This is a genomic window from Paraburkholderia sp. WS6 (genome assembly GCF_030464835.1).
Lineage (GTDB): Bacteria > Pseudomonadota > Gammaproteobacteria > Burkholderiales > Burkholderiaceae > Paraburkholderia > Paraburkholderia madseniana.
The window spans coordinates 57,672-171,846 of record NZ_JALQCK010000004.1 but is presented as its reverse complement, the minus strand read 5'-3'; the positions used below and the strand labels follow the sequence as shown (position 1 = coordinate 171,846).

General features: G+C 60.3%; 104 protein-coding genes and 16 pseudogenes (1 of these 120 running past the window's edge). 70 read left to right on the top strand and 50 right to left on the bottom strand.

Annotated elements, in window-relative coordinates:
* Positions 1–471, bottom strand: the start of a protein-coding gene (locus M0D64_RS07065) for a PAS domain-containing sensor histidine kinase (RefSeq protein WP_266257117.1). It extends 648 nt beyond the left edge of the window; 471 of the gene's 1,119 nt are visible here — the first part of the coding sequence; it begins with the start codon at positions 469–471; its stop codon lies beyond the left edge, outside the window.
* Positions 472–827: 356 nt separating this feature from the next.
* Between M0D64_RS07065 and M0D64_RS07060 the strand changes: the two genes are divergently transcribed.
* The 7 genes from M0D64_RS07060 to M0D64_RS07030 all read left to right on the top strand — a co-directional run bounded on the left by M0D64_RS07060 (position 828) and on the right by M0D64_RS07030 (position 5,557).
* Positions 828–1,175 carry an HPF/RaiA family ribosome-associated protein gene (locus M0D64_RS07060; protein WP_266257116.1) on the top strand — a complete coding sequence of 116 codons (348 nt, stop codon included), beginning with the start codon at positions 828–830 and terminating at the stop codon, positions 1,173–1,175.
* Positions 1,176–1,237: 62 nt separating this feature from the next.
* Positions 1,238–1,696: a universal stress protein gene (locus tag M0D64_RS07055; RefSeq protein WP_266257115.1), complete on the top strand. Its 459-nt coding sequence runs from the start codon at positions 1,238–1,240 to the stop codon at positions 1,694–1,696.
* 171 nt (positions 1,697–1,867) lie between these two features.
* Positions 1,868–2,614 carry a beta-ketoacyl-ACP reductase gene (locus tag M0D64_RS07050; protein WP_154560394.1) on the top strand — a complete coding sequence of 249 codons (747 nt, stop codon included), beginning with the start codon at positions 1,868–1,870 and terminating at the stop codon, positions 2,612–2,614.
* 280 nt (positions 2,615–2,894) lie between these two features.
* Positions 2,895–3,935 carry a zinc-dependent alcohol dehydrogenase family protein gene (locus tag M0D64_RS07045; RefSeq protein WP_266257114.1) on the top strand — a complete coding sequence of 347 codons (1,041 nt, stop codon included), beginning with the start codon at positions 2,895–2,897 and terminating at the stop codon, positions 3,933–3,935.
* Positions 3,936–4,056: 121 nt separating this feature from the next.
* A complete protein-coding gene (locus M0D64_RS07040; RefSeq protein ID WP_266257233.1) occupies positions 4,057–4,488 on the top strand; it encodes an Hsp20/alpha crystallin family protein in 432 nt (143 codons plus the stop codon).
* Positions 4,489–4,565: 77 nt separating this feature from the next.
* The gene (locus M0D64_RS07035) at positions 4,566–5,216 is read left to right on the top strand and encodes a BON domain-containing protein (protein ID WP_154560397.1); all 651 of its coding nucleotides are present in this window, start codon (positions 4,566–4,568) and stop codon (positions 5,214–5,216) included.
* A gap of 74 nt (positions 5,217–5,290) precedes the next feature.
* A complete protein-coding gene (locus M0D64_RS07030) occupies positions 5,291–5,557 on the top strand; it encodes a UDP-glucose 4-epimerase (RefSeq protein WP_154560398.1) in 267 nt (88 codons plus the stop codon).
* A 36-nt stretch (positions 5,558–5,593) separates the two neighbouring features.
* On the opposite strand, the pseudogene M0D64_RS44870 reads toward M0D64_RS07030, so the two are convergent.
* A pseudogene (locus tag M0D64_RS44870) lies at positions 5,594–5,702 on the bottom strand (rhomboid family intramembrane serine protease); the annotation flags it as partial.
* 34 nt (positions 5,703–5,736) lie between these two features.
* Positions 5,737–5,862: pseudogene (locus tag M0D64_RS44865) on the bottom strand (phosphopantetheine-binding protein); the annotation flags it as partial.
* 324 nt (positions 5,863–6,186) lie between these two features.
* On the opposite strand from M0D64_RS44865, the gene M0D64_RS07020 reads away from it, so the two are divergent.
* From M0D64_RS07020 to M0D64_RS07005, 4 genes are all read left to right on the top strand, one after another.
* The gene (locus M0D64_RS07020; RefSeq protein ID WP_154560399.1) at positions 6,187–6,876 is read left to right on the top strand and encodes a CBS domain-containing protein; all 690 of its coding nucleotides are present in this window, start codon (positions 6,187–6,189) and stop codon (positions 6,874–6,876) included.
* A gap of 44 nt (positions 6,877–6,920) precedes the next feature.
* Positions 6,921–7,427, top strand: a complete 507-nt coding sequence (gene phaP, locus M0D64_RS07015; protein WP_266257113.1) for a TIGR01841 family phasin — start codon at positions 6,921–6,923, stop codon at positions 7,425–7,427.
* Between the two features lie 239 nt (positions 7,428–7,666).
* Positions 7,667–8,260, top strand: coding sequence for a LemA family protein (locus tag M0D64_RS07010; RefSeq protein ID WP_266257112.1), 594 nt, complete (start codon positions 7,667–7,669; stop codon positions 8,258–8,260).
* Between the two features lie 29 nt (positions 8,261–8,289).
* Complete coding sequence (locus tag M0D64_RS07005; RefSeq protein ID WP_266257111.1) at positions 8,290–8,940, top strand: BON domain-containing protein; 651 nt, start codon at positions 8,290–8,292, stop codon at positions 8,938–8,940.
* Between the two features lie 91 nt (positions 8,941–9,031).
* Here M0D64_RS07005 and M0D64_RS07000 read toward each other — a convergent pair whose 3' ends face one another.
* From M0D64_RS07000 to cydP, 10 genes are all read right to left on the bottom strand, one after another.
* A complete protein-coding gene (locus M0D64_RS07000; protein ID WP_266257231.1) occupies positions 9,032–9,487 on the bottom strand; it encodes a lipocalin family protein in 456 nt (151 codons plus the stop codon).
* 149 nt (positions 9,488–9,636) lie between these two features.
* Positions 9,637–10,398: an enoyl-ACP reductase FabI gene (gene fabI, locus M0D64_RS06995; protein WP_266257230.1), complete on the bottom strand. Its 762-nt coding sequence runs from the start codon at positions 10,396–10,398 to the stop codon at positions 9,637–9,639.
* Between the two features lie 8 nt (positions 10,399–10,406).
* Positions 10,407–11,600 (bottom strand): acetate/propionate family kinase, encoded by a 1,194-nt coding sequence (locus M0D64_RS06990; RefSeq protein WP_266257110.1) that lies wholly within the window; start codon positions 11,598–11,600, stop codon positions 10,407–10,409.
* Positions 11,597–13,000 (bottom strand): bifunctional enoyl-CoA hydratase/phosphate acetyltransferase, encoded by a 1,404-nt coding sequence (locus M0D64_RS06985; RefSeq protein WP_154560405.1) that lies wholly within the window; start codon positions 12,998–13,000, stop codon positions 11,597–11,599. The genes M0D64_RS06990 and M0D64_RS06985 overlap by 4 nt, the downstream gene beginning before the upstream one ends.
* A gap of 10 nt (positions 13,001–13,010) precedes the next feature.
* Positions 13,011–14,801 carry an alpha/beta hydrolase gene (locus M0D64_RS06980; protein ID WP_266257109.1) on the bottom strand — a complete coding sequence of 597 codons (1,791 nt, stop codon included), beginning with the start codon at positions 14,799–14,801 and terminating at the stop codon, positions 13,011–13,013.
* A 325-nt stretch (positions 14,802–15,126) separates the two neighbouring features.
* The gene (locus M0D64_RS06975) at positions 15,127–16,413 is read right to left on the bottom strand and encodes an NRAMP family divalent metal transporter (RefSeq protein ID WP_266257229.1); all 1,287 of its coding nucleotides are present in this window, start codon (positions 16,411–16,413) and stop codon (positions 15,127–15,129) included.
* A gap of 263 nt (positions 16,414–16,676) precedes the next feature.
* Positions 16,677–16,808, bottom strand: a complete 132-nt coding sequence (gene cydX / locus M0D64_RS06970; RefSeq protein WP_154560407.1) for a cytochrome bd-I oxidase subunit CydX — start codon at positions 16,806–16,808, stop codon at positions 16,677–16,679.
* A 55-nt stretch (positions 16,809–16,863) separates the two neighbouring features.
* Positions 16,864–18,000: a cytochrome d ubiquinol oxidase subunit II gene (gene cydB / locus M0D64_RS06965; protein ID WP_266257108.1), complete on the bottom strand. Its 1,137-nt coding sequence runs from the start codon at positions 17,998–18,000 to the stop codon at positions 16,864–16,866.
* Positions 18,001–18,045: 45 nt separating this feature from the next.
* A complete protein-coding gene (locus tag M0D64_RS06960; protein WP_266257107.1) occupies positions 18,046–19,644 on the bottom strand; it encodes a cytochrome ubiquinol oxidase subunit I in 1,599 nt (532 codons plus the stop codon).
* Positions 19,634–19,894: a cytochrome oxidase putative small subunit CydP gene (gene cydP / locus M0D64_RS06955; protein ID WP_266257106.1), complete on the bottom strand. Its 261-nt coding sequence runs from the start codon at positions 19,892–19,894 to the stop codon at positions 19,634–19,636. The genes M0D64_RS06960 and cydP overlap by 11 nt, the downstream gene beginning before the upstream one ends.
* A 469-nt stretch (positions 19,895–20,363) precedes the next feature.
* Between cydP and M0D64_RS06950 the strand changes: the two genes are divergently transcribed.
* From M0D64_RS06950 to M0D64_RS06930, 5 genes are all read left to right on the top strand, one after another.
* Positions 20,364–20,828, top strand: a complete 465-nt coding sequence (locus tag M0D64_RS06950; protein ID WP_154560411.1) for a hypothetical protein — start codon at positions 20,364–20,366, stop codon at positions 20,826–20,828.
* Positions 20,829–20,858: 30 nt separating this feature from the next.
* A complete protein-coding gene (locus M0D64_RS06945; RefSeq protein ID WP_154560412.1) occupies positions 20,859–21,560 on the top strand; it encodes a CBS domain-containing protein in 702 nt (233 codons plus the stop codon).
* Positions 21,561–21,639: 79 nt separating this feature from the next.
* Complete coding sequence (locus tag M0D64_RS06940; protein WP_154560427.1) at positions 21,640–21,915, top strand: DUF1488 domain-containing protein; 276 nt, start codon at positions 21,640–21,642, stop codon at positions 21,913–21,915.
* Between the two features lie 37 nt (positions 21,916–21,952).
* Complete coding sequence (locus M0D64_RS06935; RefSeq protein WP_266257105.1) at positions 21,953–22,180, top strand: DUF3562 domain-containing protein; 228 nt, start codon at positions 21,953–21,955, stop codon at positions 22,178–22,180.
* A 1-nt stretch (position 22,181) separates the two neighbouring features.
* A complete protein-coding gene (locus tag M0D64_RS06930; protein ID WP_154560414.1) occupies positions 22,182–23,168 on the top strand; it encodes a zinc-dependent alcohol dehydrogenase family protein in 987 nt (328 codons plus the stop codon).
* A gap of 153 nt (positions 23,169–23,321) precedes the next feature.
* Here the strand turns inward: M0D64_RS06930 and M0D64_RS06925 are convergent.
* Positions 23,322–23,833, bottom strand: a pseudogene (locus M0D64_RS06925) (universal stress protein).
* 109 nt (positions 23,834–23,942) lie between these two features.
* Complete coding sequence (locus tag M0D64_RS06920; RefSeq protein ID WP_266257104.1) at positions 23,943–25,643, bottom strand: bifunctional aminoglycoside phosphotransferase/ATP-binding protein; 1,701 nt, start codon at positions 25,641–25,643, stop codon at positions 23,943–23,945.
* A 218-nt stretch (positions 25,644–25,861) separates the two neighbouring features.
* On the opposite strand from M0D64_RS06920, the gene M0D64_RS06915 reads away from it, so the two are divergent.
* On the top strand, positions 25,862–26,296 hold the full coding sequence (locus M0D64_RS06915; RefSeq protein WP_154560416.1) for an Hsp20/alpha crystallin family protein: 435 nt from the start codon (positions 25,862–25,864) through the stop codon (positions 26,294–26,296).
* 113 nt (positions 26,297–26,409) lie between these two features.
* On the opposite strand, the gene M0D64_RS06910 is transcribed toward M0D64_RS06915, so the two are convergent.
* Both M0D64_RS06910 and M0D64_RS06905 read right to left on the bottom strand, forming a co-directional pair.
* A complete protein-coding gene (locus tag M0D64_RS06910) occupies positions 26,410–27,066 on the bottom strand; it encodes a nitroreductase family protein (RefSeq protein WP_266257103.1) in 657 nt (218 codons plus the stop codon).
* A gap of 213 nt (positions 27,067–27,279) precedes the next feature.
* Positions 27,280–28,043: pseudogene (locus tag M0D64_RS06905) on the bottom strand (LOG family protein).
* A 460-nt stretch (positions 28,044–28,503) separates the two neighbouring features.
* On the opposite strand from M0D64_RS06905, the pseudogene M0D64_RS06900 reads away from it, so the two are divergent.
* The 4 genes and pseudogenes from M0D64_RS06900 (at position 28,504) to M0D64_RS06885 (ending at position 30,817) form a co-directional block, all read left to right on the top strand.
* Positions 28,504–29,123, top strand: a pseudogene (locus M0D64_RS06900) (LemA family protein).
* Positions 29,120–29,980 (top strand): YgcG family protein, encoded by an 861-nt coding sequence (locus M0D64_RS06895; RefSeq protein ID WP_266257102.1) that lies wholly within the window; start codon positions 29,120–29,122, stop codon positions 29,978–29,980. Before M0D64_RS06900 ends, M0D64_RS06895 begins: the two are co-directional and overlap by 4 nt.
* A gap of 2 nt (positions 29,981–29,982) precedes the next feature.
* Positions 29,983–30,480, top strand: a complete 498-nt coding sequence (locus M0D64_RS06890; protein WP_266257101.1) for a TPM domain-containing protein — start codon at positions 29,983–29,985, stop codon at positions 30,478–30,480.
* A 166-nt stretch (positions 30,481–30,646) separates the two neighbouring features.
* On the top strand, positions 30,647–30,817 hold the full coding sequence (locus M0D64_RS06885; protein ID WP_166618186.1) for a hypothetical protein: 171 nt from the start codon (positions 30,647–30,649) through the stop codon (positions 30,815–30,817).
* A 78-nt stretch (positions 30,818–30,895) separates the two neighbouring features.
* Here M0D64_RS06885 and adhP read toward each other — a convergent pair whose 3' ends face one another.
* Positions 30,896–31,921 carry an alcohol dehydrogenase AdhP gene (gene adhP, locus M0D64_RS06880; RefSeq protein WP_154560420.1) on the bottom strand — a complete coding sequence of 342 codons (1,026 nt, stop codon included), beginning with the start codon at positions 31,919–31,921 and terminating at the stop codon, positions 30,896–30,898.
* A gap of 150 nt (positions 31,922–32,071) precedes the next feature.
* Complete coding sequence (locus M0D64_RS06875; protein ID WP_266257100.1) at positions 32,072–33,598, bottom strand: NAD(P)/FAD-dependent oxidoreductase; 1,527 nt, start codon at positions 33,596–33,598, stop codon at positions 32,072–32,074.
* A 260-nt stretch (positions 33,599–33,858) separates the two neighbouring features.
* On the opposite strand from M0D64_RS06875, the gene M0D64_RS06870 reads away from it, so the two are divergent.
* The 4 genes from M0D64_RS06870 to M0D64_RS06855 all read left to right on the top strand — a co-directional run bounded on the left by M0D64_RS06870 (position 33,859) and on the right by M0D64_RS06855 (position 38,311).
* Entirely contained in the window at positions 33,859–35,592 is a 1,734-nt protein-coding gene (locus M0D64_RS06870; protein WP_266257099.1) for an ABC transporter permease subunit, read from the top strand.
* A 70-nt stretch (positions 35,593–35,662) separates the two neighbouring features.
* Complete coding sequence (locus M0D64_RS06865) at positions 35,663–36,922, top strand: nitrate/sulfonate/bicarbonate ABC transporter ATP-binding protein (RefSeq protein WP_266257228.1); 1,260 nt, start codon at positions 35,663–35,665, stop codon at positions 36,920–36,922.
* Between the two features lie 6 nt (positions 36,923–36,928).
* Entirely contained in the window at positions 36,929–37,615 is a 687-nt protein-coding gene (locus M0D64_RS06860) for a VIT family protein (protein ID WP_233464860.1), read from the top strand.
* A 234-nt stretch (positions 37,616–37,849) separates the two neighbouring features.
* Positions 37,850–38,311, top strand: a complete 462-nt coding sequence (locus M0D64_RS06855; RefSeq protein WP_154560430.1) for a universal stress protein — start codon at positions 37,850–37,852, stop codon at positions 38,309–38,311.
* Between the two features lie 211 nt (positions 38,312–38,522).
* Here M0D64_RS06855 and M0D64_RS06850 read toward each other — a convergent pair whose 3' ends face one another.
* Positions 38,523–39,539: a transporter gene (locus M0D64_RS06850; protein WP_266257098.1), complete on the bottom strand. Its 1,017-nt coding sequence runs from the start codon at positions 39,537–39,539 to the stop codon at positions 38,523–38,525.
* On the bottom strand, positions 39,540–39,707 hold the full coding sequence (locus M0D64_RS06845; protein ID WP_233465443.1) for a ChaB family protein: 168 nt from the start codon (positions 39,705–39,707) through the stop codon (positions 39,540–39,542).
* 344 nt (positions 39,708–40,051) lie between these two features.
* Between M0D64_RS06845 and M0D64_RS44860 the strand changes: the two genes are divergently transcribed.
* Both M0D64_RS44860 and M0D64_RS06840 read left to right on the top strand, forming a co-directional pair.
* Complete coding sequence (locus tag M0D64_RS44860) at positions 40,052–40,165, top strand: hypothetical protein (protein ID WP_367619651.1); 114 nt, start codon at positions 40,052–40,054, stop codon at positions 40,163–40,165.
* Between the two features lie 6 nt (positions 40,166–40,171).
* A complete protein-coding gene (locus M0D64_RS06840; RefSeq protein ID WP_266257097.1) occupies positions 40,172–41,164 on the top strand; it encodes a DHH family phosphoesterase in 993 nt (330 codons plus the stop codon).
* 108 nt (positions 41,165–41,272) lie between these two features.
* Here the strand turns inward: M0D64_RS06840 and M0D64_RS06835 are convergent, their stop codons facing one another.
* Positions 41,273–41,644, bottom strand: a complete 372-nt coding sequence (locus tag M0D64_RS06835) for a hypothetical protein (protein ID WP_154567668.1) — start codon at positions 41,642–41,644, stop codon at positions 41,273–41,275.
* Between M0D64_RS06835 and M0D64_RS06830 the strand changes: the two genes are divergently transcribed.
* From M0D64_RS06830 to M0D64_RS06820, 3 genes are all read left to right on the top strand, one after another.
* Complete coding sequence (locus M0D64_RS06830; RefSeq protein WP_168436032.1) at positions 41,613–41,819, top strand: universal stress protein; 207 nt, start codon at positions 41,613–41,615, stop codon at positions 41,817–41,819. The two genes, M0D64_RS06835 and M0D64_RS06830, sit on opposite strands and share 32 nt — an antisense overlap.
* Positions 41,820–41,937: 118 nt before the next feature.
* A complete protein-coding gene (locus tag M0D64_RS06825) occupies positions 41,938–42,870 on the top strand; it encodes a DnaJ C-terminal domain-containing protein (protein ID WP_154567666.1) in 933 nt (310 codons plus the stop codon).
* A complete protein-coding gene (locus M0D64_RS06820) occupies positions 42,867–43,196 on the top strand; it encodes a chaperone modulator CbpM (protein ID WP_168436031.1) in 330 nt (109 codons plus the stop codon). Before M0D64_RS06825 ends, M0D64_RS06820 begins: the two co-directional genes overlap by 4 nt.
* Before the next feature lie 134 nt (positions 43,197–43,330).
* Here the strand turns inward: M0D64_RS06820 and M0D64_RS06815 are convergent, their stop codons facing one another.
* The 5 genes and pseudogenes from M0D64_RS06815 to M0D64_RS06795 form a co-directional block, all read right to left on the bottom strand.
* Positions 43,331–43,726 (bottom strand): hypothetical protein, encoded by a 396-nt coding sequence (locus M0D64_RS06815; protein WP_266257096.1) that lies wholly within the window; start codon positions 43,724–43,726, stop codon positions 43,331–43,333.
* 468 nt (positions 43,727–44,194) lie between these two features.
* Positions 44,195–44,623 (bottom strand): hypothetical protein, encoded by a 429-nt coding sequence (locus M0D64_RS06810; RefSeq protein WP_266257095.1) that lies wholly within the window; start codon positions 44,621–44,623, stop codon positions 44,195–44,197.
* Between the two features lie 254 nt (positions 44,624–44,877).
* Positions 44,878–45,645, bottom strand: a pseudogene (locus M0D64_RS06805) (Tn3 family transposase); the annotation flags it as partial.
* Positions 45,639–45,916: pseudogene (locus M0D64_RS06800) on the bottom strand (calcium-binding protein); the annotation flags it as partial. The pseudogenes M0D64_RS06805 and M0D64_RS06800, both read right to left, overlap by 7 nt.
* A gap of 176 nt (positions 45,917–46,092) precedes the next feature.
* A complete protein-coding gene (locus M0D64_RS06795) occupies positions 46,093–47,031 on the bottom strand; it encodes a LysR family transcriptional regulator (RefSeq protein WP_266257227.1) in 939 nt (312 codons plus the stop codon).
* Between the two features lie 97 nt (positions 47,032–47,128).
* Between M0D64_RS06795 and M0D64_RS06790 the strand changes: the two genes are divergently transcribed.
* Positions 47,129–48,142 carry a zinc-binding alcohol dehydrogenase family protein gene (locus M0D64_RS06790; protein WP_266257094.1) on the top strand — a complete coding sequence of 338 codons (1,014 nt, stop codon included), beginning with the start codon at positions 47,129–47,131 and terminating at the stop codon, positions 48,140–48,142.
* Positions 48,143–48,154: 12 nt separating this feature from the next.
* Positions 48,155–48,592, top strand: a complete 438-nt coding sequence (locus M0D64_RS06785) for a heme-binding protein (RefSeq protein WP_266257093.1) — start codon at positions 48,155–48,157, stop codon at positions 48,590–48,592.
* 314 nt (positions 48,593–48,906) lie between these two features.
* Here the strand turns inward: M0D64_RS06785 and M0D64_RS06780 are convergent.
* Positions 48,907–49,184: pseudogene (locus tag M0D64_RS06780) on the bottom strand (DDE-type integrase/transposase/recombinase); the annotation flags it as partial.
* A 307-nt stretch (positions 49,185–49,491) separates the two neighbouring features.
* On the opposite strand from M0D64_RS06780, the gene M0D64_RS06775 reads away from it, so the two are divergent.
* Positions 49,492–50,826 carry an MFS transporter gene (locus M0D64_RS06775; RefSeq protein ID WP_266257092.1) on the top strand — a complete coding sequence of 445 codons (1,335 nt, stop codon included), beginning with the start codon at positions 49,492–49,494 and terminating at the stop codon, positions 50,824–50,826.
* 575 nt (positions 50,827–51,401) lie between these two features.
* Here the strand turns inward: M0D64_RS06775 and cobA are convergent.
* Complete coding sequence (gene cobA / locus M0D64_RS06770) at positions 51,402–52,223, bottom strand: uroporphyrinogen-III C-methyltransferase (RefSeq protein ID WP_266257091.1); 822 nt, start codon at positions 52,221–52,223, stop codon at positions 51,402–51,404.
* Between the two features lie 748 nt (positions 52,224–52,971).
* On the opposite strand from cobA, the gene nirB reads away from it, so the two are divergent.
* Genes nirB through M0D64_RS06745 form a run of 5 tightly spaced genes read left to right on the top strand, consistent with a single transcriptional unit; the run spans position 52,972 to position 60,291 of the window.
* Positions 52,972–55,512, top strand: a complete 2,541-nt coding sequence (gene nirB / locus M0D64_RS06765) for a nitrite reductase large subunit NirB (protein ID WP_266257090.1) — start codon at positions 52,972–52,974, stop codon at positions 55,510–55,512.
* A 32-nt stretch (positions 55,513–55,544) separates the two neighbouring features.
* Positions 55,545–55,892, top strand: coding sequence for a nitrite reductase small subunit NirD (gene nirD, locus M0D64_RS06760; RefSeq protein ID WP_266257089.1), 348 nt, complete (start codon positions 55,545–55,547; stop codon positions 55,890–55,892).
* Positions 55,889–57,160 (top strand): NAD(P)/FAD-dependent oxidoreductase, encoded by a 1,272-nt coding sequence (locus M0D64_RS06755; RefSeq protein WP_266257088.1) that lies wholly within the window; start codon positions 55,889–55,891, stop codon positions 57,158–57,160. Before nirD ends, M0D64_RS06755 begins: the two co-directional genes overlap by 4 nt.
* Positions 57,161–57,173: 13 nt before the next feature.
* Entirely contained in the window at positions 57,174–60,020 is a 2,847-nt protein-coding gene (locus M0D64_RS06750; RefSeq protein WP_266257087.1) for a nitrate reductase, read from the top strand.
* A 16-nt stretch (positions 60,021–60,036) separates the two neighbouring features.
* Positions 60,037–60,291: a hypothetical protein gene (locus M0D64_RS06745; protein WP_266257086.1), complete on the top strand. Its 255-nt coding sequence runs from the start codon at positions 60,037–60,039 to the stop codon at positions 60,289–60,291.
* Positions 60,292–60,328: 37 nt separating this feature from the next.
* Here M0D64_RS06745 and M0D64_RS06740 read toward each other — a convergent pair whose 3' ends face one another.
* On the bottom strand, positions 60,329–61,180 hold the full coding sequence (locus M0D64_RS06740) for a LysR substrate-binding domain-containing protein (RefSeq protein ID WP_266257085.1): 852 nt from the start codon (positions 61,178–61,180) through the stop codon (positions 60,329–60,331).
* Between the two features lie 89 nt (positions 61,181–61,269).
* Between M0D64_RS06740 and M0D64_RS06735 the strand changes: the two genes are divergently transcribed.
* The 7 genes from M0D64_RS06735 to M0D64_RS06705 all read left to right on the top strand — a co-directional run bounded on the left by M0D64_RS06735 (position 61,270) and on the right by M0D64_RS06705 (position 70,471).
* The gene (locus tag M0D64_RS06735) at positions 61,270–62,124 is read left to right on the top strand and encodes an alpha/beta fold hydrolase (protein ID WP_266257084.1); all 855 of its coding nucleotides are present in this window, start codon (positions 61,270–61,272) and stop codon (positions 62,122–62,124) included.
* A 54-nt stretch (positions 62,125–62,178) separates the two neighbouring features.
* Entirely contained in the window at positions 62,179–63,498 is a 1,320-nt protein-coding gene (locus M0D64_RS06730) for a DUF3422 family protein (protein WP_266257083.1), read from the top strand.
* Between the two features lie 293 nt (positions 63,499–63,791).
* Positions 63,792–64,163: a DUF3579 domain-containing protein gene (locus M0D64_RS06725; protein WP_266257082.1), complete on the top strand. Its 372-nt coding sequence runs from the start codon at positions 63,792–63,794 to the stop codon at positions 64,161–64,163.
* Positions 64,164–64,436: 273 nt separating this feature from the next.
* Positions 64,437–65,792 (top strand): 2-hydroxycarboxylate transporter family protein, encoded by a 1,356-nt coding sequence (locus tag M0D64_RS06720; RefSeq protein WP_301717284.1) that lies wholly within the window; start codon positions 64,437–64,439, stop codon positions 65,790–65,792.
* Between the two features lie 118 nt (positions 65,793–65,910).
* Positions 65,911–67,791, top strand: coding sequence for an ATP-binding protein (locus tag M0D64_RS06715; RefSeq protein ID WP_266257081.1), 1,881 nt, complete (start codon positions 65,911–65,913; stop codon positions 67,789–67,791).
* The gene (locus tag M0D64_RS06710) at positions 67,784–69,139 is read left to right on the top strand and encodes a sigma-54 dependent transcriptional regulator (RefSeq protein ID WP_266257080.1); all 1,356 of its coding nucleotides are present in this window, start codon (positions 67,784–67,786) and stop codon (positions 69,137–69,139) included. The genes M0D64_RS06715 and M0D64_RS06710 overlap by 8 nt, the downstream gene beginning before the upstream one ends.
* A 201-nt stretch (positions 69,140–69,340) precedes the next feature.
* Positions 69,341–70,471, top strand: a complete 1,131-nt coding sequence (locus tag M0D64_RS06705; protein ID WP_266257225.1) for a porin — start codon at positions 69,341–69,343, stop codon at positions 70,469–70,471.
* Positions 70,472–70,901: 430 nt separating this feature from the next.
* Here the strand turns inward: M0D64_RS06705 and M0D64_RS06700 are convergent, their stop codons facing one another.
* The 6 genes and pseudogenes from M0D64_RS06700 to M0D64_RS06675 form a co-directional block, all read right to left on the bottom strand.
* Positions 70,902–71,597 carry a transposase gene (locus tag M0D64_RS06700; protein WP_266257079.1) on the bottom strand — a complete coding sequence of 232 codons (696 nt, stop codon included), beginning with the start codon at positions 71,595–71,597 and terminating at the stop codon, positions 70,902–70,904.
* A 358-nt stretch (positions 71,598–71,955) separates the two neighbouring features.
* The gene (locus tag M0D64_RS06695) at positions 71,956–73,173 is read right to left on the bottom strand and encodes an alginate lyase family protein (RefSeq protein ID WP_266257078.1); all 1,218 of its coding nucleotides are present in this window, start codon (positions 73,171–73,173) and stop codon (positions 71,956–71,958) included.
* Between the two features lie 52 nt (positions 73,174–73,225).
* Entirely contained in the window at positions 73,226–74,587 is a 1,362-nt protein-coding gene (locus M0D64_RS06690; RefSeq protein ID WP_266257077.1) for a 2-hydroxycarboxylate transporter family protein, read from the bottom strand.
* Positions 74,588–75,039: 452 nt separating this feature from the next.
* Positions 75,040–75,321: a hypothetical protein gene (locus M0D64_RS06685; RefSeq protein WP_266257076.1), complete on the bottom strand. Its 282-nt coding sequence runs from the start codon at positions 75,319–75,321 to the stop codon at positions 75,040–75,042.
* A gap of 207 nt (positions 75,322–75,528) precedes the next feature.
* Positions 75,529–77,338: pseudogene (locus M0D64_RS06680) on the bottom strand (histidine kinase).
* A 282-nt stretch (positions 77,339–77,620) separates the two neighbouring features.
* Positions 77,621–78,355, bottom strand: coding sequence for an IS6 family transposase (locus tag M0D64_RS06675; RefSeq protein ID WP_266257074.1), 735 nt, complete (start codon positions 78,353–78,355; stop codon positions 77,621–77,623).
* 147 nt (positions 78,356–78,502) lie between these two features.
* Here M0D64_RS06675 and M0D64_RS06670 point away from each other — a divergent pair.
* Positions 78,503–78,730: pseudogene (locus M0D64_RS06670) on the top strand (SAM-dependent methyltransferase); the annotation flags it as partial.
* 471 nt (positions 78,731–79,201) lie between these two features.
* Here M0D64_RS06670 and M0D64_RS06665 read toward each other — a convergent pair.
* Positions 79,202–79,393 carry a hypothetical protein gene (locus M0D64_RS06665; protein ID WP_266257073.1) on the bottom strand — a complete coding sequence of 64 codons (192 nt, stop codon included), beginning with the start codon at positions 79,391–79,393 and terminating at the stop codon, positions 79,202–79,204.
* A gap of 236 nt (positions 79,394–79,629) precedes the next feature.
* Here M0D64_RS06665 and M0D64_RS06660 point away from each other — a divergent pair, with 236 nt between their 5' ends.
* The 5 genes and pseudogenes from M0D64_RS06660 (at position 79,630) to M0D64_RS06640 (ending at position 82,044) form a co-directional block, all read left to right on the top strand.
* A complete protein-coding gene (locus M0D64_RS06660) occupies positions 79,630–79,827 on the top strand; it encodes a hypothetical protein (protein WP_266257072.1) in 198 nt (65 codons plus the stop codon).
* A 241-nt stretch (positions 79,828–80,068) separates the two neighbouring features.
* Complete coding sequence (locus M0D64_RS06655; RefSeq protein WP_266257071.1) at positions 80,069–80,611, top strand: phasin family protein; 543 nt, start codon at positions 80,069–80,071, stop codon at positions 80,609–80,611.
* A 197-nt stretch (positions 80,612–80,808) separates the two neighbouring features.
* Positions 80,809–81,552 carry an acetoacetyl-CoA reductase gene (phbB, locus tag M0D64_RS06650; RefSeq protein WP_266257070.1) on the top strand — a complete coding sequence of 248 codons (744 nt, stop codon included), beginning with the start codon at positions 80,809–80,811 and terminating at the stop codon, positions 81,550–81,552.
* 58 nt (positions 81,553–81,610) lie between these two features.
* Positions 81,611–81,787: pseudogene (locus tag M0D64_RS06645) on the top strand (IS6 family transposase); the annotation flags it as partial.
* A gap of 62 nt (positions 81,788–81,849) precedes the next feature.
* Positions 81,850–82,044: a hypothetical protein gene (locus tag M0D64_RS06640; protein WP_266257240.1), complete on the top strand. Its 195-nt coding sequence runs from the start codon at positions 81,850–81,852 to the stop codon at positions 82,042–82,044.
* Between the two features lie 263 nt (positions 82,045–82,307).
* Here M0D64_RS06640 and M0D64_RS06635 read toward each other — a convergent pair whose 3' ends face one another.
* Entirely contained in the window at positions 82,308–82,526 is a 219-nt protein-coding gene (locus M0D64_RS06635; protein ID WP_266257069.1) for a hypothetical protein, read from the bottom strand.
* Between M0D64_RS06635 and M0D64_RS06630 the strand changes: the two genes are divergently transcribed.
* Positions 82,525–82,824: an antitoxin Xre/MbcA/ParS toxin-binding domain-containing protein gene (locus tag M0D64_RS06630; protein WP_266257068.1), complete on the top strand. Its 300-nt coding sequence runs from the start codon at positions 82,525–82,527 to the stop codon at positions 82,822–82,824. The two genes, M0D64_RS06635 and M0D64_RS06630, sit on opposite strands and share 2 nt — an antisense overlap.
* A 233-nt stretch (positions 82,825–83,057) precedes the next feature.
* Positions 83,058–83,456, top strand: coding sequence for a CHRD domain-containing protein (locus M0D64_RS06625; protein ID WP_266257067.1), 399 nt, complete (start codon positions 83,058–83,060; stop codon positions 83,454–83,456).
* A 46-nt stretch (positions 83,457–83,502) separates the two neighbouring features.
* On the opposite strand, the gene M0D64_RS06620 is transcribed toward M0D64_RS06625, so the two are convergent.
* The 5 genes from M0D64_RS06620 to M0D64_RS06600 form a co-directional block, all read right to left on the bottom strand.
* Complete coding sequence (locus M0D64_RS06620) at positions 83,503–84,195, bottom strand: cytochrome b/b6 domain-containing protein (protein ID WP_266257066.1); 693 nt, start codon at positions 84,193–84,195, stop codon at positions 83,503–83,505.
* A complete protein-coding gene (locus M0D64_RS06615; protein ID WP_266257065.1) occupies positions 84,192–84,317 on the bottom strand; it encodes a hypothetical protein in 126 nt (41 codons plus the stop codon). Before M0D64_RS06615 ends, M0D64_RS06620 begins: the two co-directional genes overlap by 4 nt.
* A gap of 89 nt (positions 84,318–84,406) precedes the next feature.
* On the bottom strand, positions 84,407–85,552 hold the full coding sequence (locus tag M0D64_RS06610) for an MFS transporter (RefSeq protein WP_266257064.1): 1,146 nt from the start codon (positions 85,550–85,552) through the stop codon (positions 84,407–84,409).
* 126 nt (positions 85,553–85,678) lie between these two features.
* Entirely contained in the window at positions 85,679–86,425 is a 747-nt protein-coding gene (locus M0D64_RS06605; RefSeq protein WP_266257063.1) for an SDR family oxidoreductase, read from the bottom strand.
* 132 nt (positions 86,426–86,557) lie between these two features.
* Positions 86,558–87,679 (bottom strand): alkene reductase, encoded by a 1,122-nt coding sequence (locus M0D64_RS06600; protein WP_266257062.1) that lies wholly within the window; start codon positions 87,677–87,679, stop codon positions 86,558–86,560.
* A 151-nt stretch (positions 87,680–87,830) separates the two neighbouring features.
* Between M0D64_RS06600 and M0D64_RS06595 the strand changes: the two genes are divergently transcribed.
* On the top strand, positions 87,831–88,460 hold the full coding sequence (locus M0D64_RS06595) for a TetR/AcrR family transcriptional regulator (RefSeq protein WP_266257061.1): 630 nt from the start codon (positions 87,831–87,833) through the stop codon (positions 88,458–88,460).
* A 110-nt stretch (positions 88,461–88,570) separates the two neighbouring features.
* Here M0D64_RS06595 and M0D64_RS06590 read toward each other — a convergent pair.
* Positions 88,571–88,803, bottom strand: a pseudogene (locus tag M0D64_RS06590) (IS5/IS1182 family transposase); the annotation flags it as partial.
* Positions 88,804–88,902: 99 nt separating this feature from the next.
* On the opposite strand from M0D64_RS06590, the pseudogene M0D64_RS06585 reads away from it, so the two are divergent.
* Positions 88,903–89,160 (top strand): annotated as a pseudogene (locus tag M0D64_RS06585) (helix-turn-helix domain-containing protein); the annotation flags it as partial.
* Positions 89,161–89,190: 30 nt separating this feature from the next.
* Here M0D64_RS06585 and M0D64_RS06580 read toward each other — a convergent pair.
* Positions 89,191–90,552, bottom strand: coding sequence for an aromatic acid/H+ symport family MFS transporter (locus M0D64_RS06580; RefSeq protein ID WP_266257060.1), 1,362 nt, complete (start codon positions 90,550–90,552; stop codon positions 89,191–89,193).
* 571 nt (positions 90,553–91,123) lie between these two features.
* Here M0D64_RS06580 and M0D64_RS06575 point away from each other — a divergent pair.
* Positions 91,124–93,082: an NAD(P)/FAD-dependent oxidoreductase gene (locus M0D64_RS06575; RefSeq protein ID WP_266257059.1), complete on the top strand. Its 1,959-nt coding sequence runs from the start codon at positions 91,124–91,126 to the stop codon at positions 93,080–93,082.
* Positions 93,083–93,155: 73 nt separating this feature from the next.
* Positions 93,156–93,884, top strand: a complete 729-nt coding sequence (locus M0D64_RS06570; protein WP_266257058.1) for an alpha/beta fold hydrolase — start codon at positions 93,156–93,158, stop codon at positions 93,882–93,884.
* Between the two features lie 149 nt (positions 93,885–94,033).
* Here the strand turns inward: M0D64_RS06570 and M0D64_RS06565 are convergent, their stop codons facing one another.
* Positions 94,034–94,867 (bottom strand): alpha/beta hydrolase, encoded by an 834-nt coding sequence (locus tag M0D64_RS06565; RefSeq protein ID WP_266257057.1) that lies wholly within the window; start codon positions 94,865–94,867, stop codon positions 94,034–94,036.
* A gap of 144 nt (positions 94,868–95,011) precedes the next feature.
* Positions 95,012–96,016: a LysR family transcriptional regulator gene (locus M0D64_RS06560; RefSeq protein ID WP_266257056.1), complete on the bottom strand. Its 1,005-nt coding sequence runs from the start codon at positions 96,014–96,016 to the stop codon at positions 95,012–95,014.
* 895 nt (positions 96,017–96,911) lie between these two features.
* Here M0D64_RS06560 and M0D64_RS06555 point away from each other — a divergent pair.
* The 6 genes from M0D64_RS06555 (at position 96,912) to M0D64_RS06530 (ending at position 106,305) form a co-directional block, all read left to right on the top strand.
* Positions 96,912–97,673, top strand: a complete 762-nt coding sequence (locus M0D64_RS06555; RefSeq protein ID WP_266257055.1) for an SDR family oxidoreductase — start codon at positions 96,912–96,914, stop codon at positions 97,671–97,673.
* Positions 97,674–97,853: 180 nt separating this feature from the next.
* The gene (locus M0D64_RS06550; protein ID WP_266257054.1) at positions 97,854–98,876 is read left to right on the top strand and encodes a helix-turn-helix domain-containing protein; all 1,023 of its coding nucleotides are present in this window, start codon (positions 97,854–97,856) and stop codon (positions 98,874–98,876) included.
* 368 nt (positions 98,877–99,244) lie between these two features.
* Positions 99,245–100,420 carry an efflux RND transporter periplasmic adaptor subunit gene (locus tag M0D64_RS06545; protein WP_266257053.1) on the top strand — a complete coding sequence of 392 codons (1,176 nt, stop codon included), beginning with the start codon at positions 99,245–99,247 and terminating at the stop codon, positions 100,418–100,420.
* 46 nt (positions 100,421–100,466) lie between these two features.
* Positions 100,467–103,661, top strand: a complete 3,195-nt coding sequence (locus M0D64_RS06540; protein WP_266257052.1) for an efflux RND transporter permease subunit — start codon at positions 100,467–100,469, stop codon at positions 103,659–103,661.
* A 7-nt stretch (positions 103,662–103,668) separates the two neighbouring features.
* Complete coding sequence (locus M0D64_RS06535) at positions 103,669–105,183, top strand: efflux transporter outer membrane subunit (protein WP_301717275.1); 1,515 nt, start codon at positions 103,669–103,671, stop codon at positions 105,181–105,183.
* Between the two features lie 150 nt (positions 105,184–105,333).
* Entirely contained in the window at positions 105,334–106,305 is a 972-nt protein-coding gene (locus M0D64_RS06530; RefSeq protein ID WP_266257051.1) for an SIR2 family protein, read from the top strand.
* Between the two features lie 190 nt (positions 106,306–106,495).
* Here M0D64_RS06530 and M0D64_RS06525 read toward each other — a convergent pair.
* Positions 106,496–106,676 (bottom strand): annotated as a pseudogene (locus tag M0D64_RS06525) (IS3 family transposase); the annotation flags it as partial.
* A gap of 83 nt (positions 106,677–106,759) precedes the next feature.
* A complete protein-coding gene (locus M0D64_RS06520; protein WP_266257050.1) occupies positions 106,760–107,080 on the bottom strand; it encodes an SDR family NAD(P)-dependent oxidoreductase in 321 nt (106 codons plus the stop codon).
* Positions 107,081–107,328: 248 nt separating this feature from the next.
* On the opposite strand from M0D64_RS06520, the gene M0D64_RS06515 reads away from it, so the two are divergent.
* From M0D64_RS06515 to M0D64_RS06500, 4 genes are all read left to right on the top strand, one after another.
* Positions 107,329–107,856 (top strand): TetR/AcrR family transcriptional regulator, encoded by a 528-nt coding sequence (locus tag M0D64_RS06515; RefSeq protein WP_266240122.1) that lies wholly within the window; start codon positions 107,329–107,331, stop codon positions 107,854–107,856.
* Positions 107,857–108,021: 165 nt separating this feature from the next.
* Positions 108,022–108,933 (top strand): AraC family transcriptional regulator, encoded by a 912-nt coding sequence (locus M0D64_RS06510; protein WP_266257049.1) that lies wholly within the window; start codon positions 108,022–108,024, stop codon positions 108,931–108,933.
* Positions 108,934–109,275: 342 nt separating this feature from the next.
* Positions 109,276–109,911, top strand: coding sequence for a response regulator transcription factor (locus M0D64_RS06505; protein ID WP_266240120.1), 636 nt, complete (start codon positions 109,276–109,278; stop codon positions 109,909–109,911).
* 399 nt (positions 109,912–110,310) lie between these two features.
* On the top strand, positions 110,311–111,138 hold the full coding sequence (locus M0D64_RS06500; protein ID WP_266257048.1) for an alpha/beta fold hydrolase: 828 nt from the start codon (positions 110,311–110,313) through the stop codon (positions 111,136–111,138).
* Between the two features lie 630 nt (positions 111,139–111,768).
* Here the strand turns inward: M0D64_RS06500 and M0D64_RS06495 are convergent.
* Positions 111,769–112,088, bottom strand: a pseudogene (locus tag M0D64_RS06495) ((2Fe-2S)-binding protein); the annotation flags it as partial.
* Between the two features lie 268 nt (positions 112,089–112,356).
* On the opposite strand from M0D64_RS06495, the pseudogene M0D64_RS06490 reads away from it, so the two are divergent.
* The 3 genes and pseudogenes from M0D64_RS06490 to M0D64_RS06480 all read left to right on the top strand — a co-directional run.
* Positions 112,357–112,464, top strand: a pseudogene (locus M0D64_RS06490) (catalase); the annotation flags it as partial.
* 130 nt (positions 112,465–112,594) lie between these two features.
* Entirely contained in the window at positions 112,595–112,909 is a 315-nt protein-coding gene (locus M0D64_RS06485) for a DUF3331 domain-containing protein (RefSeq protein ID WP_308101892.1), read from the top strand.
* 136 nt (positions 112,910–113,045) lie between these two features.
* A complete protein-coding gene (locus M0D64_RS06480; RefSeq protein WP_266257046.1) occupies positions 113,046–114,125 on the top strand; it encodes a LysR family transcriptional regulator in 1,080 nt (359 codons plus the stop codon).
* Positions 114,126–114,175 lie beyond the last annotated feature (50 nt).

The window sequence follows — 114,175 nt, the reverse complement described above, 5'->3', positions numbered from 1 at the left end:
CTGGATCTGCGCCGCCAATTCGCTGCTGTGCTCGAGTTCGGCCAGCCGAATGCGTTCGGTCATATCGCGCGTGACCTTGGCGAAGCCGAGCAGCGCGCCGGACGGATCGTGCACCGCGGTGATCGTGACATCCGCCCAGAAGCGCGAACCGTCCCGGCGCACGCGCCAGCCCTGGTCCTCCGCCCGGCCACGGGCGGCGGCAATGGCAAGTTCACGCGTGGGCTTGTCCGAGGCGACGTCTTCAGGTGTATAGAAAACAGAAAAATGACGGCCGATGATTTCGTCGGTGGAATAGCCCTTGATTTTGCGGGCGCCGCTGTTCCAGCTCGCCACGCGGCCTTCTGGATCCAGCATGAAAATCGCATAATCCTGCACCGCATCGATCAGCAACTGATAGCGGTCCTCCAGCGGGACGTCGGAGTCGTTTGCCGAGCCAGTCTTGCGCTTTGTATAGTTCCAGTTGAAATCCACCGTTATCTCCCGTCCCACGTTGCACGCCTCCCGAATGCGGTTTTCAGAACGGCATATGACGGTAGGTGACGCCGTTTGCCGAAAGCTTAGCATCCGCGCACAGGGCGCGTTCTGGAATGTGGTCGGCAGCGGCCAATGCAGGGTTCAATTCGTCGCCACGCCACGCCGCTCCAATCAGTCAGGCGAGTGTGGGCAACCGCCCGCCTGATGTCTTGACACAAGTCAAGTGGCCTGGGCCATTCGCGCCGATCATTCAATCATCCCGCGGCCGTATCTTGCCGGACTAGCGACGCGACTGCGGCGGGCAATTTCGTGACGGAGCCCGCGCGAAGCACTGCAAGCCTGGGAGAAGATACATGGGAGTCGGTATGCAAATCGTCTATCTCGGCTTTGCCGGGACGTCGCAAATCGAAGCGGAGGCGGCTTCGCAACTGGTGCGCCTGGAGCGTTTCAGCAGGTCCATTTCGGGCTGCCATCTGGCGATCGAATCCATTCGTGTCGCGTCCGGGCGCTCCGGGGCCGACGTGCTGGCTGGCGACAGGCGCAGTCCGGTGTTCGACGCCCGGCTCGATCTGATCATGCGCAATGGCGAGCTCGTCGCGATCGGACATTGTCTGGACACCGATGCCACGGCTGCGATACAGGCGGCATTCGATTCCGCTGAGCAGCAACTCGAACGGAATCCGGCGCGCACGCGCTCCTGATCGTCCCGAGTCCGCTCCTGGGCCGCTCCGGTTCTTTTGAAAAGTGCTACGAGGAGAAAATCATGTACGCAAACATTCTGGTGGCCGTGGACGGCAGTGAAGCGTCGAAACGGGCGCTCAACGAAGCGATTCGCATGGCCAAGCTGGCGCGCGCCAGACTGACGGCGGTGTATGTCATCGATCAGTCGGGTGCGTTCACCTACGCTGGCGCGTGCGATCCCCATCTGCTGACCGACGCCGAACGCCAGGTCGGACACAGCCTGCTGGACGACGCACTCGTGAAAATGCAAGCACTCGGCGTGGCAGGCGATTCCGAGATTCTCGAGACCCAAGGCATCGCCGAGGACATCGCGAGCTGTATCGCGCGCTGTGTCGAGCGGCGTGGCGTGGATCTCGTGGTGATGGGCACCCATGGACGGCGCGGCATGCGGCGCATGGTGCTCGGCAGCGTCGCCGAGCGCTTCGTGCGCCATTCGCCGTGCCCTGTGTTGCTGGTTCGGGAGACCGAAGCCGACGCCTGAGCGCAGCTCAACTGGGGCAGGGCACGCTCACGATAAGTATGGCCAGGTGCGCACTTGATACAGGTCAACGGGCTTTCGCCGGCACCCCCTACATTGAACGCACTGCTGCCTCGCGATCAATGGCAGCGCCACCCGCTGCGGCACAGAGCCGTTCGCCTCAAGGAGATCACCATGTCAGTTAAGCGCGTAGCATTCATCACCGGCGGCATGGGCGGACTCGGCGCCGCCATTAGCCGGCGTCTCCATGATGCCGGCATGGTGGTCGCGATGTCGCACTCGGAACGTAACGATCACGTCGCCACCTGGCTCATGCGCGAACGCGACGCCGGCCGCCACTTTCATGCCTACGAAGCCGACGTGACCAGTTTCGACTCGTGCGCACATTGCGCCGAGCGCGTCCTGAATGAATTTGGTTCGGTCGACATTCTCGTCAACAATGCCGGCATCACGCGCGATTCGACTTTTGCCAAAATGAACAAGGACGACTGGGATGTGGTGCTGCGCACCGATCTCGACGCGCTGTTCAATATGACCAAGCCCTTGCTCGGCGGAATGATTGCGCAAGGCTTCGGACGCGTCGTCAATATCGGCTCGGTGAACGGCGAGCGCGGCGCCTTCGGTCAGACCAACTACGCGGCGGCCAAGGCCGGGATTCACGGCTTCACCATGTCGCTGGCGCTGGAAGTCGCGAAACACGGCGTGACGGTCAATACCGTATCGCCAGGCTACCTCGAGACCGCGATGACCGCAGCCGTGCCGAAGGACGTGATGGAAACGAGGATCCTGCCGCAGATTCCGGTGGGCCGGCTCGGTCAGCCTGATGAAGTCGCGGCTCTGATCGCATTTCTGTGTTCCGACGACACGGGCTTCGTCACAGGCGCGAACTTCGCGATCAATGGCGGCATGCATATGGGTTGAAGGATGACGCGTCAGGCTCGCTGCGCGCGATGTTCGCGTTGTCTGGCATGCCGCGGCCGGAGAGGCGGCGAAGAGAAATGATCGGCCATGATCGGCTCCGCAAAGCAATAAGGTCTCGTCCGGCATAGGCGCGTACGGTTGGCGGAAATTGGCCGAGGTCATTCATTCCGCTGCATGGTCGCCGATATGTATCGCTTGATTCATGTCAATCGGCGCTGCGTGAGCCAGCATAAAGTCGGTCGTATAGCAGGCTCGTTTCGATCAACGGAGGCAATCCCCTATGAAAGCGCTCGTGTATCACGGTCCGGGCAAGAAATCGCTCGACGAACGGCCCATTCCCACGCTCGCCGCACCTGGCGACGCGATAGTCAAGATGACGCGTACCACGATTTGCGGCACCGACCTGCACATTCTGAAGGGCGATGTGCCGACTTGTGAGCCGGGACGCATTCTCGGCCACGAGGGGGTAGGCATCGTGCAGGAGGTCGGCGCGGCAGTGTCGCTGTTCAAACCAGGCGACAGGGTACTGATTTCATGCATTTCGTCGTGCGGCAAATGCGACTACTGCCGGCGCGGCATCTATTCGCATTGCACCACCGGTGGCTGGATTCTTGGCAACAAGATCGACGGCACCCAGGCTGAGTACGTGCGCATTCCCCACGCCGAGACGAGTCTGTATCCGGTTCCGGCCGGTGCCGATGAAGAAGCGCTCGTGATGCTCTCGGACATCCTGCCGACCGGCTTCGAATGCGGCGTGCTGAACGGCAAGGTGCAGCCGGGTAGCACGGTGGCGATTGTCGGGGCCGGCCCGATCGGTCTCGCCGCACTGTTAACCGCGCAGTTCTATTCGCCAGCGCAGATCGTGATGATCGACCTCGATCCGAACCGTCTTGAAGTTGCGAAGCGCTTCGGCGCCACCGCGTGCATCGATAACGGCCACGCCGATCCGGTTGCCGCTGTAATGAAGCTGACGGAGCAGGCGGGCGTTGATTGCGCGATAGAGGCGGTCGGCATACCGGCTACGTTCGAGTTGTGCGAGGCGCTTATTGCGCCCGGCGGCGTGATCGCGAATGTGGGCGTGCACGGCGTGAAAGCCGATCTGCACCTCGAAAAACTGTGGGATCGCAACATCGCGATCACGACGCGTCTCGTCGATACCGTGAGCACGCCGATGCTACTCAAAACCGTTCGCTCGGGCCGCATCGACCCCGCGCGGTTGATCACGCACCGCTTCCAGCTCGAGGATGTCGCAGGTGCTTACGACACCTTCGGCCGAGCGGCCGAGACGCATGCGCTGAAAGTCATCATCGAGGTGTCCTAGCCGTCGAGACGACTTGACCCACGAGCCGTCAGGAAAGCCGGCCCGCCGGCGATCCGCACGGCCGCGCCATTCAACCGATCCGGTGTCCATGATGTCCATGGATGTTTTGAGGAGTGACACGATGAGCAACTTGACTCGTTTTGACCCGTTTCCGCTCGAACCCATGTCGGAGCTGTTCCAGGGCTTATTTCGTCCGCTGCACGGCGGCGCGGGTGGCAACGCGCCGCTGGCCGATATCAAGGTCGATGTGACGGAAAGCGACACGGAGTACACGGTGAAAGCCGAACTGCCAGGTGTCGAGAAGGACGATATTGACGTGAAAATCGATGGCAACCTCCTATCGATCAGCGCCAAGGTCGAGCGTAAGCAGGAACTGAAAGACGGCGAACGGGTGATTCGGCGTGAGCGTTATTCGGGCGCTGTCAGCCGGTCGTTTTCGCTCGTGAGCGAGATCAACGAAGCCACTGCGGCCGCGCAATACAAGGACGGTGTGCTCTCGTTGACGCTGCCCAAGAAGGCGGCGTCCGAGCGCAAACGCCTGCCGATCAATTGATCGGCGCCGCGCCGGGCGCACGGCTGCACGTCCCGGCGCGGCTGCAATCCCTTGCATGCCACATCAAGGAGCAAGCAATGAAGTCGGACATGGAATTGAAGCGGCAGGTCGAAGACGAACTGGCGTGGGATCCGGCCGTCGAAATCACGGACATCGGCGTCGAAGTGCGCGACCGCGTCGTCACCCTGTCCGGGCATCCGGCCAGCTACGCCGAGAAACTGGCTGCGGAGAAAGCGGCGCAGCGCGTGGCGGGCGTCAAGGCCGTCGTGGTGGAAATGGATATCCGCCTGCTGCATACGGACGTGAGAACCGATGAAGACATCGCCAACGCCGTTCGTACGATCCTGCGCTGGACCGTCGGATTGAGTGAAGATGCCGTCAAGGTGCAGGTCGAAAAAGGCCGGGTGACGTTGAGCGGGGAGGTGGATTGTGCTTATCAGAGCCATGTCGCCACGCGGACCGTATCGCACATGCGCGGTGTGACGGGCGTCTCGAACATGATCCGTATCGGCGGGGACGCTGCCGCGCAGGATATCGGTGAGCAGATCAGCCAGGCGCTGCAACGCCACGCCGATCGTGAAGCGAAGCACATCGCGATCAAGGTGCATGAGGGCACCGTTACCCTCACGGGCAAGGTCGATTCCGCGGCCGAACGATCGGCCGCGCGCGGAGCGGCATGGTCGGCACCGGGTGTGCACGCGGTCGTCGACAACCTGACGGTCGGCTAACTGACGGCGAGAGGCCCGGATCGCCTGCTTCGAGGCGGTTCGGCCTCGCGCGGTCGAAGGACCTGGAGCGACTCATGACAATTTCGGGCAACGTCTGCGAGAACGACTGGTCGGTGTCGGTCGTGACGCATCAGGTATCGGGCGGCTTCGACTGCTCGATCCAGCTCAGCCACAACACGCCGGAGGGCGTTTTCACACACGCGTTCACCCACAGCAGCATTTATTCGAACGAGCGTGAGGCGGTGCTGGCCGGTTTGCGGGAAGGGATAGTCTGGGTGCAGCTCAAGATGTCGAAGACCTTGTCGGTTCAGCCTCGCGAATCTTCTGTTGAGCCGGAGTGAGGTCTGTCACACCCTCCTTATCTATCACTTCGCGCGTCTGTCAACGTCGCAGCCGAACACGACAGCCGGACATGTGGACGGAAAGGTGCATGAAGCTCGCGTGCAGGAAGCCGTAGGTCAACAACTGCCAGATGTGAAATGCCGGGACGCCGTGTCAGGACGGTTGAAAACGCGTCGAGCGGCACGTGTACATGAAGCGTTTGCTCGATCCGGCTGGAGATGTCTGCGCGCGCAAGACTATCGACGCCCCGATCCCGCTCGAACTGCGAGTCGAGATTCACGGCACTCGAGCGGCCCGCGTCCATGTGAGTTTCAGCATAGACCGCTGTAATCACGCAGAGACGAATAATTGATTGATTTCCATCGCGGTCGAGAAGACAAACAGTATGCGGACTAGTCGACAGCAGACGGCCGGCGTCGGGTTGGTTTGAGTCAAGCCGCAGGGCGCTGTCGCAGCGGACGGATCGACAGGTGCACGCAACGGCCTTCGAGATGATCCATGTCAAACGAGAGGATGCCGTGCCGGCCTAATCTCAAACCACACGAGGGCGTACCGGCGTCCGGATACTGACGATCGAGACGGGCCGGTCCCACGAATTGAAGGACCCTAACTGTTCAGGAGGCTTACCATGCGCGCATCCGATGTCATGACCAGCAACGTCATAACGGTCACACCCGACATGACCGTGCGAGAGGTCGCCAGAATTTTTGTCGACAACGGCATCAGCGGCGCGCCGGTCCTGGATCCGGACGGCCATGTCGCCGGCATGATCAGCGAAGGCGATCTGCTTCGCCGCAGCGAAATCGGCACCGAAGAGCGCACGCGAACTTCGTGGCTCGATCTCTGGTCCGCGAACCATGAAGCACGGGATTACATCAAGACCCACGCGGTGAAAGTGCGCGACGTGATGACCTCCGGCGTGGTGAGCGTTCAGCCCGAAACGCCACTCGGCGAAGTGGCCGGCCTTCTCGAGACGCGGCACATCAAACGCGTGCCCGTGATGCAAGCAGGGCAGCTCGTGGGTATTGTGAGCCGCGCCAATCTCGTGCAGGCGCTGGCAAGCGTACCGGACGAGCCGTCAACGGATGTGACGCTCTCGGACGGCGAGATCCGCGCCATGTTGATGGGTGAACTGGCGGGCCGTAAGTGGAGCTTCGCCGGACGCAATATCGTCGTCACCGACGGAGTCGTGCATCTGTGGGGCATCTTCCATTCGATGGAAACCGTCGACGCGGTTCGTGTGGCGGCGCAAAACATACCCGGCGTCAAGCGCGTGGAGGATCACACCGAGCCTTATCCGGCGATGCCAGGCATTTAGCAGACAACGGCCTAAACGGTTCGGCATTCAGGATTGGAGGCGTAATGACTCAACTCATTCCCGAGCAATGGCTCAGCATGGAAAGCGGTGGCTTCGACAAACTGTTCGGCATCACTACCGGGTGCTGCGACGCGTTCGAGAGGCTGACCGCGTTGAATCTGCAGGCAATCCGGTTTGGACTCGCTGAAACCCAGGAAGCAATTGCCCGGACTTGCGTCGCGAACAATCTGCCGGAAATGCTTAGTCTGCCGATTTTGCTCGCTCCGGTGGGCTTCGCCCAGACACAGTCTTACTGTCGGCAGTTCTTCGAGATCATGTCCGGTCTTCAGCAGGATTCGGCACCGCAGCAGCCGGTTTGCGCAGCCCCGGAACCGCATTTTGCGGACAACCTGCTTGGCAGCCTTGCTACTCAGTCGCTGGTGCCTTGCGATGTGCCGGCAAAACCGGCGATGCCCGCGGCACTCGCCGCCGGGCATGCGGCAACAGCAACCACTGAACTCAAAAAGAGGCGGCCAGCCAGGAAGACGATCCAGCCGATGCAGACGGAATAGCAGTCTTTGGTTTCAACATTGCAAAGATAGACCCGGCTGCTATCGGGGGCTCACAGCTTGATTTGTGTGCCCTTCGTTCCGGTTGCCATCGCCTCGATATGCTCGAGCGATCCGCTCACCGCGCGTTTTCCGGTGCGCGTGACGAAATCGCACGCCGCGTCGATATTGGATATCGCGTGCGCAAGGCAGACCGGCGGAGCCGACACGCATCAAGGTTGAGAGATGAGGAGAATTATCGCATGGGCGGTCATGTCGCTCGTCGCTGTCGCTTTGCTCGGTGCCTGCCTCGCTACGTGCCGGTGGACGATGCCGAGGTGAGTACCGCGTTGAAGGAGGTCCTTCAACAGTACGATAAGCGTGCCGAACTCACCAGAGACCTGATCATGCTGGTGCAGTCCGCGCCGAATCGAAACGATGCGCTTGTCGCGGCAGTGATGGCCGCGCAAGCCGATCTGGACTGCATCCGGATAGCCCCGGGAGCGCTGGTGGAGCAGGTTGCTTTCGAGCGGTTTGAGATCGCACAGCGGCAATTGAGCGACGCGCTATCAAGTCTTCTGGTCGAGTCCGGCAATGACAGGTACTTTCACAAAGACCCCCGGTTCAGGTCGCTGTCGAGGCAACTGGGCGGGGTTGACAGGCAGATCGCCGTCACACAGAAAGCGTACGATGAGGCAGTCGACCGCTATAACGCCAGCCTGAATGCCTTCCCGCATGGGGTCGAGGCACGCATCCTGGCGCTGCACGAGCGGCCTAAATTCAGCGCGGCCGCCGAGACGGCGACGCGGCCGCCGCGCACCGATTTCGGTACGTTGCGTGGCTCGATGCGGGTGTGATGAAAACAGTTCCTTGGAGGACAACTTCCATGAAGTCGGACAGTCAACTGAAGCAGGAAGTCGAGCACGAGCTAATGAGCAACGCGGCCGTCGACGCAAACGGGATAGGCGTTGCCGTGGTCAACGGCATCGTTACTCTCACTGGACACGTTCCGGACTATGCGAGGAAAGTCGCTGCTGAAAAGTGCGCACTCAGAATCGCCGGTGTCGTCGCGGTGGTAGTCGGCATCGACGTGAAACTTCGCGAGTCGGAGCAACGCACTGACGAGGACGTTGCCTTGAGCGTGAGCGCCGTTCTCGAGTGGATCGCGGGCCTCGAAGAGCATGCGATCAGGATCAAGGTCGAGAAGGGGTGGGTGACATTGAGCGGCGAAGTCGAGGATGGATACCGCAGCCACATGGCCGAAAAAAATATCATTCACATGCGTGGCGTGACCGGCGTCACGAACAACATCAGGATTCGTGGCTCGGCATCCCCGCTCGACATCGAATACAACATCCGCAAAGCCATCCAGCGGCATACCGATCGTGAGTTGAAGCACGTGGGCGTCGAAGTCGACGACGGCAGGGTGATCCTCTCGGGCCGTCTCAGTTCGGCCATTGAGCGTTCCATTGTGTCAGGGGCTGCGCGTTCGACGCCTGGCGTGAAGGCTGTTGTCGACCGCCTTGTGATCGGCTGACGCGGCGAGCCTCGCTTCTGCCGCGCTCGCTGCGGTCGTTGCCGGTTTCATGCGCGTTGCGTTCCGTCCTGACGAACCCTATCTCGCCCCCTCACTGGAAACCGGGTAGACCGATTTGTCCGGCGTTTTGCGGAACCCGGCGTACCCTGTCGATGTGGAAGCCCATGCCGGCAAGCCGGGCGAGCATGTCTTTGTACACGGCCTCATCCATCGCCGGTGTGCGCGAAAGCACCCACACCATGTTGCCGTCGGCCATGCAGCGAATCGTGTAACGATACTCGGGGTCCACATACGCGGTGACGACCACCACTTCGAACGGCCAGATCAGTCCCACGCGCCATTTCGTGTTCCCCGTTCCGGACATCACCTTCGCCACGAATTGGCTTCCCGTGACCGGCTGATCGAAACCATAACGCCGGCCGAGATACTGATCGTCGATTGTTCCATCGCCGCGCAACGTCCATTCATCGTAGCTGCCGACATAGTCGTGCTCGCTCAGAAACGGCGTTTCCGCGATCACGTACCACCGTCCCATGTACCGTTCCAGATCGATAGGCGGGCCCGGCTCGGGATCCTACCCCTCGCCATGATTCGAGAAGATTTGAATTCCGGCCGACTTGTGCAACTGCTCGCCTGAGGTGCCAGGTGATCTCCTCGATCCTGGGCGGGTGCAATGGCGAATTCGCCCATCCACGGTCACGCCATCACATGAAAGCCCGCATCTGCATAGATCGTCGAGCCCGTCAGGGTCATACCGGCCTCGCTCGCGAGGACGGCAGCGATTCGCCCGATTTCCTCAATCGTGACGAGATGCTGCGCGGGCGTGTGCGCACGAACGTCGTCAAGCAACGCATCGAAGTGGTCGATGCCCGTCGCGGCACGTGTCTTGACTGCACCGGCGGAGATGGCGTGAACATGGATACGGTGTGCCGCCAGATCGGCGGCGAGATAACGCACGCTCGACTCGAGCGCGGCCTTCACAGGACCCATGACGTTGTAGTGTTCGACCGCGCGCTCGGCGCCGTAAAAGCTTACCGTCATCAGGCTTCCGCCGTCGGTCATGAGTGGCAGAGCGAGTCTGGCCATGCGGATGAATGAGTGGCAAGAAACGTCCATCGCGAGCGCGAAGCCTTCGGCCGAACAGTCAGCCAGACTGGCATGCAGATCGCCAGCCGGCGCGAAGGCGATCGAATGGAGCACGAAGTCGAGCCGTCCCCAGTCTTTCGCGATCCGCTCGAATACCGCTTCCAGCTGACCGGGAATGCGGACGTCACAGGGCAAAACGATGCGCGACCCGAGCGTCTGTGCAACCGGGCAGACAAACGGCTCGGCCTTGTCGTTCAGGTACGTGAGCGCCAGCTCTGCGCCGGCCGCGCGAAACACGGTGGCGCAGCCCGTGGCGATGCTGTGCTCGTTGGCAATGCCGACGACCAGTCCGCGTTTGCCGGCCAGATCGATGATCGGCTTCATGTTTTCGCCTCCTCCTGATGGAGTACCGAAACCGCCTCGCTGGCGATGATCTGCTCTTCGTCGGTTGGCAGCACGAGCACGGCCACCCGGCTGCGGGCGCTGCTGATGAGACGTGCGTTGCCGTTGTTCGCCTCGCGATCGAGTTCGACACCTAACCACGCGAGCCGCTCGCAGACGGCGCGGCGTGTCTCTGGCTGGTGTTCGCCGATTCCCGCCGTGAACACCAAGCTATCCAGGCCGCCGAGGCTGGTCGCGAGCCGGGCAGTCTCGCCCGCAATACGAAACGCGAACAGTGCCATTGCTTCGCGGGCCTCGGGCCGTTCACTGACCTGCAGTTCACGGCTATCGGCGCTGATACCCGAGACGCCGAGCAAGCCGGACTTTTCGTACAGCATTTTTTCGACCTCCTTGATGTTGATACCCTGCTGTTCAACCAGGTGCAGCACGACACCGGCGTCGAGTGCGCCGCAGCGGGTGGCCATCGGAATGCCGTCGAGCGTCGAGAAGCCCATGCTCGTGTCGCAACTCTTGCCGGCTTCGAAGGCGCACAGGCTCGCACCGCTGCCCAGGTGCGCCGCAACGACCTTGCCGCGGGCGAGTTGCGGGAATTGATGAGCGAGCTGGCCGATCACGAACTGATAGGACAGGCCATGAAAACCATAGCGCTTGACACCCTTGTCGAAGAGTTCGCGCGGAATTGCAAATCGGCGCACGAGATCTGTCTGCGTGCGGTGAAATGCGGTGTCGAAGGATGCCGACTGAACGAGATGGGGCCGCAGATGCCGGATTGCTCGAATGAGACGGGCACTCTGCGGTTGATGCAACGGCGCGAGCGACACGAGCTCGGCGATGGCGGCGAGCGTGTCGCCGTCGATTGCAACCGGCCCGGCGAAGCGATCGCCCCCGTGCACGACGCGATGGCCGACCGAAATGAGATCGTCGAGCGGGAAGTGGGTGGCGAACCGTCCCAGCGTCTCGTCGAGCACGTGGTGCAGATCCTCGGTGACAGCCGCTTTCAGGGGAATCTCGCTGGTCTTGCTGCCATTGGTGAGATGGAGCCGCAGCGGCTGATGCCGGAAATCGATCATGCCCTGACCGATTCTCGTGGCTTTACCGGCGGTGACGCTGAACAGCCCGATCTTGATCGTCGACGAGCCTGGGTTGAACGTAAGCAGCAGCGGGGTGCTCATGATCGGACAAGCCCTCGTGGGTGATGTGCCGCCACCAGCTTGGCGAGGGCGGCAGAGGCCAAGCGCCCTCGCAGGGTGTCGGCACGGCTGGTCAGGATGATCGGAATACGCGCGCCAAGCACAATGCCAGCGCCGTCGGCGCCGGCGAAGTACATCAATTGCTTGGCCAGCATGTTGCCCGCTTCCAGATCGGGGACGAGCAGGATGTCAGCCTGACCGGCCACGGGCGAATTGATGCCCTTAACTTGTGCTGCGGCTAGACTGATCGCATTGTCGAAGGCGAGCGGCCCGTCGACCAGAGCGCCGGTGATTTGTCCGCGCCCGGCCATCACGGTGAGCGCGGCGGCGTCGAGCGTGGTCTGCATTCTGGGGTTGACTGTTTCCTCGGCGGCCAGCACGGCGACGCGCGGCACTTCAACGCCCAGCACATGCAAAAGATCGATCGCGTTCTGGCAGATATCGCGTTTCTGTTCCAGCGACGGTGCAATGTTGATGGCCGCATCGGTAACGATCAGCGGCTTCGAATACGCCGGCACGTCCATCGCATACGCATGGCTGATCCTTCGTCCGGTTCGCAGGTTCGACGATGATGCAACCACGGCGGAAAGCAGTTCGTCAGTGTGCAGGCTGCCTTTCATCAACGCGTTGACCTTGCCGGCGGCGCCCAGTTCGACCGCGCGAGCGGCAGCTGCATGGCTGTGCTCGACGGCTTCGATCGTTACACCTTCGAGGCTGACGTGAGCGGCTTCAGCGGCGGCGCGGATTCTGGCTTCCGGGCCGATCAGCAGCGGATCGAGCAAGCCTTCGTCACGTGCCTCGATGGCGGCCCTGATCGCATCCACCGAACACGGATGCACGATCGCCGTGCGTAGCGCGGGACTGGACCGGGCGTTGCGGAGGAATGCTTCATACCGGTCGTGACGGCGCACCGAAATATCCGGGCGGACCGTCCGCGGCCAGATGATCGGCGTATCGGGTGCGATCACGGTGGCGGTGCCGAGCAGCACCACCTGGCCCTTCTGGTTGGTGCAACGTGTATCGAGCAGGACGATGTGCTTCTCGACGCGTTTCTCCTTCACGGTAACCGTGATGGTGATGACATCGCCTGGCACGACCGGACGCTGGAACTGCAGATTCTGATCGAGGTAGATGGTGCCGGGACCTGGCAGTTTCGTCCCGAGCACGGCCGAAATGAGGCTGGCTGTCCACATTCCCTGCACGACCACGTGCCCGAACAGATCACCCGATGCGAAGACGGCGTCGGTGTGGGCCGGATTGACATCGCCGGACATGGCGGCAAACAGGTCGATGTCGTTCTGTTCGGCGAGCCTGACGAGCGAAGCGGCTTCGCCGATCTCAAGCTGATCGAAGGTTCGATTGCGCAACAGGATGTCGTCCATGTGAGTACTCTCAGTGCTGGAAGACGAAGGTGCCGGGCGCGTCGCCGAGTGTCTCCCCGTGTGCATCGGACGCAGCAACGGGTGGCGCGACGCGCTGCGGGCTTGAATGCGCCTTGAGCCAGTCGGTCCACGCGGGCCACCAGGAGCCTTGCTGCGATGCACTCGCAGCGAGCCATTCGTCGGGACTCACGCGCAGATCGTCCGCCGCGGTCCGATAGATCCGGAAATAGCGATGCGCGTGCCCAGGCTCGCTGACGATCCCGGCATTGTGGCCACCACTGGTGAGAACGAACGTGATCTCGGTATCCGACAGGTTGTGAATCTTGTAGACCGAATGCCACGGCGCAATATGGTCGCGCTCCGTCGATACTACGAACAGCGGTGCGCGAATGTTGCGGATCGAGACAGGACGGTTGTCGACCTGATACCGGCCGCACGCCAGATCGTTGTTCAGGAAGAGGCGGCGCAGGTACTCGGAATGCATCCGGTACGGCATGCGCGTGGTATCGGCGTTCCACGCCATCAGGTCGATCATCGGTGCGCGCTCGCCCAGCAAATAGTCATGGACGATACGCGACCAGATGAGGTCGTTCGACTGTAGTAGCTGGAATGCCCCCGACATCTGACCGGCGGCAAGATAGCCCTGTGACCACATCATGCTTTCGAGAAAATAAACCTCGCTGTCGTCGATGAAAAGCTGCAGCTCGCCTGGCTCGGTGAAGTCTGTTTGTGCGGCAAATAGCGTGACTGATGCCAGCCGGTCGTCGCCCGAACCTGCCATGGCTGCCGCAGCAATCGACAGCAAGGTGCCGCCGAGGCAATAGCCGGTCGCATGAATCTTGCTGTCCAGGACGATGCTCGAGACGGCGTCGAGCGCCTCAATCACGCCGAATTGCCGGTAATCCTCGAGGCTGAGTTCGCGGTCTTCGGCATCCACGTTGCGCCACGAGATGCAGAACACTGTGTGTCCCTGTTCGACCAGATAGCGAATCAGCGAATTGTGCGGCGAGAGATCCAGGATGTAGTACTTCATGATCCACGCCGGCACGATCAGGACCGGCTCGGCCAGCACCGTGCTGGTGGCGGGGCTGTATTGAATGAGTTCGATCAGGTGATTGCGAAACACGACCTTGCCTGGCGTGGCGGCGAGATTGACCCCGACCTTGAACTGATCAAGTCCTGCCGGCGGCTGGCCGCCGGCCTGCCGTGCCGCGTCTTCGAGCGCGTTGCGCACGCCGTCGATGAGGCTTACGCCGAGCGTCGAAGCGGCGTGCTGCGAGACCTCGGGATTGGTGAGCGGGAAATTCGTCGGCGCCATCATATCGAGCAACTGGCGGGCGCTGAACGACACCACGTCCTCATGATGGCGAGTTGTGCCCGGCACATCGCGAGTTGCGACATTCCACCATTGTTCGGTCAACAGAAAGGCCTGTTGCCAGAACCGGTAAGGTTCGGTTTGCCACGGTTCGGCGAGAAACCGGCTATCGCCTGCAGACGGTTCCGCCAATGGCTGGGCGTAGCAACCGAGCCCAGTCCGAATCATGTATTCAGTGATGCGCTGTGCGTTCTGGGCGCAGAGTGAGGTAAGTTCCAGTTGCTTGCCCGGCGCCGCCGCGAGATGAATGAGCCAGTCGGCAAGCGCTGCGCGTAGCGACGCGGGCGACAGGCCCCCGGTCATGCGCGCGATCATGGCTTCTTTCGCATGATCGAGCGCACGAAAGGATTCGGTGGCGGTGGATACCGCGGGTCTGTCCAGAAACGTGGGATTCTCAGCGGTGGCCGGCTTGGTGCGGGTGTCCATTTCAGGTTCCTCAGGGTCTACGGCGCTTGGCTTACGATGAAACGGCTGTGTCGACGCGGTCGCTTCGGGCGTAGAACGCACGTCCGGTGCGATAACTTCCCCAGAGCGCTGACGGCGAAGTGTTTTTCAGTGCACGGATTCGCCCCACTTTGTTGCGGCGCCTCCGTCTGGATTGTGCGCAGCAGCAAGAGCTTCCGTAGAGGACTGTAGCTTTCCGATGGCCGTCGTGATTGATCTGAGTCAAGCGAGTCACGGGCACCCGTTCGCGCGCGGCAGCTTCTCTGCACAAGTTGATGCGCCGATGGCGCGTACAGAGCGGGCGTGTCTAACTTGGAATGAACATCCCGATGGCCGCCGCCCCCATGAGGGCTGTTGCGACCCATCCGAGGATGATCAAGGGCCTGCTTGCGGTGAAATCGCCCATCACCGACTTCTTCGACACCAGGATGATGATGACCGCCATCAGGGGGACGGCCACCACGCCGTTGATGACGGCACTCCAGAACAGCGCCTTCATTGGGCTGATCGGCGAGTACTGGATGCCGAGCGCGGCGAGCACGCTGACGGCGATGATGCCGTAGAAGCCACGCGCCGCGCCAACGCTGCGCTCGAGTCCCTCCTTCCAGCCCATTGCCTCGGACAGCGCGTAAGCGCCGGACCCGGCCAGCACGGGCACGCCGATCAGGCCGACGCCTAGAATGCCCAACGCAAAGAGTATGTAAGCAAAATTGCCGGCGAGTGGCCGCAGTGCACTGGCGGCTTGAGCCGCGGTATTGATGTCGGTAATCCCCGCAACGTGTAGCGTGACAGCTGTTGCCAGAATGATGAAGTAGGCAGTGATGTCGGAGTAGAGCATGCCGCTCCATGTGTCCCAGCGGATGCGACGGAGTTCCGCCGGCGCGGCGCTCGCATCGCAAATGAGCGGGGCCGAATCACGCCTCGCATGCATGTCTTCCACCTCTTCGGACGCTTGCCAGAAGAACAGGTAAGGGCTGATGGTGGTGCCTAGCACGCCGACCACCACGGCAGCGGCGTTGGCGTTCGGTGTGAACTTCGGCCACAGGGTGCGCGACATAACCTCCCCCCACGGAACATGCACGGTAAACAATACCGCCGCGTACGCAAGCAGGGAAACCGTCAACCACTTCAGGAAGAAGACGTAACGATGATAGGGGACAAACAACTGCAGCAGCAGCGTGCCGAACACAAACAACGCTGTCATCAGATGGCGGTTGATCCCGCTGACCAGTTCGGCGACTTCGCCCATGGCGGCAACGTCCGCGGCAATATTGAGGGTGTTCGCCACGAGCAATAGCAGCACGACGGCCTGCAACACAAGCGGCGGAAAAGAAGTCTTGATGTTGGCCGCCAGTCCTTTCCCGGTCACCCGGCCAAGATTCGCGCACATCGATTGAACGGCGGCCATGAGCGGAAATGCCAGCGGCATCGTCCAGAGCATGTTGGGGCCAAACTGGGCGCCGGCCTGGGAATAGGTGGCGATGCCGCTGGGATCATCGTCGGCCACCCCTGTGATCAACCCGGGGCCAACGCGCGATAGCGGGTGCTCCTTCAGGCGCTCCCAGGCGGTTCGGAGGGTGCTGACGCGGGGCACTTCATTGACGTCCACTCGTTCACCTGGCTCATGGGAAACGGGCACAGGTGAACCGTGCCCATGGATCGGACTACCTCGCCATATTGGACTCGTCAGGACACCTGGTCAGATTGATCTCGATCAAGTGCTCGCGCGAGACGTCATTTCGGCAAGTGTGCGCCATGCGTGTTCAAGCGATGAGATGAAAGGCGGATCGACGCGCTGCATCAGGCGCTTCAGGGCCTGCGCGAGTCGATTGAGCGAGCTTCTGGCGCGGCTTCAGATCATCGCCGCGGCGCAGGCGATGGATGCGGCGCGCCCGTTTCATCGAAACGACGCGATTCCAGCCACATCACGTTGATAATGCCGAACGAAAGTGCCACACCAATGCCAAGAATCCAGCTGAAATACCACATCATGTGCTCCTGTGAGTCTGGTTAGTAACGCGCGCGACGCGATGTCCGGAACGCCTCAATACATCGAGTGGCTGTTCTCTTCGAGGGCGGCCGCCGTGACCTTGCCGCGCATCACACGGTACACCCAGCTCGTGTAGATCAGCACGATCGGCAGGAAGATGATGACGGCGATCAGCATGATCTGCAGCGTCATCTGGCTCGAGGTCGAATCCCACACTGTGAGGCTGCTGCGTTCGTCGAGCGACGACGGCATGATGAACGGAAACATCGAGAAGCCCGCCGTCAGGATCACGCCGACGATCATCAACCCGGTCGACATAAACACGCTCTTTTCAAAGCGCGAACTGGCGAGCACCAACGCCAGCACGCCGCCCAGCACGCCGATCACCGGCGCCGCGATCATCCACGGATAGGTTGAGTAGTTGGTGAGCCACAGGCCGGGCGCTCCGATCACGCTCTTCAGCAGCGGGTTGGCAACCGTGTCGAACGGCGCGGCGTCGACGATCCGGTAGCCGCCGATCATGGTTGCGATCAGCACGCCGGCAATCAGAAACAACACCACCCCGGCAAGCGACGCAATGCGCAACGCTATCGAGGCGCGGCGGGCAATCACCCCGTCGGTTTTCATCTTCACGAAAGCGGCGCCGTGCGCGGCCAGCATCGACACGCTGACGAGCCCGCACAACACGGCGAAGGGGTTGAGCAGCGCAAAGAAACCGCCGTGGTAGGAGACGCGCAGGTCGGTATCGAACGAGAATGGCACGCCTTGCAGCAGATTGCCGAACGCGACACCGATCACCAGCGCCGGCACAAATCCGCCGATGAACAGCGCCCAGTCCCACGCATTACGCCAGCGCGGATCCTCGCGCTTGCTGCGGTAGTCGAAGCCCACCGGGCGGAAGAACAGTGAGAACAGCACCAGCAGCATCGCGAAATAGAAACCCGAGAAGGACGCCGCGTAGACGAGCGGCCATGCCGCGAACATCGCGCCGCCCGCGGTGATGAACCAGACCTGGTTGCCTTCCCAGGTCGCGCCGACCGTATTTACCACGATGCGCCGCTCCTTGTCCGTCTTCGCGATGAACGGCAGCAGGATGGCGGCGCCCATATCGAAGCCGTCGGTGAGTGCGAAGCCGATTAGCAGCACGCCGATCAATACCCACCAGATCACTTTGAGGGTTGCATAATCCATGATGATTTTTCCCTTATTACACAGCGTGCGCAGCGCGGTGGCGAGTCATGCGGCCGTGGTGGTCAGCGGCTTGGACGGCTGAGCCGGTGGCGGCGATTCGTGGTGGTAGCGTCCCGTATGCAGTGACGAAGGGCCGAGGCGCGCGTACTTGAACATCAGTGTGATCTCGATCACGAAGAGGGCCGTGTAGAACAGCACGAAGCCGCCAATGCTCAGGTACAGGTCGGTGGCTGTCAGGCTCGAGGCCGATAATGCGGTGGGCAGGATGCCGGCAATCGTCCACGGTTGACGACCCACTTCGGCAACCACCCAGCCGAACTCCGCCGCGAGCCATGGCAGCGGGATCGCCCACACCGCCCAGCGCAGGAACCAGCGGCGCTTATCCAGTAGCAGCGAACGCTGCGCGCAGAACCAGAACGCGAGCACGAAGGTCGCAAGGAACAGGATGCCGAGGCCCACCATGATCCGGAAGGAGAAGAACACCGGCAGCACGGGCGGGATGGTTTTTTTTGCCGCCTGGGCGATCTGGTCCGGCGTCGCATCGGTGACGTTGGCCGTGAACTGCTTGAGCATCAGGGCGTAGCCGAGATTGTCCTTGTGGAGCGCGAAGGTGGCCTTGGCGTCGTCGGTGGCATTGCCTTGCTTGAGCTGCTGTAATGCGCCGTACGCGATCATGCCGTCCTTGATGCGCAGTTCGTTTTGCGCGATCAGATCCTTCAGTCCCAGTACAGGCTCATCGAACGAACGCGTCGCGATGATGCCGAGCGCGTAGGGAACCCGGATGGCGTAGTCGGTCCTTTCTTCCTGCTGATTCGGTATGCCGAAGATCGTAAACGGGGCCGGCGCTGGCGCTGTTTCCCATTCAGACTCAATAGCGGCGAGTTTGACCTGCTGGACTTCGCCGGTGCGGTAGCCGGATTCGTCGCCGAGGACGATCACACAGAGCGTCGATGCAAGCCCAAAACCCGCTGCGATCGCAAACGAGCGCAGCGCGAATTCGGTGTCGCGGCGCTTGAGCAGATACCACGACGAGATACCGAGCACGAACATCGACGCCGTGACGTAGCCGGCCGATACCGTATGCACGAACTTTACCTGGGCAACCGGATTGAACAGCACCGAGAAGATGCTGTCGAGTTCCATTCGCATGGTCTGGTAGTTGAACTCGGCACCGACTGGATTGTTCATCCAGCCGTTCGCCACCAGAATCCACAACGCGGACAGGTTCGAGCCGAGTGCAACGAGAAAGGTGACGATCAGATGCTGGCCCCTCGAAAGACGATTCCAGCCGAAGAAAAACAGGCCGACGAAAGTCGATTCGAGGAAGAACGCCATTAGCCCTTCGACGGCGAGCGGCACGCCGAAAATATCGCCGACGTAATGCGAGTAGTACGACCAGTTGGTACCGAACTGGAACTCCAGCGTGAGGCCGGTCGTAACGCCCATGGCGAAATTGATGCCGAACAGCTTGCCCCAGAACTGCGTCATGTCTTTGTAGATCTGCTTGCCGGTCATCACGTAGACGGATTCCATGATGACGAGCAGCCACGACAGTCCGAGCGTAAGGGGGACGAACAGAAAGTGATAAAGCGCCGTCACGGCAAACTGGAGGCGCGAAAGATCGACGACTTCGCTAACGGGCATGTTGTTCACCTTGAGGCGGATGCGAGGCAGGCACTGAAAGCAGTGCCTGCGCGACGAGTGCGGGCGGCATGGACATGTTCTCCGCCAGCGGATGATTGAAGAAGGTGTACTTCAGTACCATCAGGAGTGAAAATTTGATGGCAAGCACAATGACGATATCTCGCCTGAAGGTGGGGCCGCGCACCCAGCCGGCGAGTCGCGCATGCAGGGCAGGACGAGGCGGATTCCTGTCGTTCAGCGTTATGGTCATGATCGGTCGACGGACGGCTTCACACCGGTTTTCGCAGTCGGATTCAAGCCGCGGAGGCGGCTTGACGAGTATGTGACGATCTGGGATGCAGACGATCTGCGGTTGCCGGCTGCGCCATCGGATCGACAGGTCACATCTTCACGAGAGACGCTATTGGTGCTCTTGAGCTAGATCAAGAAAGCGGGCCATCCGCGCTAACTACCAACCGGTGCCATTGACACGCGGCGCAGTTGACCTCTGTCAATTCTGGCGACGAACCTGCACGTAGACTCGTTTCCAAGATATACGCAGGCGGGCGGCCCTTTACACGGTTATATGGCCCGCTGACAAGCGATAAAAGACCAGGACTTTTTTTGACACCGCGGCCGGATTTTGCTATCTGTCCGCCGGTTTTCTCGGTAGTCCTTGCTGCGCCGGCGACTGTCAGCGCGAAAACTCGATCCCTATATTGTGTGGTAAGCGAACTGAAATGAAATGCATCCGCCTGCAGGTCGACTTGATCAAGGCGCTATTCCTGCTGATGACGGTCAGTCTTGCGGCCTGCACCACAGCAAGCCAGATGATTGCGTTCCGGAACACCGAAACGCAGCTTCAGGAGGCGCGAGAACAGGCGTGGGTCACCTGTAGTTCACGTGCGGCGTGCGATCAGATATGGAACAGCACGCGGCTTTATGTGCAGCTTTACTCGAGAGCGCCGATCAGCCGCCTCAACGATTCAGTCATCGAGACCGAAGTGCCCCACGAATCGGGCATTGCCTATTTCTGGGCCGAGCGGACCACCGATGAGAGCGGCACGACGACAATCCGGCTAAAGGGCATGTGCCGCGGCATGTACGCGAGTAATGGGGACCCGGCGTGGACTTACAGAATATGCGCGGATCAGATCAGGCGTGCTGAGATGGGTTTTCGAGGGGTGGTAGGCGAAGTGCAGTGACGGTGACGATATTTCCTTAAGGAGAGACTTATGCATGCCATCGACGTGATGACCCCTGCGGTTGTGGTTGCAGCACCTGAAATGACCGTGCAGGCCGCGGCAAAACGGCTTGCCGATAACCACATCAGTGGCATGCCTGTGGTTGACGCGGGAGGGCAGGTCATCGGCATGATCAGCGAAGGTGATCTGCTGCATCGAACCGAAATCGACACTGACGCGGATGCCGAAGGAAAGAGACGATCATGGTGGCTCGACTTTTTTGCATCGACCCGTGAACTCGCGAGTACGTATGTCAAGGAACACGCACGCACGGTGCGCGACGTCATGAGCGATAAGGTCGTGTCCGTTGTGGAGGATACGCCCCTTGCCGATATCGCGGATCTGCTGGAGCGGCGGCGGATCAAGCGCGTGCCCGTCATGCGCGACGGCAAGCTGGTTGGGATCGTCAGTCGCTCCAATCTGATTCGCGCGCTCGCTAGCGTCCCGGCCGACGCGCTGCCGGTTGCATCCAGCGACCAGCAAATTCACGACGCGATCGTGCGCGAACTCAGCAATCATCGTTGGGCGCAGCCCAGTCAGAACGTGATTGTCAAGCAAGGCATCGTGCATTTGTGGGCCGTTGTCCAGTCGGAAGAAGAACGACGCGCAATCTGTGTCGCAGCGGAGAGCGTGCATGGGGTCAAGGAAGTCAGGAGTTACATTGAATTTCCCATGGCTTTGCCAGCAATGTAGGAACACCTCCATTGCGAAGCCGCTCCGGCCTTGCCGGGCAGGTGAGCATAGGACCGAATACGAGCCGAGGTACGACATGATGCATATCACTTTTCCTCAGGAGCGCCCGCAGTATGGCGGGCCGGATCCCGTTCTGGTGTTCCCTGCCGTGATCAACGGTGAACGCATCCGGTGCGCGATCACGGCTGAAGCGCTGGAAGATCATTTCAGCGCTGCATCGCTGCGCGAAGACGACCTGATCGGTGCGTTCGAGGCCCATCGGGGCGCGATCGAACACGCCGCGCAGCGGATGCTGGGTGAACTCGGCGGTAAGCCGGTCCTGTTGCATAGCGGCTATTTCCGTTTCTGCGAGTGATCCGCGCGCCGTATCTTTTCCCACCAGGAGTCCTGTCATGCCTCGCGATAAACTGTTGGTTCCGCTGCTCGAGATCGCACAAGGGACGGCGTTGAATGAAGACGATCTGGCCCGCATGGTAGGCGATGAAATCAGTCGTCTGTCGACCGGTGCGCGTGTTCACGACTATATTCAGGTGATTGCGATCAAGTGCGTAACCGACAAAGTGAGGCAGGCCGCCTCCCACAACCGTGCCAACGGCAACCATCACGCGAGGGAGGGGTGAGATGCGGGCAATGGTATTCGATGACACCGGGGGGCCACTGCGCGACTTGCAGCTTCCTGATCCTGTGCCGGCTGCGGGCCAGTTGCTGATCGATGTTCACGCATGCGGCATTTGCCGTACCGACCTGCATCTGATTGACCACGAACTGCCCCATCCAAAGCGGCCAGTGATCCCGGGGCATGAAATCGTCGGCACTGTTGCGGCAGTGGGGCCGGGAGTAAGCGGCTTCGGTGTGGGGGAACGGGTCGGCGTGCCATGGGTGGGCCATACCTGCGGCCACTGCCGTTACTGTCTCTCCGGTCGCGAGAATCTGTGCGATGAACCGGGTTTTACGGGGTATACGATCGATGGCGGTTACGCCGAGCGCACGGTCGCAGACAGCCGTTACTGCTTTCATCTGCCTGACCGATATTCGGATGTGGAAGCGGCGCCGCTGCTGTGCGCGGGACTCATCGGCTATCGGGCGCTGGCCACGGCAGGCGACGCGCAACGGATCGGCATCTACGGCTTTGGCGCGGCCGCGCATATCGTCGCCCAGGTCGCGCTTCATCAGGGGCGCACCGTTTATGCCTTCACGCGTGACGGCGATGCGGCGGCTCAACAGCTCGCGCTGCGGCTCGGCGCGACGTGGGCCGGCAGCAGCAACGAAGCGGCGCCGGACGAACTCGACGCCGCGCTGCTATTCGCTCCAGTCGGCGCGCTCGTGCCGATCGCCCTGAAGGCAGTGGTGAAAGGCGGCATTGTGGTGTGCGGCGGGATTCACATGAGCGACATCCCGTCCTTTCCCTATGACTTTCTATGGGGCGAGCGTCGCGTGGTGTCGGTGGCGAATCTCACGCGCGAAGACGGGCTTGCGTTTATGCGTCTGGCCGCCGAGATTCCGCTCGACATCGAAACGACGCGTTATCCGCTGGGTGAGGCCAACCAGGCGCTCGCCGATCTGCGCGAAGGGAAGCTGACGGGGGCCGCGGTGCTGGCAATTCGCTAACGGGATTTCCGGTATTGACACGCCATGCGTTCACGGGGACCGCCGACCCGAATCCTGCATGAGCGCCATTCCGTTGCGCCAGATCGAGTTCGAACCCGACACGAGCATCGCCATGGGCGCTGTGGTCGATAAAGACGATCACGGTCCTGCAGATCAGGTCGACTTTTTTTCGCGTTCGGCTGCTCCCACGGCGTCAGTCGCAGCTTCGGGAGCGCCGTGCGCCGAGATCATCAGGACCGGACATTGCGCAATCCGCAAAAAGCGCTCCGCGACGCTGCCGAGCACGAGCCGCCGAACGCCGTGCCGGCCGTGTGTCCCCATCACGACGAGATCGGCTTTCAGATGCTCGGCCGCATGAAGGATGCAGTGGGCGACATCGAAATCGCCGCCGGCCAGATTGGTTTCGATGATCCGCGGCGCCCCCTGGACGCTGTCGTGCTTCATCCGTGCAAGCGCGTGTCGGCCACATGTTTGCCTTCCTCCAGGAACGCGTCGCGAACGATACTCGGACCGTAGCCGGGTGCGTCATCGACCATGGTTGGCACGTCGACGACATAAAGTGGCTGCAACTCCGCGCCGGATTCGCGGGCGAGTTGCAGGGCGGCGTCGAACGCTCGTGCGGATGTTTCACTGCCGTCGATGGCGGCAAGAATGTGTCGATATATGTCAGACCATCGTCGATGGGAACCGTATGCGTTCATCATCGGCAACGAACGGGTGGGGAATACTGATCTGGATCAAGGCGTATTGGTTCCCTTGCGACTGCAGTTGGATTCAGGCGACCCTCTGGCAACCTGTCGCGTCCCAGCCGCTCGTCTGCCAATGGGGCGTGCCGCTGTGAACAGCGTGTTCTAGCGCGCCGTCCGGGTGCAGGCGGATCAACAACGGTTTCCAGTACGTCGCGTGCTGAAAGGCGCCGAGCGGAACGTCTGTATCGAAAGCAACCGTCAATGCGGCTTCGTCGGGCGTGAGCGGCTCTTCGTTGGCGAGTTGCCTGACCAGCACCGCTGCATTGGCGTCAGACGACTGCCCTGGGTCCGTCGCGCGTTTGCGTACGCGTTCGGCCAGTTGCCGCGCAGACGTGTGGAAATCCAGAAGAAACACAGGCACGTCGTATACGCACGCCAACTCGATGAAGGACGCACGATGCCGCTGTTTCAGGAACGTCGCGTCCATTAATACTGGATAGCCTGCTTCGAGCATGTGGCGCGCAATCGCTAGCAGCGCATCGTAGTGTGAGTCAATTGCTTTGCGCGAGTACGCGACAGCGGGCAGGGCGTGGTGATCCGGCGGCGCGAACGCTCGCTGGCGCTTGCGCTCCGTATCGCTGGAAAGGCGGATTGCGCCGATACGGTTGGCAAGCGCTTCGCTCGCCACCGATTTGCCGGACCCGGAATAGCCGTGACAGAGCAGCAGATACGGCTGTTGCGCGCTTGCCATGCGGGCGGCGCAGGCCACATAGTCACGGGCGCGCGCGAGACAGTCCGCGGCAAACGACCCACGCGCTTTCAGCACTTCGACAAGTGCCCGTACCAGCGCCCGGTAGACGACATAGAAACGCAACGCCGGCAGTGTCCCGAAGTCGCCAGTCCGTTGCAGCCAGCCGTTCAGGAGAGCCGACGCGAGATCGTCACTGCCATGCGCTTGCAGATCCATCAGTGGGAAGGCGAGGTCGCTAGCGACGTCGATCCAGCGCAGGGCGTCGCTGAATTCGATGCAATCGAACAAGATGGCGTCGTTTCCTTTGCGCACAATATTGTCGAGGTGCAGGTCGCCGTGGCATTCGCGCACGAACCCGCCCGCGCGACGCGCTTCAAAATGCCCAGCAAGCCGCGCGGCTTCTCTTTCGCACCACTGACGCACACCAGCGGGCACGAGCGTGCCGGCTTCCCGCTCGAGCGACGTCAGCACGGTCTCCATCTGTGTGCGCAAGAACGTTGCCGTCCCCAGCGTGCTGCGCGGTGGGATTGTGGAGGCGCAGCGGTGAAACGCTGCGAGACGCTCGGCCACCCGGTCGATCTGCGCGACACCCAGCTCGCCGCGTGTGAGCAGACGGGAAAACAATTGTCGGTCGTCGAATCGCTTCATCCGGACCGCATGCTCGACGGGCGTTCCTTGTGCGTCCACCTTGAATATGCGACCGAGCCGCACGACTGGCACCACGCCGAGATAAAGCCCGCGAGCGAGCCGCCGGTTCAGCCTCACCTCTTCATTACAGTCATGCTGCCTCGCAGCCACGTCCGTGAAATCGACGAATCCCAGATCGACAGGCTTCTTGATCTTGTACGCAAATCGCCCGGCCAGATAGATCACGGAAATATGGGTTTCGATTCGCCGGATGCGCCCTGCCGGATGGCGATACGAGCAGGGGCGCTGCAACGCTGCGTCGATGCGCGACCAAGCGCGGCGGGCGATGCGTTCACGATGCTGCGCATGAAGCGGCCGGCGAATGGGCGCGCTTGATCGGGTAAGCATGGATGACTCCGCAGATTCAAGAGGGCACTTCCAGCATAAGCAGACGCCGGCCACCGGAATTGATGGAGGTCAGTGTTTTGCGAACCGCTCCGGTTACGCGCGGCAATTGATACATATCAACGGACGTTCTACGTAGAGACCTAAAGTCGTTGATGCAGTGGTCATTTGAAGCAGTGTGAAATCCATGGAGATCATGGACTTTTTGAGGAGTAGCTACGATGAGCAACTTGACACGTTATGAGCCGTTCTCAATGGAAGCGGTACCGGATCTGTTTCATGGTTTGTTCCGCCCCCTGCGCGGCATCGCAACGGGCGATGACGCACCGCTGGCGGACATGAAGCTGGATGTGACGGAAAACGACACGGCGTACATGGTTAAAGCAGAACTGCCGGGCGTCGATAAAAAGGACATCGACGTGAAGATCGACGGCAACACCGTATCGATCAGCGCGAAGGTGGAACGCAACAAGGAATTGAAGGAAGGCGAGCGGGTGCTGCGACGCGAACGTTATTCGGGCGCAATCAGCCGGTCGTTCTCGCTGGCGAGCGATGTCGATGAAGCGAGGGCGGCGGCGCAGTATCAGGACGGCGTGCTGTCGCTGACATTGCCGAAGAAGGCGGCTTCGACACAGAAGCGCCTGCAGATCAGCTAGCTAAACAGGGGCAGGGTGCGCGTAGGGTTGCGCGCCCTAGCTTATTGAAGGCCATCCCGCGGACCTTGGGTTGGCCATTCCAAAGGCCTCCATGCGGCCTCTCAATCTCGATCTCAAGCGTGCTGCCCGTTCGGCAAGCCGACAGTTTGCGCGAGGATCGGCAGTTCATCCTCATTGAGCCGCAGCGCGTCGGCGAGGAGCCGGTGATTGATCCAGCCGCGGATCACGTTGACAAGCCCGGCTGACGCGCAATAGAGCGCTACGTTCTGCGCAATCGCGCCAGCGGTGACAGCAGAAAATCGTTCACGCTGTTGCTGCGGCATCTCCTGCAGACTGGACGTCCGAACCACATACACGAGCTCGAGCGGCGCCTTGCCGACGAAATCCTGATAGCCGGTCAGATTGCGCGCTTCGATGGCGTGCTTGAGCAGCAGTTGATGGTTGGGCGCATCGTAACGATAGACTCCATTGGGCAGCGCCACATAGATGTCGATTTCATTAAAGGCATGTGGCGATGGCGCGGTGCGTCCGCCGCTGACCGGACGGTTGACGCCATCCGCAGCCCACAGCAATTCTCCGAGCGTGCCCATTGACAGCGGGCTCGGTGCGAATTCACGGTTACTTGATCGAAACGACAGCGCGGTCATTAGCGGCAGACCTGAGCGTTGGTCGGGATGTGGCAGTGCGATGGTTTTCGGCGCAGTGCCTTCGGCCGATTCGGGACGTGCATCAGGCAAGGTCTCGTAGGTCAGAAATTGCATCTCAGTCATCTCAAACTCCTCTGAACGTCACATGTATCCGGTTGGCGCATTGCCATCTTCACGATAGTTCGCGCGCTATCGGACCCCTTGATTTCAATCAAGCCACGAGTGGTGCCGGGATCGCGACCAGTAGACCGTTAACGCGATCGCGCCGGGTTTGAGTTCCACGCCCCTGCATGCCGTGAAGCGCTGATATGAGTCAAGCCGTATCGCGCGGGCCAGTTACTCCTGAAAATGCGGCCGTTCGTACCAGTGCGCAATGATTTGCCAGATCTGTGGAGCGGTTTCGGCGAAGCAAAACAGATCGGCGTCGCTTGCAGCGATCATGCCCTCGTCGATCAGGAACTGGACGTCGAAGGCCTGGCGCCAGAAGCGCTCACCCACGAGCAGCACGGGAAGCGGTTTGATCTTGCCTGTCTGCAGGAGCGTCAGCACCTCGAACAGTTCGTCGCAAGTGCCGTAGCCACCCGGGAAGAAAACCGCAGCCTTCGCACGCTCGAGCAGGTGCAGATTGCGGATCGCGAAATAGTGGAAGCGGAAGCACAGATCCGGGCTCAGGTACGGATTCGGCAGCTGCTCGCGTGGCAGCGAGATATTCAAGCCGACGCTCGCCGCACCGGCCTCGAACGCGCCCCGATTGGCCGCTTCCATGATGCCCGGTCCACCACCTGTGACGACCGTCTGCTTCGGCAGCGTGGGGGTCGCCTCCGCGCGTCCTATGAGGAGGCCAAGCTCGCAGGCGACCGTGTTGTATGCGCTCATTTCCAGAAGACGCTGAGCGATTGCGGCCTCGCGCCTGCGGACCGGATCGCCGGGAGAGGCGTCTAGCGCGCGCTGTGCCGCCTCAATGCACACATTTCGGGGCGCTGCAGGAAAGCGAGGTCCTCGTCCGCCTGCCGGTAGCTCGGGCTTTCGACGAGCCGCTGAACCCGGAGGGTAGCGGAGGGCGCGGACAGCATCGATGCGGACTCGGGTTGTTCAGTCATGAAATGCTCCCCGCGAAGAAAGAGGCGTTGTCCACATGTTGCAGACAGCTTCATGATTGACGCGTGCCGGATGCACTTCGTGATCCACATCAAATGCAATCAAAAGTCAGAACGCAGAGCTGACAGTTGCGGCACGACCCACGTCATGGCTTGCTGCGGCGGTCCTCGCTCAGACCGCGTTACGGCACTGCGCGTGAAGGCCCTGTGCAAGCAGTGCCGCTCCTGAAAGAGATTGTCCATCCGTTCGGCCTTCGGCCGCGGTGAGTGCGCTGTAGCGCGCTCGACTGATTTTCCCCTGACGGGGTACTTGATATGGGTTAACGTACACCCGGTCCTTACGCGTAGTCTGGGGTTGTTTGCATCGACGATGCAGGAAAGCCGTTCTGGTCCGTATCTCGCTACACCGCGGTCCTCACCAGGGCGGTACTCGGGGCGGCTCCCGGAAGAACAGGGAGGTCCAATGCGCACTCTATGTCTAGCATTGCTTGCTGTCATCGTGCTATCCCTCTCCGGATGCGGTTACAACGCTATCCAGACTCAGGATAGCAGGTGAAAGCGAGCTGGTCGGAGGTGCTCAACCAGTACCAGCGTCGTGCTGACCTGGTGCCGAATCTCGTGAACACGGTGAAGGGCTACGCGAGCCAGGAGCGAGAGGTGTTCACGAGCGTGACCGAGGCGCGTGCCCGGGTCGGATCCGTGCAGGCGACTCCGGCGCTCATCAACGACCCCCAGGCGTTCGCCAGATTCGAAGCGGTCCAGGCACAGTTGTCGTCTTCGCTGTCGCGACTCCTCGTCGTCTCTGAGAATTACCCGCAGTTGAAGTCCGATGCCAATTTTCGCGACTTGCAGGCGCAGCTCGAAGGAACCGAAAACCGCATTACAGTGGCCCGCAACCGCTATATCAAGGCGGTGCAAGACTACAACACGACCGTGCGATCGTTCCCGTCCAATCTCACCGCAAGCCTGTTCGGCTACAAGGAGAAACCCAATTTCTCGGTGTCGGAAGAGGCGGCGATTGCGCGTCCTCCGCAGGTCGATTTCATCACGGCGCCCGCGCCCGCCAGTGGGGCGGCGAATTGAACATCCTCAAATCCGTCAGCATGCTGCTGCTCGCCGTCCTCGCATTCTTGCCGTGCGGTGCCGGCGCGGACGTGGCGATTCCCGCATTGACCGCGCATGTCACCGACGAGACGGCCACGCTCACCAGCGAACAGCGCTCGGCGTTAGAACAGACATTGCGGGCGTTCGAGGCTAAAAAGGGGAGCCAGATCTCAGTGGTCATCGTGCCGACTACGCAGCTGGAAACCATCGAACAGTATTCGCTGCGCGTGGTTGAGCAATGGAAGCTTGGACGCAGGCGCGTTGACGATGGCGTGCTGCTCATCGTCGCCAAAGACGACCGGACCCTGCGAATCGAAGTGGGCTATGGTCTCGAAGGGGCACTGACCGATGCAACCAGCAGCCGCATCATCAACGAGACGATTGTTCCGAGATTCAGGCAAGGGGACTTTTACGGAGGTGTGGCGGCGGGCGTCGACAGCATCATGCACGTCGTCGATGGCGAGCCTCTGCCGTCTCCGGAACAGCATGCAGGTGGCGCGTCCGGGCAACTCGCGCGCTATCTACCGATTCTTTTCGTGCTCACCATGGTCGCAGGCGGCGTGTTTCGAGTGGTACTAGGGAGACTACCCGGTTCTGTGGTGACGGGCGGAGCCGTCGCGGTCGTCGCGTGGCTGTTGTCGGGCACACTGTTCATCGCCGTGGTGGCAGGTGCGATTGCTCTCGCATTCACCTTGCTCGGCAGCGGTCTCGGCGCCTACGCCGGGGGGCGTGCGATCGGCGGGCAATCCGGACGATTCGGCAGCGGCGCCGGCCGCACGATCTTCAGGGGCGGTGGCGGCGGATTTGGCGGCGGCGGTGCATCGGGCAGGTGGTAGCCATGGACCTCAAGCGTGTCCTCAAGCATTTGTTCGTGACCCGGTGGCACGCGAATCGTGCTTTTCCTACTCCGACACTGCACGCCATTGAAAGGGCCATCCAGGAAAGCCATCGTGCCCACATTGGGCAGATCCGGTTTGCAGTCGAAGGTGCGCTGCATATCGGGGCTCTACTGGAAGGGATGTCCGCGAGGGAACGTGCAATCGATGTCTTTTCCGAGTTGCAAGTCTGGGATACCGAACACAACAACGGGGTGCTCATTTATCTCCTGCTAGCCGATCACGATGTGGAGATCGTTGCGGACCGCGGGGTGCATGCACGGATAAAACCCGGTGAGTGGGAAGCCATCTGCAGCCAGATGGAGGCCGCTTTCAAGCTGGGCAACTATCACGCCGGAGTACTTCGGGGCATCGAGGAGGTGACAGCGCTGCTGAAAAGACATTTTCCAGCGCAACAGGAAAAGCGCGACGAATTGCCGAGTAAGCCGGCCGTGCTTTGAGCGGCACTTCGCTCGAAGCAGCGGCAGGAAACAGTATGGCGCTGCTTAAACATGTTGAGGCGCTTGCGTTTGCCCGGAAGCCATTGGGGCAGCGCCAGATTGAATACTCCTCGAACGGGAGTTGAATTGATTCGTAAGCCCTCTGCCAACCTTGCAAGGAACGACCATGAATGCCGATGCCGTTAGCAAAATATTTTCAGAATTTGATGACCTCACCTCGAAAAGCGAAGACGCAAACGTCCAGTTTCTGATTCGGGCAATAAAGCTCCATGCCGAGCTTACGAATGCGAGGCTCGTGTCCCTCGAGCAAGCCATGCTTGCGTTGCTGAAGAAGTGAGCGAAGCAGGCTGATCGCGGCGTGACCGCACTGAGATTCTGCGGCCACGCTTTCTGTATTGGTCAACAGGCCGCAGGGTCAGTCGAGTGTCAGCACCACACGGCCGTCGATCTTGCCGGCCTTGAGGTCCGCGAGCACGGCGTTGATGTTCTCCAGACGGTCGGTGTGAATGTGTGCCCGCACCCGTCCTTCGGCCGCGAACTCGAGCGACTCCTGCAAGTCACGACGAGTCCCGACAATTGATCCGCGCACCGTGATGCCGTTGAGCACGGTCGAAAAGATCGGCAAAGGAAAATCGCCCGGCGGCAAGCCATTGAGCGAGACGGTGCCGCCACGCCGGACCATGCCGAGCGCCTGAGCAAAGGCGCTGCGCGATACCGCCGTGACCAGTACGCCGTGGGCGCCGCCGATCTCCTTCTGAATCACGGCTGCGGGATCCGCCGTCGTGGCGTTGACGGTGAGTGTCGCGCCGAGTTCGCGCGCAAGGGCGAGCTTGTCATCTGCGATATCCACGGCGACGACGTGCAGCCCCATCGCAATCGCATATTGAACCGCTACATGGCCGAGGCCACCTATCCCCGAGATCGCGATCCACTGACCGGGGCGCGTGTCGGTCATGCGAATGCCTTTGTAGACGGTGACACCGGCACACAGAATCGGGGCGATTTCTTCGAAGCTGACTTGCGCAGGCAGGTGCCCGACATAGTTCGGATCGGCAAGCACGTATTCCGCGTAGCCACCGTTGACCGAATAACCGGTGTTCTGCTGCTCATGGCAGAGGGTTTCCCAGCCGCTCAGGCAGTGCTCGCAATGGCCGCAAGCGGTATAGAGCCACGGCACGCCGACCCGGTCGCCTTCCTTGACGGCCTTGACCCCCGCGCCGACCGCCGTGACGAAGCCGACGCCTTCGTGACCGGGAATGAAGGGCAGCGTGGGACGTACTGGCCAGTCGCCGTCGGCCGCGTGCAGATCGGTGTGACAGACGCCGGATGCCTTGATATTGACGAGGATCTGTCCAGGGCCTGGTGTTGGCACAGGCACTTCCTCGATGCGAAGGGGTTCGCCAAACGCGTGGACGACGGCAGCTTTCATCGACTGAGCCATAGGTTTCTCCGGCTGGGGGTGGGGTGCCCTCAGTATCGGCGCGGAGTCAACTGGCAAATTGACGTGGATCAGGAATCCCGCGGTGCGGATTGACGACGGACTCGGTGCCTCGCGCATACAGCAGCAAGAAATAATCCTTCTTCGGTCGCCCTAGCTGCCGAAGCGCCTGAGCAGCGCCGGCTCGATGACGGCCGCGGCCATCAGGCCGCCCATGAATGCCCCGGCGACGCCGGGCCCGGTCACGTCCTGTCCGGCAAGCAGCAAACCGTGGACGGGCGTGCGCACACGCAATGCCGCGCTCGTCAAACGGGTTGCCGTCATCTCAAGTCCGTACATGGCACCACCTGGTGAGCGCAGGTAGCGTTGCTGCGTCAAGGGCGTCGACAGCTCGTGGAAGCGAATCAGTGGCGCGAGGGCAGGGAAGTGCGCGCAGAATCGTACCAGCAAGCGTTTTTCGATTCGTCCCTTCAGTTCGAGGTACGGCTCGGAGTGCCTCCCTTCTGCCGTATCCAGCCAAGGGGCGAACGCGCGCGCATCGCACAGTGCAATCACCTCGGCCGTCGGCTTACCGCTCCAAGTTCGGTCTTTCATTGAGGGAAACGACACGAACAGCCCCGGCGGGTCATCTTCTTCCACGTTGTGCCACACCCGGCCAATGTCTTCGCTTTCGTAGATCCATACATTGGCACCGGATGCGCCCGCCGCAGCGATATCGCCGTCGAGGCCGACGTATAGCGCCAGGTGCGCCAGGCCCGGGCGCAACCCGCGCAGCGTGTCCTGCCATGCGGGTGCCGTGGAGGCGTCGAGGCAGGACACGGTGTTGGCGATTCCCATCGCCGATATCACGTGCCTTGCGTGCTCAGTCCGGTGCGTGCCGCCCTGGCTGAGCGCCACACCAGCCACCTGGCCGCCGGTCACGAGGATGTGTTCTACCGCGGCCCCCAGTTTCACCTCGCCACCGGCCGCTTCAACAACCGGAACGAGCGTGCGCGCGAAGCGGGCCGGACCGCCTGCCGGATAATACGCACCGGCATTGTATGAACCGGTAACCAGCGCGTGCTCGAGCATCGGCGCGTTGTCGGGGGGCGCACCGTAATCGGCCCAGCGGGCGCCAAGCACCGCACGCAGTTGCGGGTCGGGCACTTCGGCCAACGTGCTGGCAAGCGTGCTTTGCGCCCAGTGCTCGACTTCGTCGCCGTGAATCAGATGCATTCCCCATGCCAGCCACTGCGGCATGCCGCGCGTCGCAAACATCACAAAGGCCGAATGCCGCGCGGCCTCGCAAGCGGCGAACCAGCGCCCGATCGCCTCGTGCTGCGCTGGGAAGCGCGCGAGCAGAGCCTCGCGGTAACGCTCTTCCGGATACGGGATGCCAAACTCGAAACCAGGCAGCCGGACGATGTCGTAGGGGTTGCCGCACGAGACAAATCGCAGCGCGCCATCGGTCAGCCACGCGAGGAGCCTGCCGATCTGTCCGCTTGAGCCTGCGATGTTGCCCACACCGCCGATGTAATGCACACCCGTAGCGAAGGTCCAGTCCCCACGCGTAAAGGTCTGGGTGAGGCCGCCGGCCACGCTGTGCTGCTCGAGCACTAGTACCCGTCGTCCCTGACGGGCGAGCGCCGCCGCGGCGCCGAGGCCGCTAACACCGGAACCGATCACAATCACATCCCACATGACGTCGCCCTCTGTTGTGCCGACCTTGCACTCCTCGCGCAGCGGGCCGCATGAGTAGCATCAAAGCGCACCGCATCGCAGCGCGCTTGATACATGTCAATGATTTCCTCCAGTAGCACGATATTTGTCAGCACCTTGACACACGGCCTGCCAACACTGGGGCTATCCACCAGCCCTCTGGGCATCGCATGATGCAGGTCAAACGGGACGTGCCCGATTCGGACACGATATTCAGGGTACCTATCAAATGGGGAAACACCGTGGAGCACCACGCCGAGGTTCTGCAAGGGGGAAGATGGCACCAGCACGGTCCGAACTGGCAGGATCTTGCCGCGGTGCTGCTTGTACTCGGCATGGTGATCCTGATGGGTGTGGGCGTCCGGCAGATGGTGGCCCCGCTTGTGATCGCTCATCAGCCTGGCATCTCGCTCTCGCCGGCCGCACTGCCGCTTTACACGCTGCGCACCATCACGCGGATGCTGGCTGCACTTATCGCTTCATTGATCTTCACGTTCACCTACGCGACGCTCGCCGCGAAGAGCCGCCGTGCCGGCATGGTCCTGATACCGCTTCTGGACGTCCTCCAATCGGTGCCCATTCTGGGCTACCTGTCCTTTACCGTCGTGTTCTTCGTCTCGCTGTTTCCCGGCAACGTGCTGGGCCCGGAGTTCGCGGCGATCTTCGCCATCTTCACAAGTCAGGCCTGGAACATGGCGTTCAGTTTCTATCAGTCGCTCAAGACGATCCCCATCGCCCTCGACGAAGCGAGCCGCAGCTTCCGTTTGTCCGTGTGGCAGCGCTTCTGGCGACTCGAAGTGCCTTTCGCGATGCCAGGGCTGATCTGGAACATGATGATGTCGATGTCGGGAGGCTGGTTCTTTGTCGTGGCCGCCGAAGCGATCTCCGTCGGCAACCTGCAGGTCGCGCTTCCGGGTGTGGGATCGTATGTCGCAACGGCGATCCAGCAGCGCAGCCTCGCTGCAGTGGGATGGGCGATCCTCGCGATGACCATCGCTATCGTCCTTTACGATCAGTTGCTGTTCCGGCCGATGGTCGCCTGGGCCGACAAGTTCCGCCCCGAGGACACCGCCGCGCAAACCGTGCCGCGTAGCTGGGTGCTCGATCTGTTTCGCCGCTCGAGCTTCGCCGCTCGCCTGGCTCGCCCCGTTGGAGCATGGTTGCAGAGGGCGGCACGCGCGAGGTTGGTGTTGCCGCATGCCGTTCATCTGACCCGCTGGTCCGCGCCTCGCCGCGTGGCGGACGTGCTTTGGCTCATTGTCATCCTCGCGGGAGTCGCCTACGCTGCGTGGCGGCTTGCAGGATTCGCACGCGGCGCGCTCACGTGGGCCGATTTCCAGATGGTCGTGAGCAACGGGGGGATTACCCTCGCGCGCGTCGCGTTCCTCGTGCTGCTCGCCTCTCTAGTCTGGGTGCCGATCGGTGTGGCCGTTGGCCTGCGGCCCCGGTTGACCGCCCGGGTCCAGCCCGTTGCGCAGTTTCTGGCTGCCTTTCCGGCCAACCTCCTGTTTCCGGTGTTCGTTTATTTCATCGTGCGCTTTGGGCTCGCACCCCGGATCTGGCTCGTTCCGTTGATGATCCTGGGCACCCAGTGGTACATCCTGTTCAACGTCATTGCCGGCGCCAGTGCGTTCCCGAGCGACTTGCGGGAAGCGGCCACCAGCTTTCGCGTGCGTCCCTGGCGCTGGTGGCGCGACGTGATGCTCCCTGGCATCTTCCCTTACTACGTGACCGGCGCGATCACCGCATCCGGCGGCGCATGGAATGCGAGCATCGTCTCCGAGATGGTCAGTTGGGGGCCGACGAAGCTGAACGCCGGCGGCCTCGGCGCCTACATTGCCCAGATGACGGACGCCGGAGACTTTCCCCGTATCGGGCTCGGTATCGCCGTGATGTCGGTGCTCGTCATCGCCACCAACCGGCTGGTATGGCGGCCGCTTTACGCCTTTGCGGAACGCCGCACGCGGCTCGATTGAGGGGCAATCCATGGACAGAATCGCGCCTGCCGTCATCCACGCACCGACCATTGAGTTCGACAAAGTCAGCATGGCCTTTGCAAGACCTTCCGGCGAGCCGTTGCCTGTGTTGTCGAATATCGACCTGGCTGTGGGCGAGGGTGAGATTCTCGGCTTGCTTGGACGCTCGGGGTCGGGCAAATCCACCCTCCTGCGCATCGCCGCCGGGCTGATCAAACCGACCTCGGGGCAGGCGCTCTATCGCGGGGCGCCGTTGACGGGCCCCTCCGAGGGCATCGCCGTCGTGTTCCAGACGTTCGCGCTGTATCCGTGGCTCACTGTCTTCGAGAATGTCGAGTTCGGCCTCGACGCACTCAAGCTACCGCACGATGAAGTGCGCCGCCGCGCGATGGCGGCCATCGACCTGATTGGGCTCGACGGTTTCCAGTCCGCATTCCCACGCGAACTCTCCGGCGGCATGCGCCAGCGGGTTGGCTTCGCCCGGGCCATAGTCAGCGAGCCGACGCTGCTTTTGATGGACGAACCGTTTTCAGCGCTGGACGTGCTGACGGCCGAAACCTTGCGCACCGATTTCCTCGATCTCTGGACCGAACATCAACTCTCCACCCAGGCTGTGCTGATGGTGACGCATAACATCGAGGAGGCGGTCATGATGTGCGACCGCATTCTGGTGCTGGGGGCGAATCCCGGGCACATTGCGGCGGAAATTCAGGTGCCGTTGCCGCAGCCGCGCAACCGGCTCGATGCGTCGTTTCTCGCGATTGTCAACGAAATCTATTCGATTCTGACCTCGCGCATGGCCGAAGCGATCGACAAACAAAGCCAGATCCACGGAGGCCTGGCGCTGCACTTACCTGATGTATCGATCAACAGGATCGGCGGATTTGTCGAGAACCTTGCCTCATCCGCGTATGGCGGCCAGGCGGAACTGGCGAAGATCGCCGCTCCGCTTGGCCTGAAAAGCAGCGATGTGTTTCCGATTGCGGTGGCCTTGCAAATCCTCGAGTTTGTCGACGTCAAGGACGGCGCGATCAAGCTCACGCCGGCCGGCCGCGTGTTCGCGCACAGCGAAATGGATGAACGCAAGCGCCTGTTCAAGGAACACCTGCTTCGCTTCGTGCCGCTTGTCGCCCATATTCATCAGGTACTCGACGAGCGCGAGGAGCACCGCGCACCGCGGGAACGCTTCGAACTCGAGCTTCAGGATCATCTGAACCGGAACGACGCCGACAACACGCTGCGCATCGCGATCGACTGGGGACGTTACGCGGAACTCTTCACCTACGACGACCGCACACGAACGTTCGGCCGCGACAAGGCAAAGGGATAGACGATCGTGTATCCCCATACCCATCGCACGCATCGTTCGGGCTGGCTTCGCGCCGCTGTGCTCGGGGCCAATGACGGCGTGCTGTCCATGTCGGGGCTGATGGTCGGCGTGGCCGCGGCGCAGACACAGCCGCACGGCGTTCTGGTGTCAGGCGTGGCGGGCCTCGTCGCGGGGATGCTGTCGATGGCCGCAGGCGAATATGTTTCCGTCAGTTCGCAGGCTGATGTCGAGCGTGCCGACCTCGAAGTCGAGCAGCTGTCCCTGCAAAACGAGTTCCAGAAGGAGCAGGCGGAACTGGCGGACATCTATGTGCGGCGCGGCCTCGACCCGGAGCTCGCGCAACGTGTGGCCGTGCAACTGATGGCTTTCGACGCGCTCGGCGCCCATGCACGCGACGATATCGGTATATCGGATGCGACGGCGGCGCGACCCATCGTTGCGGCAATCACCTCGGCGTTGAGCTTCGCGAGCGGCGGTGCCGTGCCGCTGCTTGCCGCGACCTTGGCGACGCGTGCGGCGCTCATACCGGTGGTTGCCGCTGTGTCTCTGCTTCTGCTGGCGCTGGTGGGAGCCCTCGCTGCACAAATTGGCGGCGCGCGTATCGTACCGGGCATGCTGCGGGTGCTCGCATGGGGTGCGATCGCGATGAGTGTCACAGGCTTCACGGGCACGCTGTTCAGTGCGCTCGCGTGAGAACGGCGCGCATCGAAAGATGCTTGCGCGCGCAGCGCTTCATAGGGACTCCGCATTGACCTGCGTCAACTGGGTGGCCGCGGCATTGCATAGTCTGAGGCGTAGGGGTGACGGCGTGGCCGGAACCCGCATCCGGGAGCGGACGTGATGACGCAGGGTGTGGTTTCCGTCGACGAAACCACACCGTTGAGCGAGTTGGCGAACGGAATACAAGCTTCGGGGGAACGGAACATCATGTATCACAAGATTCTGTTAGCGGTGGACGGAAGCGACGCGTCGAAACCGGCCGCAGAAGAGGCATTCCGGATCGCAGCGTTGGCTCGCGCTCGCGTGCATGCCTTATACGTCGTCAGCAAATGGGGGGTCGCTCCGTATGCCGGCTACTATGAACCGGAAGCCCTCGGCACAGTGCTGCGAGAAGACGGCCGGCTAGCGTTGGAAGCCGTGCGCACGGCAATGGCCAAACAGGGGATCCCGGGCGATATCGAAATCGACGAAACACAGAATGCCGCCGACGATATCCCGAGCTGTCTCGAACGGTGTATTCAGCGGCAGAAGATCGATCTCGTTGTGATGGGAACACACGGCCGGCGCGGCGCGAGCAGGATCGTGCTGGGTAGCGTCGCCGAGGGTTTACTGCGCATATCGACCTGCCCTGTGTTGCTTGTGCGCTTGCCTGGCAACGAGACTTCGTAGGGCGGGCAGGGTGCCCACGGTTAAGCCAGGCCCACGGAAGAATCGGTCGCGGCAGGTCAACCCGACGATGTCGTCGTGCACATTCGCATTGACGCGCTATGTGATTGCTTCTGATGCCAGTTGATGTGCATCAATCCTGTCGGGACTACGGCTGAGACAGGGCCTGCTCGCAGCGAACCAGCCACTAGGTGGCGACCTGGGCGTGACGGTTTCAATCGCGTCGCGGGCGGAAAATCAGCCAGGCGGCCACACAGGTCAACAACACAGCGATCAGCGCGACGATCCAGAATCCGTGGTTGTCGTATTTAAAGGGCAAGCCACCTATGTTCATGCCCAACAAACCGGAGATCAGGTTGACCGGTAACGCGATAACCGCGACAGCGGTGAGGATCAGCACGCTGCGGTTAGTGTGCTCGGCAACCCGGTCGGCGATTTCCTCTTCGAGCAACTTGATGCGCTCCTGAAGTCCGGCCATGTCGCGCAACGTCAGGGAAAACGCCTCTGCGGATTGTCTGAGCGATTGGGCGTCCTCTTCCAGCACCCAGTGCGGCGGCCGGCTGACGAGGCGGAAAAGCGCGGCGGGTTCAGGTGCCAGCAGGCGGCGCAGTCGCACCAGATCGCGGCGAATGCCGCCGAGGCCCGAACGGGTTGGCAGTCTGCCGGCGAGCAGCGTTTCATCCACGTCGTTGGCGGCCTGCGCTGCCGTGCGCACAATGCCGATGAGTACATCGGCCTGTTCCTGCAGCAGATGGATCAGGAGAGCCATTGGGCTGCGGAAGGTTTCCCCCGCCTCGACCGCCAGTCTCAATTGATTGACTGAACGCAGCGGGGAATTGCGCACGCTAATCAGATAGTGAACGCCGACGTTCACCCACAGCGTCGCCACCTTGAGTGACGTCTTCCGCTCAAGGTCATATTCGACATCGTTAAGGACGGCGATTAGGGTCTGATAGACATGCGTGATTCGTGTTGAGCGAGAGCCTTCCTTAAGGGTATCGCCGAACGCCTCGGGTACTTGCACATGTTGAAGCGGCCAACCTTCCAGTACCGTAGGGATGTCGTGAAAATACAGCCAGATGAATTCCGTACTATCGTCGTCACGATGTTTCAACCATTCGATGGCTGTGTTCGCGTCGATCTCGCGGCCCACGCCGTTCCCCGAGAACAGATAGCCTCGGTCCAAAGGGAAATGATCGGTGTTTTGCGCCGACAGAAGTTCGGTGGCCATTCAATCCTCCTTCCTGGCGGGGCCTTGGTCCCGCGGCACCCACCATGTATCGGCTTGCTTGACGTATGAGCGCCTGACGGCATCCCAGGCAATCCGGTGGGCGATTTCTTCCTGACGTGACTCTTCGGCATGCGCTGCATAGGCATGGTTGAACGCGCTGCGATAGATGCCTTGCGCGTACTCGGGAAGACGATTGCGTATGGGGGGCGGGCAAATCGGTATCGAAATAATAGGGCATCGGTGTTCGGGGAAGGCAGGGTATTCACGATCGGGATTGACGTACAGCCAGACTAGGTTTTGCGCAGGGATTAGTGATTGACATGTATCAATCCTCAGAGGTCGACACGTCCAGTTTTCACGCGCTGCGCACGTGAGATTCGCTCATCATCCAGTCGAAGTCGCTCCTGCGGTATCTGCTTGATATGGGTCAAGAGGCTGGACCTTGAGCGAGCTATCGTGCATGCACAGATGCGTCTCAAGCAGGAGGCGGAGTCTAAGGAGACCACCTTGAAATAGAGGGCGAGAATCCGTTCCGGATGCGCACGTACCGCAACGCGGCGCACTCAGTGTCACGGAGCCGATCTGACACAGCCACGGTTTGGCGACCTCAAACCGCAATCTGGTGACGGTGCATGAAGCATTTCGATGTGTTCAATGGTGACGCCGACGGAATCTGCGCGCTGCACCAACTGCGGCTCGCGAAGCCATTGCGGTCCTTGCTGATCACGGGTGTCAAGCGCGACGTGGCGCTGCTCAGCCGCGTTCCCGCCAGGCGAGACATATCGGTGACGGTACTGGACATCTCTCTGGACACCAATCGGACCGCGTTGCTTGCATTGCTTGAGCACGGAGTCAAGGTTGAATACTTCGATCATCACTTTGCCGGCGCGATTCCCGAACATTCTGACCTGAGCACGTACATCGAGACGACGCCCGATATCTGCACGAGCATGCTCGTGGACCGTCATCTGGGAGGACAACACCGTCTCTGGGCTATTGTTGGCGCCTATGGCGACAACCTCGCGCACGCGGCGCAAACGCTTGCCGAGAGCCGCAGGCTCCAACCTGGCCACGCCGAACAACTGCGTGAACTGGGAGAGTCGATCAACTACAACGCCTATGGAGACAATGAGGCGGACCTCCTGATTCCACCTGCGAGACTTTACGAAACGCTGCGCGCTTATGCCGACCCATTCCAGTTCGCAGCGGACGAGCCGATTGCGCAGACGCTGTGCGACGCACGAAGGCACGACATGGAACTGGCGCTGGGAATGCGTCCCAGTGCTGTCCTCTCTGGCGGGTCAATGTATGTGTTGCCCAATAAGAAATGGGCTCGAAGGGTGCGGGGCATTTTCTCCAACTTTCTGGCAAGCAATTCACCTGATCGTGCCCATGCCGTGCTTACCGTGGGTGTGCAGGGTGACTATACGGTGAGCGTGCGTGCGCCGCTCGCCAATCCTTACGGCGCGGATGAGTTATGCAGACGGTTCGCAAGTGGCGGCGGCCGGGTCGGCGCGGCCGGCATCGGTCGGCTTCCGCACGATCGCCTGAGGGACTTCATGCAGGCGTTCGACAAAGCCTTTGATGTAGGCGTTGCCGTGACCGGCGACACGCCGCCACCTTGACCGCGTGTGGTCCACTCGAAATGGTCGAACGCGCTCTCAAGCTCATTCGGCTTGGTAAGTTGCCCACCAAGTTGCAAAGGCAAGCGGACAGCCTCACGGACTCCGCCGTCAGTCATTCTGCTTGCGCAGGGCATCGCGAAGCCGCTTGAGGCGAACCTGATATTGCTCAGACTCGCCATAGCTCAGGAAGCGCTGGTACCTCGCCTGCGTACCGAGCACCTTGGGGTTATCGAACTTTCCGTGCAATCTCTGGCGGTTTGATCTTAAATGCCCATATTGATCAATGGCTTCCGAAACCGACGATCGCGCGGAAGCCGCTCGAACTGCCGAGCCTTGCTGCAAGCCGCTCTGCGCACTACTACCGCCATAATTTGCACGGAAAGTTCGATAACCCTTAGTCACAGCACGTAGGGCGACGGCCGAACGCGGCGCGTCGGGCGACACTGAAATCGACGAAACCGAAAGTGCGGCAGACGACATTCCGAGTTGCCTGCAGCGCTGCGTGCGACGTCAGGGTGGCAACCTTGTCGTGATGGGCACGCAAGGCAGACATGGCGTGGGCACGGCCGTGCTTGGCAGCGTCACCGACCGGTTCCCGCGCCTGTCGACTTGCCCAGTCAGGCTGATCCGATCCGAGGCAGGCCTGTCACAGTGAAGCCGCGTACCAACCGTGCAACTTTGCCGGCCTATCCGGATTGGTATAAAGTCGATCCTTGACCGCCACGCGATGGATGCGCATCGCCGCATCCGTTCTTCATGAGTCTGCCGCCAGAATGAAATACAAAGACTATTACGAGACCTTGGGTCTCGAGCGCGGCGCGTCTCAGGAGGACGTCAAACGTTCGTATCGGAAGCTCGCGCGCAAGTACCACCCGGACCTCAGCAAGCACACTGACGCCGAAGATCGCTTCAAGGAACTGGGTGAAGCCTACGAGGTGCTCAAGGACCCGGAGAAGCGCGCGGCCTACGACCGCATGGGCAGCGAATGGCGCAACGGCCAGGACTTCCAGCCGCCGCCGAACTGGGACGAGGGCTTCGAATTCCGCGGCCCGGGCAACGAGGCCGGCGAACAAGCCGATTTCCACGATCTCTTCGAGAAGATGTTCGGTGGCGCGCATCCGCGGCAGCGGCCTTTCGATGTGCGCGGCGAAGACCATCACGCGAAGGTACTGATTGATCTCGAAGATTCCTATCGCGGCGCCCAGCGCTCGATTTCGCTGCAAATGCCGGTGATCGATGAACAAGGCCATGTTTCGCTAGAAACGCGTACGCTCGATGTATCCATTCCAAAGGGGATTCGCGCGGGCCAGCACCTGCGGCTGAGCGGGCAGGGAGCCGCAGGCGCCTCGCCCGGAACTGCCGGCGACCTCTATCTGGAAATCGCCTTTCGGGAACACTCGCGCTTTCGCGTGGACGGGCGCGACGTCTCGCTCGAGTTGCCGGTGGCACCGTGGGAAGCGGGCCTCGGCGCGCAGGTTACCGTGCCGACGCCTGACGGTTCGGTCGAGATGACGGTGCCAGCCAATTCTGCCGGCGGCAGGCGCTTGCGGCTCAAAGGCAAGGGCATTCCAGGCAACCCGCCTGGCGATCTGTATGTGATTCTGAACATCGTGCTACCGGCGGCGGATAGCGACACTGCGAAGGCCGCTTACGATGCGTTGCGGCAGGCGTTCAACTTCAATCCTCGCGCGCACTTCTATCGGTGATCATCGTGAAAGAGACGAGTACAACGACCTATTTGCAAGGGCAGATTGTCGACGAGAAAGTCGAGTTCACCTTAGTTGAATTGAGCCGGGTGAGCGGGGCATCGGAGGAGGAATTGACGCTCTGGGTGTCTGAGGGCGTGTTTGAGCCACGAGGCGACCGGCCGCAGGAGTGGCGCTTCAGCGGCGCGGCACTGCGGCGCGTGCGGACCGCGCAGCGGCTGGCACACGACTTTCAGATCAACCCTCCCGGCGTCGCGCTAGCCCTCGATCTGCTCGACGAGATCGACGCATTGCGCGCGCGTGTGAAGCGCCCTCGTGGAAACTAGGCGAGCCTGTGCGTGATGTCCTGCTGCACGGCGACCGCCGAGGCCGATCCGAATGATCCGGGCATCAGTCCTGCAAACGCGGAGCTCTGAATCTGAAGTTCAATGCAGCTATTCAGGACAATAGCCTGTATTTCCTACCTGTGAGCAAGTTGGGCAGATTGGGCCGCAAAGGCGTCGTTGATAGCCAGGTTATACGTTACCTCGCAGAATCCGGGATTATCATCCAGCAGTTTTCTCTCCAGGGTTTCGCAATCAGGACGCTTGTCGAGTGCTGCCGAGACATATGCCCGTGCGTCCTGGTTCAGACGGCTAACACGCGCTATCGCCTCGTCTATCTGTTGCAGGGTCTGGTTCGGGTAGATCTCCGAAACAATGATCGCCCCGGAGGATGATGAAGATCCCAGCGGTGTGTCGACGAGGCTATGGTTATAGCGCTCGACACGAAAGACACCATCCATGAACTCTCCCTCTGACGCAATCTTCAGCGCGTGATCGCGCCCTGTAACTGAGGGTGGTTGAAGATCACTCATGGCCTCTCCCGATTTCATGGTGAATGCCTGTTCGTTTAGACTAGCAGATCCTGGCGTGTAGGGTTGCGTTGCTTAAAACAGGGCCACGATGTAGTGTGGTCACCGGCGGAGCACCTCGTTGGTTCAGGATTGGACCGGCTTCAGCCACCATCTGCCAGTCGCCAGGGCGAGCCAACGGACATTCGATGAACGATTCCGGGGGGGCCGACGTTTGCCACGTCAATCGATGTCATCGACGGTCTGGGCAACGTACTCGCCCAAGCCGCTTCCTTGCCAAACCCTAAATACCCGGGCGAATAACAACCAGCCGGTTCCGCAGTGGGATCATCACCAGGGTCTGGACGAAAACGTAGAGCCCCACCACGGCGAAGGTCATTGTGACGAGATCCTCTCGTCCGGTGATTGAGCGCGGCAATCCGAGCGCAAGTGTATATGCGGGGCTGGTGGCAGCAAGTTAGGCTACGGCGGTCATTCCATCGACGGCGGTTCCATCGGTCCAGCAAACAGTGCGCGGTCGAAGAACGGGTCGTCCAGTTCCAATATTTCATCGTCACCGAGAAGGACCACGACTAACTGCCGTGAACCGTTCCCGGGCACGTCTGCGATCTCCCCGATTGTTTGTTTCGGCGACCGGTCGTCCGTAAATCGCACCCAGTAGTATCCCGGCGCTACGGGTCGTGTGTCCATCCATTCCATAACTGATACCTCCTGAAATCCCGGGTAGTTGATCGCTACCGCATCGTCGATTTTATCGCCCGCGCGTCGACGGCAGTTGCACGGCACAGTCAGCCAGGAATCGTTGCTAGTCTGGGGTGCCTTTGATTTTCTTGCATTTTCCCGGTTAGGGGCACGTAAGCCTGGCGCGGCTCCGCCTTGTGACCCTGTATAAATTTTCATTCCAATCAAGCACCTGCTGACTACTCGTTTGGGGGACTCGCATTTGCGTGATGGCGGTAGCAGCCCGATGCGCTCCGAAAAAGGGTGTTGAAAAGCCAATAATGCAGACGCCGTCTGCATTATTGATTCACTGGCAGGACTCGACAGCTTAGGCTCGACGACTGGCGGTCGATGTGTGCAGATCACTCGCGAACCTTGGAAGGATTCGTCGCGCGTACCGCGCCACCGGGAAGTTGAATGTCCCGCGCAGATTGATACCCTCCAGGTGGGTCGGCTTCGAAGATTGCCCGTCTCAGGCGATCGGCCTCTGCGTCTCCCGGCTGGGCATCCAATTGATCGAGATGTACTGCTGTGTCGATCCGCACCTTGCCTTCATCCACTGCTTGCCCTAGCAATTCGAAGCGCTGATCGAGATGTGTCAGAATCGGACCCAGAAATTCCATAGGGTCCTGCGGCAGGCCAAGATGCCCATACACATTGTTTCGCTTTATTGGCCACTCTTCGGCTGGGATCAGCATGTGCGTCTGGCTACGGAACGAGAAGCTGTGCGCGATGAAGACAGAGCCATTACGCAGAGCAACCCGTAAGGAAAACAGGGTGGCCCACTCGAACGCCACCATCGCCTTGAGGCGATCGTAGCCATCGATCGCTTCGCGCTATGCCCGACCAAGCCGGATGTTCACGCCGTCGGGCAACAGATAGGCATGACGTCGATAGAGACCTCGGAGCAGGACGATTGCGTCGAGCACCGGATGTGTGGTTTCCGCCCCGAATGGCAACTGCACGATACGCATCAGCATGTTGCGCGCATAGTGCGGTTTCAGAATCAGTCATTGACGGATCTGGCTGCGCCGGTTCAGCGCACTCGGATGCAGGACATGGCCAGCCAGCACGCAAAGTTCTTTACGCAGGTCTTCATGTGACAGCGATTCGTCGGTGGCAAGTGCTTTTACAGCAGCCGCAAATTCATGGAGCTGGTCTGCGGCCTTGACCCTCGCAGTGTCGACCTCGCGGGAACGATCTGGGCCACGGGGGGCCACCACGTCACGTTGGCCCCGCCGAACCCAGACGAAGATGCCAACCCGACACAGGTCTTCATGAAGCGAGTCCTGTGACCGAGACGTGTTCACCCGGGCGCAGCGGTGAAGAGGCCATTGCTTTGCGAATGCCGGCCTCGAATGAAAACGAGAGCTGCTCTTCCATAGAGCAGTACCACGACGTCGCCCGCTCTTCCTCGGTATAGGCGTCGTGCGCCCGTCGGTACGGCCTCTCCCGTTGCGTCGTCCATCGCATTGCTCCGTCGTTACGATGGCTACAGCTTCGCACCGCGCTTACGTGCGTTCAAGACGGGATGCGCTGACGGATACATGTATGACTCGCCGCATGAGACCCAATTCGGCCAACAGACGACCTTCGCGGGCAACGGGGTTCGGACATTCAGACGTCCGTTGCGCCCTGTAGGCGGCCAATTAAATCGCGAGTACAGCCTGAGTGCCTCCGGATGGATGGCTGGCAAGCCATGCAGTGCAGCGCTCCCGCAAGAAAGCATGCAACGCGTTAATCGCCGGCGACAGTTGCGCACGGTGAGCACAAATCAAGTGCAGCGGCGCGAGCTCGCAATACTCCGGGGGAAATAACTCCACCAGCCGACCTGCCTTCAGATCGTCAATGAGGTCCAGCCGCGACTTGTAGACAAGGCCTTCCCCGGCTATCGCCCAGCGACGAACTGCATCGGCATCGTCGCTGATGCGATTGCCTGTGACGGCCACGGTGCGCTCGCCGCCAGGCGGGGTAAAGTGCCAGCGTTCATGTATCTGCTCGCTCCAGACGTACCGAAGGCAGTTGTGTCGCCGCAGATCCTCAACTTTGGCCGGTGCGCCATGCCGTTCGAGGTATGACGGCGCGGCACACAATGCGCGTCGATTGTTGTCGACCAGTTTCATGGCCAGAAGAGACGAATCTGGCAGCGCTCCGTAGCGCACGAGCGCATCCAGCGGCTGGCGGATGAGGTCGGCCGCACGGTCGCTTATTTTCACGTGCAGCGACAAACCAGGGTGCCGGTGCTGAAATTCATCCAGCCACGGTAACAGCAGGTTTCGACCAAAGTCAGACGGAGCGGACAGCCGCAGCGGCCCGGACAGCGCCCCCCGGCCGTCGGCCAGGGCCTGCTGGCCTTGCTCCAGCGCGCCAATCATGACCCGCGCATGCGGCAGGTATCGCTCCCCGGCGTCCGAAAGTTGCATGCTTCGCGTCGAACGGGTGAACAGGCGCGTGTCCAGCGCCTTTTCGAGTCGCTGCACTGACGCACTCGCATGTGCGGGCGCGATATTCAACTGGCGCGCCGCCTCCGAGAAGCTGCCGTAGTCCACCGTGTGTACGAAGATCTGAACGTCATCGAGTCGGATCATTTTCATCGAAATGCCGAAATTGTTTGGGCTCGGCGGGTATTTATCCGCATATCGACGAAAGATAACATGGTCTCAATCACCCTTGGAGACCACGTGTATGAAAGCAATTGGCTTCTATCAGAACCATCCCATCAGCCACCCGCAGGCGCTGCAGGATATCGAGCTGCCGACGCCGGAGCTGCGCGACCACGATCTGCTGGTGGAAGTGAAAGCGGTATCGGTCAACCCGGTCGATACCAAAATCCGGCGCGGTGGAGATATTCCGGAAGGCGGTGCGCGCATCGCCGGCTGGGACGCGGCGGGAATCGTCCGCGCGACCGGTCCGCTGGCAACCCGCTTCAAGGCAGGCGACCGTGTCTGGTACGCGGGTGACATCAAGCGGCCCGGCAGCAACAGCGAACTGCACGCCGTGGACGAGCGCATCGTCGGACCTATGCCGATCTCACTGGACTTCGCCGCGGCCGCGTCGTTGCCGCTGACGACGATCACTGCGTGGGAGCTGCTGTTCGACCGTCTGCGTGTTCACGCAGCGGACCCGACCGACAACAACGTGCTGCTCGTCATTGGAGCGGCTGGCGGCGTCGGTTCGATTCTGACCCAACTGGCGCGCGAGTTGACTGGCATGACCGTCATCGGCACGGCCTCGCGGCCGGAAACCCGCGAGTGGGTGCTGGCCCATGGCGCACATTACGTCCTCGATCATCATCAGGCCTGGGCACCCCAGTTGGCCGCGCTCGGCATCGAGCACGTTACCCACGTTGCCGGGCTGAACAACAGCGCCGCCTATGTACCGCAAATCGTCTCCGTGCTGCGCCCGGAAGGCCAGTTCGCACTCATCGACGACCCGGTGGGTCTGGACATCGGGCCGTTCAAGGGGAAATCCATCTCGATTCACTGGGAGCTGATGTTCACCCGCGCGATGTTCACCACCGACACCCTCGCACGGCAATACGCGTTGCTGCGCCGCGCGGCGGAGCTGGTCGATCTGGGCCGCCTCAAGCACACGCTGACCCGACGCATTGACGGCATCAACGCCGCAGGTCTGATCGAGGCGCATGCGCTGGTCGAGGCAGGCCATATGATCGGCAAGGTCGTCGTCGCCAACCGCTGAACTCTTCTGACAATGAGCATCAACATGACATCGCAAATCATCAGCACGACAACGATCAGCCTGGAAGCTGCACAAGCATTGCTGGCAGAAGCGCGCCGCGCGTGCGCCGCGCGCGGATTCGCCGCGACGATCGCAATTACCGATGCAGGAGGCCACCTGCGCACTTTCGAGCGAGCGGATACCGCCCCGTTCCTTACCGTTGATGTCGCCATCGACAAGGCATGGACCGCCGCGTCGTTCGGCATGGCCACGCACCAATGGAATCAGTACATGGCCGAGCCCACCGTTGCCCCACTGGCGCACCATCCGCGGCTGACGCCGGTCGGCGGTGGCGTACCGATCTTCCACGAAGGGCGTCTGGTGGGTGGCATCGGTGTTTCTGGCGGAACATCGATTCAAGACCACGAGGCCGCTGAGGAAGCGCTGCGTCACGCAGGGTTTAAGCAGTAAGCCTGGGCCGTTGAACGATCGCCTTGCCGTCAATCGACAAACGTCCACAAAGAGGTGGAACCGTTGCTCGTGAGGGACCGGCGCGGACGGCCGGATCACTCCGATAACTGCCATTGAAGCCCTGGCGGCTCGAACGGCGACTTCGGGTCGACTTCGGCCGGTGCAATCCCTGCGCTTTCGGACTACCAACCAAAGACAACGCCCGAGAATTCCGAGCGTTGGATTTTTCAGCAGCTGCTGAATTTTTTTCACTATCTTCGGCAGCACTCTTTCACTTACTTGGCACAGTCTTCACTTTCTGTGTCACCCGACAAGCCGGGCAAGCGACGCTTGCGTTCGCGCGTCGGTTGGTGGCTATCCTCCCCGCGGTTGTTCAGTCGAGCGGCCGCTTTGACGAACACGTGCTCCGCCTTCGCAAGTTTCGGAATCTCGGCTTTCCCCGCCGGATAGCAATGGGGTTGGTCAGTCGCGATCTTGCGAGGCTCCTCAACATCGGAGGCACGTAGGCGCTTGAAGAAGCGGCGGCAACCTTGTCGCGGCGCTTCTGTAGCAGGATATCGAGCCGGGCGTCGTGCTGGCCGACCGTGCGCCACCTCTTTTCCTCCGCACTGGAGCGGTGCTGTGCTGCACCATCGGCGTGCCTGACCAGTCGAAATAAGTCGTGCCGCGGACAGGGCGCGTCACGTGGTATTGCTGTTTTCGGCTTCCTGGCACGCCGGACGTCGAATTCCGAGGTATGGCACGGCATATGCATATATAGCCCGCATAGGGCAAAGGCGACCTATCTTCATTTGAATCAGTAGCAACAACCTCACAATAGACTTTTGGACAACGGCGTCCCCCGAATCCAGTCATCTGACTGGGCTCGCGGGACGCTTTTTCTTTTTTCCGGAACGACGATGACGGACAAAGCCACTCGCATCCAACTCTTCAGCCTGCGCACGCCACCGATGCGCGCTTTCCATCTGACGTGGATGGCGTTCTTCGTCTGCTTCTTTGCGTGGTTCGCCTGTGCGCCATTGATGCCGTTGATCAAGCGCGAATTCGGGCTTTCAGTCGACCAGGTCGCCAATATCAACATCGCCGCGGTCGCCGTCACGATCCTTGTGCGTCTGTTGATCGGTCCGCTGTGCGACCGCTACGGCCCGCGCAGGATTTATTGTGGCCTGATGCTCGCGGGTGTATTTCCGGTGCTCGGTGCCGCGCTCTCCACTAGCTACGAAAGTTTCCTGCTATGCCGCTTGTGTATCGGCGCGGTCGGCGCCTGCTTTGTCATCAGCCAGTATCACACCTCGATGATGTTCGCGCCGAATGTGGTCGGGACCGCCAACGCGGCGACGGCCGGCTGGGGCAACACCGGGGCAGGCGCTGCGCAGGCACTCGTGCCGCTGCTGCTGGCGGCGGTCATGGCGCTCGGCGCAGCACAGTCATCGGCATGGCGACTTGCGCTCATGGTGCCGGGCCTTGCGATGCCCGTCATGGCGATTTTTTACTGGCGCTTCACGCAGGACTGTCCGCAAGGAAACTTTGCGGAACTCCGCTCGCGCGGAATCGCGATCGAAGGCGGTAAGAAGGGCGGTTGGGCGAGTTTCCGGGCGGCCTGCACGAACTATCGCGTCTGGATGCTGTTCACCACCTACGCAGCGTGTTTCGGCGTCGAGGTTTTCATTCACAACGTCGCCGCAATCTATTACGTCGATCATTTCCATCTGTCGCTGAAGGCGGCAGGCATGGCCGCCGGAAGCTTCGGCCTGCTCGCACTGTTTGCCCGCGCATTGGGTGGGTGGCTGTCGGACAAGGCTGCCGCGCGTCGAGGCCTCGACGTCCGCGCGACCTTGCTGTTCGTACTGATCGTCGGCGAAGGGTTCGGCCTCATGGGCTTTGCGCATGCGGACAGCATGGTACCGGCCGTGATCGCCATGCTGGTCTTCGGGCTGTTCACGCACATGGCCTGCGGCGCGACCTACGCGCTGGTGCCGTTCATTGACCGCAAGGCGCTCGGCGGCGTTGCGGGTGTGATTGGCGCTGGTGGCAATGTCGGCGCGGTGGCGGCCGGTTTCCTGATGAAAGGCGTCGGCAACGTTCAGCAGACGCTGGCGATCCTCGGCATGCTCGTCACGCTGTCCGCGTTATGCGCGCTGGCAGTGCGCTTCAGTAGCGAACACAAGGCACGCGAAGCGGCGCTACGCGAGCACGCGCTGGCTGCCACCGGCACCAACGGCATTGCAAGTTGACGACACGGCCTTCGCATACAGACCGCAGTCAAAGGTCGCAGCACGGGTGCTCGCAAGATCCTTGAGTGCACGGCACAAAGGTGCGCCCTCGGTTCGGATCGCGGGCGGTTCGATTTTAGATGCCTGCGCCGTAGCCAGAGATTCAGGAAAGCCAGTATCGGGACCATGCTGGCGATGCCATCCGCTCAGGCGTACTGCACGGAGAAGGTGCTGCGCCGCCTCAGAATGCATCAACCCGGTCCGGACATCCCCGCCCCACGAGACTTCTGGCGTTATCTCGGCGCACGCCTTCGCGCTGGTTCGCGTGGGCGATGTCTGCCGAGAGCGTGGTAGTGGACAGTCCGATCCGGGCCGCGGCTGTGCGTGCCGATAACGGGGCGTGATTTAGAAGGCGCGCGCGGCTGGGCTGGTGTGAGGTGGCCGCGCTTTCTGTTTTCATGGTATTTGCCGTGTTTGGGTGTTATCCCGGAAGTGTGCGTCGCGTGGGCGGGCTGGCCGGATGCGGTGCTTGCGGATAAACCTTGTTGGCTAGACCGTGGCACTTGGCGTCAAGCCTTAAGCCGTTAGTAACTCGCTCATGCACTACAGCGCACAGTATCGTGCATGTCGTGCGGCGCATGAACAGAATGCGAAGACCACGCCACCGCATCGAATCTCGTCTCACCTGACGGGTATTCCGCCAGCGCAGTGGCCTCGCCGATCGCCTGGCCGACGAGGATCACAGCCGGGCTGCCGAGCCCGGCCGAAAGCGCGCTGGCGGCAATCGTGTCGAGCGTCCCCAGTACATGCCGCTCGGCAGTGCTGCTTGCAGATTGCACCACCGCAGCGGGCGTGCAGCCGGGCAGCGTCGCCATCAGCGCGGCACACAGGCTCTCGATGCGGCTCATGCCCATGTAGATCACGAGCGTCGTGCTGGTGGCGGCCAATGCGGCCCAGTTGGGTTCGCTGTGGTCGCGCAAATGCGCGGTGACGAACGTCACCCCCTGGCAGTGGTCGCGATGCGTCAGAGAAATGCCGAGACCCGCCGCCGCCGCAAACCCGGACGAAATGCCGTTGACGATTTCGAATGGAATCTGCGCGCGCCGCAAATCAGTCAGTTCTTCGCCGGCACGGCCAAACAGCAGCGCGTCGCCGCCTTTCACGCGTACCACGTGCCGTCCAGCGCGCGCGTAGCGCAGGATCAGGCGCTGAATGAACGCCTGTGGGGTCGACCTGCAACCGCCGCGCTTGCCGACCCGAATCACGCGCGCCTGCGGCGCAAGTGCAACGATCTCGGGATTGACGAGGTCGTCGAGCAGTACGACGTCGGCGCTTGCCAGCAGCTTCGCTGCCCTGATCGTAAGCAGATCCAGGTCACCCGGACCCGCGCTGAGTAAAGTGACCTTGCCGGTTACCATGGTGATTTCCTTACCCGTCCTGAAACGGTCAGTTGGACGAGCGCTGCGCCAAATGCAAACGGCGTCCGCTCGTCGTGTTGAACGAGGGGACGCCGTTGTCCTGAGGTGCATTGCTTGTGCTGCAGGTTGCGCATCACGCATCACCTGCAGCGTGATTCGGTGCGTCAGCAGCGTTGCCGCGCGTATCGATAACGCAATATCCACGCCAGACGGTGCCTGCGCGGTCAGCAGCGCAAGTCCCAGCGCGGCGTCATCCGCGCGAGCCAACCGTGGCCGTGCGTCGTGAGGCCGCGCCGGCGGGCGAATGTCGCAGCAGCAAGGTACGCAGCGCAGGGCGAAAAACGTCTGGTCTGCAGACTAATCTATTTGCAGGAGCAAGGCTGAAGCCGGCCCCCTTCGTCCGGCTCGCCGCACGGATGATGTGCCGCACCGCACCAGTCTTGTGCTTTGCCGCATCAAAACACATCTTCCTGTTGCGCCCCAGACTGGTGCTGAAATCTGGTGTCACCCGTGGCTGGGGCCACTGCGGCCGATTTGACGCATGGCACGGCCTTTGCGTAAGTATGCGCGGAGGACCAATGGCGGTCCGGCCCGCATGCAGCAGAAGTCAATCCCTAGATTACGGTTTTTTGGACAACGGCGTCCCCTGAATTCAGTCACCTGATGGCTGGATCCGCGGGACGCCTTTTTATTTGCCGGACGAAAAAACATGCCGCGAACCGCGTTGGAAATAGATGGGACTCCAGTCATGAACGTTGTCGTCATTGGTCACGGCATGGTGGGGCACAAGCTTCTTGAATGTCTTGTGGATGACGCGAGAGCCGCGCTGCACATCACCGTGCTGTGCGAGGAGCCTCGTCCCGCTTATGACCGGGTACATCTGTCCGAATTCTTTTCCGGCAAATCCGCTGAGGATCTCTCGCTCGTGAAGCCTGGTTTTTTCGATCGCGAGAACGTGCTGCTCAGGCTCAACGCAAAGGCGGTGTCGATTAACCGGGAGGACCACACAGTAAGCATCTCGACCGGTGAGACGCTTTCCTATGACAAACTGGTGCTCGCCACTGGTTCCTCGCCGTTTGTTCCGCAGATGGCGGGCAGCGATCGTGAGGACTGCTTTGTCTATCGCACCATCGAAGATCTCGAGGCGATGCAGGCATGCGGCGCTCGGGCGAAGTCGGGTGTGGTGGTAGGCGGCGGCTTGCTGGGGCTTGAATGCGCGAAGGCGCTGCATGATATGGGATTGGCCGCGCATGTCGTCGAGTTCGCCCCGCGCCTGATGGCGGTGCAGGTCGACGACGGCGGCGGACGGGTGCTGCGCAGCAAGATCGAGGAACTGGGCGTGCAGGTCCATACGGCCAAGCACACGCTTACCATCACCGATGGCGAAGCGGGCACCCACCGGATGCAGTTCGCCGACGGCACGCATCTCGACACCGACATGATCGTGTTCTCCGCAGGTATCCGTCCGCGCGACGAGATCGCGCGTGACTGCGGACTGGATCTGGGCCCGCGCGGCGGCATTGCTATCGATGACACCTGCCGCACGAGCGATCCGGACATCTATGCGATCGGCGAATGCGCGGCGTGGAACGGCACGGTGTATGGCCTCGTGGCGCCAGGGTATGACATGGCGCGCGTTACGGCGAAGCAATTGCTGGGCGATCAGGCTGGCTTCTGCGGTGCGGACATGAGCACCAAACTCAAGCTGATGGGCGTGGATGTCGCGAGCATTGGCGACGCGCACGGCAAGACGCCGGGCAGCCGCACGTACCAGTTCAGCGACGAACGCAAGCAGGTCTACAAGAAGATGGTGGTGTCGGAGTGCGGCAAGCAACTGCTCGGCGCCGTGATGGTGGGCGATGCGAGCGAATACGGCACGCTGCTGCAGATGATGCTGAATCGCATCGAGCTGCCCGAAGCGCCGGAATTCCTCATCCTGCCGCAAAGCGACGGCAAGGCCAAACCCGGCCTCGGGGTCGACGCGCTGCCCGAGGCCGCGCAGATCTGCTCGTGCAACAACGTCTCCAAAGGCGACCTGTGCGCTGCGGTGTGCGCGGGCGCGACCGACATCGGCTCGCTCAAATGCGCGACCCAGGCCGGCACGTCGTGCGGCGGCTGCGTGCCGCTCGTCACGCAGGTGATGAAGGCCGAGATGAAGAAGCAGGGCCTCGCGGTCAACAACCACCTGTGCGAACACTTCCCGTATTCGCGCCAGGAGCTGTATCACATCGTGCGCGTAGAAGGTGTGCGCAGCTTCGGCGAATTGCTGGCTAAGCACGGACATGGTCTTGGCTGCGATATCTGCAAGCCGGCCGTGGCGAGCATCCTCGCGTCGTGCTGGAACGAATTCGTGCTGAAGAAAGAGCACGCATCGCTGCAGGACACCAACGACTACTACCTCGCCAACATCCAGCGCGACGGCACCTATTCGGTCGTGCCACGCATGGCGGGTGGCGAAGTGACGCCTGACGGTTTGATCGCGGTCGGCGAGGTGGCGAAGAAATACGGGCTCTACACGAAAATCACCGGCGGTCAGCGAGTCGATATGTTCGGCGCGCGCGTCGAGCAACTGCCGTTCATCTGGGAAGAACTGATTGCCGCCGGTTTCGAATCGGGCCACGCATATGGCAAGTCGCTGCGTACCGTGAAGTCGTGCGTCGGTTCGACGTGGTGCCGTTATGGTGTCGGCGATTCAGTAGGACTCGCGGTCGAACTCGAGAACCGCTACAAGGGCCTGCGCACGCCGCACAAGATCAAGTTCGGCGTATCGGGCTGCACCCGCGAATGCGCGGAAGCACAGGGCAAGGACGTCGGCATCATCGCCACCGAGAAGGGCTGGAATCTCTACGTATGCGGCAACGGCGGCATGAAGCCGCGCCACGCCGAACTGCTCGCGTCCGACCTCGATCAAGAGACCCTGGTGCGCTACATCGACCGCTTCCTGATGTTTTACGTGCGTACGGCCGACCGTCTGCAACGCACCAGCGTGTGGCGTGACAACCTCGAAGGCGGACTCGACTATCTGATCGATGTGGTCGTCAACGATCACCTGGGCGTGGCCGCGGAACTCGAAGTCGAAATGCAGCAGGTGGTCGACAGCTACGAAGACGAGTGGAAGAAAGCCGTCACCGATCCTGAAACACGCAAACGCTTCCGCCATTTCGTCAACAGCGAAAAGGCCGACGGCACTGTTACGTTTGTGGAGGAACGCGGCCAGATCCGGCCCGCGACACCCGCCGAGCGGCGAGCGAAGCAGTTCCCGGTTCCGGTGGTCGTCGAGACCGCCTGACCCTCCACGCCACCTACCCTGAGGAGATCAACATGAACAACGATCGACTTCCGCAATCCTGGATGCCCGTGTGTGCGCTCGACGACATTGTTCCGAATACGGGCGTCTGTGCGCTTGTCAACGGCGAGCAGGTCGCGGTGTTTCACGTCGCGCACGGTGACGGCACCGTGTTCGCGATCGACAACTTCGATCCGGGTTCGCAGGCGGCGGTGCTCTCGCGCGGGTTGATCGGCAACCTCGGCGAGCGCATCGTGGTGGCCTCGCCGATCTACAAGCATCATTTCGATCTGCGCACCGGCGAGTGCCTCGAGGCGCCCGAGAATTCCGTCAACGCCTACCAGGTGCGCGTCGAGAGCGGCACGGTGTGGGTCGCTGCATGAGACACGAATACGCCGGACAGACCTCGGGAGGCGCATCGCCCGGCGCGCCTTCCCGTCCGCGTCTGGTGGTGGTCGGCAACGGTATGGCCGGCATGCGCACTGTCGAAGAGCTGCTGAAGCTCGCGCCGGACCTCTATGACATCACCGTATTCGGCGCCGAGCCGTACGGCAACTACAACCGCATCCTGCTGTCACCGGTACTCGCGGGCGAGAAGTGTGTCGACGAGATCATCCTCAATACGCGTGACTGGTATACGGATCATGGTATCCGGCTGCATGCGGGCGACCCGGTGGCCGCTATTGATCGCAAGCGCCGCATCGTGCGCTCGCAAAGCGGCATCGAGGTGGGCTACGACCGGCTGCTGATCGCAACCGGCTCCAAGCCATTCCTGATTCCGGTGCCAGGTCACCAACTGCCGGGGGTGATCGCGTTTCGCGACATCCAGGACGTCGAGACGATGCTCGCCGCAGCGCGCAGTCATCGTCACGCCGTAATCATAGGCGGCGGTCTCCTCGGACTGGAGGCAGCGAACGGGCTCATGCGCCAGGGCATGTCGGTGACTGTCGTGCACGACACCGAAAGCTTGATGGACCGCCAGCTCGACAGGAGCGCGTCGGCCCTGCTGCTGCAGACGCTGGAGCGCAGGGGCTTGCGTTTCCTGATGAAGGCCCGCACCGCCGAAATCGTCGGGCCGGAGCGTGTCACCGCGGTACGTTTTGACGACGGCATGGAGATTCCCGCCGACCTGGTCGTCATGACGGCCGGGGTGCGCCCGAATATCGAGCTCGCGAAGCAGGCGGGCTTGCACTGCGAGCGCGCGATCGTCGTCGATGACACGTTGCAGACCTACGATCCGCGTGTTTATGCCGTTGGCGAATGCGTGCAGCACCGCACGGCGACCTTCGGTCTCGTCGCGCCGATCTGGGATCAGGCGCGTGTCTGCGGCGCGCATCTGGCCGGTGCGGGTCACCGCCGTTACGTGCAGCGCGCGACGGCGACCAAGCTGAAAGTCACCGGCGTCGACCTTTATTCCGCTGGTGATTTCGTCGGCGGCCCGGACAGTGAAGACCTCGTGTTGCGCGATCCGCGACGCGGCATCTACAAGCGCCTCGTGATCGAGGGTAGCCGGGTGATCGGCGCCGTCCTCTACGGCGACGTCAGGGACGGCGCCTGGTACTTCGAGCTGATCCAGAACCGGACCGACATTTCTCCGCTGCGCAGCCAGTTGCTGTTCGGTAAAGCCCTGTGCGAGGCGCAGCCCGCCTGAACCGGAATCGAATGTGAGTTTTCCCATCGTCATTTCCAATCCGCCTGACACCCGTCGTGACGCGGTCCGGACCACCTGTCCTTACTGCGGCGTCGGCTGCGGCGTACTCGCGACGCCACGCCCGGACGGCCAGCCCGACATTGCCGGCGACGAACGCCACCCGGCAAACGCCGGACGCTTGTGCGTGAAGGGCTCGGCGCTCGGCGAAACGGTCGGGCTCGACGGACGCCTGCTGCATCCGAAGCTGCGCGAGCCGGGCAGCGATGAATTGCGCGATGTGTCGTGGAGCGATGCGCTCGACACGGTTGCCAGCGAATTTCGCCGGATCATCGATCAGCACGGCCCGGATGCAGTCGCACTCTATGTCTCGGGACAACTGCTGACGGAGGACTACTACGTCGCCAACAAGCTGATGAAGGGCTATGTCGGCAGCGCGAACATCGACACCAATTCGCGCCTGTGCATGTCGTCATCGGTTGCAGGGCATAAGCGTGCGTTCGGCGAAGACTTGGTGCCGGTGTGCTACGAAGACCTCGAACTCGCGGACCTGGTCGTGCTGGTCGGATCGAACACTGCGTGGTGCCATCCGATCCTGTTCCAGCGGATTGTCAGGATCAAGGAAACGCGGCCCGAGATGAAGGTCGTCGTGATCGACCCGCGCTACACCGCGACCTGCGAGATGGCCGACCTGCACTTGCCGCTGAAGGCGGGCACGGACGTCCGGCTGTTCAACGGGCTGCTCAGTTTTCTCGCGGAACACGATACGACAGATGCAGGTTTCGTCGATGCGCATACGACCGGCTATGCGCAGGCACTCGATGCCGCCTCAACCGACGCGGTGAACGGCTTCGATCTCGCGCAGTGCGCGAAGGCCTGCAAGGTCGACCGGCACGATCTGCTCGAGTTCTATCGGCTCTTCGCGCGGACCGAGCGGGTCGTAACGGTCTATTCCCAGGGCGTGAACCAGTCGTCCTCCGGCACCGACAAGGTGAACAGCATCATCAATTGCCATCTGCTGACAGGCCGCATCGGCAAGCCGGGGATGGGGCCGTTCTCGTTTACCGGACAGCCGAACGCGATGGGCGGGCGTGAAGTGGGCGGCCTCGCGAACATGCTGGCGGCACATCTGGAGCTCGACAATCCGCGCCATCGCGACCTCGTGCAGACTTTCTGGGGCTCGCCCGCCATCGCGGAACGGCCGGGACTCAAGGCGGTCGAGTTGTTCGGGGCGATCGAGACCGGCCGGATCAAGGCCGTCTGGATCATGGGCACGAACCCGGTTGTGAGCTTGCCCGATGGCGATCAGGCGAAGCGCGCGCTCGCGCGCTGCGAACTCGTCGTCAGCTCCGACATTGTTGAAAACACGGACACGAATGTGTTTGCCCACGTCCTGCTGCCGGCGCTCGGCTGGGGCGAGAAAGACGGCACCGTCACCAACTCCGAGCGCAGGATTTCGCGCCAGCGGGCGTTCCTGCCGGCACCGGGCGAAGCGCGCGCGGACTGGCGGATCATCTGCGACGTCGCACAGCGCATGGGGTATGCCGGCTTTGATTTTTCGGCTCCGCATGAGATTTTCGACGAGCATGCACGGCTGAGTGCCTATCGCAATGAGGCCGGCAACGAGGCCGGCAACGAGCGGGGCAACGGTGGCGAGACCGCTGACAGCCAAGGGAAAATGAATAACGGACACGTCGAAGGCGATGTGCCGCGTGTGTTCAATCTGAGCGGCCTCGTCGCGCTCGGCCGGGAGCGCTACGATGCGCTGCAGCCGATCCAGTGGCCGGTACTGGCGGCGAACGGCGCAGCGCAGCGCGGTACCGCGCGTCTCTTCGGTGATCGCCGCTATGCGCACGCAGACGGCAAGGCGCGTTTCGTCGCGACCCCGCCGCGCGCACCGGTCCACGCACCGGACGGCGAGTATCCGCTCACGCTGAATACCGGCCGGGTACGCGACCAATGGCACACGATGACCCGCACGGGCAAGTCGGAGAAACTCGCCGGCCACGTGACGGAAGCATTCGTCGATCTGCATCCGCAGGACGCGCTGTCGTACGGCGTGCGGGAAGGAGAACTCGCGCGCGTGTCGAGCCGTTGGGGCACGATGGTCGCACGTGTGCAGCATGGCGGAGGCATGTCGCGAGGCAGCGTGTTCGTGCCGATTCACTGGAACGATCAGGTGGCGTCCGATGCGCGTGTCGGCGCGGTGGTGAATCCCGAGGTCGATCCGGTCTCCGGGGAGCCTGAGTTCAAACATACGCCGGTTCGCGTCGACAGGTTCGACGTCGCCTGGCACGGTTTCTCGTTGAGCCGCCACGCCCCGGTGCTGGACGGCATGACCTACTGGACGCGTGTCCACGGCACGCAGTTCGTGCGCTACGAACTCGCGGGGCGCAAGCCGCTCACCGATCACGGTGGCTGGGCGCAAGCGCTGTTCGGTATCGACGATCCGCACGCCGACTGGCTGGAGTACGAGGACAGGACGGCGGGCATCTATCGCGCCGTGCATCTGGTCGACGAGCGTATCGAGAGTTGCATCTTCGTATCGGCGCGCCCCGAGTTGCCGTTGCCGTCGCGTACGTGGCTCGCGGGCCTGTTCGGGAAGGACAGGCTCGACGAGGAGGACCGTGCTGGTCTGCTGGTCGGGCAGCCGATTGGCAAGGGTGTCGATACGGGGCCCACGGTCTGCTCGTGTTTCGGTGTGGGACGCAATACGATCTGCACGGCGATCCGTGAGCAAGGGCTAAAGACCGCGGCGGAAATCACCGCGTGCCTGAAGGCCGGCGGCAACTGCGGGTCCTGCGTGCCGGAACTGAAGAAGCTGCTGGTCGACACCGAACTGGAACGATTGAGTACAGCTTGAAGGAGACTGAAGTTTCATGATGAAGAGACTCAAAACCATGCTGGCCGTGATCAAACCCGGCGATACTTTTTTCGCTCGCCATGACGACGGCAACGCCACGCCGTCAGGTCCAGAAGGTGTCGGAGAGGGACACCTGCGACATACGGCGAATCTTCGCGCCTCGCATCTTAGCGAACGAGGGCGGCATGACCGTGCGCGGCGCCGCACCCGCAAGTCGGGCGCGGCCGTGGGGCCGGCGCACCCTGGCACGCCACGTTCGCATCGCCATTGATCGCGTTGAAGGGGAGCGGTAGCGAGACGCTGTGCGACTAACGCCGCAGTTCCGACATGATCTTTTCGGCAAGAAAGTCGCATGGCGGCCGCTTCGATTTGGCGCTCCGCGCAAGTACGACCTCCAGCGCGGCGATTTCGGGCAAGCCCTGCGCATGGCCGAGCAAAGTCAAATGAGCGGGAACTGCACACTGCGCGAGCGGCGCCACCGCGAGTCCCGCTTCGACCATACTGAGAAGACCCATGAGGCTTGGACTCTCGTAAGAGGTCCGATACGTGATCCTGGCCCGTTCGAGACTGCGGATCGCATTTTCCCGAGCGACGCTACCCGGCAGGAACACCGCAATGGGCAGCGGCCTCTCGCGCCAGATGTCATGCGCGCTGGGCGCCGCGGCCCAGACCATCGGTTCGAACCGGATGAACTCGCCCGAGAGGCCCTTGACGCGTGTCCCGCAGACCAGGTCGACCGATCCGTCCTTCACCATGGGCGCGAGCGCCACGCTTGGCAATCCGATTACCTGAATCTCGACCTTCGGGTAGGTAGCGGAAAATTTCTTGAGGATCGACGGCAGAAGTGACGACGCATAGTCGTCGGGCACACCGATGACGACCCGGCCGGTTACGTCGGGACGGACCACCGCCGCCCAGGCTTCATCGCGCAAAGCGAGCATGCGCCGCGCGAAAATCAGCAGGACTTCGCCATCTTGCGTCGGGGTCACGCTTCGCGGCTTGCGCACGAAAAGCGGCTTGCCGAGCGCCGTTTCGAGGGTCTTGATCTGCATGCTCACCGCCGATTGCGAGCGATGGACGACTTCCGCCGCGCGACTGATGTTCCCCGTGTCGGCCACGGCCACGATCATTGTCAGAACGTCCAGATCAAGTGCTTTCATTGGTATCAGATAAATCGATAGATACCATCAATATTACGCGATTTTCTTAGATTAGCGCATCGTGCATAGTGCTGGAAAGGAGCCCATGCATGAACGCGCGAACCGACCCTTCAATACTTTCAGTCCCGGAGTTGTGCTTTGCCACCGTGCCCTCCGGCATCTGCGTGCCCTATGTGATCAGCGGTTCGGGAGAGCCGCTGGTTTTCGTGCACGGATCGCTTTGCGATTATCGCTATTGGAGCAGTCAAACCGAATTCCTTTCGAAGCATTTCCTCTGCATTTCGGTTAGCCTCAGCCACTACTGGCCGGCTGACGATGCCTGCATTCAAGGAGAATTTGGCTGGAAGACGCATGTCGCGGAACTCGCCGAATTCATTGCGGCAATGGACCTCGGGCCGGTTCATCTGGTGGGGCACTCGCGGGGAGGGTGCATTGCATTCCACGTGGCGCGCGAGTATCCGCGCCTGGTGAAGACGTTGACGCTCGCTGATCCGGGTGGTCCGTTGCAGATCGATGGAATGCCGGAAGCCTCGTTGCCACCTGCGACCAATCTCCTTCGCACCAAAGTTGCTGATCTGATTGAAAGCGGTGCGATTGACGCCGGACTGGAGCTTTTCGTCGACTCGGTGAGCATGCCTGGTTTCTGGCACAAGAGTCCCCCCAGTTTCCGCACAATGGCGATCGACAACGCCGCCACGTTGCCGAAGCAGTTTCGCGATCCGTTGCCCGCGTACTCACGCGATGCAGCGCGTGAGGTGCAGTGCAGGACGTTGCTGATCGAGGGCGAAAAGAGCCCGCGCATGTTTCGCAACAACGTCGACAAGCTCGCGGATTGGATCGACTACGCGGACAAGCAGACCGTTGCCGGTGCATCGCATGGAATGAACGTCGCGAAGCCGGGGGTATTCAACCGGCTTGTCCACGCCTTCGTGAGTTCCTGGTAATACTGATTTTCGGGCAACGCGCGCAACCATCAGAAATCAGAAAGAAGATCAACTATGGATCATTTCCTGCGCGCCAGCCTCGCGGGCGAGTTGCACGCCCGGCCGTTTCTCCGGATTGGCGGATCGGTGGCGCTCGCGCACTTTGCCATCTATGCCGACGGCGACCCTTCCGTTCACGAAGCGCTCCTTCGGTCGCTGTGCAGGCTGACAGGCCTGGCGATTCCCGTCGACGGTACGACGCATTACTCGGCGCGCTGGAATGAGGAGAATCAGTTGAAGTGGGAGCGGCACACGGAATTCTCCACCTTCACGTTTGTCGCGCAGCGCCATGACGCGGATTACTTTTCCGATCTGCCGTCGGCACATATCCCGTCCGAATGGTTTCGCGGTTTTGAAGGCAAGCGGTTCGTTGCGATCCGGATGGAACTCGTGTCGGGCGACGCAGCCGGTGCGGCACGCGAGAGCGTGCGGCAGTGGATCGACGGTCCCGTTCTGGTGGGCAGCAAGGTGCTGGGAGGCGGACAGGCTTACTGCGACTGGAGCATCCGGCCCGACGGCTTCTCGCGGTTTCTCGTGATCGACGATGACTTTCGGGAGGAACAGGGCGGACGTCTCCTGCAGCGCCTCTACGAGATCGAGACGTACCGGATGATGGCTTTGCTGGCGCTGCCGGTTGCCCGCGAACTGGGCAGAAGTCTCGACGAACTGCAGTCGGCGCTTCAGCCGCTGATGCACAGCATGGACACGAGTCAGGGACGCCGCAATGATGCCGAGCTGCTGGTGCGTCTCACGCATCTTGCCGTGCGCATCGAGTCGTTGGCGGGCTCGAGCGGGCGCTTCAGCGCCTCGCGCGCTTATGAAAAACTCGTGCTTGCCCGCATTCAGGAACTGCGCGAAGAACGCATTGAAGGCATGCCGACGATCGCCGAATTCATGGAGCGGCGCTTTGCCCCCGCGATGGAGACGTGCAAGACCGTCTGGGCGCGCCACGAACAATTCGCTGGACGGGTGGCGAGGGCGGTCGATCTGCTGCGCACGCGCGTCAATCTCGCGCAGGAAGAGGACACGACCCGCTTGCTGGAAGGCATGAATCAGACGGCGCAAAGCCAGTTGAGGCTGCAACATGCGGTCGAGGGCCTGTCTGTTGCCGCCATCTCGTACTACGTGCTCTCCCTGACGTCGGCCGGATTCAAGGCCCTTCATACCCTGCATTTTCCTCTCGATCCGGAGCTGGCCGAAGGACTCCTGATCGTCCCGGTCGTCTTGCTGGTCATGCTCACTATCCGGCGTAGCAAGGGAAGACACGCGGTGCTCAAGTCGGAATGGCTGACATCCCGGCCATCCGTGAGGCCCAATTCCGAAGTTTGCGACTGAACCCCTTCTTCGCGGGGCGACGTCGAAAAAAGCATTGAAAAATCAAAAGAATAGAAACGTGCATGATCGCGGCCACTTGGCACGACCCTTGCGATATTGCTGCCTGCCGTCGGCCTTCGATCAAAACTGGAGAGCCGTGCCTGGCATGACATCGACGCGACCACGACGTCGCACTCACGGAGACTACGCAATGACTTCACCTGGCACCTTGGCTGGCACTTTAGCAGGCTTGCCTGCGCGATCGCGCGGCCTGGAACACGAGCCCCGTCGTCCGAGCTACCGGCTGTAGAAATATGACGGCACACTTCGGTACCCAACACTTCTTGATCAAGGGCATCACATACAGCGGAAAGACATTCCGGCCCGGCGACTGGGCCGAACGGCTGACCGGCGTCATCACGCTGTTCGTTGGCGAGCGTCGGCCGGGCATTCATATCGCCTGCACACCGTTAGCCATGCCAATCGTCCAGGCCGACGTCAAATGCCTACTGATTTCCGGCGATCTTCAGCTGATTTGCCCGGCCGCGTTTCAATTTGTGGCGAGGTTCGCTGAGGACAATGATTTGCCGATGGAAATTCGTTGCACGAGACCGTCTGAAGGACTGAACGAGCACGGTGCGTTTGCGGTGGCCGAGATTTCAGCCTGCCCGGCCACCGAATTCTGAGCTTTGAGCCAAGAGCCAATCGTCCTGCGCCACGCGTCAAAAAAACGTAACGCTAACAGACACATAGCGGCGCGAAAAAATAGCTGCTGGCTGGCCCGACTCTTGCTTTTATCAGCCGGCAAACGCCTCCGATCGGGACTGCCTGGTCATCGTTCGGAACCGGCCTTAAAGCGGACAAGCGATCCGCTGCATGGTCACGCGTATTAATCAGCTCGAAAGCCGTAACGCGTCATCGCGTTGCGTTAGGAGCCCTTGAACAGTCAGGAGACAAACGTGCACAGCACATCCCCCACGTCACAGCCAGAACCGGCACCCGTCATTGAAGCCCAAACCCGCTTCTGGCCGGAAGGCTGGTGGAAATTGATGGAAATCCGGATCGGCATCATCCCGTTGCCAATCTATGTCGTGCTGTTCGCATTGATCGCTGGCTTTGTGATCTCTGGCAAGGTGCCGGGCGAGATATCGATGGCGATCGCAGTACTCGCATTCTTCGGCTTCACGTGTGCGGAAATCGGCAAGCGCTTGCCGCTGTTCCGCAATATCGGCGCGGCAGCGATCTTTGCAACGTTCATTCCGTCCGCGCTGGCCTACTACCACTTTCTGCCGAAACCAATCATCACGCTGACGAGGGATTTCACGAAGTCGACCAACTTCCTGTACCTGTTCATCGCATCGATCATTGTCGGCAGCATTCTCAGCATGGACCGCCGCGTGCTGATCCAGGGCTTCCTGAAGATTTTCGTTCCGCTCGCAGTCGGTTCGGTCGCCGCTGCGATCGTTGGAACCACCGTCGGAACTGTGCTCGGACTCGGCGCGCACCATACATTCTTCTTCATCGTCGCACCGATCATGGCGGGCGGTGTCGGTGAAGGTGCGATGCCCCTGTCGATTGGCTACTCAGAAATTCTTCATCTGCCACAAGGCGAGTTGTTTGCGCAAGTGCTGCCGCCGGTGATGCTGGGCAGCCTCACGGCGATTGTTCTGTCCGGTGCGCTTGATATGCTCGGGAAACGCTTGCCGCACCTCACAGGGCAAGGACGCCTGCAAGTTGGCGAGCAGGAAGAGATGGTCCCGATGCTTGACGAAATCACCGGACACGTCGACGTCACCCACATCGCAGCAGCGGGGATCACGGCCATTACGCTCTATCTGCTGGGGTTGATGTGCCGCGACCTGTTCGGCCTGCCGGCGCCTGTCGCGATGCTGTTCATTGCAGTGCTGGTCAAACTCGGGCGGGCGGTATCGCCGCCGCTGCAGGAGGGCGCCTTTGTCGTCTACAAGTTCTTTTCGACAGCGGTGACCTACCCATTGCTGTTCGCGATCGGCGTTGCGATGACGCCCTGGGACAAACTGGTCGCGGCGTTCACCCTGGCCAATATCGTCACTATCGTGGCAACGGTTGTGACGCTGATGGGCAGCGGTTTTGCGGTGGCATTCTTTCTGAAGATGCACCCCATCGATACGGCAATCGTAAACGCGTGCCATAGCGGACAGGGAGGTACCGGCGATGTCGCGATCCTGACAGCGGCGAACCGGATGCAACTGATGCCGTTCGCGCAGATCGCCACGCGCATTGGCGGCGCAATCGTCGTCACGGGGACACTGATCGTGCTTGCGCACTTTGGATGACGCACCGGCGCGGCCAGGGTGTTGAACAACCGCAGCTGTGAAAGGGGTATATGCCGGGCTGTACGCCGGATGGGCGATTTGCGAGAATTGGCCGGCATCAGTCGCCTGTGAGGTTTCAATGAGGTCGTTCGTGCACGTGAGAGTGTGTGGTGTTCCGCTGTGGGGATGGCTGGCCGCAGCGGTGCTATACGCCGGCGTGGCTGGCGTAGCGATTGAGCTTGCGTGGCAGCGCTCCGTTAGCGCAATCGCGATGGTAGGCAGTTACCGCCTCGATCTCTACGCCGCGAGCCTGAAAAGCGAACTGGGCCGCTACGAAATGGTGCCTGGCATCGTTGCGCGGCAGGACAGCGTGCATGCGCTGTTGCGCGCGCGAACCGATGCGCAGCCGGCGTTTATACACGCGGTGGATACCTATCTGGCCGCGGTCAACCGCGAGGCGGGAAGCCTCGCGGTGTACCTGATCGAGCCGCATGGCACGGTGATCGCCGCGAGCAACTGGGATCAACCGCTGAGCTTTGTTGGTACTAACGTTTCGTATCGCCCGTACTTCAAGGACGCGCTCGCGCATGGCTCGGGGCGCTTTTTCGGCATCGGCACAAACACAGGCGTGCCAGGTCTTTATTATGCGAGTGCAGTGCGCGAGGCCGACGGGTCGATCGGTGCAGCGGCGGTCAAGGTCAGCGTCGATGCGCTTGAATCCGCATGGAGGGTGCCGGCCGAAGCGGCGATGGTCGTCGACGCGAATGGCGTGATTGTTATCTCCACGGTTCCGGCGTGGAAATTCATGGCGCTGAGACCCATTACGCCGGAGCGGCAGACGCAGATTCAGGCGTCGCGGCAATACGCGGGCCGGGCGGTTGAGCCGCTGCCGTATCGGCGACTTGGCGAGTGGGGCACGGCGGGCTGGTTTGCACAGTTTCCCGACTGGACCCATAGAGGCCGCTATCGGCGCTTTCTTGCCCTGTCGAAACCGGCGCCACAAGCGGGCGATTCGATCATCGTGCTACTCGACGTCGCACCGGCACGGCACCAGCAATACCTGGCATTCGCGTTCGTCACCGGGCTCTTCCTGATCGTCGGCCTCTATGGCCTGTATGCGATTCAGCATCGTCGCGCGATTGCTGAGAAGCTGAACGCCCAGGATGCCTTGCGCGGCGCCAATGAGCGTCTGGAGGTTACTGTGCAGCAACGCACGGCAGAACTGACCAGTGCCAACGCGAGGATGCGACAGGAAATTGCCGAACGCATACGTGCGGAGCAGTCACTGCGCGATTCTCAACAGGAACTGGTGCATGCGGGCAAGCTGGCGGTGCTGGGACAGATGGCAGCGGGTTTGACGCATGAACTGAATCAGCCGCTCGTCGCAATCAGGACACTGTCCGACAACGCCCGGACGTTTTTCGAACGCAATCAGCCCGCACCGGCGATCGCCAATCTCGAACGTATCTCGCGCCTGGTCGACGGCATGGCGCTACTCACCGGCGAGCTGAAGACCTTCGCCCGCAGGCCGGGCGTCGAACGGGTCCCGGTGTCGCTGAATGAAGCGGTGGAGCATGCCGTACTGATTTACGAGTCGCGAGTTCGCGACGAACAGGTGCAACTCGACATCCACGTTGCTGCGGGTACGACGGTGTATGCAGAGCCGGGCCAGTTGCAGCAGGTGATCGTCAACCTGCTTGGCAACGCACTTGATGCTGTCGTGTCCGAGGCACGGCGTACGATTGCCATTGATGCGCGCGAGGCGGATGAGCACGGCCGGGTGATATTCACGATTGCCGATAGTGGCACTGGTATTGCTGCCGAGGCACTGGCTCATCTGTTCGAGCCGTTTGTAACGACAAAGCCGCGGGGGCGCGGCCTGGGGCTGGGTCTGGCGATCACATCGCGCCTTGTCGAGGGATTCGGCGCCCGTATCTCGGCTGCGAACCTCCCCGGCGGTGGCGCGCAGTTCAAGATCGATTTTGTGGCGGCAACGGTGCAGGGGGCAGCCAATGGGTGATGAGATTCGTGTTGTAGTGGTCGAAGACGACGAGAACGTCCGTCTCGGCGTCGAGCAGGCGGTTGCACTGGCTGGCTATCCGGTGCAGGCCTATGAGTCGGCGGGTTTGGCGTTGGCCGAGGTCGCGCCAGGCGCACCGGTGGTGATCGTGTCCGATGTGCGGATGCCGGGCATCGACGGGCTGCAATTGCTCGAACGTGTGCTGGCGGTCGATGCGCAGATTCCCGTGGTGCTGATCAGTGGCCATGCGGACATCTCGACAGCGGTAGGCGCGATGCGTCGCGGCGCCTATGACTTCATTGAAAAACCGTTTTCGTCGGAACACATCGCGAGCCGGGTCGCACGCGCTGTCGAGAAACGGCGTCTGACGCTCGAAGTACAGGGTCTGCGCGACGCGCTGCGTAACTGGCACGGTATCGAGGCGATGGTGCTAGGCAAGTCACCTGCGATTGCCGAGGTCCGCAAGAAGATCCTGCGGCTCGCGGATACTTCCGTATCGGTACTCATCACAGGCGAGACGGGAACTGGCAAGGAACTGATCGCGCGTGGGTTGCATGACTTCGGCCAGCGGCGCGACCGTCACTTTGTCGCGCTCAACTGCGGCGGGTTGCCTGAGCAGCTTTTTGAAAGCGAACTCTTCGGTCACGAGGCCGGGGCCTTTACCGGCGCCATCAAGAGTCGGGTCGGCAAGATCGAATGGGCTCACGGCGGAACGCTCTTTCTCGACGAAATCGAAACCATGCCGGTTGCGCTGCAGATCAAGCTGCTGCGCGTCTTGCAGGAACGCCACATCGAACGGTTGGGCGCCAATGAGTCAATTCCGGTTGACTGCAGGATCGTCGCAGCGTCCAAAGCTGACCTGACAGAACTGGCGAAAGAAGGGCGCTTCCGGTCGGATTTCCTCTATCGGTTGAATGTCGCGCAGATCGATCTGCCGCCGTTGCGCGAACGCCGCGAAGATATCCCGTTGTTATTCGAGCACTTTGTGCTCGCAGCGGCCCGGCGCTTTGGGCAAGCCGCGCCGACCCTCTCGGCATCGCAGGTGTCCGAACTGATGGCACATCAATGGCCGGGCAATGTGCGCGAACTGCAGAACGTCTCGGACCGCTTCGTGCTGGGCCTGGTGGGTGACACGCTCATAGCTGATGCTGGCCCGGCGGGGATATCCGGCACACTGGCCGAACAGACAGCACGCTTCGAACGGGTATTGATCGAAGAAATGCTGCTACGTCATCACGGCAATGTCGGTGCGGCCAGTGCTGCGCTGGGCATGCCGCGCAAGACGCTGTATCACAAGATCCGCCAGTTCCGGATCCCGACACCGGAACCGCAGGCCGAATCGGAATGACACGGTCTACGGCCGTTGCGCAAATTTTCGGATATCAGTGATTACACTTAGTTGTACAAATGGTACGGGAAAGGTGGCTGAAGGATCGAAGTAACTAGGATTACGCCCATTGGCTGACCTTCGCTGTCATCTGGATATCCAGACCGCAGTCCTCTCACGCGACAAAACAAAAATTTTTCAACGTAGTAATCTCAGGAGACGATCTTGAAGAAAAAGTATCTGGCTTTGGCCGTTACGGCAGGCGCTTTCGCCGCAACCGGTGCGCACGCACAGTCGAGCGTCCAGCTTTACGGCCTGATGGACCTGAGCTTTCCCACCTATCGGACGCACGCGGATGCGAACGGCAATCATGTCATTGGTATGGGCAACGACGGCGAACCGTGGTTCAGCGGCAGCCGCTGGGGCCTGAAGGGCGCGGAAGACATCGGAGGTGGAACGAAGGTCATTTTCCGCCTTGAGAGCGAATTCGTTGTCGCCAACGGCCAGATGGAAGATCCGGGTCAGATCTTCGACCGTGACGCATGGGTGGGTATCGAGAACGACACGTTCGGCAAGATCACGGCAGGTTTCCAGAACACGATCGCGCGCGACGCATCGACGATCTATGGCGACCCGTACGGCTCGGCGCGCCTGACGACGGAAGAGGGCGGCTGGACCAATTCGAATAACTTCAAGCAGATGATTTTCTACGCGGCCAGCGCGACCGGCACACGTTATAACAATGGCGTGGCATGGAAGAAACTGTTCAGCAATGGCATTTTCGCCAGCGCGGGCTACGCATTCGGCAACTCCACGAGTTTCGGCTCCAACTCCAACTACCAGGCAGCGCTCGGGTACAACGGTGGTGTGTTCGACGTGTCTGGCTTCTATAGCCATGTCAATCGCGTTGGCTTTACAAACCAGACGTTCTCAGTGGGCGGCAACTATACGTTCGGCATTCTGCGCGCCAATGCGGGTTACTTCCGTTACCTGGGCAATCAGGGCGCGCTCGGTCAGCGTCAGGACAACGCGTGGACGGCGTCGCTCAAGCTGTCGCCCAAGGGTCCGTTCGACTACGAACTCGGTTATCAGCAAATGCGCGTGCACAACGCCGCTTACAACGTCGACGGCGATATTCCGAACGCGAACATCGGCGCTTTCGATCCGACGTCGGGCCTCCACAACGGTTTCAAGGAAACGCTGTACTGGTCGGCGTTCTATCACCTGTCCAAGCGCACTGAAGTGTATCTGGCCGGCGACTACATGAAGCTGCATGGCGGCTACACCGTCGGATCCACCTTCGGCGCGACCAACCAGCTCGAACTGACCACGGGCGTGCGCACTCGCTTCTGATCCGGGAATCAGATTTGCGCTGATTCGTTCATCGATGTGCTCCTGCTAGCGGCGGCGGACTTATCCGCCCGCCGCTTTTTTTGGGCTCACCGGGTCGAGGAAGACAGCCATGTTCAGAAATACCAGTATCCGGACCGCTCTGACCATCACGATTGCCGGCTACACGGCCGCGTTGATGCTTGTGATCGCAACGTCGATTGCGGGGCTGTAAACGGCCAACACGGCGCTCGACAGGATGTACAACTGGTTGGGGGTTTCGAGCCTGATCGGCCGTAGCATGGTTGAGAGAGCCCGCGAGCAATGATGAATGGCGATGATCAGACGTGAGGTGCGAAGAGATGAGCTGATTCGCGAATGTGTCGGGATGCTACAAACGAGCGCAACCTCAGCACGATGCGCCGCGAGAAAACACGGCGTGCGGGGCGCGAGCTTAACTGCGACAGTAGTGCCGCAGATTGATCAATGTGTGGGCGAGCGTCCTGAACGCATAGTGCACCTGACTAATCCACTCGAAGCGAAGCAGCAGACGCCGAAACTTGTCCTCCCTGGCGAACACCCGCTCGATCGTGCGAAAGCGCTCCTCGAAGATCGCCGCGTCGAAGTGCCACCGGCGGCGGCGCTTGGGTGTTTCACGGTCCCGCCTGCTTTCGGGAATATTGGGACGCATGTTCCAGTTGAAGATGGCCCGACGATTGGCCCGGTAGTCGTAGACGCCGTCCAGGCCCACCGCGCCGTCCAGGCTCACCGTTGAACCGCGTAGGGCCATGCCGATGGCGCGGGCCATCTCATTCAGTTTGGGCGGCGCATCACGCAGCAAGGGCGATGGATTGCGCTGGCCTGCTGCGGCAATGGATGGAGCGATAACATTGCGGTGCCGACCGCAGAAGGCGACAATTTTGGTGCCCTTGAGATGCTTGTGTCCGCTGTATCCCGGGTTGTCGCCGCTTTTGTTCGCCGCCATGGTGGTGCCGTCGCCGTGCATGACACTCAGGTCAAACCGCCCGTCCACATGGAGCTTGCGCACTGAGCCCGCAAATACTCTGTCGATGCAGCCATCGGCCTGCCAGCGTCGCAGTGCCCGATAGAGGCGCGTGTAGTGAATCTCGGGACGGCCGCGGGCGGTCATCTTGATCGCCAGTGCCTTCCGCTGGCAGCCGGTGTAAGCAGGTGCAGGATGTAGTTGAAAGTCGTGTGCAACGCAAGCATTGGAGCGGCTCCACGCCCGCTTTGGCTCAGATGCGGCAAGACAAATTGTTCAAACTGCTCAAGGTTCAATTTCGTTGGAATCGCTTGTCGGTATTGACTTCCGATCATCCGTTATGTTCGCAAATCCGGACTTTAACCGATTCTGTTACGCAAAGCGTCACAACCAGTCCCAACGGGGCTCGCAGACAAATTAAGCCCCAACTGAAACCCCGCAACCAGTTGTCAGGCGGTGTTGGCGGACGCGTGGGCGAGCGCGGCCTGGCGTCCCCCGAACCGAGCTACTTCAAGGTGAAGGCTAGCGTTCCGTAACCAAGCTGGTCGAAGCCGCCGCTGTTGGGGCCGTAGTCGCCCCCACCGCCTTCCACGCGCACCTTTTTCGCGAAGGCTTCCACATCAGGTGCGCTGATGCCTTTGAGCACAACGTAGTGGTTGTACAGAAGTTCCCAGATCGGCCGCTCATCGCCGCAAGATTTGTCGGAAATGGTCATCTGACTGACATCGCTGTTGGTGTACGCGGTGTAAGGCACGTCGTGACCGAGGTTGTAGCGGGCTGCGTATTCAGCGCCTAGCAGAAAGCGATCGTGGTCATAGCCGAACAGATCGTCGCCCTGATTCCACGCCATCTGGCAGAACGTGCCGAGCAGAGCGATATCGAGCATCGTGTGGCCCTGGTCTCGTCCGCTCTCCTGCACCTGCCCGATTCCGCCGTCGTAGATTTTCCACACGACATGGCCGATCGCACCGTTGCCGGCGCCGTGCCTGAAATACCCGGTGGCCTCGTCGTAGATGTCGCGGCGATCCGTGAGCACGCCGATCGCAAGCATCGAGTCCATGTTCGCGAGGTCCCAGTTCGCCCAGTAGTGGTCGATTTTCGTGCCGTTATGGCGAACGAGGAAGTCATGGTTCATCGGATAGAAGACCGTCAGCATCATGGTCTTGAAGCGATCGAAGTCGGTTGGACGCCAGTCGGGATAATTGCGCAGGATCTCGGCGGCGTTCGCGAGCTGGTAGCCGTAAATTCCCGAGGCCAGGAACTTGTCTGCGGTGCCGTCAATCGCGGTCAGTGTCGATGACCAGGCATTCAGAATCTCAACCGCCTTTGCGGCGTACGCGGCATCGCCGGAAATCTTCCATCGCAAGGCGAGCGCGTAGGCGGCTGCGCCATCGTTGAAGAGCGCGGCATAGTTCTCCGCATGGTGGGCGTTGGCACCTCGATACACGATCGCCTGCGGATTGGGTTTCCAGTTCAGCGACGCATGCCGATTGACGACGAGTTTTTGCCAGCCTGCGAGCCAGGGCTGATCGCCGTGCGCGACTTTGACGCGCATCCGGTCGAAGTCCTTCTGGGTGTGAAGCAGGCCCGGATGCACGAAGGGGTGAGCATCGTTTGCCCCCGCTTCCGGATTGGCGCCGGCGAAGAAGAGCGCCGCGAGAATGGCGCAACTGAACCGCGCGACGCTGGCCGACCGCATGGGGATAAAATTCGAAGATTCCAACGTAGCTCCGAAGAGGGGGGACGCTTTCCTGGAAACCGTCAATGGCGATTCATTAGCCGATGTGTGCAAGCACGATCAACGTCAGCGTGACTATAATTGCGCCACCTATTCGCGTGGCAATCTGCGCAAACGGCATCAGTTGCATGCGATTGGCTGCCGTCAGGATGGCAACGTCGCCCGTGCCGCCCTGACCGCTGTGACGCGCGTTCACGATCGCCGTATCGATGGGGTACATATTCAACCGGCGACCCACGAGGAAGCCGGTGCCCATCAGGGTACCCACCGTCGCCACGATGGTCACGAGGTTGGGGAAGGTGAACGCCGCCATCAGTTTGTCCCACGGTGTCATCGTCACGCCGATCGCGAACAACAGCGGATAGGTGACCGCCGTCGAGAAGAATTTGTAGACGACGAAGGCGCCCTCCTGCAGCGGAGGAGACACTGCGCGGGCCAGTTTGACCAGCACCGCGAGAAACAGCATGGCGACCGGTGCGGGCAGCCCGAACAGGTTACGGCACATCAGCCCGAGCAGGTATAGCGTGATCGCTGTAATGCCCGCCGCCGCGATGTGCGAGACGTCCACATGTCCGCGTATTTCCTCCTGCACCGGGCACATCTCGTCTTCCTCGCCGACTTGCAGACGTCCCTCGCCGGTCAGATGAGGAAACCGCTTTCCAACTCTATCGAGCAAGCCAGAGAACACGATCGCAGTGAGACTGCCGAGCATCACCGGCGGCAAGACCTGGGCGAACAAGTCTCCCTGCGGCAAATGAAGGATCTCCGAGTAGCCGACAGACAACGGGATCGCACCCTCGCCGACGCCGCCCGCCATGATCGGCGCCACGATATAAAAAAACGTATGGTGCGCACCGAGCCCGAGCACCGTACCCACCAGCGTCCCGACGATGCCGGCCGCGACCGAGCCGAGCGCGAGCGGAACGAAGATCTTGATGAAGCCCTGGATCAGCACGCGCCGGTCCATGCTCAGAATGCTGCCCACGATGATCGACGCAATGAACAGGTACAGGAAATTGGTCGACTTCGTGAAATCCGTCGTGAGCGTGAGGATCGGCCTGGGCAGCAGGTGGTAGTAGCTCAGCGCCGACGGAATGAAGGTCGCGAAAATCGCGGCGGCACCGATGTTGCGCACGATCGGCAGACGCTTGCCGAGTTCCGCGCAAGTGAAGCCGAAGAAGGCCAATACTGCAATGGCCATAGAGATCTCGCCGGGCACCTTGCCGGTGATCGCGAAGCCGGTAATCAGCGCGAGCAGGATCACGTAGACGGGCAACGGAATAATGCCGATCCGGTATTCCATCAGCTTCCACCAGCCCTCGGGCCAGAAGCGAGGCTTGATTGCGAGTTGCTGCGCCGGCGCGGGTGCGGGCGGTGAGGTATGTGAAGCGGTTTGCACGAAGTGTCTCCTCGTGGTTGAAGGCCGGTGGCTACATTGCAGCGAAGCGTCGCAATGCGCGCCGGCCTGTGATCTGATCAAGGGATTCTGCTGGTGGCTTCAGTGTCCATGCGACAAATCGTCTGCGAATGCGGAGCCCACCGGGATATCACTGCGCGTCATGTGGTCCGTATTGCAAATGAGTCATCGCGGGGCGTTGAGTCTCTGGCGGGAAAACATTCCAGTTGCCGTTATCGTGACGAAAAAAGAAGATCATGTGCACCGTCTGCGACCCTGAGAGCGAGACGCGCACGTAGCGCCTCGATCGCGCACCACTATGTCGGATGACCCTGATGGGAGTCGTCGCCGTACGTCCAACCCATTTGTCGATGACCGCACGGAGAGACATTCTGCCTTCGGTCATCGTCAACTCCTGCGTCGATGAATGATGCGCACTATGTTCATTTCTTCTGTCAGGTGCCCCGGCAAAACAGGATCGCAGCGCCGATGATTCCCGCGAGGAACACCCAGAAAAGCATGCTCTCAACCCTTGCCGAACCGAAGAGTCTGATACAAAGAAGCGCGGCACTGCCAACACCCCCGAGAAAGACCAGCAAGTCGCTGAATGTACGAGCTACCGCACCATCAGGCGGAGAAGCGTATTGCCCGAACGCATACGCCTTCAACATCAGACCACCCAGACAGACACACATGAGGACCGCAAACGCCCACCGGTCGATTTCGGCATCTTTCATCGCTGTATCCACATGTTGTGCTGATTGCAGGCCCGCGCCATGTTGAAACGGATTATAGAAACCGGATACCTTCCGCCAGCTTTCTGTGCCGTTGGGAAATCATGGGTGTTAACCCGCAAACCCCGCCGCAAACCCCGAACGACCGACGTCGGCGACTCGAGACCGCCGACTCGAGACCGCCGACTCGCTTTCCATCTGCATCCCGAACTATTCCGATGTCTGATCGTTGCCTGCCCCGACCGTGAGCGGAATGTGTATACCAATGACTGTGCCGGTATCGGCCGCACTGTCGATCGTCATCGTCCCGCCGATCAGGCGCGCGCGTTCCTGCATGCCGAGCAAACCGTACGAATTGCCGCTGCAGGCCGTCGCCGGATCGAAACCACGGCCATCGTCGCTGACGTGGAGGTCGAGTGCAGTCGCGATGCTGGTCAGCGCGACGTCGACCCGCGTGGCACCCGCATGACGCAAAATGTTGGTCAGCGAAGCCTGCACGATCCGGAACACCACGGCCGCGCAGGCGTCAGGGAGCGCCGGCTCGCCGCCATTGATGCGCAACTGGCACGGAATGCCGTTGCGCCGGCTGAAGTCCTCGACCAGCCACTCGAGTGCCGGAACAATCCCGAAGTTCAGCGCCGCCGGCCGAAGATGGTTAGCGACGTTCCGGACCATCCAGATCGTTTTCTCGACGAGTTCGCGCATGTCGTCCGCCTTCTGTTTCGCTTCGGGGTCGTCGCCAAGCCGCATCTTCAGCAGCGAAACGTCCATCTTCAATGCCGTCAGCAACTGACCCAGTTCGTCGTGAATTTCCAACGCGATGCGCTTGCGTTCTTCTTCCCGAATGGCCTCCATGTGCGCGGATAGTTCGCGTAACTGCTCGCGCGATTCGAACAACTCCTGCTCGGTACGCGAGCGTTCCTCGATCTCCAACTGCATCCTTTCGTTGGCGTGCGTCAATGCTGCCGTGCGTTGCTGAACCGTGATCTCCAGCTGGTCGTTGGCACTGCGCAACGCACCCTGTGCCTTGAGCTTTTCGGTGATCGCATGGCGACGCTGAATCGCATAGAGGCAGTAGAGCCCCGCGATCAGGAAGCCGCCCGTGACAAACGCGAGCGCGATGAGCTGCTGACGCCGTGCTCCGGCGACGTCGAGCAGGACCATGATCGATTCGTCAGTCTGTGGCACGGGTCGCGTCACCACCAGATAGCGCTGGCCATCGTTGGGGCGGGTCCAATCGGGAAAGCGTGCAAACCAGGCCGTGGAACTCCAGTCGCCAAGGCGGCGATGGGGCAGTGTCTGGACTGTGCGGCCCGCATATTGCCGCGATGCCTTGGCTCTGCTGCGCCGCCGTGACGGGCCGGAGTGCCATGAATTTCCACGCAGGCACCGTCGAAATCACGATTACGCCATTGCCGTCGACGACCATGGCTGCTTCGGCCGGCGTTCGCCATGCGGATTCGAGCGCATCGAGGCTGACCTTCACTGCCGTTACGCCGATTGGCACTGTGCCATCGCGCACCGCGCTCGCGAAATACAGACCGGGTATGCCCGTGTTCGTACCGATGCCGAAAAACCGGCCCGAGCCGTGCGCCAGAGAGTCCTTGAAGTACGGCCGATACGATACGTTGGTGCCAATGAAGCTCACCGGCAGATTCCAGTTGCTCGCCGCAATGACCGACCCGTGCAGGTCGATGACGTCCACGGCGACGCTGCCGGCTTCGCGATTCACTGCCTCGAGATAGGTATTGACGGTTTGCAGCAGATCCGGAGGTGCCGGGGGCGGGGCGCTCAACAATGCGCGCACGCTTTCCTGCCGCGCAACGATCGCCGGTATCATCTCGTGCCGCACCAGCTCGCTTTGCAGATCGGCAGCGTACAAGGCGAGCCGATGGGCACCGACCTCCGCCAGCACGTCGATCGCGCGGTCCCACACGAATTCGACGGCGGCCGCTGCGACGCCAAAGTACAGCGCCGCTGCGGCCGCCCATCCCCATAAGGGGATACCCCTAATCCTCATGCGCACGTTCAATCCCGGATGTCGTCAAGAAATGAACTTTTACATGCATATGAGACTCGCCGCCATGCCTGAGTATGTCGTGGCTTGCTTCGCCGACGGCCATATCGTTTCGTCCAATCCGCGCTTTGCGCCCGCGTCGATACGTCAGACTTCGCTCAAATGACAGTCAGGATGGTCGAACGTGGTACGAGAGACAGCCGGGAAAAATGTCGGGAGAGCGTGCAAAACGGCTTTGTCAAGTTGGCGGCATAGACAACCCGTAAAGCTCAAGATCAGTTATCCTTATTGGGCAACTTTCTCGACGGCGTCAGTAACCGTCCAACCATGCCATGCGGCGAAACGTTCTCTGAGCGCGGCACGATGATATGCCGCTTGCATTTGATGTCTGGGCAACGCGAAGTGCTGCCGGATCGGACCGAAGCTTGAGAGAAACGCCTGCGTGCGACGCGCATCGCGAAAGCCGCACATCTGGCGTTCGCGCCTGCGGGTCGGCTGGTGGCTGTTCTCGGCACGGTTGTTCACACGTGCGGCCGCCCTGACGAAAACGTGCTTCACATGAGCGAGCTCAGGAATGTCAGCCTTCGCCGCCGGACAGCTGCGCAACTGGTCGGTCACGATCTTGCGCGGCATCGGGTTTGAACGCAGCACCTTCCGGAAGAAGCGCTTTGCCGCGGCCTTATCGCGCCGCTTTTGCACCAGCACATCGAGCTCGGCACCGTACTCGTCGACCGCTCGCCACAACAGATACGGCTCGCCGCGCAGCGTCACGAACATCTCGTCCAGATGCCATATGCTGCCCGGCCTGCGCCTAGCCGCTTTGGCGCACCGGGCGAATTCAGCGCCGAATTTGTCGCACCAGCACCGGATCGTTTCGTATGTGACCACGACAGCACGCTCGAGCAGCAACTCCTCGACGTCGCGCAGGCTCAGGCTGAACCGGAAATACCACCGAACCGCGCCGCTGATAACGACGGCAGGGAAGCGGTGACCATGATAAGGCGATTTCGTTTTCTTCATCACTTCATTCTACCGCCGCCTCTCCATCAACCTGACAGTGCCGTTTTGACACACCCTCGGCCACAACCGGTTGTTCGACACAGGTATCCAGATCGTTGACATCCAATACAACTCCCCCTTTGACGCCGAAGCCAACGCGTGACACACATGAATGAATCGCGGCAGTCCATCGGACGTGAAGCGTATTCCGAGTTTGCAGAGCGCTACGCAGCAGCCGTTACGACAAAGCCGCACAATGCGCTCTACGAACGCCCCGCGACCATGTCGCTTCTTGGTGATGTCAACGGTTTGCATATTCTCGACGCGGGATGCGGACCAGGCATTTGCAGCGAACATCTCGCGCGAAGAGGCGCCGCTGTTCACGCGTTCGATGTAGGCCGGTGCCTCTGTCGCGGTGTTCTCCCCACTGCGTTTCGGCGAATCGCGCGGCAAGCTATTTTTCAGCGAAGCGGATGCGCTCATGGGCGGCTTTAGTGCGGGACAACGTATTGTCGAAGACCTATTCACTTCCTAACCCTGCGTCGCGATGCCCATGCCGCGCAGGAAACTTTAGGCGTTCAATCCCCATCCGGCCTCCGGCGCGGAATGACCGCAGTGGGCCGATGACCGGCAGTGCCTCACGGATTGCCCCTTCAGCGCGGAACTCACCTGTCGCGGCAATGAACAACATATCAAGGACTACCTATCGACGTATCCCGGAGCAATCCCGTGCCGCAATGGCGGATTCGGGCATGTGACGTGACGCGATCCGATGTGGTTTTGCCGACATCTCCTGTCCCTTCGCGACAGCAGAAGTCAACGGTTATTGAGCCTTTTGCGATGATTCGATTTACGAAAATAAGCAACTCACATGTTGTGTAATAAATATTTCTCAATATCAGCGTATAAGCGGCCCATGTCTGAAGAAGACAATGCTGACCTATAAACGCCATCTTCATATATGGATAGGCGGGCTGCGCTGTGTCCTTGATTGTTTGCTAATTCAGACAGCGCGGGCCCGTCCAGATCTGCCCAGACCCCGCCGATCAAGGCTTCCATGGCCTCCGCGCCCGCACGGCGAGGAATTCGTTGCCGTCATATGCAGACTGAATAAACAGACAAATCAAAAAAGTACTGAGCATATTGCAATTGAAAATTGTGCGGTTATGATGACGTTTCTGTAGGGATTTCCTGAATCCTTGCTTCGCAAAGGCGAACGAAATATTTGCCGCCATTCGCCGCAGGAGATGGTAATTAATGCTCCCGACGCATACAGACTAAATGGAGGAGACGATATGCTGAGTCCCCATGAATTCGCCACCTTAATGCTCATCAAGGACGCGCCGGATCAGATCGAACTGGGACGCGCCGAACTCGATGCGCTGCTGGAGCGTCAACTCATATCACTGGAACGCCTCGCGTCGGGCCATCCACGTCCTCATGTCACAAGCGAAGGCGCTTCCATTCTCAAGGTCGTCGCGCGTAGGCGCTAGGAAGTTGCGGCGCGCTCGCCGCACCACGCGGCGAGCGCGCCGAAGACAAAGTAAGCGAAGCAGCTTTAGTTGGACTTTAAGGCGTAGTACCTCTTGCTGTAACGACCCTCCGAAGTATTCGCGACGCATGCTGCCTGGCAGGCGTCCTTGCGCTTCGGTCCATCCATTATCGTCATTCGCCGTGCTACATCCGGTCGATCGGGGCTTCGCGCGGCGTACTGAATCCTGAGGAATTTCAACAATGGCTCTATTGGGTCCCGAGCAAATCGCCGCATCACAGAAGGCCAGCCTCGACGCATTCTTCGGATTGACCGGCAAGGTCTTTGAAGGCGTCGAAAAACTGGTCGCACTGAACCTGCAGGTCGTCAGGTCCACGCTGGCGGAATCGAAGGAGAACCTGACAAAGGCGCCCGGTACAACAGACCCGCAGCAGTGGCTCACGCTGCAAGCCGGTTTCACCGCGCCTTTCGCGGAGAAATCACTGTCATACGGCCGTCAACTGTTCGACATCGCGTCAACGACGCAGGCTGAGGTTGCGCAACTCGCACAGACGCAGTACGAACGGTATAACGCACGCGTGCAGGAATTCATCGAGGAAGCGTCGAAGAGTGCCCCTGCGGGTTCAGAAGCGGCCATCGCCGCGTGGAAGACCGCAATCAGCGCCACCACCACGCTGTACGAATCGCTGCAGAAGACGGGACAACAGGCCGTGGAGATGGCCGGGACCAATCTCGAAGCCGTCACGGCCCCAGCGTCCAGGGCCGCCAAACGTAGTGCTGCCTAGTCGGCTGCCATAGCCGCGAGCGCGGAGCACCAAGACTCACGCGGGCAGCGATGCCCGCGTTATCGGTTTCGCATATATATGTAGGATTCCTTTTATTCATTCTGGATATGGGTCCTGCATTTCAACGCATCCAATTTTTGACTGAAGGCAGTGTTGCTCCAGATGAGCACGCCGCCGGTATTTGTGAGGACGATTCGATGGAAAAGCAGATCGCGGTAGTAACGGGCGGCATGGGTGGACTGGGTGAGGCGATCAGCATCAAGTTGCATGACGCCGGTTATGCGGTCGTCGTCACCTATTCGCCCGGCAACACCGGTGCGAACGAGTGGCTCGCGCGCATGGAAGCCGAGGGACGACAGTTCCGCGCATACACAGTCGACGTCGCCGACTACGACTCGTGCGAAAGATGCATGACGCAAATCAGCGCTGAAGTCGGACCGGTCGACATCCTGATCAACAACGCCGGCATCACGCGCGACGCCAGCTTCAAGAAGCTCGACAAGGTCAATTGGGACGCGGTCATCCGGACCAACCTCGATTCGGTGTTCAACATGACGAAGCCGGTGTGCGACGGCATGGTCGAGCGTGGCTGGGGCCGCATCATCAACGTGTCGTCGATCATCGGCTCCAAGGGCGGGTTCGGTCAGACCAACTATGCCGCGGCGAAGGCCGGCATGCATGGCTTCACGAAATCACTGGCGCTTGAGGTGGCGAAAAAAGGCGTCACCGTCAACACGATCTCGCCCGGCTATATCGCGACCAAGATGGTGATGGCGGTGCCCGAGGAAATCCGCGAGACGAAGATCATTCCGCAGATTCCGGTCGGCCGGCTCGGGCAACCGGACGAAGTTGCCGCCCTCGTGCTGTACCTGTGTTCGCGCGAAGCGGGCTTCGTGACCGGGGCCAACATCGCGATCAACGGAGGGCAACACCTGCAGTGAACCCGAGAGATCGGCAAGGCTTTGTCACGTTGCCAAGGTGGTCGCGTAGAATCGGGAGATGAATAATTCCAGATCGCTCTATCACGGTCATCGCTTTCCGGCGGTGGTGATCAGTTGTGCCGTTCGCTGGTACTTTCGGTTTCAGTTGAGCTTGCGCGACATTGAAGAGTTACTGTTCGAGCGCGGCATCGTGGTGAGTTGCGAAACCGTGCGCCGCTGGTGCGATAAATTTGGCACAGGGTTCGCGCATCGCGTCGAGGCTGTGCCAGATATCGCGAGGTCATCAATGAGATCGTATTGCGCATCGTGCGCGATCGGCAATCGCCGACGACGGTCATCGCGGAGTTCGTCCTCGGTCCTGAGGACATCATCCGACTCGTTCAGGTGGTGAAGGAGGATCTCGCGCGGCTCGGCGAACACAACTTCGCCCGCTATCGCGTGACCCTTGAACAGGTCTGCACGTCGATCGCAGACGGGCGGCCGCAAGGCTGAAAGACGCCCGGCAATCAACGAGGGGCGCTGAGGGGCTGCGCACGAAGGCCCGCCGGGCAGGGCCTGGTGGGGCGTGCTTGACATAAAATCTGGTGTCACCCCTGACCGTGTCGGGGCCGATCCGCTACACCGGCGTGACTTTTCGACGGGGGCCATCGCATGGGCACAACGGGCACACTTGCATTTCATCAGTCAACCGGGCCAGGTGAGCCGTCGTGGCGGCTGTATGAGGAGCTGTTCGAAGCGGGAGCGTCTACCTGGCGCTAGACGGCGTCAGCGTCGAACTGCGTACGTGTGAACAGGGTGGCGCTGACGTGGTCGTACGACTGCCGGTCGGGACGGCCACCCAGCTTGGCCTCCATACCAGCGTGCCGCCGGGCCTCCGGGAACGGGCGTGCGACGCCGGCAAGCCATAACGGCCACGTGTCACCCTGACGGACGACTGGATCGGGGCAACCCTCACCGCTTCGGGAAATGGCCATGGACGACGCAACGATCCAGACACTGGTGGCGGTAGCGCTCACGGCACAGGACAGTTCCGGCCAACAGGCACTGCGCGCGCTCGCCGACGGCTGTGGGCTCATCGCGCAGGTGCAGATGATGGTCGACGACAGTGGCGACCCGGCAGGGTTTGACGCGTCAGGCTGGACTTGCGCATGGCTCATGCAGTCCAACCCGGCCCTCGGAGGACAGCGCCCGGTCGGCTACCTGGCGACCCGGGACGGCCGCGACCGCATCGCGAATCTGCTCGCCATGGCGCAAAGTGGTGCGTACGGCTAGCGCAGAATCTGCCGTGCCCCTTCCTTCACCGGGGCGGCCCGCCAGACCGGCAGCATCCAGTCGAAGGAGGTGAAATGTGACCCACGGACCGGACCGCCATCCCGCTCAGTTGCTCAGGGGATCATCGGCCAGCCGGACCTGCCCGTGCCGGTCGACGACATTACGCAGGCCTGCGCCGCAGTCTGCACCCCCCAGCCCTTATCCTGCTCACCGGTCTCGTTCTATCGGGCACGATGACGCTCGCGCAATCGGCACCGGTTTCTTTCACGGTACCGCTGACGGGCGATCAGCAGGTGCCTCCAGTGCAAACACCGGGCAGTGGCACCGCTAACCTCACTTACGACTCCGGTACGCACGTCGTGATGTGGAACATTACCTATAGCGGCTTGACGAGTCAGGCGGCCATGGCGCACTTCCACGGCCCAGCCCCGGCCGGGAAAAATGCTGGCGTAAAAGTCTGGCTGTCGCAGAAAGGGACCATGGAAGTGACAAGTCCGTTCAGCGGTCAAGCAACGCTGTCTGGGGACGACGTCCAGATGTTCGAATCCGGCAACATGTACATCAACGTCCACACAAAGACCAATCCGGGCGGCGAGATTCGCGGCCAGGTCCTGCCGCCGAAGAGCAACTAGCGAAACCGCTGGCGCCGGGCCCTGTTATATACCGGTCGCGACAGGCTCAGAGGTAGGCCGCGAGCAGCACTACCACGGCGGCGCCGATCCCGAGCGGCAGCAGCGCCAGCCAAGCTGGCGCTTGCCGCGGTGCGGCCACCGAAGCCGGTAACGCCTTGTAGCCGTTTAGCATCGGACGCAGCAGGTTGTGTCCCTTCACCACCGCATAGATCGCGATCACAAGCACGTGCAGAGCGACGGCGGCCAGCAGCGCATCCCACACCACCGCGTGCAGCGTCGAGATCGCATTGGCGATCCAGGCGGGTACCCTTTCGCTCAACGACCCCTCGTCCGCAACCTCGTTGTAGACATAGAGACCGCTTAACGTCTCCAGCAACAATAATGTGAGTAGCACCAAAACCATCCAGCCGCCCGCCGCGTTGTGGCCCACCTGCACATCCGGCTCACGGCGAAACAGGCGCGACAGATGCCGCAACGCAGAGGCCGGCGAAGCCACGAAGCTTCTGAACCGCGCGGTCTCGCTACCGAAGCAACCCCATAGCACCCTGAAGAGCAGCAACGCCAGCAGCGCTTCGCCACTGCGCACGTGCCAGCCGATCCAGTTGAGCTTCAGCGTCGCATAGGCCGCAGCGACCAGCACCACCATCAGCCAATGAAACAGCCGGGTCGGAACATCCCACACGAGCACGCGGCGACCAACCGGTTGCACCGCAGGCGTAACAGGTTCGTCAGCGTTCATACGTCGCACCTCCGCAAGCAAGCGTCCGCCAAGCTCTTGGCAATGGTAAGGCTGTCGCGCTCCAGCAGCGAGATATTGACGTCGGGATAGCGCTCGCTGAAGGATTGGACGATGGTCGTCATCACCGGCACCGTTATGGCATGTCGCTTTTCTGATTGAGCCGCTAGTGTTAGCGGAAGGGCATATCTCCAGCAACTCCTGCCTGTCAAACTCAGGGCGCCGTACCGACTGGAATTCTCAGTTTGGCACTGTGGATTCCAATCGCAACAGCAGCGCCAACCATGGCAAACAAAGGCAGCGACGTGGGTGCGAGGTAAGCACTCAATAAGACGGAACCAACCACGGCGCCGATTGCACCGCCGAGATAATTGATCGATGAATTCCAAGCCAGAGCGGCCACGGCATTCGATGGGTCATGGTTCATGAGTGCGTGTTGTTGAGGAGCAATTGTTGCCCAGCCCGCCAGGCCCCAGATGAAACAACCCACAGCCGCGCCGGCTATGCCTGCGTATCCCACCAGCAGGTAACTTATCACTATCGTGCACAGTAGCATGGGCGTGACACGAGAGGGCGGCAGATGATGGTCGATCACCTTGCCAATGCACAACGATCCAATCATTCCGCCGACACCCCACAACCAGATCAACGTTCCGACACGATCGTTCATGCCTCTGGACATCATGACTTCTGCAATATAGGTATAGAGCCCGAGCGCTGAGAACGAGGTGAAGAACGTAACAGACAACGTTGCCAGAGTGAATGGCGTCCTGAGCGCAGACAACCGCGCTTTCCAGTCGATAGTCCGCACCTTCGGTAGTTCTGCTCTGTAGAGCACCACGCCAGCAGCGGCAATCAACCCGAGGAGAACGAGCAGAGCGATGGTCCACCTCCATCCGAAGCACTTCTCGATGGCGAGACCTACGGGAACGCCGAAAGCACTCCCCGATCCCAGTCCGCCCAACACGGTGGACAGCGCTCGACCCTTTTGAGAGGCTTCGACCATATTGGCCGCCGTGGAAGACGCAAGCGGCGAGAAGATGCCGGCACCCAAGCCAGCGATTGCTCTCGAGAATAACAGGACCTGCAAGGACGACGACATGATCGTCAAGATGTTGCCGAGCGTGAACAGGCTCAGACCTGCGAGCAGGCCGAGCCTCGTCGATCGGCGCGCAGCGAGCGGGGAAAGCGTCGGTGCACTCACGGCATACGCAGCCGTGAAAATAGCTATACCAAGGCCAACAGATGCTTGCGGTACGTGAAGGTCATGCGCCATGGCGGGCAGAAGCCCGGCCAGTACGTACGCGTCGAGCCCGAGAGCAAAGGCCCCGAGCGTAAAGGGCCAAAGAATTCGTATCACTTGTATTCTCTGCGGTGTCGTCCCACTCGCTCCGCGAGAGCGCCCCGCGTTGCATATCGCGACGCGAGGCGCTCAGGCGTTTGTGCGCGGTTCTGGATCGAAGCTGCTGACCGTGTCTTCCGGCGTTTAGCCGGCGGCCATCATGTCGTTGAACTGGTTAACCCACGCGTGCTCGTTGGGCCCCGGATTGGCGCGCATGTTCACGGCCGGACCCACGAGTATTTCGTTGGCCTCCGTGCCTAGTTGTTCGATCGCGCCTGCAACGAATTCATCAAGGGGCATCGCGCGCTCTTCCTCGCTGCTGTTCATCAGCTCGGTACGGACCCAGGGCGGCGCGATCTCGATGAGCGAAACCTTGCTGTCCCGAAGCAGATAGCGTTGTGAGAGCGTGTATGAATGCAATGCTGCCTTGGTCGCGCTGTACACCGCCGTGATCGCCATCGGCACGAAGCCGAGTACCGATGTGACATTTGCCACGACCGCGCCGTCCCGAGCCTTCAGGTGCTCGATCAGTGCCGAGGTCATGCGGATCGGCCCAAGCAGGTTCGTGTCGACGGTCGAGCTCAGCAGTTCGTCATCGACCGGGCCCTCGGCGCCGTCGGGAAACATGATGCCGGCGTTGTTGACCAACACGTTCAGACCGGGATAGTCGGCGATCAGCCTCGCGGCGACAGCCTTGATATCCGCCGGATCGGTGATGTCGAGCGACACCGCCCGCATGCCTGGGTTCGCATCGATGGTCGCTTGCAGACGCTCGGCGCGCCGGCCGGAGATGATCACCTGATTGCCTTGCTTGTGCAGCGCTTCAGCGAGACCGCGGCCGATACCCGAGCCGCCGCCGGTGATAAAAATTGTGTTGCCCGTGAGTTTCATGATTAGCTCAAATAGAAATGACGAGTGGCGTCAATGCCGAAAGATGTTTCCGAACAGCTTCGGGCGCGAGGGCCCGATTGGCTGCTTCGGTGCTGGTCTTGATCGTTTTCCGCAGACGTGAGTGGCGGCACGTTATGCCGGCACAGCCTGAAACTCGGGATAGTCGGTGTAGCCCTCGGCTGTTGGGCCATAGACCTTTGGCCAGTTGATTTCGGCAAGCGGCGCATCGGCGGCGAAGCGCGCCGGCAGATCCGGATTGCCGATGAACGGGCGGCCAAAGGCGACCATATCGACCAGTCCCGCTTCGATCAGCCGATTACCGCGCGCACGATCGATATCGACGTTCGCAATGATGTTGCCGCGGTAGAGTTCGCGGAAATGGCGGAACATGCCGTCGCGTGCCATGGCGGCCAGTGGCGTCGCCGACAGGTCGGCCATTGCTCCCATCAGCAGCAGATGTGAGAGATCGAAATCGTTGAGCCGCCCAATCGCATATTCGGAGGTAGCAAGCGTTTCGTCATTGGAAACGAACGCGCCCGTCTCCGACGTCGCGGGTCCCGTCTTGATGCCGGTGCGCTGCGCTCCAACTGCATCGACCACCGTTTCCACGACTTCGAAAAGAAACCGCGCACGGTTCTCCGTCGAACCGCCGTATTCATCTGTACGTAGATTGGTGTGAACGTTGAGGAACTGATTGAACAGGTAGTGATAGCCGCCTTGGATCTGCACGCCGTCAAAGCCGGCGGCGATCGCGTTGCGCGCAGCCCGGCCAAAATCGGCGACCGTGCGACGGATCTCGTCTTTTTCCATGGGGCGCGGGACCACAGTGTCTTTGCGACCTGCCGCGGTCACGCTCTGCTGCTCCGGATTGACCGCTGAAGCGGATGGCGGCGCCTTGCCGGCGTCGAAATCCGGATGCCCTATTGAACCGGTATGCCAGAGTTGGGCGACGATCCGACCGCCCGCGCGGTGCACAGCGTCCGTCACCACGCGCCAGCCGCGCACCTGAGCATCACTCCAGAGTCCGGGCACGTCTGCCCAGCCAACGGCCTCGCGGCTCACGAACACCCCTTCGCTGATGATCAACCCCGCCGAAGCGCGCTGCGCGTAGTACTCGGCGTGCAAAGCCGTCGGGGCAAGCTCGGGATTGGCCGCGCGCATGCGCGTCAGCGACGCCATGACGACACGATTGGGCAGATCGAGGTGCCCTAGCCGAACCGGCTGGAGCAGGGGTTGGTTACTTTCGATGTTCATGATTTTTCCCACGGGATTGATGGATTTGCCTGGTCACAATGGTGATTGACAGCGAGTTTGGAGGGTGGAATTCGAAAAGTCAATGTCGATCGTAATTGTTTTTTTCAAAGATGGTTATAATTGAACTAACAACGATCGGGAGCATTGAACGATGGGTGTCACGAAACAGCAGGCGGTGGAAAACCGGAAGGCCATCATTGCGGCCGCAGAGAAGTTGTTCCGTGAGCATGGAATCGATGGTGTGGGCGTTAGCGTTCTGATGAAGGCCGCGGGCTTTACCCAAGGCGGGTTTTACAACCACTTCAAATCGAAGGAGGCGCTGGCCGCTGAGGTTGTGGCGACTGCGATGGACAAGGCTAACGGTGACCTGAAGGAAGCCATTGCCGCGCCGATTGTGCCGGACAGCAACCGGCTGAGCCGACAGGTGGACTTTTACCTGTCCGTCACGCATTGCAGTGATATCGAGCAGGGTTGCGCAGTCGCCGGCCTCACTGCGGACGTCCGCCGGCTTGGTCATGAGGCACAGTTGCACTTTGCAAGCGGCCTGCAGACTATGATTGAAACGTTGACAGGGCTCGTCATGGAACAGCGCTCCGAAGGCAAAAATACGGATGAAGCGCGCCAGGGGGCAATCGCGTTCTACAGTCAGATGGTCGGTGCGCTCACCCTTTCGCGGGCGGTAGCCAGCGCCAATCCTCAGCTCGGAGATGAAATACTGAACGCGAGCCGCCGGATGCTGCTTAGGAATTTCGCGCTGGAAGAGGGCTCGGACGCTCGTTGAAGCGTGTCGTGTAACGGACGGATTTTGGCCGGGAAGGGCGGATTCTGAAAAAACCGCTTTGCATCTAGCTGCACCGGCGGTTTCTGGCGCGGGTCGCCTCGGTCGTGTACGCCACTGGGTCCGCGCAATTGCAGACGATCCAGCTTCAATATCCATTTCAAATGCGCGAACGACATCTTGACCTTCCTGCACCTCGACGAGAGCGCTCATATGCAGGGATTTTGGCAATGGATCAGGTCTTGTCCCATGCTTACTCATAAACACTGCGTGCGATTTTGTGTATTGCTATGTTCGGGCGGCATTGGTTCTTCATGGCGCACGTAGCGCAGTCCGTCTGGAGCGATGGCGACTCTTGCACAGATGGCCAGCGGATTCATCCGGTGACCATCACGCTCATTGCGTATTCGCTCGTATGGAGTGGTATGTTTCAAGAGTTATCGCTCTGGCCGAGGCCGTTCATCTGAGTCCGCGCCAGTTTAGCCGCGTGTTCACACTCGAAACGGGACAGTCTCCAGCCAAAGCCATCGAAAGACTGCGACTGGAGGCTGCGCGGCTGATGATCGAACAGAGCCGACATCCGCTTGATGTCGCCGCCAGAGAGTCCGGTTTTCGCGATCGCCGCCATCTGCGTGACGCGTTCATGCGCGGGTTTGGCGTTCCGCCCAATGCGGTCCGACGCGACTCGCGGATGGATGTCTGAAGAAGCATCTAGAAAACGTCGTCCGAAATGCTATTCCACCGCGGGCGTCAATTTGGCGTCCTCGATGTTCGACGTGCGCACGCGTCTGGCCGTTGCATAGACGCCGCATGCGGCAATCATCGCGGGCACGGCGAGCAGGCTAAACACCGAACCAAATTGCCAGCCCAATCCCATCAGCGCGGCACCTACCAGCGCGCCCGTCACACCGCCGATGCGTCCCATGCCGATCATCCACGCTACGCCCGTCGCGCGCCCTTCCGTCGGATAGAAGTTCGCGGCAAGCGCGGACATTGACGTGACTGCGGACGTAGCGACGGTTCCCGTCAGGAAGATCAGTGTGCCGAGCCACAGTTGATGCCCGATGCCGTGTCCCACCAGCATGACCAGCACCGCCGACACGACGTATGTGCAGGCGATTACACGATTGGCCTTGAAGCGGTCCATCAGCCAGCCGACACCAAGATTGCCTGCCACACCGCCGATCGGAAACAGCGATGTCATCAGCGCGGCGTTCTGGCCTGAAAATCCCGCGTCCCTGAAAAGCGTAGGTAGCCAGTTCGTCAGCAGGTAATAGATCAGCAGGCCCATGAAGTACGCGAGCCATAGCATTAGCGTGCCGAAGCGATAGCGTGACGACAGCACAACCCGCAATGCGGATCCGCGATTCTCCACCGTTGCGTCAATCGCGACAAAGCGGCATTCGTCAAAACGTGCGTCTCCTGCGATGCGCGAAAGAACGCGCGCGATGCGTGCGTGGCCGTGTTCTCTCGTCACCATGAACTGCGCGGATTCGGGCAGCAACATAACGAGCACGAAGGTCAGTGCGATAGGCCCGACGCCGCCTGCTACCAGCACGCTTTGCCAGCCGAAGTGGGGTATGAGCCACGCTGACGACACCGCGCCAATCGCAACGCCGCACGAAAAGCCGGAGAACATTGCATTCACAACAACGGCGCGAATGCGCGCAGGCGCGTATTCGGACATCAACGTGACCGCGTTTGGCATCGCCGCGCCGAGACCCAGTCCCGTCATGAAGCGCATCAAAGTGAGCGATTCAATCGAAGGCGCATGTGCGGCGGCGAGACTCCACAGCCCGAAGAAAAATACCGATAAAACCAGCACCGTTCTGCGCCCGACGCGATCGGCAAGTGGTCCTGCACCCAACGCGCCGATGCCGAGCCCGACGAGCGCGGCGCTCATCACAGGCCCTAGCGCCGCACGCGCAACGCCCAATTCCTGCACCAGTGAAGGTGCGATGAAACCGACCGCGGCCGTGTCCATGCCATCGGCGGCCACGACCAGAAAGCACAGGACGAGAATGGTCCATTGAAAAGGCGAAAAACGTTGACTGTCGATGAAAGTTTGTACATCGACTGTGCGTTTGTTGTTCATTGCGCGTCTCCTTGAATACGGTTGAATAGCCATAACGTGCTGGGTATGGCTGCCGGCTTCACGCGAAAGGGCTGCATGTTGCGTCTCCGTGACTTTGTGTCCGCTGCGTGCTTTTGTTTTCTAGTGCAGCGCGGTGAGGATTCTGAATTTGACGGGCCGACGATTCTGCATTGTTGCGTAGCGATCACATGTATCGATGTCTGCAAACCGCGAGCTATTCCGAGGCGACGTCGCTCTCGGTGAGCCGCTGATCGTAGTCAGCAACGCTTTCGTCGTCCAACGGGCCTATACCTTGATTGGGTGAGTGTTGTCGCAATTCATTAGATCATTTCGCATCCGATTCGCTGTTTGTTCGAGGAAGCATAGCGGGGCATAAAAAGGCAACGCAAATGAGTTAATCAGATGAACCTGATCATAAATTCTGATGCGTCAATATCAGCTACGTGGTGACGTCACGCTTGTCCATTGTTCATCAAAATTGCTGATCGAATACATCAAGCGTTATCGCTGGTGAGATCTTCATTTCCATCTAGGATGAAGGCTCCACTACGTAAAACGGATCGGAGTGAATATGGAAAGCAATTTTGCAGAAGCAGCGCGCGATGAGCAGGCGTTGAAGTCCGCGCTCGACACTGCGGATATCGTTCCTGCGTTGATGACGCTGGTTTATCTGACTGGCGATTTTGAACTTCTCGACGAGGTTGCGCCGCATATCAAGGGAGCGTGGAACTTCCTTGAGTCGATCCCCGACGATCTGAAGGAGGAGATCAGATCGAAGCTGGTGGCGACACTGAAGCAATACGCCGCTGAAGGCGCGACCGTGCCGCGCACGCCTCATCGGCAAACCTTGCGCCGGATGATGAGTGCCAGTGTTGGAACCGAGGTTCCGGAAGAATATGTCTCGCTTTTCGTCGAGGAACTGCGCCTCGGCGACGTCGACACCCGCGCGTTGCAGTGGCGTACCGATCCGAAATCACTGTCACTTGATGACTTCAAGGTGGTGATCGTTGGGGCAGGGCTGTCTGGTGTTTGCACAGGCATCAGGCTCAAGGAGGCGGGTATTCCGTTTGTCATTCTCGAACGCAATGCGGGCCTGGGCGGGACATGGTACGAGAACGATTATCCGGGCGCCGGCGTGGATACGCCGAACCAGTTCTACTCCTATTCGTTCAACCCGAATCCGGACTGGTCACGGCATTTTTCCCGTCAAAACGAGATATTGAAATACATCAACGACACGGTGGACAAGTTCGGTCTTCGTGAGCATATCCGCTTTAACGTTGAGGTGACCAGTGCGAACTTTGACGAGGCCAGTGCACGTTGGCAAGTGAATTGCCGTTCGCAGGACGTGGAGTCCGAACAGCTCGAATGCAATGTTTTCATTACGGCCGCTGGGCACAACGTTGCGTCGACCCCAGCTTTCAAGGGGCTGGAGAGTTTCTCGGGCGACACGGTTCATACCGCTCACTGGAATCATGGCGTCGACGTGAACGGAAAGCGCGTTGCCATGATTGGCACAGGTGCCAGCGGAATGCAGGTCGGGCCGGCGATTGTTGACAAGGTCGAGCAGCTGACGATTTTCCAGCGCTCGCCACATTGGGCGATGGGGAACGCGAACTACCGTCGGGACACGACGGAGGGGCAGAGGTGGGCGCTGAAACACATTCCGCTCTTTAACGAATGGGCGCGTTTCCTCGTCTTCTGGGCTGCATCCGATGGCTTCCACAAGACACTGCATATCGATCCGGAATGGAGCCAACCCGCACTATCGCTCAACAGCGAAAATCACGCGATGCGAGAAAACATCATCGCGTACATGCACAACGAACTGGATGGGGACGAGGAACTGCTCAAAAAGTGCACACCAGACTATCCGCCGTATGGCAAGCGTCTGCTGCGTGACAACCATTGGTTCAGGATGCTGAAGCAGGACCACGTTGACTTGGTCGTCAACCCGATTTCTCATATCAGTAAGACGGGCGTCGTGACGACTGACGGCGTCGAGTATCCCGCTGACGTACTGGTATTCGCGACAGGTTTCAACGCGTCGAAGCTTCTGTGGCCGATGGAGATTCGTGGCCGGGATGGCGTGTCGATCCGCGACGTCTGGGGCGAGGACGATCCCCGTGCGTACAAGGGAATGACGGTGCCGGGGTTCCCGAACCTTTTTGTCATTGCCGGGCTGAATACGATCCTTTCGCACGGAGGGAGCGCGATATTTCACACCGAGTGCCAGGTTACGTACATTCTGAAAGCGGTACGGGAAATGATCGAGAGGGATCTGGCTTCGATCGAGGTGCGCGAAGAGATCTACAGCGGCTACAACGATGTGGTGGACGAGAAGCTGCGTAACATGGTGTGGTCCCATCGTGGTGTCACGAGCTGGTACAAGAACAAACGTAACCGGGTAACGATGACTTCACCGTGGCGACTGGTTGACTTTTGGGCGCTCACCCACGAATTCGAACTGGATGAGTTCATTGCCGTAGCAAATGTAGAGCGCGACGTCGCTGAACTTCAGACGGCTTGATCAAGTGACCTTATGGGTGGTCGAAATGCTATACGTCCATCACAAAACGATGGTGCATGGTGCCGAGTCTCGTATGCTTCGAGGTGGAACGGGAGATAAGGTGTTGTTCCTGCATGGTGCCGGCGGAATGACTGGCTGGCTGGACTATTTTGATAAGTTGGCTCACAGCTATGACGTTCTGGCGCCTGAGCATCCGGGTTTCGGAAAGAACGAGAGACCAGAGTGGATCGCGTCGGTTGCCGACCTGGCCCGCTACTACACTACGTTTTGCGCCAGTTTAGGAGGAATCCATCTTGTTGGTAGCTCGTTGGGTGGCTGGCTCGCGAGCAGATTGGCCATGCTGATGCCGGAAGCGATTCGCAGCCTGACACTGATTGCACCCGCAGGAATGCGCGCGCGGGCAGCGGGAAGCGGACCGGGCGCATTGCCTTCGCGCGCAGAACGTCTGCGACGATACTATTTCGATCAGTCGTTTGTCGAACGTGTTTTTGCACAGGATCCGCATGATATCCAGAAAATTGAATCTGGAAATTTGAAGACGAGCGAGCTACTTGGTGGTCCCGGATTCTACGATCCAACTTTGGAACTTGAACTCGGGAAGCTTAGCTGTCCAACGTTAGTCCTGTGGGGCGAAGAGGATCGTGTCGTGTCGGTCGAACTAGCGAAGCGGTGGGGCGATGCGATCGCTGGAGCGGAGGTGCACGTCTTTCCACGCTGTGGCCACTTGCCACATGTGGAGATGGCCGACGCCGCTGCGAGTTTGACGGAGGCATTCATCGAGCGAACAACTTCCATGAGCTAGAAGGGGCGTCGATTACACGAGATTTCTATCCCGCAAATTGCAACAAATGCAAGTTGAGGGTTCAGCCCAGCTTGCATTCGTCGTGTTACGGCGTTTGCCTCGCGATAGCCCTACCTTAGCATTTCGCTCCGTTCTGTAACGAAATGCGTTCAATAGTCGTCGACTGCGCGAGCTAACATCGAGGATTGCTGCACCGCGAGGTGCCGCTGGAGGAATTCGCTTGCCGCCAGCAGTGCGGGCGTGTGCGTCGCGATCTCGGCGTGCGTCGTGTTGGCATAGCGTGCGCATTCAGTGGGGACACCCGCGGCGATGAGTGACGCGGCGTAGCGTTCGGCTTCGATATGCAGCGGATCGTGCTCGACGCTGGCAATGAACGCCGCTGGCAAGTGCGCGAGGCGGCGCGACTCGAGCGGCGCGGCGTAGGGATGAAAGCGCTGCGTGAATGTGGGCAGGTACGCGCGGTAGCTGGCCGCCAGACCGTCGATGCCAGGCGTTGCATGCACCGTCTTATGACCGATGCGCGTCATGCTGGGGTCAAGCAGCGGCGCGAGCAGAACCTGAGCGCGGATGCTGGCGTCGCCGCGATCACGCGCAATGGCCGCCACGCAAGTCGCGATGTTCCCGCCGGCGTCGTGGCCGGCAACGGCCATATATCGCTTGTCCGCGCGAATACCGTTGGCTTCCGATCGTACCCACAGCAGCGCGCGATGCGCGTCTTCCACGGCATTCGGAAAGGGAAACGCGGGCGCGAGTGAGTAGCCGACGGAGACCACCCAGGCGCGCACGTGTAACGCGAGCACCTTGCACACGGCATTTGTTTCGTCAAGCGTGCCTGCGGTGAATCGGCCGCCGTGAAAGTAAAGGATGATCGCAAGCGGGCGCTTCTGTGCTCGCGGTCTGAAGCTGCGCACCGCAATGGGTTGGCTGTGTCCATTGATGCGAACTTCTTCGATCAGCAAATCCGGATGCGAAATGGTAGACATGCCATGCAACGCGCAGCGTTCTCGCCCTCAGGAACAATGCCCGAAGTTTGAGCTATACCGCTGGGCCGATAAATCTCGCACTCGCGTCAACTGTGTTCTCATGAAGAGAACAATGCTTCGTTGCTCCCGGTGGGCGTGCCTCTCTTATGCAATCGGCTCCGCTTCGTCGCCCGCAAGGTCGATCACCTCGGCGTCCTGGGCATCGATACTCGCGGGGCGGCACCGCGCTTCAGCTTCGGGCGTGCTGGACAACAACGGACTGTCGCGAAAGAGTTCGGAGATCCAGTCGATGAACGCGCGCACGGTTGCGGAGAGATGGCGGTTGTGTGGGTATACCGCGGAAATGGGTAGCGGCGGCGGTTTCCATTGCGACAGAATCTCGACCAGTGCCCCCGATTCGAGGTACGGCAACGCCATGAAACGGGCGCCCTGGACGATGCCGAGGTCGTGCAGCGCACTGCCGAGATGGGCCTCGGCGTCGTTCACCGCGATGGAGCCGCGCATCTTCATTTCGACCACTTTGCCTTCGGTTTCGAACGTGAATGGCATGATCCGACCCGTGCGGCCCCAGTAGTAGTTCACCGCACGGTGATTGGCGAGTTCGGCCAGCGTCCGCGGCGTACCGGCCTTCTCGAGATACCCCGGACTCGCGACGGTGACGCCCTGATAGACACCAACGCGTCTCGCCACGAGAGTCGAATCCTGCAAGGTGCCGATCCGCACCACGCAGTCGATGCCTTCCTGCACGAGATCCAAAGGCTTGTCCCCGAGGCCGAGCACCAGGTCAATTTCGGGATAGTGCTCGTGAAAGTCGCCCAGCGCAGGCATGACAATGAGGCGCCCGAGTGCCCCGGGCATGTCTACCCTCAGCTTGCCGCGCGGCGCTCGCTCTTTGCCCAGAAACGAGCTCTCGATGTCGTCGATGTCCGCGAGCACACGCACGCACCGCTCGTAATAGGCAGCGCCGTCCGGCGTGAGGTTGAGGCTGCGCGTCGTCCGCTGCAGCAGACGTGTTTTCAGGTGCGCTTCGAGACTCTGGATGGTCACGGTCACCCGCGCGCGTGGCATATCTAAAGTCTCGGCCGCGCGCGTGAAGCTTTTTGTTTCGACTACGCGGGAAAATACTCTCATTGCCAGCACGATATCCATTGCCCACACCTCATTAGAATTACCGGTTAAAAATGCGGACGCCTCCCGACGCGCCGCAGGTGCGTGGGACAGCCCAGGAAACAGTGGGGCAGGCGAGGCGCCAGCGGCCGTCACGGTGCTCTGTTTCGGCGCGCGTTCGAGCCCGTCAAACCCAGCGTGCAGTCTAAACCGGGGCGACGAAGCCCACCATTGATGTCAACGTAGATCTTAGCTGGCGCAAGAAAATGACCTAAGCGGTGAATCGCTCCGCGCACGAATGTCTGCAATGACTGTGGTGTATAGAAGTCCCACGCCAAAATGCCCCACAAGGACTACTACAATGGCGTCAAGATTCACGCCGAGTCTTCGGAACGACAGTAGCTAGCGATAAGTTTTGAAGTGAGTTGCGCTGAAGATTCGCATTGCGTCACCGGTAGCATATCGATAGACCTCGCGACAGGTATCGCGCGACACAGTTCATGCCAGGCAGTTTTTGGCGCCGGAGAAGATCAGGCGCAGGGAGAGCGATCGGCATGGCGGTGGCCGCGTATGCGTTGCAGCGGCTATTGTTCAAGAGAATTAAATACACAATTTACTTGACAACCATGTGCTCCCACAGTTGCCGTCGTATGATCAATAAATGAACGGGTGCATACAGATTCAGGTAGGACTCGATTCTACGCAATAGTAATGCGCAGGCCACACACTGCCATTGTTCCGAGGAGGAACAAAAAAAGCGATTTCCAAGGGGAGTGAAGCTGCCAGGTGGCAGCGACAGTAGAGAGTTCCCTCGTGCGATCTATTTTGTTCCTCGAGACGACAATCGCCTCGTCCAGGTATGGGAGCATTCGAAATGCGTGTGCTGGGATAACTCAACGAGTGCGTCACTTTATCGACCTAACCGGGAGCAGATCACATGAAACTCAGCGGCAACACGATTTTTATCACCGGTGCGACCTCAGGCATCGGCCGCGCTCTCGCGGAAGCCTTTCACAGCCGGGGCAATAAAGTAATCATCAGTGGACGCCGCAGAGCATTGTTGGACGAAGTGGCGAAAGCGAACCCTGGAATCGACACGGTTGAACTTGACGTGAGCGACGCGGCGCAGATCCAGACCGTGGCTCGACATCTGACCGAGAAATATCCAGGCTTGAATGTCGTGATCAACAACGCCGGGATCATGCCGTTCGACGACGTCGCGGGACCGCTAGATGATGCACAAGCCGTGCATCTGATCAATACCAATCTGCTCGGGCCGGTGCGCGTGAGCGCGGCGTTTATCGAGCATCTGAAGAAGCAGCCCGAAGCCTTTATCATCAACAATAGCTCCGTACTCGGGTTTATCCCGATCGCGTCCAATGCTCTCTATTCCGCGACCAAGGCGGCGATTCACTCGTACTGTCTTTCGCAACGCTTCAAGTTGAGAAACACAAGCGTGAAAGTTCTGGAAATCGCGCCACCCTGGGTTGACACCGACCTGATTCATAAGAGCGGTGACGAGCGGGCGATGCCTCTGGATGCCTTTATCGCGGAGACGATGACTCTTCTCGAAACCGCGACCACTGAGGTCGTCGTTGAAGCGGGCAGGCAGTTGCGCGAAGGTGTAGGGCCGAACGAGCACGGCGTTGTCGATTACCTGAACCAGATGATCGAAGACAATCCTATCCCGACGGCATGATAGATGCGTCCGGCTGCAAGGCCGCCGGTGGCTAGTCGCCGCTCGTTCATCGCGGCGAGCGCGACAGTACCGGTGGACCTATATCGTGGGTGCCATCATTAGCCTTGCCATCAGGCCAGGCGCCATCGCCTTGATCGAATCGTGCCCGGGCGGAGGGAGCTCGGAACGTATGGAGAGGCCATGAACGACATCCAGAATGTTATCTCGACCCGGAGTATTTCGCCGAGCGCCCGACTGAGTTTTTGGCAGCGTCAGGTCGGAAGCTTGTTGACCCAGCTGGAATGCACCAGCGCTTCCGGGGACAACTTTTTTGGTTCTATAAAGCTCCACTCGTCGGCGCCGACGACTCTGCTCGAGATCGAAGCGGCTTCGCACACTATCGTGCGAGCGATGCCGAGGGTCGCCCAGGTGGGCGAGGAGAAGATCTTCGTATGCATCCAGATCGACGGAACGGCGATCGTCGAGCAAGATGGCAGACAGGGTGTACTTCGAGCGGGCGATATGACGTTGCTCGATACCTCGAGGTCATTCCGTGCTGATTTTCCGTGCGAGATGGGGCAGCTCGTTCTTCAGGTACCTAGATCGTTGTTCCGCAAACAGGTTGGCGCGGTGGAACGTTTGACGGCGATGGTAGTGCCGGTCGAAAATCCGCTCGGCAAGATAACAGGTGAGTTTGTCCAATCATTGGCCCGCGATTTCGAGCGATTCAGTCCTGCGGTCGTTCAGCGATTGAACGAACAGGCCCTCGACATGGTTGTAATGGCGTTCATGTCATCGGTCGAAAGTGGACAATCCATCAAACCTTCCGTAACCCGGTCTACGCTCGCCTATCGCGGACGCGCATTCATTGAGGCAAACCTCCGAAACGCCTGGCTCTCACCTGCGGCCGTCGCGGAGCATCTTGGAATCTCCAAGCGTTATCTCAGCATTATTTTTGCCGCCGATGGACTTTCAGTCGAACGCTTCATCCGCGCACGCCGGCTCCAGAAATGTGCTCGGGATCTAAAGGATGCCGGACAGGCAATTCGGCCTGTCGGCGACATTGCGTTCGCATGGGGCTTCAACAACCTGACCCACTTTAGCCAGTCCTTCAAGGCTACTTTTGGAAAGCCGCCTCGGGAGTACAGACAACAGGCGCTGTCCGAGCTTCCGCAAGCGCGTGAGCCCGCACCATTGAGGACGAGTGCCGGCGGACCTGAATGACACCGACCGATCTGGAGCAGAGTGTTCCCTCACGGAATTCATATTGTTCCCTGAGACGACAATCTCTTCGTCCGGATGTGGGACTATTTCAACGCGGCTGCGAATCCGGATCCGTCCGGCACTTCGCACGCCCCAGATATCGGATGGATGCAGTGCGAGGCACTGGGTCGAACTCCGGTGCGCGTTTCACCGCGCGGCAACAGCGGACCAGTACAGAGAGCAGGGCAGTTCAAACAGGCGATCGCAATTCCGGACGCGGAGCTGGAAGGCTGCGAACAGGTGATTTGGTTATTGGCCTTCTTCATGAGGAGGTTTGGGTCTAATTCAAAGCGTTTCTGATTCAAGTCACCGATAATCTGGAGTTCGAAATGCCCTCCAAGCGCAAGCTGGTTGCCGCCAGCGCGATTTCCCTGGCAATCGTGGCCGGCGTTGCTGCGATATATCAGACGTTCGGCGGTGAGTCCGTCACCTCGTCTGTCGCCGCCGCAGCACCGCCGGCCGCGGAGGTTGACGTTGCGGCCGTGATCTCGCAGTCCATCACCGACTATCAGACGTACTCAGGACGGATCGAGGCCATTAACTATGTGCAGATTCGGCCACTCGTTTCCGGAACGATCGTCGCCGTTCATTTCCGGGACGGAGCAACGGTCAACAAGGGAGACCTGCTTTTCACTATCGATCCACGGCCGTATCAGGCGGAGGTGGACAGAGCAGCGGCACAACTTGCTTCAGCGGAAGCCCGCAACGGATATGCCTCAACTGACTGGGCGCGTGCGCAAAGGCTGCTCACCGACAACGCGATCGCAAAACGTGACTACGATGAGGCGCAGAATGCAGATCGCGAGGCTTTGTCCGCGGTGAAGGCGGCGAGGGCGGCACTCGAAACGGCCAGGATCAATCTGGGATATACCTCTGTCACCGCACCCGTATCCGGGCGAGTCTCCCGTGCGGAACTGACAGTCGGCAATGTGGTTTCCATTGGGGCAAACGCGCCCGTCATGACGACTCTGGTCTCGATGTCGCCCATTTACGCGTCGTTTGACGTCGATGAGCAGACGTACCTGCGCTTTCTCAGCCACGACACAAAAACGACGGTGCCGGTCCGCATTGGTCTGGCGAACGAAACCGGCTTTTCCCGTCAAGGTGTAATCGATTCTGTGGACAATCGGCTTGACACCAGCTCCGGGACGATTCGCGTAAGGGCGCGTTTTGACAATGCGGATGGCGTGCTCGTACCGGGACTCTACGCCCGGGTTCGTGTCGGCGGAGGCGCTCCGCATCAAGCGGTGCTGGTTAGCGATGCCGCGATCCAGACCGACCAGGAGAAGAAGTTCGTGCTTCTGGTGGACAAGGAAAACAAGGTCCAGTACCGCGAAGTGAAGCTAGGCGAGCAACATGAGGGTTTACGGGCCATCTCGGACGGGCTGCAACCGGGCGACCGCATTGTCGTGAACGGCATGCAGCGCGTCCGCCCGAACGACGCTGTCAAGCCAAACCTCGTGCAGATGTCGGGAGACGCTGCCACCACGAAGGGAAGTTCGTGAGCGCAAACGTGCCAATCCGCTCCTTCATGCGCAACCGGGGTCTGTCATGAATCTCTCGAAATTCTTCATCGAGCGCCCGATATTTGCAGCCGTACTGTCTGCGGCAATTTTGCTGGCGGGTCTGATCGCTATGGTCAATCTGCCCATATCGGAATATCCGGACGTCGTACCTCCGTCCGTTGTGGTGACGGCGGAATATCCCGGCGCAAACCCGAAAGTTATCGCTGATACGGTCGCTTCGCCGCTCGAGGAACAGATAAATGGCGTGGAGAACATGTTGTACATGCAGTCGCAGGCCAATAGCGATGGTACGCTTACGTTGACAATTACGTTCAAGCTCGGCACTAATCCTGACCTTGCACAGCAACTGGTACAAAACCGGGTGAACCAGGCGCTGCCACGGTTGCCAGAAGACGTGCAGCGCTTGGGCGTCACGACAATCAAGTCGTCCCCGACGCTCACGATGGTCGTTCACCTTGTTTCGCCAAACGAGAAATACAACAGCACCTATCTCCGGAACTACGCGCTCATCAACGTTCGTGACCGTCTGGAGCGTATTCCTGGTGTCGGTCAGGTCACCCTATGGGGCTCCGGCGACTACTCGATGCGCGTTTGGCTTGATCCGCTGAAAGTCGCCGAGCACAACCTGACTGCAAACGATGTGGTGACGGCTATCCGTCAACAGAACATTCAGGTGGCGGCTGGCCAGATTGGTGCGGACCCGTCCACTGCGGATGCTCCGTTGCAACTCAACGTCAATGCGCAGGGTCGTCTTCAAACGGAGGATCAATTCCGCGACATCGTTTTGAAGACATCGCCCGACGGTGCCGTGACTCGACTTAGGGACGTGGCGCGCGTCGAAATGGGCGCGTCTGAATACGTGCGCCGTTCGCTGTTGAACAACCAGTCCGCGGTCGCAATGGCGATATTTGAGCTGCCAGGCGCCAACTCTCTGAATATTTCGGACCACGTTCGCGAGGCGATGAAGGAGCTCCAAGCCGATATGCCGGCAGGAGTGAAGTATGAGATCGTCTATGATCCGACACAGTTCGTTCGAGCAAGTATCCATGCGGTCATTCACACGTTGTTGGAAGCTATCGCGCTGGTCGTATTGGTCGTCATTCTATTCCTGCAAACGTGGCGAGCATCTGTCATTCCGCTACTCGCTGTGCCTGTTTCGATCGTGGGGACGTTTGGGCTGCTGCTTGCGTTTGGCTTCTCCGTGAATGCTCTGTCGCTCTTTGGCATGGTGCTGGCCATTGGTATCGTGGTCGACGACGCGATTGTGGTGGTCGAAAACGTCGAGCGCAATATCGCCACGGGCCTGTCTCCAAGGGAAGCGACCCATCAGGCGATGCAGGAGGTCAGCGGGCCGATTATCGCAATCGCATTGACGCTGATTGCCGTGTTTGTGCCTCTGGCATTCATGAGTGGTCTTACGGGGCAGTTCTACAAGCAGTTTGCGATGACCATCGCGATTTCGACGGTAATCTCAGCGTTCAATTCTCTTACGCTCTCTCCGGCGCTGTCTGCTCTTTTGCTCAAGGGGCATCACGAACCAAAGGACTGGCTCTCTCGAGCCATGGATAAAGTGCTTTCGCCGTTCTTCAATGCCTTCAACACGGTTTTCCACCGTGGGGCGGAGTCGTACAGCCGTGGCGTGGCCAGAATTGTCAACCGCAAGGTCATCATCCTCGCCGTCTACGCTGTTTTGCTTGGGATGACGATCCTCATGAGCAAGGTTGTGCCAGGCGGTTTTGTGCCTGGGCAGGACAAGCTATACCTCGTCGCGATTATCCAGTTGCCCAACGGGGCGTCTCTCGATCGCACCGAAAAAGTGGTGCGACAGGCTGGGGAAATTGCTCTGAATACGCCTGGCATCGTATCCGCAGTGCAGTTCCCGGGCTTGTCGATCAATGGTTTCACTAACTCGTCCAGCGCGGCAGTGATCTTTTTCGGCGAAACCCCATTTGACGAACGCAAGGACAAGTCGATGACTGGCCTGAGCATTGCGGCGGAACTGAACAAGCGGTTCTCCGTCATCAAGGAGGCGTTCGTCGCAGTATTTCCGCCGCCGCCGGTCCTTGGTCTCGGTACGCTCGGCGGGTTCAAACTTCAGATTGAGGACCGGCAGGCAGCCGGTTATACGGCGCTCGACAATGCTACCCAGGCTTTCGTAAAGGAGGCCGCAAAGGCACGCGAACTCGGCCCGTCATTTTCCACTTATCAAATCAACGTTCCGCAGGTGAACGTCGATATCGATCGTGTGAGAGCCATGCAACTGGGGGTGTCTGTGACTGACATCTTTAACGCGATGCAGGTCTACCTCGGCTCGTTCTACGTTAACGATTTTAACCGTTTCGGCCGGGTCTATCAGGTGCGGGTGCAGGCTGATGCGCCGTTCCGCGCGCACATGTCGGATATTGGGTTGCTGAAAGCGCGTAACGACAAGGGGGAGATGGTACCGCTATCGACCCTGGTGAAAGTCACGCCGACCTACGGTCCTGACTCAGTCGTCCGTTACAACGGTTACACGGCTGCTGACATCAACGGTGGTCCCGCGCCGGGATACTCGTCCGATCAGGCGCAAGCGGCCATTGAGCGGATTGCCGCAAAGGCCTTGCCGCGCGGAATGAAATTCGAATGGACCGATCTTACGTATCAACAGATTCTGGCCGGTAACTCCGCGCTCTGGGTTTTTCCGATCAGCGTTCTGCTTGTTTACATGGTGCTGGCAGCGCTCTATGAAAGTCTGACATTGCCTTTGGCCATTCTGATGATTGTTCCGATGAGTGTGCTTTCGGCGCTACTCGGGGTGTGGTTGACCCGTGGGGACAACAACATATTCACGCAGATCGGGCTCATGGTGCTTGTCGGCTTGTCCGCAAAGAATGCGATATTGATCGTCGAGTTTGCCCGGGAACTAGAGATGGAAGGGCGCTCAATTACGCAGGCTGCCATCGAGGCGAGTCGGCTGCGACTTCGACCCATCCTGATGACGTCTATTGCGTTCATTATGGGCGTGGTGCCGTTGGTGATCTCAAGTGGCGCTGGCTCCGAAATGCGACGGGCCATGGGTATTGCCGTGTTCTTCGGAATGCTGGGGGTGACCTTGTTCGGGTTGCTGCTCACACCCGTTTTCTACGTTATTCTGCGCAAACTTGCCAGGACCGAGCACATCGTGGACAAGCACGGACATCATCCGCACGTACGAAGGGTCGATGCGTCGGTCGATGCGTGAGGCCATCATGTCGATTGATACGATGAAGTGCGTTTTCCTGGGCTCGCTGACACTCCTGAGCGTGGCACTTTCGACTACTGGCTGCTCGCTCGCCCCTGAATATAGGGTTCCTGACGCGGCTAACCCTGCTGCGTTCAAGGAGGCAACTGTCACCAATGACTCCGCCGCAACCACAGGCACCACGGGTAGCTGGAAAATCGCGCAGCCGTCTGACCAGATCCCTCGAGGCGATTGGTGGGTGACTTTTGACGACTCTGCTCTTAACGATCTAGAAGAACAGGCGCTCTCCGCAAACCAGAATCTGGCTGCAGCAACTGCGCGGGTCAAGGAGGCGCGTGCCGTCTTGCAGGCCTCCCGAGCCGACTTTTTCCCGACTATCGGCACGGGCTTTGGTCCAACCCGGGAGAAGGTTTCTCCAACCTCACTCTTCGAGCCCGATGGAACAGACGTCCCCGCACAGACTGTCTGGCGCGCACAGGCGACGGCGAGCTATGAGGTGAACCTCTTCGGACGGGTGTCCGACGCAGTCGCGGCGAGTCGTGCGGAGAGCGAAGAGTCGGAGGCGCTACTGCGGTCGGTGCAACTCTCGCTGCAAGCTGACGTCGCCACGAACTATTTCAAGGTCCGCGAACTGGATGCGCAACTGCAGTTGCTTGCGCAGAACGTTTCGCTTCGCGAGCAATCGCTGAAACTCGTGCAGTCGAAATTCGGTGCGGGTGACATTGCCGAACTCGATGTGGCGCGGGCAAAAGCTGAACTGGCGACCGCACGTTCCGACACAATGACGACGCAGAGACTTAGGGCCACTGCCGAGCATGGTCTCGCAGTTCTTCTTGGCAAGGCGCCGGTGGAATTTTCGATGCCGACGAGTCCCTTGAAGCCAGTGCAGATCCGCATTCCCCCGGGACTGCCTTCTGCGCTCCTCGAACGACGGCCGGACATTGCAGCAGCCGAACGGGCAATGGCCGCCGCAAACGCGCGAGTCGGCGTTGCAAAAGCAGCGTATTTCCCGTCTCTGTCGATAACGGGATCTGCAGGATTCGAGGCCGCAACGCTGGCAGACCTTTTCAGATGGTCCAGCCGTGCTTTCGTTCTCGGTCCTCTGGTCGGCACCGCTCTGACAGTACCCATCTTCGATGGCGGTCGGCGCGCAGGAAACCTCGCGAACGCTAGAGCCGTGTTCGACGAGGACGCTGCACAATATCGCCAGCAGGTGCTGCAGGCGTTCCAGGAAGTCGAAGACAACCTGTCGGATCTGAGGATTCTCGAGCAGCAAACCCAAACGGAGGACGAGGCAGTGCAGGCGTCGACGCGCGCCGCAACCATTTCTCGTACCCAGTACAAGGAAGGCGCGATCAATTATCTGGACGTTATCGACGCCGACCGCACTGTACTTCAGTCGCAAACGACGGCTGTGCAGCTGTCCGGACTTCAGGCGGCCGCCACCGTAAATCTTATCCGCGCACTCGGCGGCGGATGGGGTGACGCCGTCACCGTTGGAGCGGCCGATACTCAGCGTTAGCCTCATTAGGCCTCGTTTTGAGTGCGCGCGGCATATCCTTTGATCCGCTGCCGCGGACGTTGGTGGTAGAAAGAAGTCTGTTTTGTCAGGAAAGTTGGCGAACTCGTGAAGTGCGGCAAGAACGGAGTTCTTTTTTCTTTCGGAGGGGATATGGCTTGCTCGATATTGCTGGGAGCAGGTTTCAGCCGTAATTGGGGTGGTTGGCTCGGGGCCGAGGCGTTCGAATATCTGCTTGGATGTCCCGAAGTCAAGTCCTCTCCGACGATCAAAGAATTGCTTTGGGGCTTCAGCGAAGTCGGTGGCTTCGAATGTGCTCTGGCCGAGTTGCACAGCAGGGCGAGGCTAGACCACGGAAGGTATAACGCCGATTTGCAGAGCCTCGAGGGAGCCGTTCAAAACATGTTCAAAGCGATGAACCATTGCATGTCCCGCCTGACAAATTTCGACCTCGGTCTAGGCAACGGTTCGGTGCGCAAGTTTTTGGGCCGGTTCGATGCGATCTTTACCCTCAACCAGGATCTCCTTCTGGAGTATCAGTATCTCCAGCGCTGGGACGGCGTCGAGTTGCCTGGGATGCGACTGTCTTCGAGCGCTGGCCCTCATCCATGTGGAACCCCATGGACGGAGCAGTGGATTCCGGCGAAGGAAAGCGAGTTTCGCGTTACTGTGCATCGTCAGCCGTGTTTCAAATTGCACGGTTCGTCGAACTGGGTTGAGGGCGTCGGTGGTTCGCTGCTCATTGCCGGTGGTGAGAACGCGCGGAAGCTCGGTCTTCCTCCCGTGCTCGACTGGTATCACCGGCAATTCGCGCACTATGTCTCTCGGGCAAATCACAGTCTCATGATTATTGGCTATGGTTTCCGCGACATCTATATCAACGAGGTGATCGCGCAAGCGGTGGCGGAGAACGGATTGCGGCTCTTCGTCATTTCACCCGAGGGATCGAGTGCGGCCTCGAGAGCGTCACTGTCAGCCGGCCTTGGGCAGGAAGGGGGATCCGCCATCGACGAGGCATTCCGACGGGGACTCGTAGGGGCGTCGCGACGGCGGCTGAACGAAATCTTTACGGAACGAGAACCGATGGAACTAAAAAAGGTCTTGCGATTCCTAGAGGCTGACTAGAAGCCAGCTAATTTGCAAGAAGTGGGCTGGCATGTTCTCTGGTGGAGACCGTTCGTGCTTTGATGAGCGAGGGCAGGGAAGACCCAGAGTGAAATGGCTGAACTGACCGCAATCGTGGGGGTTATTTGTGAGCTATCTCAACGGTTTACGGTGGGGGCCGTTTGTCGGCCGATATAGACAGTCCGTCTCGGCGACGGACCCATACGCGTTTCCGCGGACGCCCGCGAGGCGCCTGCAGCCCCGCAAGAGGCCAAAGCCGCTATATCCGGCCTGCGCTCAGCGGCTGGCCTTGCCGCTCCTGAAAGACCTGGTTGCCGGTAGCCATAGCGCGGATACTGCGCCGACAAAAAGCACATCGCCACCAGCACTGGCACGCCTCGCCGTCCTTTCGGAATGGTCCGAGGCCGAGTATATGATCGATCTTTAGTGTTTTCACACACTATCGCTGTCAGCCTTACATCCAGGACAGAAGCTGACCACCATCGACTGGAATCACGGCACCGGTGATATATCTACCAGCGTCAGATGCAAGAAGCAAAGTTGCACCGTCAAGATCACGCGGTTGACCAAACCTGCGCTGTGGAATGCGCTGGCGGATGTGCTCCGCCAATCCAGCACTTTCGAAATGCTCGTGCATGTCAGTTTCTATGTTCCCTGGCGCAAGTGCATTTACCCGAATCTGTTTAGGTGCCAGTTCCAGCGCCATGATTGAGGTCAGGTGGAGCAGGCCTGCCTTCGCTGCCCCGTAACTCGACAGCCATCGCCCCGCCGGCACCCGGGATTAATGATTGCGCCGTATTCAAAGCCGAGGAGGAAGAGCGAAACTCGGTATTGACTGCGATCGGAAGCCTTGAGCTGCCAAGCCACAGTCTTCAAAAGGTAGTAAAATCAGACGAGTGTCGGGGCGGCTTCACTCCTCAATTGGAGCCGGTCCGCGCGATCGGCCCAACCCCCACAAGACAATCAGTTGCAAGGATCCACTTGGCTCGCCCTAACTCTCGAAATGCCGTTCTCGAAGCCGGCATGAAACTGTTCACCGAACGCGGATTCAACGGCTGCAGCGTTCAGGACATCACTGAGGCGGCGGTGGTCCCCAAGGGTTCCTTTTACAATCATTTCAAGAGCAAGGAGGCTCTGGCAGCAGAGATCGTCACAGAATACGGGAAGGGCAGCACTGATCGAAGCATCCTCAATAATCCTGAGGTTCCCGCACTTACCCGCCTCAAGAGGCACTTCGCGGCGCTCAACGAGTATTTCTCTCGGTGCAATGATGGCTGCCTGGTCGGGAAATTCATGGCCGAGGTGTCGGACGAGACACCGCTGATTCGCGAGATGCTCCTAAGTGTGCTGAACGTCTGGGGCGAACAAATTTCGGCAGCCATAGCGGAGGGACAGGAGCAGGGTACCATCCGCACGGACCTGAAGGCCGACGATTTGGCTGCGTTCCTGATCGACTCTTACGAGGGGGCGATCTTGCGGACGCGTGTCGAGAAGAGCCCGAAGGCATTGAAGTATTTCGTCAAGGTTGTGTTTTCGAGCATCATTGTCTGAGCCTAACCTAGGACGGCACGCTGGCGGATGTGCCGCTGTAGGGTTCCCAACGTTTGCATCGTAACTTCCTCAGCACGGAAGGCTCCCGATTTTACTTGAATAAATGAGACGACCGGTCGTATCATTGATTGGAGTGGCAAACGTTCGAGAACGGGTACCTCTGTCATGGCTTCTTTATCTTTCGAAAGCGCCTTGGTCCGGCGATTCCATCTGGTCAAAGCGCCGACGCTCGAAGCGAGATTGCCGGGCACCAGCCCCATTGTGTTTTCCAGAATGCGCAGTGAGCGCGCTCAGCGCGGGCGCTCCATCAGTCCGCTACCGGAAGAAGCATTCACCTTTCAGGTACCGTTGATCTCGGCTGCGTTCTCGGATTTTCGTTACGCCAATAAGGTGATCGCGTTGCCGGAGAGGCAGGAGCCGGGTCGGGCATTCCTGTTCGATTTAAGTGCCAGGCCGACCGTGGGTCTTGAAACCGAATTCGACAATGTGCGCTGTTACATTTCCCAGAAAACCATCGATGACCTAGCATACGACCGCGGCTTGCGGCGTGTCGGTGGCCTGCGACAGCGGATGTTTGGCCAGCAAGATCGCATCATGTTTCACCTGGCTCAGATGCTCGTGCCAGCTTTGGACAATCCCGATAAGGTCAGTGCGGCCTTCATCGACTACATCGCACTCGCGTTTCACGAACACGTGATCAGCGTTTATGGCGGCGTCCCTGCAAGCCGTAGTCGGTACACTGCCCCCCTGTCACCCAGACAGATCCGTGACGTTATCGATTACATCGAGACGAACCTGACGAACAATCCGTCGATCGGCGATCTGGCCCGCGAATGCAACCTGTCCTCGAGCTATTTCACGAAGGCGTTTCGCCAGACCATGCATATGGCGCCCCATCAGTGGCTTCTCCGCCGAAGGATAGAAAACGCCAAAGCAATGCTGCGGGATACAGACATCGCTATTGTGGAGGTCGCAATCTTGTGCGGATTCTGCGACCAGAGCCACCTATCCCGTGTTTTTACTCGCATCCAGGGTTGCAGTCCTCGCGAATGGCGCCGCCTGCAAAGGTGCCGATAGGACCTGGCTCTTTCATATCGCTCAGGACGTTTGTCCAAAAGACAATTGAATCGTCCACGACCAAGGGCATTTGATCTCCTAGCATTAGGTCAATTTCGGCGAAGAACGACGGCGTGCCGTCTCAGATGCCGGCGGTGATTGAAGCACTAGAGAGAAGCCGGGAATGGGAGGGAACTCGGTGTAAGCGAACAAGGTGATCGTACTGAAGGTGGGCAAGACTCTCCTCGATAAGCATGACTGCGCCGCCGTCGCGGAGTATTGGTCTCAGGCGCGGTGATGCTAGGGAGGCGAACTGCGCGCTCCTGCTAGATCAGGTACTGGCTCGTTCCAGGATGAACGGATATGAACGAACACCGTCAATCGAGAATCCGCGTAGCCTGTGCTCTCGAAACTCCGCTGATGCGGCAAGGCATCGCTTTTTTTATCGGTACTTTGCAGGATATGGAGTGGGCCGACGATGTCGGCGACGCCTTGCAAATTGCCGAATACTGCCGACGTCAGGCTCCTGACGTCGTGTTGGTCGACCTTCAATTGCGGACCCTAAGCGGACTCACCCTGATCCGTGAGATTCGGCAGGAGATGCCTGTCATTGAGGTCGTTGCACTCACGACCTACAACAGCGAGGCGCAAGCCCGTGCTGCCATCAGGGCAGGCGCGAAGGGATTTCTGACGAAGGACGCGATGCCAGAGGAGCTTGCGGACACCATACGGATCGTGCATGCAGGCCAAATACGGCTTCCGCGCGCCATTGTGCAGCTGCTGGGACGCACACTCGCCAAGTATGAACTCTCTGACCGCGAGATCGAGGTGCTGAGGCTTGTAGCTGAGTTCAGCGCGACCAAGACCGTCGCAGCTCAAATGAATATTTCCGAAGAAACTGTGAAGGTTCATATAAAGCATATCCTCGAAAAGATGGGTGCGCGAGACAGAACCCATGCGGTAGTGATGGCGATCAAGCAGGGGCTCATTCCGGTCTGAGCCATCCGTGACAGAGCGGGCCTTGCTTCCAGAAGGAACTCCGGCACGCCATATTTCGACGCAAGGTGCGTCAGCCCATCTATTAATTCGTCACGTAGTTCGGCGACGAGTTACTGTGGCAGACGTGGAGGGGCAGCCTGCGGCGCTTGCTTTCGCGAATCGCTTCGATACCCGAAGGGCCGTAGGAGCTTCTAACAACATTTCGATATGGTCGGCTATCCTGGCGTTGGATAGGCTATCCATCGAGACTACGGATTCCAGCGGCGGAGGCAAAGGCTGGGATTCGTTCCCTGTCGGGCGGCGCTATGGCACGGCGTTGCGCCGGTTGGCCAGCCGCATGAATCGCCGGGCGCTTGGGTTTCAGGCGCATAAAAGTGGCGAATCATCTGCGAGGAGCCTATGTCAATTGAGATCGCAGCTACGGAGTTCGTTAGGAAAACAGGAATTCGTTTCAGCTTCCGTTGGCTTGGCCCGCGCCGCGGGAGGCCACTGGTCTGCCTGCAACATTTCTCAGGTACCATGGACTCTTGGGATCCGGCGGTCGTCAACGAACTGTCACGGCGTAGGCCCGTGATCGTATTCAACAACACTGGGGTCGGAGGGACCAGCGGTAAGACGCCGGACAACATCGATCAAATGGCAGAGGATGCAGCAGCGTTCATCTCAACACTGTGCGCGCCCAGTGTCGATCTGCTCGGATTTTCGTTAGGTGGCATGGTCGCCCAAGTCCTTGCGTCTGAGTATCCGGGCGGAATCGGAAAAGTTATTCTCGCAGGTACCGCCCCGCAGGGTGGCGAGGAGCACCTGATGGAAGCGCTTCAGGACGCAATCGCTCAAAAGGATGCTCCGGACCTGCGGTTGCCGTTGTTTTTCACTAGTTCCGAGGCCAGTCGTGCAGCCGGATTGGATTTTCTAAAGCGCACAAGTGTGCGAACTGCCGGACGCGACCCGGACAGCGGCGAAGAAATAATGCGTCAGCAGGCGAAAGCGCTCATTGGCTGGTGCGCTTCCAAGGACCCAACCAACAGTGTGCTCAAGGCCATTCAACAGCCGGTATTACTGGTCGGCGGAAGCCATGACACAATGCTCCCGAATGTCAACGCTATAGACATGTTTAGGCATCTTGCCAACGCGCAGTTGATGCTGTACCCGGACGCAGGCCAAGGCGCGATCTTTCAGTATCCCTCGCGCTTTGTCCAGCATGCATTGCATTTCTTGAGCGAGTGATACGCTGGCTCATAACGTCTTCGTGCACGGCTTGATATGGATCGTTTGAATCATCGCGGCCGCATTCGCCGGCTGCCATCGAATGCGGATCGTTGCTCCATAACCCGCAGTTTGCCACCCGGCCTGAAGTATTGGCGGAGACGGCCGACCAGACATTCGCGTCTGTTCATTGCACACTCTGTTGATTCGTGTTCCAGCACTCGCGGGCGATCCCTGGTAGTTGGCGGAAATATATGTGTGACGGGATAGTAAACGGTCAATCTCAGATGGAAACAGGCTGAGACATGTCTATAGGTAGGTTTCGCGGTCTTTTGCCTGTAGCGGCGCGGATGGCATGGAGTACCACAGGCGCCAATGCCGAGGTGCCGGGCTCGCTGAAACATAAGTACCCTGGCCCATTTCGACCTGGCTTACGACAAGCGAGGTGCCCGTCGGTGCCGATGCGGATCCAGGCGTTCGGCGCGAACTCGGCAGACTCCTTTGCCGCTTCGGCTACGCTTATCAGGCCGGACAGTCCGATGCAAATCAGCAGACCACAGTCGGCAGCGCCGCCAGCCTTGAGGAACGTTCGCAGGCACACGTCGGCGGGTAGGGCGCGTTCGACGAGTTTCTCAAAGCTCCCGGCCACACCTACTCGGCCTTGGAGGCGAGGGCATCGCCGTGTGCATTCCGCGCGGCCAGTGTGATCGCCGCGCGGATGCGTACGTGGGTGCCGCAGCGGCAGATGTTGCCAGTCATGGCGGTATCGATGTCAGCGTCGCTGGGGTGAGGATTCTGGGCCGGCAGAGCCGCGGCGGACATGATCTGGCCACACTGGCAGTAGCCGCACTGCACGACCTCAAGTTCGCGCCTGGCGTTCTGGATGAGCTTGCCGGCCGCGGTATTGCCAAGTGCTTCGATGGTGATAATTTTTTGCCGGCCAGCGCAGCTACCGGCGCAACGCAGGAGCGGGGCGGACCAGCGCAACAGCATTCACGCGCAGCGAGAGTTCTTAGCCCTCTGCGTACTTCAGCAGGATACCTCGATTTGGGTAGTGGAGGACCTTCTGGGTAGCCTTATCATCACGGTGAACACAGTGAGCTTTCCATCTTGCCTTCGGCAGTCTTGAGTAGTGACTTTGTCACGGAGTCTAATATTCAGCCCCTATTTTCACCCTTCACTCTGTGATTTCTTACATGCCTAACTCATCTGATTAAGGTATGAGCAAAGAAAGACTGCCCGTCTATCGAGGCTGGCGTGATGGAACTGAATCGCAATATTGACAAGTACTTTGTCGGGGTGGAGCGGGCCGCATTCAACCCAGTCAGCGTAGTGACTACGGATTGAGGATCCGAACGCTTAAGCGCCATTGTGCGTCGGTGGATTTGTATTGGAGATCAAATTGCAACGCGATCCGTGGACTCAAACACTCGTCTTGCTTCGCTGTCTGAATCACGGTGAGGACGCTGCGGTTGAAGTGCAACTGCCTCATAGCTGTCCTGCTCAACTTCGTCGCGATGGCGGCCTACCGCTTGGACTCAAAGTGTGCGTGACCGGTCGACCAAGCTCCAGAACGGTGACGGTCAATTGGTGCTCGGTGAGTTGCGGCCACTACGGTGACCAGATCTGGCGCCATGCGATTGCCTTGCGCAACGGCTTCTGCGCAATGAGCGGAGACGAAATTCGTAGGGGCGATGCAATCTATAAGCCCTTCCCAGGTCGGGCGACGCCTGTTAATGCGGACGCCATGATTCTCGCGGCGCATATCGAACGCGTGGTAGTCGATGTTTAGCTACCAAGTACCTTGCTGGAGCAAGGGCACCTGACTGGCGAAGATTGCCCTCCGTTCGCCTTTTTCAAGAGTCTGGAAAGACAGATAAGTTCGGTTTTAGACGATGCAAATACTCAATGCATGATAAGGATTACAGATGGATAGGCTACAAGCGATGCTAGTGTTCACAAGGGTGGTTGAGGCCGGAAGTTTTGCCCGTGCGGCCGACACCCTTGATCTCGCGCGGGCGTCCGTCACCGTCATTGTCAAAAATCTGGAATCCCATCTGAATGTTCGCCTGTTGCACCGCTCGACCCGAAGGCTCGGCTTGACGCCAGAAGGTGCGGAGTTTTATGAACGTTCCGTAAAGATACTGGCGGATATGAAGGAATTGGAGGACAGCGTGTCAATGGCAGGGAAAACTCCCCGAGGTCGACTTCGCATCGATACTCCGGGTGCTGTCGGGAAGATATTGATCATCCCGGCGCTAGACGACTTCCGAAGACGCTACCCTGACATCCATCTCACTATCGGCTTCGGCGATAAACCCGTTAATATTATTCAGGAGGCGGTCGACTGCGGTATCAAGCTCGGCGCGCTGACGGACTCAAACCTCGTGGCCAAGCGCATCGGCACGCTGCAGCTCGTTACCGTAGCCGCGCCGCGCTATCTGGAGCAGTGCGGGGTTCCGCGGTCATTCGACGAACTGCAGACGCATTTCGGCGTACGATATCCCTGTCCCTGGGTAGTCCGTGCGTCCGATTTGCAGTTTCAAGTCATCGGAAAAACCGTTGACGTAAGTCTGCGTTCTAGCGTCGCAGTCAACGACATAGAAGCCTATCTGGCGTGCGCCTTAAAGGGGCTCGGAATCATTCAGATCCCGCGCTTCATGAGCCTGCCGTACCTGCGCTCCGGAGAATTGAGGGAACTTCTTCCGGCGTACAAACCGAAGTCAATCGCAGTGTCCGTCGTGTATCCACAAAACCGGCATCTATCGCGCACCATGCGTGCCTTTGTTGACTGGATATCCGAATTGTTCCAACGCTCCCCACTTTTGGTCGATGGTCCCCGGCAGCAGACCGCGCCATGCGAGGTCATGCCATCGAACCACTCCACGCAGGAATCGCAACTACATAAGGCACCCAAAGCCCGCAAAAATTCCGCTGGTTCGACGCCCTTCCGCGTCGTCGATACCTGCGGGGAGGAAACCAGTTTACAGCCATATGGAGCGGCATGAAGGGAAGCGCTCGTTGATACTACCGGGGGAAGTGCGTTCTGCCATTTTCG

Coding starts and splice junctions, on each gene's coding strand:
- M0D64_RS07060 (WP_266257116.1), top strand. CDS start 828: ATGGGAGTCGGTATGCAAATCGTCTATCTCGGCTTTGCCGGGACGTCG.
- M0D64_RS07055 (WP_266257115.1), top strand. CDS start 1,238: ATGTACGCAAACATTCTGGTGGCCGTGGACGGCAGTGAAGCGTCGAAA.
- M0D64_RS07050 (WP_154560394.1), top strand. CDS start 1,868: ATGTCAGTTAAGCGCGTAGCATTCATCACCGGCGGCATGGGCGGACTC.
- M0D64_RS07045 (WP_266257114.1), top strand. CDS start 2,895: ATGAAAGCGCTCGTGTATCACGGTCCGGGCAAGAAATCGCTCGACGAA.
- M0D64_RS07040 (WP_266257233.1), top strand. CDS start 4,057: ATGAGCAACTTGACTCGTTTTGACCCGTTTCCGCTCGAACCCATGTCG.
- M0D64_RS07035 (WP_154560397.1), top strand. CDS start 4,566: ATGAAGTCGGACATGGAATTGAAGCGGCAGGTCGAAGACGAACTGGCG.
- M0D64_RS07030 (WP_154560398.1), top strand. CDS start 5,291: ATGACAATTTCGGGCAACGTCTGCGAGAACGACTGGTCGGTGTCGGTC.
- M0D64_RS07020 (WP_154560399.1), top strand. CDS start 6,187: ATGCGCGCATCCGATGTCATGACCAGCAACGTCATAACGGTCACACCC.
- phaP (WP_266257113.1), top strand. CDS start 6,921: ATGACTCAACTCATTCCCGAGCAATGGCTCAGCATGGAAAGCGGTGGC.
- M0D64_RS07010 (WP_266257112.1), top strand. CDS start 7,667: ATGGGCGGTCATGTCGCTCGTCGCTGTCGCTTTGCTCGGTGCCTGCCT.
- M0D64_RS07005 (WP_266257111.1), top strand. CDS start 8,290: ATGAAGTCGGACAGTCAACTGAAGCAGGAAGTCGAGCACGAGCTAATG.
- M0D64_RS06990 (WP_266257110.1), bottom strand. CDS start 11,600: ATGAGCACCCCGCTGCTGCTTACGTTCAACCCAGGCTCGTCGACGATC.
- M0D64_RS06985 (WP_154560405.1), bottom strand. CDS start 13,000: ATGGACGACATCCTGTTGCGCAATCGAACCTTCGATCAGCTTGAGATC.
- M0D64_RS06980 (WP_266257109.1), bottom strand. CDS start 14,801: ATGGACACCCGCACCAAGCCGGCCACCGCTGAGAATCCCACGTTTCTG.
- cydX (WP_154560407.1), bottom strand. CDS start 16,808: ATGTGGTATTTCAGCTGGATTCTTGGCATTGGTGTGGCACTTTCGTTC.
- cydB (WP_266257108.1), bottom strand. CDS start 18,000: ATGGATTATGCAACCCTCAAAGTGATCTGGTGGGTATTGATCGGCGTG.
- M0D64_RS06960 (WP_266257107.1), bottom strand. CDS start 19,644: ATGCCCGTTAGCGAAGTCGTCGATCTTTCGCGCCTCCAGTTTGCCGTG.
- cydP (WP_266257106.1), bottom strand. CDS start 19,894: ATGACCATAACGCTGAACGACAGGAATCCGCCTCGTCCTGCCCTGCAT.
- M0D64_RS06950 (WP_154560411.1), top strand. CDS start 20,364: ATGAAATGCATCCGCCTGCAGGTCGACTTGATCAAGGCGCTATTCCTG.
- M0D64_RS06945 (WP_154560412.1), top strand. CDS start 20,859: ATGCATGCCATCGACGTGATGACCCCTGCGGTTGTGGTTGCAGCACCT.
- M0D64_RS06940 (WP_154560427.1), top strand. CDS start 21,640: ATGCATATCACTTTTCCTCAGGAGCGCCCGCAGTATGGCGGGCCGGAT.
- M0D64_RS06935 (WP_266257105.1), top strand. CDS start 21,953: ATGCCTCGCGATAAACTGTTGGTTCCGCTGCTCGAGATCGCACAAGGG.
- M0D64_RS06930 (WP_154560414.1), top strand. CDS start 22,182: ATGCGGGCAATGGTATTCGATGACACCGGGGGGCCACTGCGCGACTTG.
- M0D64_RS06920 (WP_266257104.1), bottom strand. CDS start 25,643: ATGCTTACCCGATCAAGCGCGCCCATTCGCCGGCCGCTTCATGCGCAG.
- M0D64_RS06915 (WP_154560416.1), top strand. CDS start 25,862: ATGAGCAACTTGACACGTTATGAGCCGTTCTCAATGGAAGCGGTACCG.
- M0D64_RS06910 (WP_266257103.1), bottom strand. CDS start 27,066: ATGACTGAGATGCAATTTCTGACCTACGAGACCTTGCCTGATGCACGT.
- M0D64_RS06890 (WP_266257101.1), top strand. CDS start 29,983: ATGGACCTCAAGCGTGTCCTCAAGCATTTGTTCGTGACCCGGTGGCAC.
- M0D64_RS06885 (WP_166618186.1), top strand. CDS start 30,647: ATGAATGCCGATGCCGTTAGCAAAATATTTTCAGAATTTGATGACCTC.
- adhP (WP_154560420.1), bottom strand. CDS start 31,921: ATGGCTCAGTCGATGAAAGCTGCCGTCGTCCACGCGTTTGGCGAACCC.
- M0D64_RS06875 (WP_266257100.1), bottom strand. CDS start 33,598: ATGTGGGATGTGATTGTGATCGGTTCCGGTGTTAGCGGCCTCGGCGCC.
- M0D64_RS06865 (WP_266257228.1), top strand. CDS start 35,663: ATGGCCTTTGCAAGACCTTCCGGCGAGCCGTTGCCTGTGTTGTCGAAT.
- M0D64_RS06855 (WP_154560430.1), top strand. CDS start 37,850: ATGTATCACAAGATTCTGTTAGCGGTGGACGGAAGCGACGCGTCGAAA.
- M0D64_RS06850 (WP_266257098.1), bottom strand. CDS start 39,539: ATGGCCACCGAACTTCTGTCGGCGCAAAACACCGATCATTTCCCTTTG.
- M0D64_RS06840 (WP_266257097.1), top strand. CDS start 40,172: ATGAAGCATTTCGATGTGTTCAATGGTGACGCCGACGGAATCTGCGCG.
- M0D64_RS06835 (WP_154567668.1), bottom strand. CDS start 41,644: ATGTCGTCTGCCGCACTTTCGGTTTCGTCGATTTCAGTGTCGCCCGAC.
- M0D64_RS06825 (WP_154567666.1), top strand. CDS start 41,938: ATGAAATACAAAGACTATTACGAGACCTTGGGTCTCGAGCGCGGCGCG.
- M0D64_RS06815 (WP_266257096.1), bottom strand. CDS start 43,726: ATGAGTGATCTTCAACCACCCTCAGTTACAGGGCGCGATCACGCGCTG.
- M0D64_RS06810 (WP_266257095.1), bottom strand. CDS start 44,623: ATGAAAATTTATACAGGGTCACAAGGCGGAGCCGCGCCAGGCTTACGT.
- M0D64_RS06795 (WP_266257227.1), bottom strand. CDS start 47,031: ATGATCCGACTCGATGACGTTCAGATCTTCGTACACACGGTGGACTAC.
- M0D64_RS06790 (WP_266257094.1), top strand. CDS start 47,129: ATGAAAGCAATTGGCTTCTATCAGAACCATCCCATCAGCCACCCGCAG.
- M0D64_RS06785 (WP_266257093.1), top strand. CDS start 48,155: ATGAGCATCAACATGACATCGCAAATCATCAGCACGACAACGATCAGC.
- M0D64_RS06775 (WP_266257092.1), top strand. CDS start 49,492: ATGACGGACAAAGCCACTCGCATCCAACTCTTCAGCCTGCGCACGCCA.
- cobA (WP_266257091.1), bottom strand. CDS start 52,223: ATGGTAACCGGCAAGGTCACTTTACTCAGCGCGGGTCCGGGTGACCTG.
- nirB (WP_266257090.1), top strand. CDS start 52,972: ATGAACGTTGTCGTCATTGGTCACGGCATGGTGGGGCACAAGCTTCTT.
- nirD (WP_266257089.1), top strand. CDS start 55,545: ATGAACAACGATCGACTTCCGCAATCCTGGATGCCCGTGTGTGCGCTC.
- M0D64_RS06755 (WP_266257088.1), top strand. CDS start 55,889: ATGAGACACGAATACGCCGGACAGACCTCGGGAGGCGCATCGCCCGGC.
- M0D64_RS06745 (WP_266257086.1), top strand. CDS start 60,037: ATGATGAAGAGACTCAAAACCATGCTGGCCGTGATCAAACCCGGCGAT.
- M0D64_RS06740 (WP_266257085.1), bottom strand. CDS start 61,180: ATGAAAGCACTTGATCTGGACGTTCTGACAATGATCGTGGCCGTGGCC.
- M0D64_RS06735 (WP_266257084.1), top strand. CDS start 61,270: ATGAACGCGCGAACCGACCCTTCAATACTTTCAGTCCCGGAGTTGTGC.
- M0D64_RS06730 (WP_266257083.1), top strand. CDS start 62,179: ATGGATCATTTCCTGCGCGCCAGCCTCGCGGGCGAGTTGCACGCCCGG.
- M0D64_RS06725 (WP_266257082.1), top strand. CDS start 63,792: ATGACGGCACACTTCGGTACCCAACACTTCTTGATCAAGGGCATCACA.
- M0D64_RS06715 (WP_266257081.1), top strand. CDS start 65,911: ATGAGGTCGTTCGTGCACGTGAGAGTGTGTGGTGTTCCGCTGTGGGGA.
- M0D64_RS06710 (WP_266257080.1), top strand. CDS start 67,784: ATGGGTGATGAGATTCGTGTTGTAGTGGTCGAAGACGACGAGAACGTC.
- M0D64_RS06700 (WP_266257079.1), bottom strand. CDS start 71,597: ATGACCGCCCGCGGCCGTCCCGAGATTCACTACACGCGCCTCTATCGG.
- M0D64_RS06685 (WP_266257076.1), bottom strand. CDS start 75,321: ATGAAAGATGCCGAAATCGACCGGTGGGCGTTTGCGGTCCTCATGTGT.
- M0D64_RS06675 (WP_266257074.1), bottom strand. CDS start 78,355: ATGAAGAAAACGAAATCGCCTTATCATGGTCACCGCTTCCCTGCCGTC.
- M0D64_RS06665 (WP_266257073.1), bottom strand. CDS start 79,393: ATGGAAGCCTTGATCGGCGGGGTCTGGGCAGATCTGGACGGGCCCGCG.
- M0D64_RS06660 (WP_266257072.1), top strand. CDS start 79,630: ATGCTGAGTCCCCATGAATTCGCCACCTTAATGCTCATCAAGGACGCG.
- M0D64_RS06655 (WP_266257071.1), top strand. CDS start 80,069: ATGGCTCTATTGGGTCCCGAGCAAATCGCCGCATCACAGAAGGCCAGC.
- phbB (WP_266257070.1), top strand. CDS start 80,809: ATGGAAAAGCAGATCGCGGTAGTAACGGGCGGCATGGGTGGACTGGGT.
- M0D64_RS06630 (WP_266257068.1), top strand. CDS start 82,525: ATGGACGACGCAACGATCCAGACACTGGTGGCGGTAGCGCTCACGGCA.
- M0D64_RS06635 (WP_266257069.1), bottom strand. CDS start 82,526: ATGGCCATTTCCCGAAGCGGTGAGGGTTGCCCCGATCCAGTCGTCCGT.
- M0D64_RS06625 (WP_266257067.1), top strand. CDS start 83,058: ATGACGCTCGCGCAATCGGCACCGGTTTCTTTCACGGTACCGCTGACG.
- M0D64_RS06620 (WP_266257066.1), bottom strand. CDS start 84,195: ATGAACGCTGACGAACCTGTTACGCCTGCGGTGCAACCGGTTGGTCGC.
- M0D64_RS06615 (WP_266257065.1), bottom strand. CDS start 84,317: ATGACGACCATCGTCCAATCCTTCAGCGAGCGCTATCCCGACGTCAAT.
- M0D64_RS06605 (WP_266257063.1), bottom strand. CDS start 86,425: ATGAAACTCACGGGCAACACAATTTTTATCACCGGCGGCGGCTCGGGT.
- M0D64_RS06600 (WP_266257062.1), bottom strand. CDS start 87,679: ATGAACATCGAAAGTAACCAACCCCTGCTCCAGCCGGTTCGGCTAGGG.
- M0D64_RS06595 (WP_266257061.1), top strand. CDS start 87,831: ATGGGTGTCACGAAACAGCAGGCGGTGGAAAACCGGAAGGCCATCATT.
- M0D64_RS06580 (WP_266257060.1), bottom strand. CDS start 90,552: ATGAACAACAAACGCACAGTCGATGTACAAACTTTCATCGACAGTCAA.
- M0D64_RS06575 (WP_266257059.1), top strand. CDS start 91,124: ATGGAAAGCAATTTTGCAGAAGCAGCGCGCGATGAGCAGGCGTTGAAG.
- M0D64_RS06570 (WP_266257058.1), top strand. CDS start 93,156: ATGCTTCGAGGTGGAACGGGAGATAAGGTGTTGTTCCTGCATGGTGCC.
- M0D64_RS06565 (WP_266257057.1), bottom strand. CDS start 94,867: ATGTCTACCATTTCGCATCCGGATTTGCTGATCGAAGAAGTTCGCATC.
- M0D64_RS06560 (WP_266257056.1), bottom strand. CDS start 96,016: ATGGATATCGTGCTGGCAATGAGAGTATTTTCCCGCGTAGTCGAAACA.
- M0D64_RS06555 (WP_266257055.1), top strand. CDS start 96,912: ATGAAACTCAGCGGCAACACGATTTTTATCACCGGTGCGACCTCAGGC.
- M0D64_RS06550 (WP_266257054.1), top strand. CDS start 97,854: ATGAACGACATCCAGAATGTTATCTCGACCCGGAGTATTTCGCCGAGC.
- M0D64_RS06545 (WP_266257053.1), top strand. CDS start 99,245: ATGCCCTCCAAGCGCAAGCTGGTTGCCGCCAGCGCGATTTCCCTGGCA.
- M0D64_RS06540 (WP_266257052.1), top strand. CDS start 100,467: ATGAATCTCTCGAAATTCTTCATCGAGCGCCCGATATTTGCAGCCGTA.
- M0D64_RS06535 (WP_301717275.1), top strand. CDS start 103,669: ATGTCGATTGATACGATGAAGTGCGTTTTCCTGGGCTCGCTGACACTC.
- M0D64_RS06530 (WP_266257051.1), top strand. CDS start 105,334: ATGGCTTGCTCGATATTGCTGGGAGCAGGTTTCAGCCGTAATTGGGGT.
- M0D64_RS06515 (WP_266240122.1), top strand. CDS start 107,329: ATGAAACTGTTCACCGAACGCGGATTCAACGGCTGCAGCGTTCAGGAC.
- M0D64_RS06510 (WP_266257049.1), top strand. CDS start 108,022: ATGGCTTCTTTATCTTTCGAAAGCGCCTTGGTCCGGCGATTCCATCTG.
- M0D64_RS06505 (WP_266240120.1), top strand. CDS start 109,276: ATGAACGAACACCGTCAATCGAGAATCCGCGTAGCCTGTGCTCTCGAA.
- M0D64_RS06500 (WP_266257048.1), top strand. CDS start 110,311: ATGTCAATTGAGATCGCAGCTACGGAGTTCGTTAGGAAAACAGGAATT.
- M0D64_RS06480 (WP_266257046.1), top strand. CDS start 113,046: ATGGATAGGCTACAAGCGATGCTAGTGTTCACAAGGGTGGTTGAGGCC.